Annotated in this window: 77 protein-coding genes (1 of these 77 cut by a window edge); 26 read left to right on the plus strand and 51 right to left on the minus strand. The window is 52.0% G+C overall.

Going from position 1 to position 90,555, the window contains the following annotated elements:
• A protein-coding gene (locus tag BLT02_RS06250) for an MATE family efflux transporter (protein ID WP_139187459.1) crosses the window boundary here: on the minus strand, positions 1-526 show its start. Its footprint begins 905 nt before the window's first position; only the first 526 of its 1,431 coding nucleotides appear in the window; it begins with the start codon at positions 524-526; its stop codon lies beyond the left edge, outside the window.
• A 563-nt stretch (positions 527-1,089) separates the two neighbouring features.
• The gene (locus BLT02_RS06255) at positions 1,090-2,001 is read right to left on the minus strand and encodes a hypothetical protein (RefSeq protein WP_092992658.1); all 912 of its coding nucleotides are present in this window, start codon (positions 1,999-2,001) and stop codon (positions 1,090-1,092) included.
• 413 nt (positions 2,002-2,414) lie between these two features.
• On the opposite strand from BLT02_RS06255, the gene BLT02_RS16780 reads away from it, so the two are divergent.
• Complete coding sequence (locus BLT02_RS16780) at positions 2,415-2,819, plus strand: hypothetical protein (protein WP_139187461.1); 405 nt, start codon at positions 2,415-2,417, stop codon at positions 2,817-2,819.
• Between the two features lie 58 nt (positions 2,820-2,877).
• Here the strand turns inward: BLT02_RS16780 and iolG are convergent, their stop codons facing one another.
• The 11 genes from iolG to BLT02_RS06305 all read right to left on the minus strand — a co-directional run bounded on the left by iolG (position 2,878) and on the right by BLT02_RS06305 (position 15,151).
• Positions 2,878-3,900, minus strand: coding sequence for an inositol 2-dehydrogenase (gene iolG / locus BLT02_RS06260; RefSeq protein WP_092992660.1), 1,023 nt, complete (start codon positions 3,898-3,900; stop codon positions 2,878-2,880).
• 181 nt (positions 3,901-4,081) lie between these two features.
• A complete protein-coding gene (locus BLT02_RS06265) occupies positions 4,082-4,984 on the minus strand; it encodes a hypothetical protein (protein WP_092992662.1) in 903 nt (300 codons plus the stop codon).
• Positions 4,985-5,169: 185 nt separating this feature from the next.
• Positions 5,170-6,156, minus strand: a complete 987-nt coding sequence (locus BLT02_RS06270; RefSeq protein ID WP_092992664.1) for an ABC transporter permease — start codon at positions 6,154-6,156, stop codon at positions 5,170-5,172.
• Positions 6,157-6,224: 68 nt separating this feature from the next.
• Positions 6,225-7,730, minus strand: coding sequence for a sugar ABC transporter ATP-binding protein (locus BLT02_RS06275; RefSeq protein ID WP_092992666.1), 1,506 nt, complete (start codon positions 7,728-7,730; stop codon positions 6,225-6,227).
• 196 nt (positions 7,731-7,926) lie between these two features.
• Complete coding sequence (locus tag BLT02_RS06280) at positions 7,927-8,958, minus strand: sugar ABC transporter substrate-binding protein (protein WP_092992668.1); 1,032 nt, start codon at positions 8,956-8,958, stop codon at positions 7,927-7,929.
• Between the two features lie 231 nt (positions 8,959-9,189).
• The gene (locus BLT02_RS17110; protein WP_175453720.1) at positions 9,190-9,342 is read right to left on the minus strand and encodes a hypothetical protein; all 153 of its coding nucleotides are present in this window, start codon (positions 9,340-9,342) and stop codon (positions 9,190-9,192) included.
• Positions 9,343-9,358: 16 nt separating this feature from the next.
• The gene (locus tag BLT02_RS06285; RefSeq protein ID WP_092992670.1) at positions 9,359-10,141 is read right to left on the minus strand and encodes a hydroxypyruvate isomerase family protein; all 783 of its coding nucleotides are present in this window, start codon (positions 10,139-10,141) and stop codon (positions 9,359-9,361) included.
• A gap of 563 nt (positions 10,142-10,704) precedes the next feature.
• Positions 10,705-11,766, minus strand: coding sequence for a LacI family DNA-binding transcriptional regulator (locus tag BLT02_RS06290; RefSeq protein WP_092992672.1), 1,062 nt, complete (start codon positions 11,764-11,766; stop codon positions 10,705-10,707).
• A 342-nt stretch (positions 11,767-12,108) separates the two neighbouring features.
• On the minus strand, positions 12,109-12,645 hold the full coding sequence (locus BLT02_RS06295) for a PepSY domain-containing protein (RefSeq protein WP_092992674.1): 537 nt from the start codon (positions 12,643-12,645) through the stop codon (positions 12,109-12,111).
• A gap of 168 nt (positions 12,646-12,813) precedes the next feature.
• Positions 12,814-14,430 carry a sensor histidine kinase gene (locus BLT02_RS06300; protein ID WP_092992676.1) on the minus strand — a complete coding sequence of 539 codons (1,617 nt, stop codon included), beginning with the start codon at positions 14,428-14,430 and terminating at the stop codon, positions 12,814-12,816.
• 46 nt (positions 14,431-14,476) lie between these two features.
• On the minus strand, positions 14,477-15,151 hold the full coding sequence (locus BLT02_RS06305; RefSeq protein WP_092992678.1) for a response regulator transcription factor: 675 nt from the start codon (positions 15,149-15,151) through the stop codon (positions 14,477-14,479).
• A 120-nt stretch (positions 15,152-15,271) separates the two neighbouring features.
• On the opposite strand from BLT02_RS06305, the gene BLT02_RS17115 reads away from it, so the two are divergent.
• Complete coding sequence (locus BLT02_RS17115) at positions 15,272-15,424, plus strand: hypothetical protein (protein ID WP_175453721.1); 153 nt, start codon at positions 15,272-15,274, stop codon at positions 15,422-15,424.
• 78 nt (positions 15,425-15,502) lie between these two features.
• Here the strand turns inward: BLT02_RS17115 and BLT02_RS06310 are convergent, their stop codons facing one another.
• Both BLT02_RS06310 and BLT02_RS06315 read right to left on the minus strand, forming a co-directional pair.
• A complete protein-coding gene (locus tag BLT02_RS06310; RefSeq protein ID WP_092992680.1) occupies positions 15,503-16,636 on the minus strand; it encodes an AAA family ATPase in 1,134 nt (377 codons plus the stop codon).
• Between the two features lie 150 nt (positions 16,637-16,786).
• A complete protein-coding gene (locus BLT02_RS06315; protein ID WP_092992682.1) occupies positions 16,787-17,716 on the minus strand; it encodes a PLP-dependent cysteine synthase family protein in 930 nt (309 codons plus the stop codon).
• 672 nt (positions 17,717-18,388) lie between these two features.
• Between BLT02_RS06315 and BLT02_RS06325 the strand changes: the two genes are divergently transcribed.
• A complete protein-coding gene (locus tag BLT02_RS06325) occupies positions 18,389-19,972 on the plus strand; it encodes a glucose-6-phosphate isomerase (protein WP_092992686.1) in 1,584 nt (527 codons plus the stop codon).
• Between the two features lie 118 nt (positions 19,973-20,090).
• Here the strand turns inward: BLT02_RS06325 and BLT02_RS06330 are convergent, their stop codons facing one another.
• Positions 20,091-21,932, minus strand: a complete 1,842-nt coding sequence (locus tag BLT02_RS06330; protein ID WP_092992688.1) for a transporter substrate-binding domain-containing protein — start codon at positions 21,930-21,932, stop codon at positions 20,091-20,093.
• Positions 21,933-22,049: 117 nt separating this feature from the next.
• Entirely contained in the window at positions 22,050-22,700 is a 651-nt protein-coding gene (locus BLT02_RS06335) for a M15 family metallopeptidase (RefSeq protein WP_242869716.1), read from the minus strand.
• A 626-nt stretch (positions 22,701-23,326) separates the two neighbouring features.
• Here BLT02_RS06335 and BLT02_RS06340 point away from each other — a divergent pair.
• A complete protein-coding gene (locus tag BLT02_RS06340; protein ID WP_092992690.1) occupies positions 23,327-24,439 on the plus strand; it encodes a cation diffusion facilitator family transporter in 1,113 nt (370 codons plus the stop codon).
• Between the two features lie 186 nt (positions 24,440-24,625).
• Here the strand turns inward: BLT02_RS06340 and BLT02_RS06345 are convergent, their stop codons facing one another.
• From BLT02_RS06345 to BLT02_RS06360, 4 genes are all read right to left on the minus strand, one after another.
• Complete coding sequence (locus tag BLT02_RS06345) at positions 24,626-25,693, minus strand: ABC transporter ATP-binding protein (protein ID WP_092992692.1); 1,068 nt, start codon at positions 25,691-25,693, stop codon at positions 24,626-24,628.
• Between the two features lie 113 nt (positions 25,694-25,806).
• Positions 25,807-27,486 carry an ABC transporter permease gene (locus BLT02_RS06350; RefSeq protein WP_092992694.1) on the minus strand — a complete coding sequence of 560 codons (1,680 nt, stop codon included), beginning with the start codon at positions 27,484-27,486 and terminating at the stop codon, positions 25,807-25,809.
• A complete protein-coding gene (locus tag BLT02_RS06355) occupies positions 27,483-28,580 on the minus strand; it encodes an ABC transporter substrate-binding protein (RefSeq protein ID WP_207649388.1) in 1,098 nt (365 codons plus the stop codon). The genes BLT02_RS06350 and BLT02_RS06355 overlap by 4 nt, the downstream gene beginning before the upstream one ends.
• 33 nt (positions 28,581-28,613) lie before the next feature.
• Positions 28,614-28,847, minus strand: coding sequence for a hypothetical protein (locus BLT02_RS06360; RefSeq protein ID WP_092992696.1), 234 nt, complete (start codon positions 28,845-28,847; stop codon positions 28,614-28,616).
• Between the two features lie 412 nt (positions 28,848-29,259).
• Here BLT02_RS06360 and BLT02_RS06365 point away from each other — a divergent pair, with 412 nt between their 5' ends.
• On the plus strand, positions 29,260-30,591 hold the full coding sequence (locus BLT02_RS06365; RefSeq protein ID WP_242869717.1) for an ATP-binding cassette domain-containing protein: 1,332 nt from the start codon (positions 29,260-29,262) through the stop codon (positions 30,589-30,591).
• Positions 30,584-31,828, plus strand: coding sequence for an ABC transporter permease (locus BLT02_RS06370; RefSeq protein WP_175453722.1), 1,245 nt, complete (start codon positions 30,584-30,586; stop codon positions 31,826-31,828). The genes BLT02_RS06365 and BLT02_RS06370 overlap by 8 nt, the downstream gene beginning before the upstream one ends.
• A 208-nt stretch (positions 31,829-32,036) precedes the next feature.
• Here the strand turns inward: BLT02_RS06370 and BLT02_RS06375 are convergent, their stop codons facing one another.
• From BLT02_RS06375 to BLT02_RS06390, 4 genes are all read right to left on the minus strand, one after another.
• The gene (locus BLT02_RS06375; protein ID WP_207649389.1) at positions 32,037-32,336 is read right to left on the minus strand and encodes an STAS domain-containing protein; all 300 of its coding nucleotides are present in this window, start codon (positions 32,334-32,336) and stop codon (positions 32,037-32,039) included.
• Between the two features lie 188 nt (positions 32,337-32,524).
• Positions 32,525-33,907 (minus strand): class II fumarate hydratase, encoded by a 1,383-nt coding sequence (gene fumC / locus BLT02_RS06380; RefSeq protein ID WP_092992807.1) that lies wholly within the window; start codon positions 33,905-33,907, stop codon positions 32,525-32,527.
• Between the two features lie 72 nt (positions 33,908-33,979).
• A complete protein-coding gene (locus BLT02_RS06385) occupies positions 33,980-34,330 on the minus strand; it encodes an arsenate reductase family protein (RefSeq protein ID WP_242869718.1) in 351 nt (116 codons plus the stop codon).
• Between the two features lie 204 nt (positions 34,331-34,534).
• Complete coding sequence (locus BLT02_RS06390; RefSeq protein ID WP_092992702.1) at positions 34,535-35,962, minus strand: MATE family efflux transporter; 1,428 nt, start codon at positions 35,960-35,962, stop codon at positions 34,535-34,537.
• Between the two features lie 358 nt (positions 35,963-36,320).
• Between BLT02_RS06390 and BLT02_RS06395 the strand changes: the two genes are divergently transcribed.
• Complete coding sequence (locus BLT02_RS06395; RefSeq protein ID WP_092992705.1) at positions 36,321-36,773, plus strand: YjbQ family protein; 453 nt, start codon at positions 36,321-36,323, stop codon at positions 36,771-36,773.
• A 277-nt stretch (positions 36,774-37,050) separates the two neighbouring features.
• Here BLT02_RS06395 and BLT02_RS06400 read toward each other — a convergent pair whose 3' ends face one another.
• From BLT02_RS06400 to BLT02_RS06415, 4 genes are all read right to left on the minus strand, one after another.
• Entirely contained in the window at positions 37,051-40,464 is a 3,414-nt protein-coding gene (locus BLT02_RS06400) for a pyruvate carboxylase (protein ID WP_092992707.1), read from the minus strand.
• Positions 40,465-40,606: 142 nt separating this feature from the next.
• Positions 40,607-41,035 carry a cytidine deaminase gene (gene cdd, locus BLT02_RS06405; RefSeq protein WP_092992809.1) on the minus strand — a complete coding sequence of 143 codons (429 nt, stop codon included), beginning with the start codon at positions 41,033-41,035 and terminating at the stop codon, positions 40,607-40,609.
• Between the two features lie 91 nt (positions 41,036-41,126).
• On the minus strand, positions 41,127-42,836 hold the full coding sequence (locus BLT02_RS06410; RefSeq protein ID WP_092992709.1) for a phospho-sugar mutase: 1,710 nt from the start codon (positions 42,834-42,836) through the stop codon (positions 41,127-41,129).
• The gene (locus BLT02_RS06415; RefSeq protein ID WP_175453723.1) at positions 42,826-44,142 is read right to left on the minus strand and encodes a TlpA family protein disulfide reductase; all 1,317 of its coding nucleotides are present in this window, start codon (positions 44,140-44,142) and stop codon (positions 42,826-42,828) included. Before BLT02_RS06415 ends, BLT02_RS06410 begins: the two co-directional genes overlap by 11 nt.
• 580 nt (positions 44,143-44,722) lie before the next feature.
• Here BLT02_RS06415 and BLT02_RS06420 point away from each other — a divergent pair.
• Entirely contained in the window at positions 44,723-45,682 is a 960-nt protein-coding gene (locus BLT02_RS06420; protein WP_242869719.1) for a phosphatase PAP2 family protein, read from the plus strand.
• 330 nt (positions 45,683-46,012) lie between these two features.
• Here BLT02_RS06420 and BLT02_RS06425 read toward each other — a convergent pair whose 3' ends face one another.
• Positions 46,013-46,882 (minus strand): ferredoxin, encoded by an 870-nt coding sequence (locus BLT02_RS06425; protein WP_092992713.1) that lies wholly within the window; start codon positions 46,880-46,882, stop codon positions 46,013-46,015.
• 627 nt (positions 46,883-47,509) lie between these two features.
• Here BLT02_RS06425 and BLT02_RS06430 point away from each other — a divergent pair.
• Both BLT02_RS06430 and fba read left to right on the plus strand, forming a co-directional pair.
• Positions 47,510-48,898, plus strand: coding sequence for a Y-family DNA polymerase (locus BLT02_RS06430; RefSeq protein ID WP_242869720.1), 1,389 nt, complete (start codon positions 47,510-47,512; stop codon positions 48,896-48,898).
• 490 nt (positions 48,899-49,388) lie between these two features.
• Positions 49,389-50,327: a class II fructose-1,6-bisphosphate aldolase gene (gene fba / locus BLT02_RS06435; RefSeq protein ID WP_092992718.1), complete on the plus strand. Its 939-nt coding sequence runs from the start codon at positions 49,389-49,391 to the stop codon at positions 50,325-50,327.
• Between the two features lie 243 nt (positions 50,328-50,570).
• Here fba and BLT02_RS06440 read toward each other — a convergent pair whose 3' ends face one another.
• Positions 50,571-51,245: an MBL fold metallo-hydrolase gene (locus BLT02_RS06440; protein WP_175453724.1), complete on the minus strand. Its 675-nt coding sequence runs from the start codon at positions 51,243-51,245 to the stop codon at positions 50,571-50,573.
• Between the two features lie 267 nt (positions 51,246-51,512).
• Here BLT02_RS06440 and BLT02_RS06445 point away from each other — a divergent pair, with 267 nt between their 5' ends.
• Positions 51,513-52,490 carry a helix-turn-helix transcriptional regulator gene (locus BLT02_RS06445; RefSeq protein ID WP_092992722.1) on the plus strand — a complete coding sequence of 326 codons (978 nt, stop codon included), beginning with the start codon at positions 51,513-51,515 and terminating at the stop codon, positions 52,488-52,490.
• Between the two features lie 11 nt (positions 52,491-52,501).
• Here the strand turns inward: BLT02_RS06445 and BLT02_RS06450 are convergent, their stop codons facing one another.
• Positions 52,502-52,927: a PPC domain-containing DNA-binding protein gene (locus BLT02_RS06450; protein ID WP_092992813.1), complete on the minus strand. Its 426-nt coding sequence runs from the start codon at positions 52,925-52,927 to the stop codon at positions 52,502-52,504.
• A gap of 23 nt (positions 52,928-52,950) precedes the next feature.
• Complete coding sequence (locus BLT02_RS06455) at positions 52,951-53,229, minus strand: hypothetical protein (protein ID WP_092992724.1); 279 nt, start codon at positions 53,227-53,229, stop codon at positions 52,951-52,953.
• A 286-nt stretch (positions 53,230-53,515) separates the two neighbouring features.
• Here BLT02_RS06455 and BLT02_RS06460 point away from each other — a divergent pair, with 286 nt between their 5' ends.
• Together BLT02_RS06460 and BLT02_RS06465 are read left to right on the plus strand one after the other, a co-directional pair.
• A complete protein-coding gene (locus tag BLT02_RS06460; RefSeq protein WP_092992726.1) occupies positions 53,516-54,058 on the plus strand; it encodes an isochorismatase family protein in 543 nt (180 codons plus the stop codon).
• A 418-nt stretch (positions 54,059-54,476) separates the two neighbouring features.
• Positions 54,477-55,622 (plus strand): acyl-CoA dehydrogenase family protein, encoded by a 1,146-nt coding sequence (locus BLT02_RS06465; protein ID WP_092992728.1) that lies wholly within the window; start codon positions 54,477-54,479, stop codon positions 55,620-55,622.
• Between the two features lie 613 nt (positions 55,623-56,235).
• On the opposite strand, the gene BLT02_RS06470 is transcribed toward BLT02_RS06465, so the two are convergent.
• From BLT02_RS06470 to BLT02_RS06495, 6 genes are all read right to left on the minus strand, one after another.
• Entirely contained in the window at positions 56,236-57,363 is a 1,128-nt protein-coding gene (locus tag BLT02_RS06470) for a 2-hydroxyacyl-CoA dehydratase subunit D (RefSeq protein WP_092992730.1), read from the minus strand.
• A gap of 119 nt (positions 57,364-57,482) precedes the next feature.
• Positions 57,483-58,745, minus strand: coding sequence for a 2-hydroxyacyl-CoA dehydratase subunit D (locus BLT02_RS06475; protein ID WP_092992732.1), 1,263 nt, complete (start codon positions 58,743-58,745; stop codon positions 57,483-57,485).
• 154 nt (positions 58,746-58,899) lie between these two features.
• On the minus strand, positions 58,900-59,688 hold the full coding sequence (locus BLT02_RS06480) for an acyl-CoA dehydratase activase (RefSeq protein WP_092992734.1): 789 nt from the start codon (positions 59,686-59,688) through the stop codon (positions 58,900-58,902).
• A 25-nt stretch (positions 59,689-59,713) separates the two neighbouring features.
• On the minus strand, positions 59,714-60,196 hold the full coding sequence (locus BLT02_RS06485; protein ID WP_092992736.1) for a VOC family protein: 483 nt from the start codon (positions 60,194-60,196) through the stop codon (positions 59,714-59,716).
• Between the two features lie 242 nt (positions 60,197-60,438).
• Positions 60,439-62,154 (minus strand): L-lactate permease, encoded by a 1,716-nt coding sequence (locus BLT02_RS06490; RefSeq protein WP_092992738.1) that lies wholly within the window; start codon positions 62,152-62,154, stop codon positions 60,439-60,441.
• 77 nt (positions 62,155-62,231) lie between these two features.
• Entirely contained in the window at positions 62,232-62,510 is a 279-nt protein-coding gene (locus tag BLT02_RS06495; protein WP_139187463.1) for a hypothetical protein, read from the minus strand.
• 605 nt (positions 62,511-63,115) lie between these two features.
• Between BLT02_RS06495 and BLT02_RS06500 the strand changes: the two genes are divergently transcribed.
• Positions 63,116-64,603: a hypothetical protein gene (locus tag BLT02_RS06500; protein WP_092992742.1), complete on the plus strand. Its 1,488-nt coding sequence runs from the start codon at positions 63,116-63,118 to the stop codon at positions 64,601-64,603.
• A gap of 457 nt (positions 64,604-65,060) precedes the next feature.
• Here the strand turns inward: BLT02_RS06500 and BLT02_RS06505 are convergent, their stop codons facing one another.
• Positions 65,061-65,648, minus strand: a complete 588-nt coding sequence (locus tag BLT02_RS06505) for a GNAT family N-acetyltransferase (RefSeq protein WP_347474913.1) — start codon at positions 65,646-65,648, stop codon at positions 65,061-65,063.
• A 552-nt stretch (positions 65,649-66,200) separates the two neighbouring features.
• On the opposite strand from BLT02_RS06505, the gene BLT02_RS06510 reads away from it, so the two are divergent.
• A complete protein-coding gene (locus BLT02_RS06510) occupies positions 66,201-67,388 on the plus strand; it encodes a helix-turn-helix domain-containing protein (protein ID WP_092992744.1) in 1,188 nt (395 codons plus the stop codon).
• Positions 67,389-67,488: 100 nt separating this feature from the next.
• Positions 67,489-68,970 carry an HD domain-containing protein gene (locus BLT02_RS06515; RefSeq protein ID WP_175453725.1) on the plus strand — a complete coding sequence of 494 codons (1,482 nt, stop codon included), beginning with the start codon at positions 67,489-67,491 and terminating at the stop codon, positions 68,968-68,970.
• A gap of 365 nt (positions 68,971-69,335) precedes the next feature.
• Here the strand turns inward: BLT02_RS06515 and BLT02_RS06520 are convergent, their stop codons facing one another.
• Positions 69,336-70,451, minus strand: coding sequence for an Ldh family oxidoreductase (locus BLT02_RS06520; RefSeq protein ID WP_092992748.1), 1,116 nt, complete (start codon positions 70,449-70,451; stop codon positions 69,336-69,338).
• Between the two features lie 215 nt (positions 70,452-70,666).
• Positions 70,667-72,091 carry a uracil-xanthine permease family protein gene (locus tag BLT02_RS06525; protein WP_092992750.1) on the minus strand — a complete coding sequence of 475 codons (1,425 nt, stop codon included), beginning with the start codon at positions 72,089-72,091 and terminating at the stop codon, positions 70,667-70,669.
• A 410-nt stretch (positions 72,092-72,501) separates the two neighbouring features.
• Here BLT02_RS06525 and BLT02_RS06530 point away from each other — a divergent pair, with 410 nt between their 5' ends.
• Positions 72,502-72,738 (plus strand): purine biosynthesis protein PurH, encoded by a 237-nt coding sequence (locus BLT02_RS06530; RefSeq protein ID WP_092992752.1) that lies wholly within the window; start codon positions 72,502-72,504, stop codon positions 72,736-72,738.
• On the opposite strand, the gene BLT02_RS06535 is transcribed toward BLT02_RS06530, so the two are convergent.
• Entirely contained in the window at positions 72,730-73,476 is a 747-nt protein-coding gene (locus tag BLT02_RS06535) for a metallophosphoesterase (protein WP_092992754.1), read from the minus strand. The two genes, BLT02_RS06530 and BLT02_RS06535, sit on opposite strands and share 9 nt — an antisense overlap.
• A gap of 117 nt (positions 73,477-73,593) precedes the next feature.
• On the opposite strand from BLT02_RS06535, the gene BLT02_RS06540 reads away from it, so the two are divergent.
• A complete protein-coding gene (locus BLT02_RS06540; protein ID WP_207649390.1) occupies positions 73,594-74,184 on the plus strand; it encodes a helix-turn-helix transcriptional regulator in 591 nt (196 codons plus the stop codon).
• Between the two features lie 15 nt (positions 74,185-74,199).
• Here the strand turns inward: BLT02_RS06540 and BLT02_RS06545 are convergent, their stop codons facing one another.
• Positions 74,200-74,661 carry an HD domain-containing protein gene (locus tag BLT02_RS06545; RefSeq protein ID WP_092992756.1) on the minus strand — a complete coding sequence of 154 codons (462 nt, stop codon included), beginning with the start codon at positions 74,659-74,661 and terminating at the stop codon, positions 74,200-74,202.
• 395 nt (positions 74,662-75,056) lie between these two features.
• Here BLT02_RS06545 and BLT02_RS06550 point away from each other — a divergent pair, with 395 nt between their 5' ends.
• Both BLT02_RS06550 and BLT02_RS06555 read left to right on the plus strand, forming a co-directional pair.
• A complete protein-coding gene (locus BLT02_RS06550; RefSeq protein WP_092992758.1) occupies positions 75,057-75,917 on the plus strand; it encodes a helix-turn-helix transcriptional regulator in 861 nt (286 codons plus the stop codon).
• Between the two features lie 409 nt (positions 75,918-76,326).
• Entirely contained in the window at positions 76,327-77,343 is a 1,017-nt protein-coding gene (locus tag BLT02_RS06555; protein WP_092992760.1) for a Gfo/Idh/MocA family oxidoreductase, read from the plus strand.
• Between the two features lie 176 nt (positions 77,344-77,519).
• Here the strand turns inward: BLT02_RS06555 and BLT02_RS06560 are convergent, their stop codons facing one another.
• The gene (locus tag BLT02_RS06560; protein WP_139187465.1) at positions 77,520-78,728 is read right to left on the minus strand and encodes a hypothetical protein; all 1,209 of its coding nucleotides are present in this window, start codon (positions 78,726-78,728) and stop codon (positions 77,520-77,522) included.
• Between the two features lie 432 nt (positions 78,729-79,160).
• Between BLT02_RS06560 and BLT02_RS06565 the strand changes: the two genes are divergently transcribed.
• From BLT02_RS06565 to BLT02_RS06580, 4 genes are all read left to right on the plus strand, one after another.
• On the plus strand, positions 79,161-80,489 hold the full coding sequence (locus tag BLT02_RS06565) for a cation:proton antiporter (RefSeq protein ID WP_092992764.1): 1,329 nt from the start codon (positions 79,161-79,163) through the stop codon (positions 80,487-80,489).
• Between the two features lie 425 nt (positions 80,490-80,914).
• Positions 80,915-81,427 (plus strand): SDR family oxidoreductase, encoded by a 513-nt coding sequence (locus BLT02_RS06570; protein ID WP_175453726.1) that lies wholly within the window; start codon positions 80,915-80,917, stop codon positions 81,425-81,427.
• Positions 81,428-81,535: 108 nt separating this feature from the next.
• On the plus strand, positions 81,536-82,699 hold the full coding sequence (gene bcmE, locus BLT02_RS06575; protein ID WP_092992768.1) for a thiamine pyridinylase: 1,164 nt from the start codon (positions 81,536-81,538) through the stop codon (positions 82,697-82,699).
• A gap of 240 nt (positions 82,700-82,939) precedes the next feature.
• Positions 82,940-84,283, plus strand: a complete 1,344-nt coding sequence (locus tag BLT02_RS06580; RefSeq protein WP_092992771.1) for a hypothetical protein — start codon at positions 82,940-82,942, stop codon at positions 84,281-84,283.
• 80 nt (positions 84,284-84,363) lie between these two features.
• On the opposite strand, the gene BLT02_RS06585 is transcribed toward BLT02_RS06580, so the two are convergent.
• Positions 84,364-84,786 carry a (deoxy)nucleoside triphosphate pyrophosphohydrolase gene (locus BLT02_RS06585; protein ID WP_092992773.1) on the minus strand — a complete coding sequence of 141 codons (423 nt, stop codon included), beginning with the start codon at positions 84,784-84,786 and terminating at the stop codon, positions 84,364-84,366.
• A 565-nt stretch (positions 84,787-85,351) separates the two neighbouring features.
• On the opposite strand from BLT02_RS06585, the gene BLT02_RS06595 reads away from it, so the two are divergent.
• Positions 85,352-85,951: a hypothetical protein gene (locus tag BLT02_RS06595; protein WP_092992777.1), complete on the plus strand. Its 600-nt coding sequence runs from the start codon at positions 85,352-85,354 to the stop codon at positions 85,949-85,951.
• Between the two features lie 188 nt (positions 85,952-86,139).
• Here BLT02_RS06595 and BLT02_RS06600 read toward each other — a convergent pair whose 3' ends face one another.
• A complete protein-coding gene (locus BLT02_RS06600) occupies positions 86,140-86,355 on the minus strand; it encodes a hypothetical protein (RefSeq protein WP_139187467.1) in 216 nt (71 codons plus the stop codon).
• A gap of 524 nt (positions 86,356-86,879) precedes the next feature.
• On the opposite strand from BLT02_RS06600, the gene BLT02_RS06605 reads away from it, so the two are divergent.
• Complete coding sequence (locus tag BLT02_RS06605) at positions 86,880-87,572, plus strand: hypothetical protein (protein ID WP_092992781.1); 693 nt, start codon at positions 86,880-86,882, stop codon at positions 87,570-87,572.
• A gap of 217 nt (positions 87,573-87,789) precedes the next feature.
• Here BLT02_RS06605 and BLT02_RS06610 read toward each other — a convergent pair whose 3' ends face one another.
• From BLT02_RS06610 to BLT02_RS06625, 4 genes are all read right to left on the minus strand, one after another.
• Positions 87,790-88,104 (minus strand): heavy metal-binding domain-containing protein, encoded by a 315-nt coding sequence (locus tag BLT02_RS06610; RefSeq protein ID WP_092992783.1) that lies wholly within the window; start codon positions 88,102-88,104, stop codon positions 87,790-87,792.
• Positions 88,085-88,312: a hypothetical protein gene (locus tag BLT02_RS06615; protein WP_092992785.1), complete on the minus strand. Its 228-nt coding sequence runs from the start codon at positions 88,310-88,312 to the stop codon at positions 88,085-88,087. Before BLT02_RS06615 ends, BLT02_RS06610 begins: the two co-directional genes overlap by 20 nt.
• 199 nt (positions 88,313-88,511) lie before the next feature.
• Positions 88,512-88,760: a Smr/MutS family protein gene (locus BLT02_RS06620; protein WP_092992787.1), complete on the minus strand. Its 249-nt coding sequence runs from the start codon at positions 88,758-88,760 to the stop codon at positions 88,512-88,514.
• 63 nt (positions 88,761-88,823) lie between these two features.
• Positions 88,824-89,711: a fructosamine kinase family protein gene (locus tag BLT02_RS06625; protein ID WP_092992789.1), complete on the minus strand. Its 888-nt coding sequence runs from the start codon at positions 89,709-89,711 to the stop codon at positions 88,824-88,826.
• Positions 89,712-90,555: the final 844 nt, after the last annotated feature.

A 90,555-nucleotide genomic window follows, 5' to 3' on the forward strand; every position in this document is an offset into this window, starting at 1 on the left:
GACTCCCGGCCAGAATGATCTGCACGTACTGCGCCGTGAAAGCGAAGGTGTTTTCCTGCGCGCCCAGCCCCCGGACGATCGGAGAAAGAAGGGCCAGGCCCGCGGCAGTGACGATCAGGCTGTTGAATACAGTCAGGACGAAGCCTGTGGTCAGAGTGTGCCCGGCTTTTTTCCGGTCTTCCGCCCCCAGGCTCCGCGCGATCAGCGAAGAGGCCCCGGAGCCCACCATGTTGGAAACGGCTACCGAGACCATCATCACCGGATAGGCGAGGTTGACAGCGGCAAGCTGATAATCGTCCCGCATCAGGCCGATAAAGTAGGTGTCCACCAGATTATAGAGAACCATAATGAACATACCCGCGATCAGCGGAACGCCCATCTCCACCACAGCCTTCGCCGGCTTTTCCTCCCTGAGCGTGTATATCCTCCGGTCCCCCTTTTCTTCGTGATCTCCTTCTCTGTTATCTTCTGTATGCGTACAATCTGCTTTCGATCCTTTCGTCCTGCTGTAATTCTCTGCTGCCATGTCCCTTTCTCTTTCTATTGCCCCGTCTTTTAATATCTGTCTGAAAACAGTCAAAAATCTTTATCTCCTGAACAGCTTTAAACAGCTGCCTGAAACAGCCTAAAAGCCCGGATCCCTTAAAAGCTTAAACCATCTGATTCCTTAAAGGCATAAACATTTTTAAGGCAGGCCTCTGTACACAGTGTGTGCTTTATCCGGATATCCATGGCATATTATACCGCGCCGCAGGCAAACCTGCACGCATCACCTGGCAGGACAAGAAAAACATTTACAGAAAAAAGCCCTCTGCGGGGATTGCTCGCGAGTCTTGCACCTCGGACACGCAGGTTTCCCTTTTACGCGTGTATTCCATGTCTGAAGACACGGGGATTACGCGATGAAGAATAATTTTGACTTTCATACAAAAAAGGTGCTGCGTCAGCAAAGTAGTTCACTGACGCAGCACCCTTTTTTGTTTTGATTCTTGTCGGGAAAACGGGAGCTTTCTACAAGGGACTCCCGAAAAGATTCATTATAATCTGAAACTATTATGATTTAAAAAACTATTATGATTCAAAAAACTATTATGATTTAAAACCATCATTCAAAGCATTATAAAAAGCAGGCACTTCTTTATCGTCCTCGTCAAAGTGGTAAACGATCTTGTTCGTTCCCATCGACAGGACGCATTCCTTCAGGTGATTATAGTCCTCCGAATTGGCGATCTGGATGCTGCCGATACGGTCAAACGGAATGATTGTCTGTGTGTATCCAAGATCCTGTATGCCGACCAGGTTCGGGAAAATTCCGTTTTCCACGATCACCAGATATTTATCTGTGAAAAGATGGAGCGCCTCAGGATTCGTCTTTTTCCAAAGCAGACGCTGGATCTCGTCACGTCTGGATTCCTTGCGGCTTACTTCTACGCTCTTCTGTACAGCGCCGAGACGGATGCCCGGTATTTTCATCTGGACATCATGCAGCATGTTTTTCATAAACTGGGCTTCCGGCGCTGTGTCTGTAACAGGAAGGGAGGAGATGTCGATGGTCTGACCTGCCGACTTCTGGCTCAGCATCTTCTCAAGCACCAGATTTGTAAGTTTCTGGAACAAATCTACAGAAACCGCATTAAAAGGAAAAGACATGGCCCTTTCAGCGGAATAGATTGTGTATCCGCCTCTGAGCAGATTTTCATAGATCCTGATACCCTTGAAATCCTTCAAAGGGATTGAGTGCTCCTTCACCTTGTTGTCCTGACGCTCCAGGACACGGAGCTCGTCCTCATAAAGCGCGATCACATAGTCATAAAGATCCATCCCCGGTTCCGCATCCCTGCGTTCAATATCCCGCGGAATTTTAATCTTCATGACCGCCCCGTCATCATCTGTAAAGTATGGAGCAAACAGACGAGGCAGAGGATAATTTTCATTGATCTCATATGCCCAGGGTCCAAAAGAATTATACTCAGCAACATCAAAATTAACGTTTTCGGCCATTGTACAAACCTCCTTATAATGATTTGAAAAAGGGATGCCTGGTCCGCAAACAGTGTCTGTCTCACATATGACATGTGGCAGGTCTGTCCTATGTGATTTCTATAATGTTGTGTGCGCAATGGGATTGTAAGAATCCCTGTCTGCCGCTTATTCGTGGCGGACCTCCATCAGTTACATGCCAAAATTAACCCCCTGCTTCAGCGCCTGCCCCTTTAAGGCGGGCCTGTGGTTTAAGCACGCCGCACAAATACGCTTCCACACCTGCTTTTTCCTGCGCGCTTTTGGCGATGGCGCGCCTGCATCAGGCCTTCACTGACCGGTCTCATACGTGACGTCGAGCAGGCCGGCGTCGATGATGGTGCCGGACAGCTTTCCTTTGCTCCCCCATAAAGGACGTGTCGGCGGCCGGGGCGATGAGGATCACCACCGCACCCGATGGACCGGGATACCCTGCAAAGCTGCCTGATTTATTATTTTTCATCTGCTTTTATCTTCTATACCGAATATTATCGCTAATAAGGGTCGAAGTCAACCACGTCGGCTTTGCTTTGGCGGAAATGCCATCGGGCATTTCATTCAGGATTTCTCCCCGGGCTGCCTGGGGGGCTTTCGATCATCTGCAGCTGCCGGACCATGCCTGCCGACATGCGCAAAAAAGACAGCGCCTCCGCATCAGCGGCTGCGCTGTCTATAAAATGGAAATGAAACTTAAGCAGTCTTCAGGAAATTACGACTCTGCAATTCTTATTACCGCAAATCTCATAACTGCAAATCTTATTACTGCAAGAGTCTGTCTTCTTAATGTGAGATTATCATGATGTAAAACTTCCCTTTGACTGTAGAAGTTCAGATAAAAAAGTATTCAGCCGGTCCGTTTTATGCCTCGATCTCGGAAAGCTTGACGGGTCTGCCCTCCTTGAGGGACTTCTTGGCTGCGATGGCGATGCGGACGGGCTCAAGGCCGTCCTTGCCGCCTACGGGGACTTCCTTGTCGTTGAGGACTGCATCGACAAAAGCCTTGGTCTCAGCGACGAATGCGTCATTGTAGCGCTCCAGGAAGAAGTAGGTGGGCTTTGCGGACTCGACGGTCTCTGCAGTGCTGACGAAAGCTTCATTCTCGAGGTGGTTGTTGTCCTGGACAGCACCCTTCTCGCAGAGGACTTCCACGCGCTGGTCATAGCCGTAAGGAGCCTGACGGCAGTTGTCGATCACGCCGATAGCGCCGTTCGCAAACTTCAGAGTAACGATCGCAGTGTCGACATCATCATACTTGGCATAGTCAGGATCTGTCAGAACGGTTCCGACTGCGGAGACCTCTGTGACATCGCTGCCGGACAGATAGCGGACCATATCAAAGTCGTGGATCATCATGTCGGTGAAGATACCGCCGGAAACAGCGATGTAGGACATAGGCGGGCCAGCGGGATCGCGGGAGCAGACCTTGACGACATAGGGCTTGCCCAGCTTGCCGGAAGCGACTACGTCACGGACAGCCTTGTGGCTGCGGTCAAAACGGCGGACGAAACCGACCTGGAGCTTGACGCCTGCCTTCTTGACTTCTGCCAGCGCCTCGTTGATCTTGGCAACTTCGGTATCGATAGGCTTCTCGCAGAAGATGTGCTTGCCGGCCTTTGCCGCGCGGATCATGAACTCCGCATGGGTGTTGGTGGAGGAGCAGATGAAGACTGCATCCACGTCGTCAGCAGAGAAAACATCCTCGGGATCCTTGGAGCACCTTGCGATGCCGATGCTCTTTGCCCATGCTTCCATCTGCTCATTCATGAAAGGATCCGCAACGATAACGACTTCCGCGTCCGGAACAAAGTTCTGGATGTTGGTGCCGTGCAGATTTCCGATACGTCCTGCGCCCAGAAGGCCGATTCTAAGTTTCTTGCCCATTTTTTCTCCTTTAGAACTAATTAATTAAAAATACTAATTAATATGTAACTCTTAAATTGACAGGTAGACAGGGTCGGTTCTGCCCTTTCTGTGAAAGCAACTGTTATGCCTGAGTATATGGACAGAAAACCGTCCGCTGTCTCCTGTATGCACTGTCATCCTCTGACCGGCAGCTGCCGGATCAGATCGACTTCAGAGCGTTGTAAAAATCCGCCACTTCTTCATTATCCAGTTCAAAGTGGTAGGCGATCTGATCAGGTCCCAGGGTCAGAATGCATTCCTGCAGCAGAGAGTACTCTTTGGAACCTGTGACTTCAATACCGCCGATACGGTTGAATGGAATGACTGTGTACGTATAGCCGAACTCCTGCATACCGACACGGTTCGGGAAGAGCCCGTTCTCCAGAACGATCAAATCTTTGTCTGTGTAGAGGTGGAGTGCCTCCGGGTTCATTTCTCTCCAGAGCATGCTCTCGATCGTGCTCTGCGTGGCGCCTTTGCGGTTTACATCAGCGCTTTTCTGAACAGCTCCGAGTGAAATGCCGGGTGTCTTCATCTGAACATCGTGAAGCATGTTGGTCAGAAACATGGTTTCCGGCCTTGTCTGTGTAACTGGAAGTGATGACGTATTGTATGTATGACCGGCAGAAGCCTTATGCCCCAGCTTTTCGATCGCCAGATCCGCGAATTTCCAGAGCAGATCTCTTGACACCGCGCTGAAAGGGAAGGAAAGAGCGCCGCTCGAGGAAAAGATCGTGCAGCCTCCTTTGAGCAGATTCTCATATATCCTCACACCTATGAACTCTTCAGCTGTGATCAGATGCTTGGTCACTTCTTTGCCCTGACGCTCCAGGATGCGGAGCCTGTCCTCATACAGAACGATCACAAAATCATAAAGATCCATACCCGGAGCCGCATTTCTGCGTTCGATCTCCCTCGGAATCTTGATCTTCAGAATCGCGTCATCACTATCTGTAAAGAAGGGAGCAAACAGAGGGGGCAGCGGATGTTTTTCATCAATCTCGTATACCCACGGTCCAAATGCATTATATTCGGCTAAATCAGGATTGACATTTCCAGCCATCGAACAAACCTCCTTACAATGATCGATTTGTACGACCGTCGCACATTCAGATAATTAAGCATTACGCCTTGGCTGCTGCTTCCTTGCGGCGAGCCTTTGGCAATGGCGAGCCGCTTACAAACATCAAGCCTTAGCGGCTGCTTCCTTACGGCGAGCCTTTGGCAATGGCGAGCCGCTTACAAACATCAAGCCTTAGCTGCTGCTTCCTTGCGGCGAGCCTTTGCTGCCATACTCTCACGTGTGACGTCGAGCAGGACGGCGCCGATGATAACCAGACCCAGGACCATGTTCTGGACTGCGGAGTCAACGGACAGAAGGGTGAAGCCGTTTCTCAGAGTAGCGATGACCAGAGCGCCGATGATGGTACCGAACATTGTACCTTTGCCGCCCATGAAGGATGCGCCGCCGATGACGCAGGATGCGATGGCGTCAGTATCGTAAGGCTGGATCGCGTTCGCGCCGTTGCAGATGCCGGAACGGCCGACGGAGACGATACCTGCGATGGCTGCCATGAAACCGGACAGGGCGTAGCAGAATGTAAGGACGTTTGCCGCGTCAATACCGGACAGCCTGGTGGCTTCCATGTTGCCGCCTGCGCAGTAGATGGAACGGCCCAGAGCAGTACGGGTCAGCACGATGTGCATGATCACATAGATGATGGCAACTACGATGAAGCTTACAGGGAAGCCGCCGATCGTGGCGGAGCCGAGGGCCATGACACCGGCCGGGAAGCCGGAGATCATCTGGGATCCGGTGACCAGAAGGGAAGCGCCCCAGAGGAAGTTCTTCATACCCAGTGTGGATACGAAGGGGTGGGGCAGGTGGAGCCTGGTCAGCAGGGTGCCGTTGATCAGGCCGACGATCGTGCCGGCGATCAGGGCGATCAGGATCAGGACGACGGGATTGGTCATGCCGCCCTTGACCAGCATACCGCAGATGCAGGCGCAGAATGTTGCGTTAGCGCCGACCGAAAGGTCGATACCTGCCGTGATCAGGCAGAGCAGCATACCGGTGGAAAGGAGTGCCGTGAAGGTCGTCTGCTTCAGGACAGACATGATATTGCTGTAGGTCAGAAAGTTCTTGCTCGCGATCGTCAGGACGATGCACAGGATCAGCAGCGCGCCAAGTGTACCAAGGTAAGATGACAGACCGCCTAATTTACCTTTTTTCATATGTTTTACCTCCTAAGCCGCACAGGGTGCGACAGCAGTATTTGTAATTGATGATCCAGGTATTAAACTCAATCGTCTAATGTTCCGCCCCAGGCAGCTTTCATAAGGCTCTCCTGGTTGAAGTGCTTGCTGTCGCGGTCCACGACTGCCTTCACCACACCCTCGCGCATGACGACTACTCGGTCGCTCATGCCCAGGATCTCAGGCATCTCGGAAGAGACCATGATGACGCATTTGCCTTCCTTGACCAGGCGGTTCATGACGTTGTACACCTCGATCTTGGCGCCGACGTCGATGCCTCGCGTGGGCTCATCAAAGATGAAGATCTCAGCGTCCGTGTTGACCCACTTGCCGATGACGACCTTCTGCTGGTTGCCGCCGGAGAGCTGGCCGACGATCTCGTCGATGGACGGGGTCTTGATGCGCAGGGACTCGATGTTCTGCGTACCGATCTCCATGATGCGCTTCTGGTTCAGGAAAGCGCCGTCGCAGAAGCCCTTGAGGTTGGCCAGGATCAGGTTGTTGCGGATGGACTCCGCCAGGACAAGGCCCTGGCCCTTTCTGTCCTCGGTCAGGAACGCGATACCTGCCTTGATGGCTTGGCCCGGGTTCTTGATCGTGACTTCTTTTCCGTCGATATAGATCTTGCCGCCGTCCAGGGGATCCGCGCCGAAGATCGCGCGCATGGTCTCTGTACGGCCCGCGCCGACCAGGCCTGCAAAGCCCAGGACCTGCCCGCGGTAGGCTTCGAAGGAGACGTCGTGCAGGACGCCGCCCTCTTCCAGATGCTCCGCCTTGAGGGCGACCTCGCCCTTGACGCCGAACTCCTTGGGGAAGAGGTTGTCCAGGGACCGGCCGACCATGGCCGCGATCAGGGAGTCATTATTCCAGTCCTTGATATCCCTTGTGTCGATGTACTGGCCGTCGCGGATGACTTCCACGCGGTCACACAGCTCAAAGAGCTCTTCCAGTTTATGAGAGACAAAGACGATGCCGATGCCCCTTGCCTTTAAGTCGCGGCAGGTCTTCATCAGCTGCTCGACCTCTTTCTCACCCAGGGAGGAGGTCGGCTCGTCCATGATGATCATCTTCGCGTCGATCAGGACCGCCTTGGCGATCTCGATCATCTGCTGTACGCCCATGCCGAAGGTGCCCGCGGGCTTGGTCGGATCGACGTCCTGGCCCAGGGAGGCCATGACCTCTTTTGCCTTTTTATGCATGGAGGCGTAGTCCAGAAGGCCCATGGGGCCCTTTTTCCACTTGTTGATAAAGATATTGTCCGTGATGGAGAGGAGCTTCTCGATGTTCAGCTCCTGGTAGACGCAGGCGATCCCTGCGGCTGCTGAATCGTTGGGGTTGTGGAAGGTCATCTGTTTCCCTTCGACGTAGATCTCCCCCTCGTCCGGTTTGTGGACGCCCGTCAGGACTTTGATCAGTGTCGACTTGCCTGCGCCGTTCTCACCGATCAGTCCCAGGATCTCCCCCGGCTTGACGCTGAGCTGCATCTTGTCAAGCGCCTTGACACCCGGAAATATCTTTGTGCAATTTTTCAATTCCACAACATATTCGCTCATTCGGATGTATTCCTTTCTCTTGTTCAAAAAAACTCTTCACCGGGCTGCAATAGTCCGGTGAAGAGTTCAGTTATTCCCTGATTATTCAGGTTTTCTCTTCAGGACTCAGCTTTTAATCACAATTAACAGAGATTTCTGTATATAGTAAAGGTCTAAAGCACGTTGTGTTTACTATTTTGCTGACTCCGTCAGAAGATTAGTTCCCGGAATAGCTCTTCAGAGTGTCGATGTGCTCCTGTGCATTGTCCTTGGTGATGATGGTGTAGCCGGAGTCCACAACGGGATCGACCTGCTCGCCATTGAGATGTTTGACCATGGTCTCAACTGCCATGTAAGCCATGTTGTAAGGGTTCTGAGCGGTGGACATGGTCATCTTGCCCTCAAGGATCGCCTCTGCTGCCGGAATCTGTCCGTCAAAGCCGAGGAAGATGGTGTTCTTGTAGGTATCAAGGCCGGCCTTGGCTGCTGCATTTGCTGCTGCCAGAGCCATATCGTCGTTGTTTGCGCAGATGATAGCGATTCCTTCGGGATGAGAGGACATGATGCCTTCCATCTCATTTGTCGCAAGGTCTGCAACTGCGTTTGCGTAGTGGATTTCGTTCTCAAGGAACTCGCCGCCGTTCTCGTTGATACCGGCGATGTAGCCGTTCATACGGGCGGTGTTGGTGCCGTCGCCCTGGACGCCTGCGATCTCGATGCACTTGATGTCTGTCCAGCCTGCTGCCTTGGCTGCCTCAACAGCTGCTGCGGCACCGGCCTTTGCGGCTTCTTCGTTACCGGTTCCGATGAAGGAAATAACCTTGTCGGAATTGATGGCGGAGTCGAGTGCCATAACGGGCTTGTCAGTGTCCGCGATCAGTGTAGCGGCAGTGTCTGCCTGCAGAGGAGCAATGATATATCCGTCATAAGCGCCGGAGCCGAGGTCGGTCTGGATCATGTTCATCTGCTCGTCATAGGAAGTCTCTGAAGGCGGGCCCTTGACATCAACAGTCACTTCGGGGTGTTCCTTGGCATACGCTTCCGCGCCGGCCTTGATGTAAGTCCAGTACTCGGAAGAGAGCGTCTTGCAGATGACGTCGATCTTATAGGAACCGCCGCCTGCCTCTGTGGTCTCCGCGCTGCCCTTGTCCTCGGCGGGAGCGCTGCTGGAGCTGCCACCGCCGCCGCATGCTACCATGGAAAGTGCCACGGCGCCTGCAAGCAATGCTGCAAATAACCTTTTTTTCATGTTACATCCTCCTATCTTGTAAAATAACATAATGTTATCAGTTACCCTTCCCGGCCGGACTCTCCGAAAAAACTTCTGTGTGTCCGGTGTATGTCTTAATATGTATCCTGTGTGTCACCTGACTGTTATCACGGGTTATGTGATTTGATAAAAAGCTGCCTCTGCCGCTGCAAAAAAAAGACCGACACAAAGACACTTCCCTGTCTCTGAATCGGCTCCCATTGCCCTTCCTCACTCCCGCTTAAGTGAGGGGTTGTATACAATTTTCCGTTTTTCTTCCAGGACGATGACACCGTCTCCCTTTCTCCGGATCACCGCGTCATTTCCCCGCCGCAAAATGGCTTCCACAGCCTCTTTGACCTTATCGTCAAGTTTCACCTGCATATTATGATTTCCTTTTTTATACCAGTGTCATTATGGCCTTGACAGCCTCGGCAGTTGTCGTCTGCGGGAACAGTTCGTAACCGACATAGCCCTGGTAGCCGATCTCCTCAAGAGCTCTGTATACCCTCGGGAAATAAATCTCGCCGGTGCCTGGCTCATGACGGCCGGGGGCGTCCGCAATGTGGACATGGCCGAAGGTATCGCCAAAGTTTTTGATCGTGTCACAGATGCAGCCTTCATTGATCTGCATGTGGTAGACATCATAGAGCACTTTCAGCTTCGGAGAGCCGATCAGGCGGATCATCTCCGCGGCATCCGATGTATATTTCAGGTAGTTGCCGACATGGTCAGTAGTGATGTTCAGCCCTTCCAGGTTCATCTGGATTCCGCTCTTTTCCGCAAGTGCGGCGCACTTCTCGAGGTTGCGGAACATGGTGCAGGTCTTCACCGTGTCGGACAGGTTCTCATAGGCATTGATCACGATCCCGCCGTCGCCAAGGCCGTTCGAATGGATAGTCACACAGGGAGCGCCCAGGAACTTTGCCGTCTCAACGGACTTTTCCAGATATTCCATATAGGCCTCTGTCTGCTCCGGGTCGATCAGGGACAGATCTGCGTCACCGTTAAAACCGCAGATCGGGATTCCGGCCTTTTCAGCTGCTTCTTTGACAGCATTCAGATCCTTCTCCGGCCATCCCCAGAATTCAACGGCATCAAAACCGTCATCCTTGGCAGCCTGGAATCTTTCCAGGAAGGGGATCTCACCATATAATGCGTCGATACAAGCGGATGTCTTCATAATTCTTTCCCTCCATTTTCTGCATGAGGCAGAACATCTGTAACACCAAAAGATTCTTTATGTGCTTTGCACATCTCTGTGCTAATCACATGTTACTAAATCAGAGTCCCACATACAAGTTGGAAATATTCACAAAAATTCACACATAATTTTGTGTGCAGTGCACATATAAAGTGTGCAATGTCGATAATGCACGTATAACGCTGATTTCAAAGATGATTTTGTCTAAATACTTCCAACTAATTTGCTAAACATATTACGCACTATATACATTATAGCTATGAATGCATATGAATGCAATTGACCTTTGTTGAATATGTACAAATTTTTATTGTTGTTTAGGCTTCATCGAATTTGAGCCGTTTTCATACGCTCTCAACGTAAAAGCCGAGTGAAACAGCGAAAACCCCATCCCATAAGAAATTTGAGATGGGGTTTTCGCTGGTAAATGTCACGACCCCGTCAGGGCGTGAACAGACAAATAAGGATAATAAAAAGCGGATGCCTCTCCGGCATCCGCTTTTTATTATCCTGACCGTTCATATATCCTGACCGTTCATATGTCACTGCCGGTCTGTTCTGTCCGGCCCTATGTTTTCCGCGCAGAGAATCTGGAGATCATTAAATCTCTCTGCATCCGGCAGTTCCTTTTTGCGCAGGTAACTGACCAGCCAGATCAGAGGCTCACGTCCCTGCCTGACAAAGTCCTGCGGAATGGTAAAATCCACTCTTCCCTCCTTCAGAAGCCGGCGGATCCCGTCGTTGATGTCATGGCAGATCACATGCACCTTTCCTTCCCTGCCGCAGGTGCGCACAGCCTCCGCACAGGCCGTCACGCTCAGGTTGGCCATATAGATGCCTCCCAGATCCGGGTGGCTGCGCAGCGCCTCGCCAATGACCCTGAGCGTCGTACTGTAATCGTTAAAGGTCTCCGCCGTGAAGATGTCTTGGGGCGGAAACCCCAGTTCAGCCATGCGCCCTGAAAACCCCTGGTACCGCCGCAGGTGTCCATCGAATTTCATGTCTCCGACAGCGGCGAGCACCTGCTCTCCCGGCCGGAGGCAGTTATACATGATCTGTGCGGCCAGCCTTCCGGACTGTATGATGTCCTGCCCCACAAACAGGACTCTCCCGGAATCAGGCAGGTCGGAATTGAAGGTTACGATGGGAATGTTCGCTTCTTTCATCTCCCGCAGCGCTTTTTCGATAGAGGGATCCTGCGGCAGACACACAGACAGTCCCTCTATTTCCTCCTGCAGAAATTCTTTGAGGAGACCGGCCGCCTCCTCCGGGAGATCTGTCCGGCACATTTTCACGCGTATCTCCACGTTCGCGTTTTCCAGCTCATCCTGTGCTTCACGGATGCCGGCTCCTACGCCTTCATGGAACTGGGGACCGAAGCCGAAGCTCGGAAGAAGTACACCCAGGCGGAGGGGCTTGTATTCCTGCTCCCTCTCCCGCAGATGAATCTCCCTCTGGGATACGTAGCCCATCTGCTTCGCGATCTTCAGAACTCTTTCTTTCACATCCGCCTTTACATAGGACCGGTTGTTCAGAACACGGTCAACTGTGCCGCGGGACACACCGGCTTTTTCAGCTATCATATTTATCGTCACTCTTGCCATCGCCGCCCACCTCCAGTACCTTTATCTTACCCGAATCCGTGGGCCTCTTCAAGGTCAATATGTGCTTTGCACATCGTTTTTCCGCATGCCTTTCAATATGACTTATGGTTCTGAGAATTTAATGAAAACACTGTGAAAAAGGAAGTATAATTCAAGACTCGCTGACTCATGGCTGAAGTCACGGGTATTACGCCGGTTGTATTTTCAGGGCAGACAGTGCGCAGCAGAAAACATTGCCGGAAAATATCCTCCATGGAAAAAGCTCCGGGAGCGGCACAGGTCCCCCCCCCGGAGCTTTGTCGATTACTATTATGCCCTCAGCAGCGGCCTTCCGGCAATCGGTCAGATCGTGCCGGCTCCGGAAACGCTGTTCTCCTGCGTTTCGTCCGTGGACTGGCCGTCTGTCGTTCCACTGCCGTTTCCGTCACTGCCTTTTCCATCACTGCCTTTGCCGTGCTTTCTGCCTCCGGCTTCACCGCGGCCGCCGGCATGAGACCTGTTCTTGAAAGAAACATCAGGACTGTTGTAGACATATTCCTTGCGAAGGACCGCTCCGGTGTCCGCGTCCAGAATATACTTATAGCTGGTTGTATTTGTGTTGAATTTCACAGTGTAGACAGCAATTTTACCGCCATCCTGCGTCTCCTTTTCAGAGAGACTGTTTTTAGTAACTGTGACGTCTGCTTCCTTTTCTCCTGCGTCCTTCAGAGCGGCTGCCAGAGCCTCCTTCTCTGTCAGATCAAAGCTGATCGTCGACTTTTCTTCCTCAGAAGCGGAGGTTCCGGTTTCCCCCGCCTGGGTGGTATCCGCGGCAAACGCGGTAATAGAAAGCGCGGAAAGCGCAAGGACTGTAAGCATGATCGCAATGTATTTTTTCATGAGTGTTTCTCCTTATATTCAAGACTCTGATATATTTCGTTCCCGGGATCGATATGATTACTATATCCGGTGGAAATGAAAGCACCATGAAGCCATTATGAAAAACAGATGAAAATTTCCCGTGCCGGATTTGAGAGCTTTGAGAGAGATGTGATCAATAGGGATCCTTTACGCCTCCGGCATTGAAAAGATGAACTCGCTGCCTTCTCCCGGCCTGCTGGAGGCTGTGATCCTGCCGCCGTGAAGCCTGGCGATCTGCTGCGCCAGGCTCAGGCCCAGGCCGATTCCCCGGCTTTCGTCGCTGCGGGAGCGGTCCGCCTGATAAAAGCGGTTCCAGATGCAGGCAAGGTCCTCCTCCCCGATACCGATTCCGTCGTCACGGACACTGACACAGGCTTTTGATCCTTCAGAATATACCTTCACCCACACATGGCCGCCGTCTTTTCCATATTTTACTGCGTTTGTCACGAGATTCTGCACCAGACTGATAAGCAGGGCAACGTCTCCGTTTACCAGGACATCAGGGGAAGCTTCGCACTCAATCTTAATATTCCGCGCAGCTACTGTCCGCTGTTCCTCACATACGTCCTCCACGAGTCCGGACAGGTCCAGTTCCTCCCGGTCGATCCGGCGCGTTCCCTGCTCCAGCCGGGTATAGGCCAGGAGTTTTCCGATCAGCTCTGACATTTTCCGCGCCTGCTTGTGGATCTCCGTGACAGATTCCTGTACTGCCTCCGTGTCTTCAGGCATTTTTTCCGCCATCTCGCATTCCGCAAGGATCACCGTGACCGGCGTCCGGAGCTCATGGGAAGCATCGCTTGTAAACCGGCGCTCCGCGTCGAAGGACCGCTCCAGCCGTCCCATCATGTCATTAAAGGTATCCGCAAGCTCATGCACCTCATCCCTGCCCGGTGAAAGCTGAATGCGGCGGGACAGGTCGGACCCGTCGGTAATCTCCCGGGCGGATTCCGTGATCCTGCGCAGGGGGCGGAGCGACCGTCCGATGATGACGCAGCTGCCCAGCGCGGCCAGAAACACGATGACTGCCAGACCCGCACAGGTCAGCCGCACTACGGAAGTGGTGACATTGGCCATACTGTCCTCCGGCAGGAGGCCCACGATCCAGATATCGTCAGTGCCCGCAGTGCCGTCAGAATTCACACTTGTGCCGGAGCCCGCTCTTGTGTCAGAACCCGTGCTTCCGTCAAAACCCGCACTTACGTCTGTCTCCCCGGAAAAATCTGTCTCTCCAGAGCCGTCGACCTCATCGGAAGGCCCCGCATCCCCCAAGCTCTCCTGCTCTTCGGAAAACATCGTTTCCCCGCGCCCGTTCAATTTTCCGCGGTCAGTTCTGCCGCCTGTACCTGTTTTCCCGCCGCGCCCGCGTTCGTTTTTCACTCCGGAAAGCCGCAGAAAGTAACAGTAGACGTTCGCCTCAGCCGTTGTGACGCGGAACACCTGCTCCTGCTCATTTTCCTGTAAAAGATCAGGCATCATGGATTGTATGCTGAAAATATCCGTGCCGGCTTCCAGTGTGCTGCCATCTCCGCTGTAAACCTGAAGGTATGCACCGTTATCATAGGTGCGGCCTATGTATCCTCGCAGACCACGGCCGCGGCCGGTCAACAGCTCCGCGGCGCAGCTGCTGACGGCGGATTCAAGCGTGCTCCTGGCCGTAGCCTGTTCCGCTGTATCGGAAATCAGAAAAAGGGCTGCTGTGAGTGCGGCAGCCGTCAGCAGGAGGAGTCCCGTGATCCACAGGGTCAGCTTTGTCCGAAGCTTCATTTCCACACCTCATTATCATACCCGTCATTTCCATACCCGGGAAATGTCAAACCGGCTCTTTCAGTACATATCCATAACCCCGGACAGTCTGGATGAGCTTCGGCGAATAGTCCGCGTCTATTTTTTTCCGCAGCATCCGAATATAGACATCCACCACGTTGGATCCGACAATGTAGTCCCCGCTCCAGAGATTGGTCTCGATCTGGTCCCGGCTGAGGACCAGCCCCTTATTGCGGATCAGATATTCCAACAGGGCATATTCCCTGGCTGTCAGAGTGATCTCTGTCCCGCCGCGTGTCACCCGGTGGCGTGCGCTGTCCACAGTGAGATCCGCGCAGCTGTATACATTTGAGACTGAACTGCCCTTTCTCCGGATCAGTACCCGCAGACGCGCCATAAGCTCCTCAAATTCAAAAGGCTTGACAAGGTAATCGTCCGCCCCGAGATCGAGTCCCTCCACCTTGTCTGCCAGAGAATCCCGCGCTGTCAGAAACAAAACCGGGGTCTTATCTCCCCGCTCCCGCATCCGGGTCAGCACTTCAAACCCGTCCATCCCGGGCATCATCACATCCAGGATCACAGCGTCGTACTCCACCACATCCAGATAGTCGAGGGCTTCCCGGCCGTCAAAACAGGCGTCTGCGGAATAGCCCTCCCATTTTAAACGCCGGACAATGACCCGGTTTATGGCCCTGTCATCCTCTGCAAGCAGTATCCTCATGTCGGCTCTCCTTTCAGTATCCTTATCAGCAGTTCCCGTCAGCAATTCTTAACCGCAGCCGGGAAGCTCCGGCATGGCAGTCTGCCGGGATCATACACAGATTGTATAAAGATTCTACACATGGTAAATGAAAAACAGATGAAAAACAAGCCGGGAAAAGCAAATGGAAAGCAAAACGGAAAAGCTGATAAAAAAGATGGATGCTGCCAAGAACAGATTACTGATAAAAAACAGATGGATGCTGATAAAAACAGATCGCTGATAAAAAGATGATAAAGAAAGACGACGGTCTCTGTGTCTGCCACAGAGACCGTCCCGTTTTATATTTTATGTTTATATTTTATGTCCCGTTTAAAAAGATTCCCGCACCTGCTTTTGTGCCAGATATGAGATTTCGTAACAGGGATCCTCAGATACATCTCTCTGTACATGGAGGAAATCCGGCACGGCGATCTTTTCATCTGCCTCCCGGAGGGAGACCTCCAGGACCGCCCTGTTCTCCCAGAAGGGGTAGAGGTCTATCTCAAAATACTGCTGTTTCCAGGTGAGGCAGTACCGGGTCTTGCAGATCATATGTCTGGAGGGATCCGCGTTGCCCAGAAACTGCTGGTACTCGCGCTCGGACAGCCTGCCTTCGGAGATCAGGCTCCTGTAGCCGGCAGGCCCCTTTTTACGGGTCAGATAATATACGACCCCGTTTGCTCCCCTGCGCATGCGGACGCGGATCTCCTCGTCCGGCGGGGCAAGCAGGTATACCTGCTCGATCTCAAAGCGATGACAGCCCGGAAACGCCTCCAGAACAGAGGGATCCGGTTTATCGATCAAAAGCCGGCGGCGGATCTCAAAGGGAGCGGGGTCACCCAGAAAAGAAGCGATCTCCGCGATGAGATGCCGCATCTTGTCCTCAAAGCCATTCAGGTTCTCTATGACGCGGAAATAAGGATGCTCTTTCCACGCATTGATGACCCTGTCATCCAGAGCCGCAGCCTCCTCCGGCGACTCATCCCGGATAGCATTGGTCGCTGTCCCGTAATAAGCGGCGGCAAACTTTGCGGTCGTCTCCAGATGGAAGACAGCGTCGTAGCTGAGCAGCATTTCCTCCCTGTCCACATCGAGCAGAGCCAGCGCCTGCTCAAACTCCGCCTCCGTCATATAGGCCCTGTTGTCAAAGAAGCCCCGGTCAAAGATGATCAGGACCCTGGATCCGGGATCCTTGTTCGCGATGTCTCTGGCAGCGCGCTCAAACACCCGCTGCTTTTCCAGCTGCAGCTTCATCTGAAACAGCTGATAGGACATCATTGAAGAACAGCGCATAGGTGTGATACCCGCCGTTTTGAGTTCTGTGGCCGGCTCCTGCATGAAAAGCATGGTATACCCGTTCTTTTCAAAAGTATTCTGGATCCAGCTCATCCCTGTCGTCTTGCCGGCGCAGGGGCCCCCCGTAATGACGATTTTCTTAATCCTGCTGCTGCCCGCTTTATTCATGGATTTTCCCCGTTTTTTTATTTTCCGAAAAGACTATTTCCAGAAAAGATTTATTTCCGAAAAGAGTATTTCTTCGAAAAGATTTATTCTCCGAAAAGAGTATTTCTTCGAAAGGATTTATTCTCCGAAAAGCTTGTTTCTTCGAAAGATTTATTCTCCGAAAAGGGGCGTGGAAAAATATCTCTCGGCTGTATCGGGCAGAATAGTCACGACTGTCTTGCCGGGGCCGAGCTTTTTCGCCAGTTTGAGGGCGGCCGCCACGTTTGTTCCGGAAGAGATTCCGACCATGAGCCCCTCCTCCCGGGCCAGGCGCTTGGAAGTCTCGATCGCTTCGGTATCCGTCGTGACGCAGATCTCGTCATAGATCTCGCGGTTGAGAATATCCGGGATGATGCCGTCGCCGATGCCCATCTGCATGTGGGTGCCGATCGTGCCTCCGGCCAGGATCGCCGCGTTCTCGGGTTCCACAGCCCAGATCTCGATCTCCGGATTGTGCTCCCTGAGGACTTCGCCGATACCCGTCAGGGTGCCGCCGGTCCCGATGCCGCTGCAGAAACCGTGGATGGGTCCTCCCACCTGGTCCAGGATCTCCTGCGCGGTGAAATCCTTCTGTGCCATGGTATTGTTGGGGTTGGAGAACTGCTGCGGTACGAACACCCTGGGGTCTTTTTTCTGCATGCGCAGCGCCGTCTGCAGGCACTCATCGATGCAGGCGCCGATATCGCCGGCGTCATGGATCAGCCGGACCTCCGCCCCGTAATGGCGGACGAGCTTGGCGCGCTCCTCACTGACCGAGTCCGGCATGATGATGATCGTGCGGTATCCCCGGACAGCACCGACCAGCGCCAGGCCGATCCCCTGGTTTCCGCTCGTGGGTTCCACAATGATCGTGTCGGGACCGATGATTCCCTGTTTTTCCGCCTGCACGATCATGTTGAGCGCGGTCCTCGTCTTGATGGATCCGCCCACATTGAGCCCTTCGACCTTGACCAGTATCCTGGCGCTGCCCGGTTCGGGCATTCTCTGCAGCTCCACCATGGGCGTATTTCCGACGGCTTCCAAAATGTTATTATAAACCATAACCCGTTTTCTCCTGTAAAATTCTTCTGCTGATTCCTTGATTAATTCTTCTGTCAAAAATGTATAAATCACAAATGTCTATACAGATTATATAGATCAGTGGGATAATCTCATTACACCCGCATTTTCCTATCATACAATAAACGGACTGTTTGCACAATTCATTCTTTTTCTCGGCGCCTGGCATTCCTTCTTTTCCTTCTTTTCGTTTCCCCCGCGGCCCTGACCGGGGTGCGGCCATGAGCCCCGGCGCGGAGGCTGTAGTGATGCTGTACATGACCAGCCTGCACACTTTATTCAACGGCCTGCGCGCATGCCATAAGGCAGTTTCACACATGACTGGTCAACTTGTGATTATTGACCAAAAGTGCTCAAAAAGTCCCCCTTTTGCCCCTGAAAACTGGACAACATGCACATTCATACTTTATAATCGAGATAATATATGGCTGCGGTCCGGTGGCCCGTCTCAGACAGATCCCGCATTATTACTTCAGAAAAAACGAGGCGCACACTGGTATACAAAACAGTATCGATCGCGCTTGCTCCATTTGCAGTCAGGACATTTCGTTTCCGGTCAGCGAGCGGCCGGCAGCGAAATCTCTCCTGCTGCCGCAATGTATCGCCGTTAAGTATTGTTAGTATTGCACGTTTTTGTTAAGGAGGATCTTTAAAATGATTTCCTGGAAAAATCTCGACACACTGGCTGTTTATAAAAAATTTATGGCATTGAAGGGCAAGGTAAACCTCGTTGAGGCCATGTCCGGTGAAGAAGCCGCGGAGCGCGTGGCAAAATACAGTGTCCCCATGGCCTGCGGAATGAAATATAATTTCGCCGCAAAGGCGGTTGACGACGATTCTCTCGCCGTTTTCGCCGAGCTGGCAAAAGAGCAGCAGCTGATCGAAAAATATAAAGAGCTCCTGGACGGCGCTGTGATCAACACCGGTGAGAAGCGTCTGGTCCTCCACCAGCTCTGCCGCGGCCAGCTGGGCAAAGACGTCATCGCCGACGGCGTCAACAAGCGCGAATTCTATTATGGCCAGCAGCAGAAGGCCGCCGAGTTCGCAAACAAGGTACATACCGGCCAGATCACCAATGCGGCGGGCGAGAAATTCACCACCGTCGTGCAGATCGGTATCGGCGGAAGCGATCTGGGTCCCCGCGCCCTCTACATCGCTCTGGAGAACTGGGCAAAGCAGAACGACACCCTGAAAATGGAAGCGCGCTTCATCAGCAACGTGGATCCTGACGATGCAGCCGCTGTCCTGAAATCTGTCGATATCCCCCACTCCCTGTTCATCGTCGTCTCCAAGTCCGGCACGACACTGGAGACCCTGACCAATGAGTCCTTCGTCCGCGACGCTCTGCGCGATGCCGGTGTGGATCCCTCCAGACATATGCTCGCCGTCACCAGCGAGACTTCCCCGCTGGCCACCAGCACGGAGTATCTGGAAGCCTTCTTCATGGATGATTATATCGGCGGACGTTATTCCTCTTCCTCCTGTGTCGGCGGTGTCATCCTCTCCCTGGCCTTCGGTCCGGAGATCTTTGCCCGCATCCTGAACGGTGCCCATGAGGCGGACAAGACCGCCCTGAACCCCGATATCTGCCAGAACCCTGCTCTGCTCGACGCCCTGATCGGCGCTTATGAGCGCGGCGTGGAAGGCTATGGATGCACGGCTGTTCTGCCTTACTCCCAGGCCCTGAGCCGCTTCCCCGCCCACCTGCAGCAGCTTGATATGGAATCCAACGGCAAATCCGTCAACCGCTTCGGCGAGCCCGTCGACTATGTGACCGGCCCCGTGATCTTCGGCGAACCCGGCACAAACGGCCAGCACTCCTTCTACCAGCTCCTGCACCAGGGCACCAACATCATCCCGATGCAGTTCATCGGCTTCAAGGACAGTCAGTTCGGCATGGACGTCGATATCCAGGGCAGCACCAGCCAGAAAAAGCTGTGTGCCAACGTAGTCGCCCAGATCATGGCATTTGCCTGCGGCAAGGAAGATGAGAATCCCAACAAGGCATTCGCCGGCGGCCGTCCCTCCAGCATCATCATCGCCGACCAGCTCACTCCCGAAGCCCTCGGCGCCCTGCTGGCCCACTTTGAGAACAAAGTCATGTTCCAAGGCTTCATCTGGAACCTGAACAGCTTCGACCAGGAAGGCGTCCAGCTCGGCAAGCTTCTCGCCAAGCGCGTCCTCGCTCATGAGACAGACGGTGCCCTCAAGGCCTACGCAGACCTGTTCGAGATTTGATCATTGTCCGGTGGTCTGATCGCTGTCCAGTCTGATCGCCGTCAGTACCATTTATTGAGGCATAATAAACCGCAGGTTTCCGGTCTTTTATCCCCCCGGAACCTGCGGTTTTCTTTTCTCACTGTGTTTCTTCCCTGTGGTTTTCTTCCCTTTGGCTTTCTTCCCTTTGGCTTTCCTCCCTTTGATCTTCTATGGCCTCCGTTCTATCCGGTCCGCTGCCGGAACCGGCTGCCGCCTCCAGCATAAGCAGCCTTTTTCTCAGGCGGTATTTGTCGCGCACATGGAAAAAGATAATAATAGCAAAGATTCCCAGGATCACGGCCCAGAACAGGCCCAGATTGTCTGCCAGCAGGTCTGCCGTCGTATAGGCATACAGGCCTTCCCTGTAGCGATAGGACCTGCTGAGCGCATAGTCTTCGTCCAGGGCACGAATGCCCCGGTTCAGCAGTCTCAGCAGACTCCCGTTCCCGGCAGCGACACCCAGGCAGATCTCCTCCTGCCGACCGGTCTGAATGCATCCGAGCTCCCGGTATTTTCTGTTCCTGAGTATATCGTCAGCCCTCAGCCCGTTGAGAATGGTAAAATCCGCCTCTCCGGAAACGACCGCTTCGAGGCACTCCTCTATGGAAGAGAAGGCGACAAGCTCTGCCTCCGGAAACAGAATACGGATACTGTCATCCTGCATCCTGTTGTTTTCGTTCACGGCAAAGCGGGCCTTTTTATCTCTCTTGTATTCGCCCCGATAGACCAGTTCTATGGCTGTCGTGATGACCGGATCTGACTGATAAAAGCCATTTTCCTCCGCGTAGTACAGATCTCCGCTCACAGGGAAGGCGATATCGATGCTCCCCTCTGCCAGCGCCGCGATCATTTCTTCATAATTTTCGAATCCCTGCCATTCTGTTTTCATCTCTTCGATCCCGAGATTTTCCATGATCTCAGGCAGAATGTCCGTCACAAGCCCGGTCATCTGACCGGTCTTGTCCGCGTCGCTGTAGGGCAGGCAGTGAAAGAGGCAGCCGGCCTTCAGCGAATCGTGGTCCTCTATCCACTCCTCTTCCTCCGGCGCAAACGCCCTGTTTTCAATGCTTTCCGGGGCATATTTCGCGCTGAGGATATTCAGATAAGCGGGCTCATCGGCCAGAAGCTGCGCCTGGGCAGCATTCAGCTGTTCCAGCAGGTCAGTCCTGTCCGGACTCACACAGAGAAAATAATCGGAAGTGCCGAAGACCGCAATGATCTGCGCGTGTTTCTGACCATAGGCGCCGTTCCCCTCCACAGCGAGCACATCGATCTCATGGTCTTTGAAATCCTTCCGGAGAGCGTCATAATCCTCATAGGTCACCACTTCCGCATAGACGGAATGGCTGTTCAAAAAGTCCCGGAGCAGGCTGACAGCGGCTCCGTTCAGAACGCCGATCCTCCTGTCCTCCAGCGTGGCAGGATCCGAAGTGATCTCCGTGTCCGTATCATGCCTGAGCAGGCTGCAGGGTTCGTTCCCCATGGGAGAAACAGGATATCTGATCGTTTCGGCGCGGTCCTGTGTCCATGTCAGACCCGCCATAAGATCGACCTCGCCCTCTGCCAGGTCTTCATAAAGGTCGGAGAAGCTGCCGTACACATACTCATACTTCCAGCCCGTGTATTGTGCCAGCCTGAGATAATATTCGTAGGCATATCCCCTTCTGGCCGAGCCCTCCGATGCCGTCTCCTCGAACCCCTCCTTCTCGTAGTACCCGACCCGCACCGTCTGGCTCTCATTTTCCTCCGCAAAAACAGAAACAGGGAAAGCGGCCGCGGACAGAACAGCCGCACACAGGGCCAGGGCTGTCCACCGGAAAAGAAAAATCTCCCGTAATCCGACCTTCCATCTCTGCCCTGATTCTCGATGCCGATTCGCAAACATACCACATACCTTTCCGGCGTCAAAACCTGTCTTCCATTTGTGTTTATTCTTCATCGCGTAATACCCGTGTCTTCAGACATGGGACACACGCGTAAAAGGGAAACCCGCTTCATTGTGGGTACGATCCCGCATCTTCAGACACGGGATACACGCGTAAAAGGGAAGTCCGGCTCATTTTCTCAATGAAGAAGCACAGACAGGAAAATCAAAATACGTCTCTGTGAACGGCTCATTTTCCAGCGTAAAATGCCACCACTCAAAGGGAAACGGCAAAAATCCGTTTCTCATCATGACGCTCCGCAGGAGCATACGGTTCGCATACTGCTCCTCCGTGATCCCCCTGAAATCAGAATGGGAGATCTCTCCGAAAAAGTCAAAGGGACTTCCCATGTCCACTTCCCTGCCCGTACGCATCTCCAGCAAAGTCAGATCCACCGTGCTTCCCCGGCTGTGGCTGGACTGTTTGGCGATATATCCGGCGTTGAACAGTTCCTCTTTTTCCAGATCCGGATAAAAATACTGCTTCATGCGGATATCCTGGTCCTCAAGCCCCCACAGCACAAAATGCTTCACAGCTCTCGCTGGGCGGTAGGCATCAAAGATCTTCATCTGGTATCCCATCACATGCAGTTCCTTGCCCGCGCTTTTCAGCGCCCTCGCGGCTTCAAGCGTAATAAGGGCAGCCGGCTCCTCATAGCCGTCGATCCTCTCTCCGATGAAATTGTAGGTCGAATGATAACGGATCTCCTGGATCACATTCGGAACATAATCTGCCAGAATGACAAATGCGGAAGAATCCATCTCGCGCTTTGGTTCCTTCAATTTTCCCACCCTCCCTGCTGTCATTAAATATCCGGTTATTTTAAAAGCCGGGTTGTCCTTAAAAGCCCGATTGTCTTTAAAACCGTTCCCGATCCAATCCTCTTCGTCTGACAATCACATTATAACATGGATCATGGCAAAATCTTGCCCATTACGCTGACTATTCATGTGTTTGGTTTTACCATCACAATTCGCGTAAAAAGCAACAACCGCCACTCGGCACAGTGACGGTTGTCTACGCTTTAGATAACTCTTAACTTCCGAGGTCAACCGCTTGTCGCAGTGTTCCTCGTTTCCATCATTATACAGTCGTTCTATTTCACATGTCAATATGATACCGGGACGATCACATATCATTACAGGCAGGCGTTGGCAGATCTTCTCTATGCGTTTAAGGCAAAACTTCCAAAGAATCTGTATAAGGGGAAACGGGTTGAAAGATATAATGTAAAAGAGTAATCTGTTCAGGAACGGATCCTTCCGATCCGCCAGACTTCAGGATCTGCCTGCAGGCCCTGTGCCCGCCTGCGTGTTCTATAAACGGTTCTGTAAACGATCAGGGCTTTCTTTTCAGGCACACAGACCGCCTGCGTTTTCCTATAATTTTCCTATAAAAGGAGAAAACCATGAAGGACAATCGCGAAAAAATGATCATCCGGACAAGCCTTGTCGGGATCATGGTCAATATTCTGCTGGCTGCCGGTAAGGCAGGCGTCGGCCTGTTGTCAAACTCGATCGCCATTGTGCTGGATGCCGTCAATAATCTCAGCGACGCCCTCTCTTCCGTCATCACGATCATGGGGACAAAGCTGGCCGGAAGGCCTGCGGACAGAGACCATCCCTTTGGTCACGGGCGCTATGAATATCTCAGCGCCGCCGTCATTTCCGTCATCATACTCTATGCAGGGCTCACTGCCTTTATAGAATCCTTCAAAAAGGTCCTGCATCCGGAGACCCCGTACTACTCGAAATTAACGCTCCTCCTCATCGCCGCTGCCGTCATCGTAAAGCTCCTGCTGGGCAGGTATGTGAAAGCCAGAGGAAAGGAGCTCAATTCCGACTCCCTGGTCAACTCCGGCGAGGACGCCCGGCTGGATGCCGTGATCTCCGCCTCCACCCTTGCCGCCGCCGTCATTTTCCTTGCCTCCGGAATCAGCCTGGAAGCCTGGCTGGGTATTGCAATCGCCGCGTATATCATCAGATCCGGTGTCGACATGATCCTCGAAACCATCAGCAAGATCCTGGGGGAACGGCCTGACAGTGAGCTGAGCCGGTCCGTGCGGCAGGCTGTTCTTGAAACGGACGGCATTCTGGGCGTCTACGACCTGGTCCTCACAAGCTACGGACCGGACCGGTGGATCGCCTCCGTCCACGTAGAGGTTCCCGACACCTGTACTGCGGACAATATCGACCTGCTCAGCCGCGGGATCGCCCGCAGAGTCATGGAGCAGACCGGCGTAGTTGTCACGGCTGTCGGCATTTATTCACATAACACTTCCAATAACCAGGTCCTGGAGATCCAGTCAAGAGTGACCGAGATCGTGATGTCTCATGAGTACATCCTCCAGATTCACGGTTTTTTCTGCAGCCTCGAAGAAAAAACCCTACGGTTCGATATCGTGATCGACTATTCCGCCCCGGATCCGGCCGGCCTGTTCGCGCACATCAGGCAGGAAGTGCAGACGGAATACCCTGATTTTTCCCTCCACATCCAGCCGGACCGGGATGTTTCGGACTGATGCGGAGAAAACGTACCGGGCCGATCCGGGACAGACAATGTTTTCCGCACTGCATCAGTGCTGCATCCAACAAACCTTCGGTATGTCGGAGCCAAAAAAACCGGGACAGAAGGCAAAACCTCCTGTCCCGGTTTTTAAAGACATGCAAAAGACATGCAATTTCAAAAGTCATCAGGCAAATGATCCTCACGTCAGGATCTCGTCAAAGTCCTCTCCATTATCAGGAAAGACCAGAAAATCGGAGATCTCCAGGCCGATGGTCTCCTCTCTGCCGAACTTCCCGTAGGTGGAAGCATCCGAGATCACCCTCAGTTCTTTTTCCCCGATCTGCACCCGGCAGTCATTGACGTCGCCCATGAAAAACTCAGACACGATCTTCCCGTGCAGGTGCGCTTCTCCTCCGATGATCCTGAGATTTTCGGGACGGATCGCGACATCCACCTTTCCGGTCACGTCCCCGTCATAGGGCAGGATATCCTCAATGCCCTCCAGCCGGATCCGTCCGTCCGCGGAAGTCCCCTTGAGGAAATTGACCTTGCCGACAAAATCCGCCACAAACTGGTTTTTGGGCTTCCGGTAAATGTTCACGGGGCTGTCCACCTGCTGGATGATCCCGGAATTGATGACAAAGACCCTGTCGGACATCGTCATGGCCTCACTCTGGTCATGGGTGACATAGACGACATTGATCCCCAGCTTTTTCTGAATCTCCTTGATTTCAAACCGCATCCGCTCGCGGAGGACTGCGTCCAGATTGGAGAGCGGCTCGTCCAGCAACAGGACCCTGGGCTCCGCGACAAGGGCCCGTCCCAGGGCGACCCTCTGCTGCTGCCCGCCGGAAAGCTCGGAGGGCATGCGCTGAGCGAACCTGCTCAGATGGACGATCTCCAGGATCCGCTCCACCTTTTCACGAATCTCTTCCTTTGGCCTTTTGCGGATCTTGAGGGGGTAGGCCACATTGTCAAAGACATTCATGTGAGGCCAGACGGCATAGGACTGAAAAACCATGCCGATCCCCCGCTCCTCCGGAGGGACCAGCACATCCCGGGAACTGACCAGGTCCCCGTCGATCCGGATCTCACCGGACGAAGGCTTCTCGAACCCTGCGATCATCCGCAGCATCGTCGTCTTGCCGCAGCCCGAAGGTCCTAACAGGGTGATAAACTCCCCTTCTTTAAACTCATCCGTGAATTCTCTGAGTACAACCGTGTCCCCGAATTGTTTTGTCACATGATCAATAGTAATGACCGACATGCCTGTCCTCCTCTTCCAAATTCTTTTGTCCGTCTCCAGATCCCGTCCCGGAAGCTTCCGCGCTGTAACTATCCACACCCTCTCGAAGGGCGTGTATAGTAACTCCGCGCTCTTTAGATGGAAAATTTTCCCTTTGTCAGCCTGTTCATCAGGATATTCAGCACCGCGACGAGGATCAGGATCGCCGCCGCCAGGGCGGAAGCGGTCTGCTGGCTGTGGTAGGTCTGGTAGAGATAAAGCTCCACGCCCAGTGTCTTGGTATTGTCGGAGTAGAGCAGGTTGGACATGGTCAGCTCATAGAAGCAGGGCATGAAGATCAAAAACCAGCCGGCGACAACAGAGGGTGCTGTGAGGGGCAGGACCACATCTTTCATTCGCCTGAGCCAGCCGGCTCCGGAGATCTGGGCAGCCTCCTCCAGGGAGGGGCTGATCTGCGAGATGGCAGAGACCACGGTCCGCATTCCCATGAGCATATATTTGATCATGTAGGCAACGACCAGGATCGCCATCGTATTGTAGATATTGATGCCAAAACGTCCCGACATGGTCATGATGAGCGCGAGAGCGATGACGACACTGGGTGTGCCGGATCCCACCGTGATCAGAAAATCGGGGACCGCCTTTCCCTTTACATTGGTCCGCTTCAACAGATAGGCCATGATCACGCAGACGATCATGCCCAGGGTCGCCGCCCAGAGTGCCGAAAAGACACTGTTCCGGAAGGACTTTATGATGGACTTGCGGGAAAAAATGATCCCCCAGTATTTGGTCGTCATATTTCCCGCCGCAAAAAGGGATTTCCCCATGTTGACAGTAAAAGAGGTCATAAAGACCGTTGCGAAGGGAAGGATCACAACGATAAAAGCAAAGGCTCCCACCAGGATCGTGATCGGCAGGTTCCATCTGCCGAGGTCAACGACAGCCGGACGGACTGACTTTCCGGACACGGTGATATAGTCCTTTTTCCCTATGACAAAATTGGAGACGTACAGGATGACCATGGCGAGCAGCATGAGAAAGACCGCGAGCACTGTCGCATCGGTCAGGCCCTGCTGCGACCCCACATAGACATAGTCGACGATCCTGGTCGTCACAGTATAGATCTTGCCCGGGGCGCCGATGATCGAAGGAATGCCGTAGCAGGACGCGGCCGCCACAAAGACCAGAAGCCCCGCAGCCGCGATCGAAGGCAGCATGAGGGGGATGGTCACGGTGAACAGGGTCTTGAGAGGGGAGGCCCCTGAGATGCGGGAAGCCTCCTCCAGCGAAGGATCCATCTTTTCCATGGCGCGCGAGATCGTGATGAAGGCATAGGGGTAATAGAAGGTCGTCAGGACCCAGACCAGGCCGCCTGTCGTGTAAATATTGAAGGGCATCCCGGCCAGCCCGAAGATCTTCTGTAAAAAAACGTTGAGCGTACCGACCGACGGATTCAACAGACGGAGCCAGGCCATGGCGCCGACATAGGGCGGCACCATATAGGTCATCACGAACAGGGTCCTGAAGATCCTCCTGCCGTGCAGGTTCGTGCGTCCGACAAGCCAGGCCAGCGGAAAGGCGATCAGGACTCCGAACACCATGGACAGCAGCGCCGTGAACAGGGTGTTTTTCAGACAGGTCCAGTTCAGCGCGTAGGAATAGATCCTTGCAAAGCTCTCAAGGGAAAAATGCCCCGTCGCGAAAAAAGCGCGGAAGAGCAGATAGACCAGCGGGAAGACCTGAAATACCAGCAGAAACCCTATGATTCCCGCGATCAATATCCATTTGATGTCAAAAGTGAATTTCTTCATCATTTTGCTTCAGGGACAGTCAGATGCTCCTGCAGAAGTGTGCGGATCTCCTCCCTCTGCTTATAGCACTTCTCCCAGTCCACAGGAATGGTGTTTTTCATAAGTTCGGAAAGAGGCACTGCATCGTAGGGATATTCTTCTACATCGCTTCTGACGCCGTACATCCACCCGTTGATGACCAGCTGCTGGCCCGCGGGAGAAAGGAAATACTCCTGGACCGCTTCCGCCGCGGCAATATTGGCGTTGGCGGAATACTTCTCATCGATAATCATAATGGGCGAAGGGACCGGGATCGAGCCGTCCTCGGGATAGATGACCTCCAGCGCGGAGCCCTCTTCTTCCCTCTTCTTTAAAACAGATTCCTCCAGGACCATGATCTCGCTGCATTCCCCTGTCTCAAGCTTGGTCAGGGCGACGGAACCGGATTCGATCGCGACATTCTGATTTCCCAGAGCCTTTAAATAATCCTCGCCGTATTTATCAAGCAGGCCGACCATGGAGCAATAGGCTGTTCCTGATGTCAGGGGATTGCTCATGGACAGTTTTCCCTTCATGGAGTCATTTTCCGCGAAATCCTTCATGGAAAGGGGCAGATCATCCCTGGAGTATTTCTCAGGATTGTAGGCAAGGACCATGTTGCATACACGCACAGGATACCAGTATCCGTCGGGGTCGTAATCAAAGACCAGCTTGTCGGCCTCGGCAAAAGGATGGGGATGCAGGATTCCTGCCTCTTTGAGCTGCAGGGCATAAGAGGGCTCCGCGACCATCAGGATGTCGCAGCCCATTTTGCCGGCATCCATTTCTGCCGCGATCTTGGACTGGATCGTGCCCGATCCGCCCTGGAAAAACTCCACATCCAGATCCGGGAAGACCTTTTCCAGCTCTGTTTCCATGTTGTCGATGATATCTTCATACATGGATGTATAAATAACGACCTTTCCTGAAACATCGCTGCTGCCGGCGGCCTCAGTCACTGCCCCGGCGTTCCCGGATGTGGAGCCCTCCTTATTGCCGCCGCAGGCCGCCAGGCTCACCGCCATCGCGCCTGCCACAAAAATAGAAACTGCCCGTTTGACAAACTGTCTGGTTATCATAAAAAACACCTCCTGTTATAAAGATTTTTCTTTTTAAAATAGCAGCTTTTTCAGGATCACCGCGCTGATGACCGCCACAGCGATCCCTGCTGCGAGACTGACGATCTCTGTCTTTTTCTCATTTTCAAACTTTGGTCCCGCCAGCTTGTCAATCGCGAACCAGGTCAGAAATCCCAGAATCGTGGGGATGATCCCGCAGAAATTATATCCCAGGAGCAGAATGATCCCATATACGATATTTGTTACGTAGGCATCAAAATTATTCATTGCCTTACCCACCTCCTCATGCATGCTGACAGCAGACGTTGAATGCTGACAGCGGACAAAAAACAGTACCGTAACAGTACCCATCTATCAGATTTTTGTCAAGTGGACAGCGGGCAGAGCCGGCCGGGAAGTCTTGCTGACAGCGGGCAGGAAACAGGTCAGAGAGTCACACAGACAGCGTGTACAGCCGGGCAGAGAATCACACGGACAGTTCGTAATCCTCCTGCAAATATGCTATACTGTATTAGATTGCAGTTATGACAGACCGGCATTGATCACAGACTTATTTATCAGATTAATTTATCAGATTCATTTTTGATGTAATAATTTATAATGTAATAAGCAGCGAAACAATACGCGGAACAATCTACGGAACAAAACATAAAGAAGCCTTGAGGGAAGGAGGACATCCATGCAGTTCCTGAAAATAATACTGATAATCGTTCTGGGTACTTACAGTACACCCATGATTATCCTGCGCATTCTCTTTATCATAGGATTATGGAAAATGCTGCAGAAATCCGGCGTTAAATCCTGGTGGGCCCTGATCCCCTGTGCAAGAAATTATATGCTTGCCAAATGTGCGGACAAGGAAGAAGAGGGCATGGTCCTGGCTGTGACCGATCTGTTCGACATCCTGGCATCCCTGAGCGCGATCCTGGCGATCGACAGGCTTTTTACCGGCATTTTTACATTGATCGCATCCACTTTGTACATCGTCGCGTTTATTTATTCTATCCGTGTATATTTCGGGATCATCGATATGTACGGTGTCCAAAAGCGCTGGATCATTCTCTGGATGATATTCGACGGCATCGCCGCGATGATCTTTGGATTCAAGTCCGACATGAACCCCCGGATGAAAGTCCCGGAAATGAGATCCGACTCCCTGTCTGTCTTTTCCGGTAAAAAAGCCGCGGAAATGGATCAGGGGCTGACGATCAACCTGGAGGACCGCAGCGTATTCGATTTTTTCAAGAAAAAATACCTGCTGCGCGATATTCATATGTATATCCGTCCCGGCAGGATGGTCCTGCTCCTGGGCGGCTCCGGTGCGGGGAAGACGACCTTCCTCAATGCCGTGAACGGCTATGAAAAAGCGAAGGCAAAAATGACTCTGAATGGGTCGGACATTTATGCCGAGTACAAAAAAATGCAGTACGAGGTGGGATTTGTCCCCCAGCAGGACCTGATGCGCAGCAAGGACACCGTCTTTCACACACTGATGGACACAGCCCTGCTCAGGCTCCCCCTTGACCTCACACACGCCGACCTCGTCGGGCGGGTAAACGAGGTGATGGACATTTTCGGCCTGACGCCCCTGAAAAACAGTCTGGTGGAAAAACTTTCCGGCGGCCAGAAAAAGCGGCTCTCTATCGCGATGGAACTGCTCTCCAATCCTTCCCTCTTCATTCTGGATGAACCGGATTCCGGTCTGGACGGCGTTATGGCAAGGGCCCTGATGCAGAAGCTCCGTGAGACCGCCGATCAGGGCAAGATCGTGATCGTCATCACCCACACGCCGGACCGCGTGATCGATCTGTTCGACGACGTGATCGTCCTGGCAAAGGATTCCCACCGGACCGGACGGCTCGCCTTTTACGGTACTATAGAAGAAGCGAGAGCTTTCTTCGGGAAAGAGCGGATGGAAGAGATCGTCATGAGCGTCAACCGGACAGAGGAAGGCGGCGAAGGCAAGGCGGACGAATATATCATGAAATATGTGGAGGTGCAGCATGGCTGAAATCAGACAGAATACTTCTCCTGCCGCTGATGATTCAATGCAAAATACAGCAGATATAGCAGCAGAGACTCCCGCCGTCAATCCGGCGGATGATCCGTCAGGCGTTTCAGCGGACAGACCGGCCGTATATTCCAGAAAGAGAGAGCACAGAGGCAGGGTGCTGCAGGTCGGGATCTATCTGAGAAAACTCCTCCGCATGTTTGTTTACCAGAATGAATGGAAAACCTTTCCCATGGCAGCCCTTGTCGCGGGCACGGTCGCCCTGGTGATCAGGGGGAGCATGTTCGTGACGATGGAAGGGACGATCCGGGGGTCTTTTGCCATCGCCTGCGTCTGTCTCTGGAACGGATGTTTTAACTCCATCCAGGTCATCTGCCGGGAGAGGGACATCATCAAGCGGGAGCACCGCTCGGGTATGCATATATCGTCTTATATCGTCTCTCATATGATCTACCAGGCCATTCTGTGTCTGCTCCAGACCGGTCTGACGCTCTATATTTTCCGGATGATGCAGATGAAGATCCCGACTGAAGGCATGTTCTTTCCCCTCATGATCATGGATCTCTCGGTCACGATCTTCCTGATCACCTATGCCTCGGACATGATGGCCCTGCTGATCTCCTGTATCGCCCACACCACGACAGCAGCGATGACGGTCATGCCCTTCATCCTGATCTTCCAACTGGTCTTTTCCGGTGGTTTCTTTGAACTGCCGGAATGGACTTCCTTCCTGTCCAATATGACCATCTCCAATTACGGCCTCAAATGCATTGCCGCGCAGGCGGACTACGACAGCCTGCCGATGGTGACGGGATGGAATTCCCTGTTCAGCATGCGCAATGAGAAAATAGAAGTGACACTGACCTACGGTCAGGTCCTCGAATTTCTCTCTAAGAGCAACAACGAATCCGTGAAGGAATTCCGGGACATGGAGGCCCTTCCCGGGTTTACCATGGGCAATATCATCGATTCGGCGGTCGACAGCCCCGACCTGGTTGAAGAGAGGCAGCAGACCTTCACGATCCGGACCACCGTCTGGGAACTGATAGAAATCGTCGGCTGGCGTCAGGTCAGAGATATCATCCAGGGCAAATCCTCAGCCGCCGCCTACAGTGTTGATTTCGAAAAGACCGAGGCAAATGTCTTTTCCTGCTGGATGTCCCTGGTCATATTCGCTGTACTCTTCGGCATCCTTTCCATCGCTGTCATGGAGTTTATTGACAAGGACAAGCGATAGGTAAGGCCTTAAGACACATTATACAGACAAAAACTATTAAAGACGGAAACCCTCTGTGTGCAGCACAAAGGATTTCCGTCTTTAATTTCAACAGAAAACGATCATTCAACAGGAACGATCATTCAACAGGAACGTTCTTTCGACAGAAAACGATCCTATAACAATAAGCAGTCATTCAGCAGAAGACTGTCATTCATTCAAGACTCGCTCATTCAATTGTCAGAATGTCACTGAATCCGGTCACCTCAAAGATTTCATTGATCACTTCGTTGACATGGATCAGCTTCATCTCACCCTGCTTGTTCATGATCTTCTGAGCAGACAGAAGGACGCGCAGACCTGCTGAGGAAATGTACTCCAGCTTCTCGAAATCCATGATAAGGGAGGTCACTCCATCCAGAGAATCCTTCAGGGTCTCTTCCAGCTGAGGGGAAGTCATCGTATCCAGCCTGCCTTCAAGTGCGATATTTAAACTGCTCCCATCTGTCTTCTTTTCAATATTCAGCATCTCAGTTTCTCCTTTTTACCTATTTTGCTTCCTCTATTAAATTTTTCTGCGGATTCAAGAATCGCCCGCGAGTCCTTTGTGCATGTAAAGCCATGCACCGCTGCCTGCGGGACGTCGGGGCAAAGCAGGACAATATCCTCCGCACGCTCTGCTCACATGCTCGCGTGCCCTTGAACCGCCGACAGTCCTCATACCATTTCCTCGGGATGGAACACTTCATCAAAGCGCTCCGCTGAGAGGAAGCCGAGCTTCACACACGCCTCCCTCAGGGAAATGTTCTCTTTGAAAGCCAGTTTTGCGGTTTTGGCGGCATTTTCATAGCCGATATACGGATTCAATGCCGTGACGAGCATCAAAGAGTTATAGAGATTATATCTCATTTTTTCCGTATCCGCTACAATTCCTTCTACACAATTTCCAGTAAATGACAAAATAGACTCCGAAAGAAGCCGCACGGACTGTATAAAATTGTACGAAATCACAGGCATAAAGACATTCAGCTCGAAATTGCCCTGGGAAGCCGCAAATCCGATGGCGGCATCGTTCCCCATGATCTGCACGGCTACCATAGTCACCTGCTCGCACTGGGTGGGGTTGACCTTGCCGGGCATGATGGAACTTCCGGGCTCATTTTCCGGTATGCGGATCTCACCCAGTCCGCAGCGCGGCCCGCTCGCGAGCCAGCGCACATCGTTGGCGATCTTCATCAGGTCTGCTGCCATAGCCTTGACCGCTGCGTGCGCAAAAACTATCTCATCTTTTGAGGTCAGGGCATGAAACTTGTTAGGGGCAGTCACAAAATGCTTCCCGGTCAGCGCTGAGATCTCCTCCGCGGCAGCCTCTGCAAACCCTGACGGCGCATTGAGGCCGGTTCCGACAGCGGTTCCGCCCAGAGCCAGCTCCGAGAGCGGCCCGAGGGCCAGGCGGATCAACTCGATATCGCGCTCGATAGACGCTCTCCAACCGCTGATCTCCTGAGAAAAGCTGATCGGGACAGCGTCCTGCAGGTGTGTACGGCCGCTCTTCACCGCGCCGATGTTTTTTTCCTCCAGAGTCCTGAATACCCTGCACAGCCTCTCGGCAGCAGGGATCAGCCGGTCCTCCAGGGCCATGACCGCTGAAATGTGCATCGCCGTCGGAAACGTGTCATTCGAGGACTGGCTCATGTTGACATCGTCATTGGGATGGCAGAGCTTCTCCCCGGCGATCTCGTTAGCCCGGTTCGCGATGACCTCGTTCGCGTTCATATTGGACTGGGTGCCGGAACCTGTCTGCCACACGACCAGCGGGAAATGCGCATCCAGCTTCCCCGCGATCACTTCATCTGCCGCCCGGGAGATCACCTCCATCTTACGCTCAGTCATTTTTTCCGGCTTCAGTGCATGATTCGCTCTCGCCGCCGCCTTCTTCAGGATCCCGAAAGAGCGGATGATCTCCGCCGGCATGGTCTCGATCCCCCTGCCGATCGGAAAATTCTCAAAACTCCGCTGTGTCTGAGCCGCCCAGTACCTGTCCGCGGGGACCTTCACTTCTCCCATGGAATCATGCTCGATCCGAAAATCTTCAGTCATTCCTCCTCCCTGCTCCTTTCTGCCTCTGTTGACCATTGGATATTATCCTGTTTACCGTTTATATCGGCGGTTTTACTTCCCGATCCGTTCCCACTCAGGCTCCTTGAACCCGACAAGCACAAAATCATCTCCGATGACCAGCGGCCTTTTCACCAGCATTCCGTCGGAGGCAAGCAGTCTGTACTGCTCGTCCTCACTCATATCAGGAAGCTTCTTTGAGAGCTGCAGATCCTTGTAGATTTTGCCGCTGGTATTATAAAAGCGCTTCAGGGGCAGTCCGCTCTTTTTATGAAGCTCACGGATCATCGCCTCATCGGGGTGGTCCTGCGCTATATCGATCTTCTCATATTCGATCTGCCGGTCATCAAGCCACTTCAGAGCCTTTCTGCAGGTTCCGCATTTTGCGTAACAATATACTTTCACCGTCGCACTCCTTTCCAGACATTGCGAAAAAATTTCCATCCTTGCGGGGCAAACCGTTGATGGCCGCTGCCTTCATGGTTTTCTCCTTTCCCGCATCAGCGGGGCGATGTCCTTCCTAACCTGCAGTCCATTATAGTAATTTTATTCAATGGAAACAACTTTCTTTGAACAACTGATAATTATTTTTCACACGGGAGGAACTTCTCAGGCGTCCTCCCTGGTCAGGTGTCTGATCCACCTGCCGCTCCGCACACGCAGAAAGACGGGCAGCCCCTTGAAGAGCTGGTCAGACTGGATGCAGAGCACCACGAGAGGAACCGGCAGCTTCCAGACAAAAGCAGCGAGGAAGGAAAGCGGCATGACGATAACCCAGACACTGATCAGATTCAGCCACATCGTAAACTGCGTATCGCCGCTCCCGCGCAGGACCCCGTTGCTGACCGGCATCTGATACGACATCCCTATCATCACAAAGCACAGGATCACCATGATCTGGTCCGCATAACGCAGGGCTGAATCGGTCAGGCTGTACAGACTGAGCAAAGGCGTCCGCAGCAGAAACAGGACCGCTGCCAGAAAGATGCCGATCCCCAGATCCAGAACGGACAGAGTCCGTGCGTCCGAACGGATCCGCTGCATATCTCCCCGGCCGACCGACTGGCCCATGACGACGCCGGAGGCAGAAGCCATGGCCGCCACGACTACCTTCAGATACTGATAAAAAGTCATCGCCACAGAGTTCGCCGCGATCGCGTCAGAAGCATCCGGCCCGGGCAGGTGCCCCAGGATCGCTGTCTGCAGAGGAACGGAGACTGCCCAGAGAATGCCCGTCAGCATGACCGGTACCGCCACCTTCATATAATCCCGTCCCAGCTCCCGGTCTGCTTTTGACTGCGCACTGTTCCTGTCCCGGTTTCCCAGTCCCAGAAAATCCTCTGAAAAAAGATCCAGCTGCCTGTCTTTGAACCGCACATATCCGTATACAATGACAAACTCTAAAAATCGCGAGATCAGGGTGCCGATCGCTGCACCTCTCACACCCATTTCCGGGAAGCCGAAATGCCCGAAGATCAGCGTATAGTTCACCGACGCATTGACGATCAGCGACAGGACTGAAATATAAAATGAGATCCTCACAGTTCCGACCACACGCAGGGCAGCCATCAAAGTTGCAGAGATCATGAACAGTGGGAAGGTAAAAAGCAGGATGTCCATGTAGGCCTGCCCCTGCCCGATGATCTCCGGATCCCGGGTGAAAATACCCAGCAGCTGCCCCGGCAGGATCAGACAAAGACCCGCAAAAAAAATCCCCCAGACAAATGCCAGCTTCAATGCGTGTCCCGCGACCTTCCGCACCGGCGACATCCTTTTCTGCCCGTAATACTGGGAAGCCAGGATCACCAGAGCGTCACAGACCGTGAGCGTCACCTGCTGCACCATGAAAAAGATCTGATTCACCGTCGCCGCACCCGACAAGGCTGCCTGCGCATAACTTCCCAGCATGATGTTGTCCAGCATATTCACACTGTAAGCCACGACATTCTGCAGCATGACCATCGTAAAGATTGAAAACAGAGTCCTGTAAAAACCCCTGTCCTGCGTAAAAAAACGCTCCCCCCCTTTTGCCTTCATCCCTGTACTACTCCTTGATCAAACGCTGAAAAAGCCCACGTTCTCCAAAACACTATATTCCACCCGAAACATTTCGTCTATCTGACTTTGCATTTTTATTACCTTGTTTTACTGTTTTGCTGAACCGGAATCTGCAGCGGACCGTCCCCTCAGGCTGTCCGAAAGCTTCATTTTTAAGCCCAAAAGGCAATGGTTATTCGGCTTGAATCCTTTACGATAAAAGAAAAAGGCCGGATGACATCAGCCGGGTTATGGATTATATTATCTCAGAGGGAAGATCCCCGTTTTTTAAGCGATGGATCCGGGACCCGCAGGCTGATTCTGATTTTAACCTGACCACTCAAAAAAGGAGGAATAAATGGCAGTCTATACGAGGACGAAAACCTACAACACCAAAGGCAACATGGGAATGATCGACGTGACAGGAGATTTTCAGTCTGCAGTCAGCGCCGCCTGTAAGGAAAAGAAAATAAAAAGCGGGATCATCACCGGCTTTACGACCGGCGGAGTCGCTGCACTGACGACACTGGAGTTTGAACCCGGACTCGTCCACCATGACGTCCGGGAGGCCATGCAGGGCATCGCCCCCTACCGCGATGAAAAGGGACATGTCATCCACTACCGCCACCATGACACCTGGCACGATGATAATGGTTCATCCCACATCCACTCCCTGATCCTGTCTCCCTTTATCACGGTTCCCTTCGTTGACGGCAAGATCACGATCGGCCCCTGGCAGAATCTCACACTTGTGGAATGCGATACCCGCGACCGGGTGAGGGACATCGTCTTCCAGGTGATGGGAGAATAGGACCGCAGCCGCCCGCATGTCCGCTGCCCGTTCCGGCCGAGGGACATCGTCTCCCAGGTAATGGGAGAATAGGACCGCAGCCGCCCGCATGTCCGCTGCCTGCTCAGCTATGGAACATGAGACCGGCCCTTTTGTATTCCCTGAGGAGTACAAAAGGGCCGTTTTGCTGTCTACATTTCAATTTCCGCAGACATCACCTGTCTCAAGGCCATGCAATAAGCCAAGCGATAAACAAGTGATAAGTAGTATGGTACTCCCTGCGGATATATCTGGCCTGTTACTCGATCCGCATCAGCAGCTGGCCGCCCTTGACGGTGTCGCCTTCCTCGACGAGAATCTCCTTGACGGTACCTGCCATCCTTGCGCTGGTGGCAGTTTCCATCTTCATGGCCTCGATGGTGATGACGGTCTGGCCTTCCTCGACGGTATCGCCGACCTTGACATTGATTCCGGCCACAGCGCCGGGGATGGATGCTCCGACCTCGCCCTTATTTTCAGGATCCGCCATCGGAACCTTGGTGATATTCTTCTGGGCTTCGGGATCCGGAACCTTGACTTCGCGGCGGATGCCGTTGAGCTCGAAGGAGACGGTTCGCATGCCGTCTTTATCCACTTCTCCGGGGCCGAGATATTTGATGACGAGAGTATTGCCGTCGGCGATGTTGACCTTGTTGGTCTCACCGATGGAGAGGCCGTGGAAGAAGACATGGCTGCCCAGCCGCATGATATAGCCGTAATGCTCCCTGTTCTTGCAGAACTCCTTGTAGACCTTGGGATACAGGCCGTAGGAGAGAACGGAACGCCAGCTCTGGTCCGGATGGAACTGGTCGATCTCCTTGCGGAGCTGGTTGAAATCGACCGGTTCAAGCAGTTCGCCGGGCCGGCAGGTGATGGCTTTTTTGCCCTTCAGGACAACTTCCTGCAGATCCTTGGGGAAGCCCCAGGCGGGCTGGCCCATCATGCCGGCAAAGTAGTCGACCACAGAATCCGGGAAGGCCAGGTCTTTGCCCTTCTCCACGATGTTCTCGGGAGTCAGGTCGTTCTGGGTCATAAAGATCGCCAGGTCGCCGACCATCTTGGAGGACGGAGTGACCTTGGTGATACCACCCAGGATCTTGTCGACCTTGCGGTAGTTTTCCTTGACCTCGGTGAAACGCTGGCCCAGCCCCATGCTCTCGACCTGAGGTTTGAGGTTGGTGTACTGGCCGCCGGGGATCTCATAGCGGTAGATGTCCGTGGCGGGGCTTGTGATCCCGCCCTCGAACTTGTCGTAGCGCAGGCGCACGTCCGCCCAGTAATCCGTGAGGTACTGGAGCTGGTCAAGATCGAGGCCGGTGTCCCTGGGCTGTCCCTGAAGGGCCGCGACAAGGGCGTTCATGGACGGGTTGGAGGTGAGCGACGACATGGAAGAGATCGCGCAGTCGACGACGTCGACGCCGGCTTCGGCTGCCATCAGGTAAGTCGCGATCTGGTTGCCGGACGTATCGTGGGTGTGCAGATGGATCGGAACGCCGACCTCCTGCTTGAGCTCGGTGATGAGCTTTTTCGCCGCGTAGGGCTTGAGAAGACCTGCCATATCCTTGATGGCGATCATATGCGCGCCGCGGTGCTCCAGCTCCTTGGCCATGTTCACATAGTACCTGAGCGTATATCTGTCATTTTTGGGATCCAGGATGTCGCCTGTGTAGCAGACGGCCGCCTCCAGGATCTTATTCTGTTTGAGGACTTCATCCATCGCGACAGACATGCCCTCGATCCAGTTGAGTGAGTCAAATACGCGGAAGACATCGATGCCGCTCTTGGCGGAGGCTTTGATGAACTCCCGGATCATGTTGTCGGGATAGTTGGTGTAGCCGACTGCGTTGGAACCGCGGATCAGCATCTGCAGGAGCAGGTTGGGGGCCTTTTCGCGGATGATGTCCAGACGCTCCCAGGGAGACTCATGCAGGAAACGGTAGCAGACGTCGAAAGTCGCGCCGCCCCAGCACTCGAGGGAGAAGGCGTCCGCCAGGATCTCGCTGGTGCCGTCCATGCACTTGACGATGTCGCGGGTACGCACGCGGGTGCCGAGCAGGGACTGATGAGCGTCGCGGCAGGTCGTGTCGGTGATCAGGAGCTTCTGCTGTCTCCTGACCCATTTCGCGACTTCCTCCGGCCCCTTGGCGTCGAGAAGCTGCTTGAGGCCCATCTTGCGGTTACCGGTTACAGGAGGGAACCTGGGGGGCTCATAGATGAAGTTCGCGCTGTTCTCGGCGATGGACCGCTCCGCGATGTAGGTGAGCATCTTGGTCGCGGCGTCCTCGCCTCCCTCGATCTCAAAGAGGGAAGGGGTCTCGTCGATGAACTTCGTGTAGCATTTGCCCTCGCGGAAGGTCTCGTTGTTGAGCACGTTGGTGATAAAGGCGATGTTGGTCTTGACACCGTTCACGCGGACTTCGCGGATAGCGCGCAGGGCTTTGTTGCAGACGCCCCTGAAGGTGCGGTCCCAGGAAGTGACCTTGACCAGCAGGGAATCATAGTAAGGCGAGATCGTGGAGCCGGTTCCCGCCGTCGCCTCGTCCAGACGGATGCCGAAGCCGCCGGAGATCCGGTAGCCGGTGATGCGGCCCGTATCCGGGGCGAAGTTGTTGGTGGGATCCTCCGTCGTCACACGGCACTGGATGGCGAAGCCGTCGAGCTTGAGATCGGACTGCTTCGTGATTCCGATCCTGGGATCGGAGAGGGGTTCACCCTGGGCGACCAGGATCTGGGCACGCACGAGGTCGACGCCGGTGACCATCTCGGTAACGGTGTGCTCGACCTGAATGCGGGGATTCATCTCGATGAAGTAGTAGTTCTCATCCTTGTCGACCAGAAACTCCAGCGTGCCCGCGTTCGTGTAGCCGACATGCTTTGTGATCTTGACGGCGTCGCGGTAGAGTTTCTTTTTGACCCCATCGGAGACAGAGAAGGCGGGAGTGAACTCGACGACCTTCTGATAGCGGCGCTGGAGCGAGCAGTCGCGCTCAAACAGGTGAGCGACATGGCCGTGCTCGTCCGCCAGGACCTGGACCTCGATGTGCTTGGGGTTGACGAGGAATTTCTCCATGAAGATATCCCCGTTGCCGAAAGATTTGAGGGCCTCAGCCTTGACGAGATCGAAGTTGATCCCCACCTCCTCGACCGTGTCACAGCGGCGCATACCGCGTCCGCCGCCGCCGGCCGCTGCCTTGAGGATGACCGGGAAACCGAACTCCATAGCCAGCTTCTGCGCTTCTTCGCGGCTGGCGAGCGGATCCTTGGTGCCGGGCGTCGTGGGAACGTCGCAGTCGATAGCCATCTGTTTGGCGCTGAGCTTATCACCCATCATATCCAGAATTCTGGAAGAAGGACCGATGAACTTGATGCCGGCCTGCTCGCAGGCGCGCGCGAAATCTCCGTTCTCGGACAAAAATCCGTAGCCGGGATGGATCGCGTCGCAGTCATGCATCCGGGCCAGCTCGATGATCCTGGGAATATCCAGATACGCACCCAGCGGGCTCATATTTTCACCGATCAGATAAGACTCGTCCGCCGCTGTGCGGAAGGCAGCGTAGGTATCCTCATTGGAATAGATCGCTACCGTCTGCAGCCCCAGGTCGTGGCAGGCGCGGAAGATACGCATCGCGATCTCGCCGCGGTTCGCCACCAGGACTTTTTTGAATTTGTTCATTTGTTCCTCCTTTTAGTTGCAGTCAGGCATTACATACGAACTTGTACAAAGAAATGTTTCAAATATTGTACTATTTTATACAAAATTAGTAAAGACTCCCCTGCCTCCCCTGCATCAGGAGCGGAAAAAAGAAACCGGCAGATCAGCCTTTCAGGTTTCCGGGGCCGAACCCCCTCGGCAACAGATCCTTAAGGAAAAATATCTCATAATGATCCGGGTCTGTCGCCACGATGATCCGGAAGGTCTCCGGGTCGCAGAATTCCATCATGACCTGGCGGCAGACCCCGCAGGGCACGGAATAGCCGGAGGGAACCGCCTCTTCCTCTTTTCCGCCAACGATACAGATTGCGTCAAAATCCCGGATCCCCTCGCTCACAGCCTTTGCAAAAGCAGTCCTTTCGGCGCAGAGCGACGGGCCGTAGGCGGCATTTTCAACATTGCAGCCTGTAAAAATCGTACCATCCTCTCCCAGCAGAGCCGCTCCGACCCGGTAGTGGGAATACGGCGCATAAGAACGAGCGCGCTGGGCAGCCGCTGTTTCAATCAGGTTGCGGATCACTTTGTTGTCCATATTTTTCTCCATAGCATACCACAAAAAAACTCTATCTCCCTGCAGCGAAAGCCCCTGCCCCGGTCAGCTCCATATGAAGCCGGCGGTCAGTTCACTCCACAGCGTCCACCATCGCAGTGACAGCCTCCCTCAGGCCGCGGACCGCGTCCTCCGCCTTCTGCCCGTCCTCTTTTTTCGCGTAATAATAGAACTTGATCTTGGGCTCGGTGCCGGAAGGCCGCATACCGAACCAGCTGCCATCCTCCATGTGGTAAATCAGGACATTGGAAGCCGGGATCTCGTCGCGGTCATCCCTGTAGCCGTCGATATAATCGACCGTTTTTTTCACACGGAAATCACCGAAAGCCTGCGGTTTCCCCTGCCGGAAGGCATCCATGATCCGTCCGATCCGGGCGGCTCCTGCGGCTCCCTCGAGAACATAGGAGACCTGGTCCTCGGCAAAATAGCCGTATTTTTCATAGAGCGAATGCAGGTATTCCTCGATCGTCATTCCCTTTTTGCGCAGATAAGCCGCCATTTCCATGACCAGCAGGCCGGCACAGATGCCGTCCTTATCGCGCACGTCCGCGCCCGGGGCGCAGCCTATACTCTCCTCATAACTGAAGAAATAAGAGTATCCCTCCTTCTCCGCGCGGGGGATCACACCGCAGATATTTTTAAATCCCGTCAGGGCTTCATAGACCCGGATCCCGTAGTCCTCGCAGATCGTGCGCCCCATATTGCCGGTGACGATCGATTTGATCATCGCACCCTTTTTCGGGAGCCGGCCCGACTCCTGCATGCTCTGCGCCATATAGGCGATCAGCAGCGCGCCTGTCTGGTTCCCGTTCAGCGGACGGAAGCCGCCCCTGCCGTCCGGGATCTCGACGGCCATGCGGTCGGAATCAGGATCCGTGGCGATCAGGACCTGCGCGCCGACGGCTTTGCCCAGCTTCTCGGCGAGGGCGAAGCCCTTGGGATCCTCGGGGTTCGGATAACCAACTGTCGTAAATTCCGGATCGGGGTCCTTCTGCTCCGCGACGATATGGAAATTTTCATACCCTTCCTCGCGGGCCAGAGTCTCCATCGGAATGCTCCCCGCCCCGTTGAGCGGCGTATACACCACGGGAACCGACAGATCCAGTTCCTCCGCGGGACGCTGGCGCATCGACTTCACATAATCCAGATAAGCCCGGTCCATCTCCTCGCCCAGCATGACGACAAGTCCCTTCACGACCGCCTCCTCCAGGGGGATCCTGTGGAACTGATCAAAATAATCCAGCCGGACGATCTCCCTCAGCATGCCGTCGGAAACCGCTCCGGAAATCTGAGCGCCGTCCTCCCAGTACACCTTGTAGCCGTTATACTCCTTGGGATTGTGGCTCGCGGTCATATTGACTCCGCCGACTGCCCCCAGCCTGCGGATCGCGAAGGAGAGCTCCGGCGTCGGCCTCATCGAGGGGAACAGATAAGCATGAATGCCGTTCCCGGCAAAAATTTCCGCCGCCAGCTCCGAAAATTCCTTCGAATGATACCGGCAGTCATAGGCAATGACCACACCGGCATCAGGATCCTTTCCTGACTGCAAAATATAACTCGCGATTCCCTGCGTCGCGCGTCCCACTGTCAGACTGTTCATCCGGTTCGTGCCCGCGGCGCAGATTCCGCGCAATCCTGCGGTTCCGAACTCGATCTCCTTATAAAAACGCTCATAAATCTGCCCCTCATCGTCTTTAATGGAGAGGAGCTCCTCCCTCAGCGGATCCCCCGCGGGGAGCTTTTCCAGCCACTGTTCATATGCCTGTCTCTGCTCATTCTTCATCTTCTTTTTCCTCCTCTTCTGTCACCGCTTCGGAAGGATCCCCGGCAAGCAGGTCTTCCATCCTATCCCTGTACTTATTCAGGTCCATTCCGACGATGGGATCCCCGACCACAATACCGTTGGAATCCACAAAAATCGTCGTCGGATATGCCCTGGCGATCAGCTGCTCCTTCATCCGGGCAGTAGGAACCAGGAGGGGATACGTCACACCGGTCTCATCTCTGATCTCCCTGCCGGTTTCCAGTTCCTTTTCCATATCGCCGTCAAGCATGACGCCGATGACCGCGCCGCCATCCTCTGCGAACTCCCTGTTCATTTCCTCCAGCGCCGGCATCTCCTGCAAACAGTAAGTACACCAGCTCGTCCACAGATTGATCATGGTGTATCTGTTCTTTGCGAACAGTTCCCTGCTGTCCACTTTATTTCCGTCAAAATCCACCGTCTCAAAAGAAACAGCGCTGCCGGCCTTCGTACTGGGTTTTTCCTCCGGCTCATAAAACCGGATATTGTCAAAAAGCTCGGGAAGGTCTGCTATGAATTCCGCAATGTCTTCCTCTCTGTCCACTGGAGGCACCGGCCTCCGCAGCACATCCTCTCCTGTGACATTATAAAAAGTCCATCCGTCCGCCTTTCCGATCTCCTCCAGATCAAAAGACAGAACAGGATCGTCCTGCTCAAAAAGCTCCATGACATTTTTCTTGCTGAGAATATCGCTGACGCTGAGTATGATAAACATATCATTGACACGCTCATCAAGATATGCCCCGAGCTCATCCGACTCCTCGCCCATCTGCTGCACGGCTTCCTCCAGTTCATACTCCGTCGCGGCATAGACCACGCAGTTGGTAATGACCAGATCCGGCTGTACTGCACTCGATCTGTAGGAAATATAGCAGTCTGAAGATCTCCAGCTCTCAGGCAGCGTGATATCCATTCCCGAAACGGGGATCGTCCATACTCCTGATTTATCATCGCCGGAGACAACTGTCCGGTCTGCAGTCGAGCCGGCCTGTGCCTCCTGAGCCTCCTCCTGCTCCTCCTCCGCCGCTGCGGCGAGGGAGGCCGACTCTGATGCCTCTTCTGATACTGGCTCTGTTTCCGGAATCTCTCCTTCGACTGTTGTAGCGGCCGCCTGCGCTCCCTGCTCTGCAGGACCGCCGGATGTCCCCTCTTTTTTTACATCAGCCGCTGTTTCCTGCCCTGCAGGCGCCCCGGCATTTCCCGACTCAGTATTGCTCCCGCAGCCGTAAAGGATTGACAGACACAGGCAGACTGCCATTACTACAATCAGCGTTTTCATTTTCATTTTTAAATTCAACCCCCTGTTCCGATCTGCATAAAGCATCTTTTTAATTTACCTGACGTCCGCAAAAAGCATTTTCCATAAAATCTTTCTGTCATGAAATAATGATATCTTTCTATCATTTTACAACGTATCAGCATACCGGACAACTGATTTGGGCAGGTCGTGAACAATAACGGTTCGGATTCGCTACAGTACACGCCCTATCGAGGGCGTGTACTGTAGCTTGCGAAAATCCCATTCCAAATCGCTTCGCGATGGGATTTTCGCCGTAAAACTCGGGTTTTTCGCGAAAAAGCCGCGAAAAACGCCTCGAGTTTCGAGCCGGTCTGTACTGTAACTCGGATTCATCAGGTTCATCAGGAAGTGATGGCAATATATTTGTCCAAATGACGCATCTCATGTTAAAATAACGACTGCAGTATAAGGGCACCGGATCATCATTAAAACCTGACAGCACGCCATAAAAGATAGTCCAGCCTGTCGTACACCGGATTCAGGACCCGCCCGTGTATCTTGAATCCATCACCCCTTTTTACACCATTGTTTTTTTTCTTTTTTATTTCATTTATGAGGTAAAACCATGCCTGACATTCAATATCTATTATTCCTTCAGAACTTCAGAAACAGCACCAACAATCTTCTGACTCCCTTTATGGAGTGGATCTCCCTGTTCGCGGTAACGCATCTGATCCTGATCCCGGCATTTGTCTACTGGGTGGTCCACAAAAAGAGCGGCCTCTATACCCTCACGTCCTATTACCTGTGCTGCGGCGTAAACGCCATTGTAAAGCTGACTGCCTGCATCTACCGTCCATGGATCCGTGACGCAAGAGTCGTCCCCGCCGGAGATGCCATCCGGACAGCCACCGGCTACTCCTTCCCGAGCGGCCACACTTCTACAGCCGGCCCCATCTACGGAGGACTTGCTGTCAGCGCCCGGAAACGCCTGCCCTGGATCTCCATCATCTGCCTGATCGCCCTGCTGCTCACCGGCTTTTCCAGGAATTATCTGGGTGTCCACACCCCTCAGGACGTCGCTGTGGGAATGATCGAATCCGCCCTCTCCCTGTTCCTTGTCGCCAAAACATTCCACTACCTGGAAGAGAATCCGGAAAAAGAAAATCTCTTCCTAGCGGGCATGTTTGTCTTTGGCTGGCTGGCGATCATCTATATCACATTCAAGCCCTACCCGATGACCTATATCAATGGCGTCCTTCTCGTGGATCCTCAAAAGATGATGAATGACGGCTACGGAGACACAGCCCTGCTCATCGCCTTCCCCGTTGCCCGTTTCTGCGAGAAGAAATGGGTCCGTTTCCAGGCGGCCGGCTTAAGCTTCAAAGGCATTCTCACAGGCATCATCGGCCTGGTTCCCATGTGGCTGATGACAGATTTTATGAAAGCTCCCCTGGACCAGGCACTGGGAAGCCACTGGGGACACTTCATGTTCAATTTCATCCTGGTCCTGTATACCATCGTACTGTTCCCCATCTATGTGCGCCTGTTATGGGGAGAATCCGAGCCCGGTTCAGAGCTGTAACCCACCCGGCAGGACGCGGATGTTTTTGAGCAATGTACTAAGGTGTTTTTGAGCAGTGCACTAAGCTGTTTCTGAACAGTGTACTAAACAGACAAATACGGTACATCCGCACATAAAACCCGGAACACAGAGTTAGATTTTTCCTCCGTGTCCCGGGTTTTTCTCATGTCAGCTGGAATTTCCGGTAAAAATATGCGGTTACAAAAGTTACAAAACCTGCCAGAAACATCCGGTCGTAACTGCCGGTTATAATCGTCAGTCATAATTGCCGGTCACAAGCGCCGGTCATAATCACCAGTCAAAATACCATTCTGCTCTCCACAGACCTCCTCACAGGAATACCTCATTTTCCGCCCTCCGGGCGTAATGCTCCTCCAGCATACGCGTGTGGGAGAGCATGACCGGGTCGTCAAAATACTTGGCATGCAGAGGACAGACCTTCACACAGGCCTGGCATTTGATACAGACACCTGTCACCGTGCGGAAATCCTCCCGGCTGATCGATCCCAAAGGACATACTCCGGCACACAGGCCGCAGTCATTGCAGTCCTTCGTAGTCTTTGGCTTCGCCTTGAGGAAATTGGCAGGAGAGCCATCCGCCTGAAGAGGCCGGTAATAACCGGGGATGGGATCCTCACCCTTCACCCGGACCGGAGCCGGGATCTCCGCCATACCGTCAAAGCCGCCGGGCTCAATTCCACGGACCTTCGCAGCTACAGCATCCGCGAAACGCCTCATAGACTGCATATCCTCCTCGTCCGGACGTCCCGCCGCAAGCTTGTCCGAAAATACATGCTCCGAAACAAAGGCCGCTCCCGCGATCGTATGGAAGCCATGCTTTTCCATCTCCATGCGCACCTCGATCAGACCGTTATCAAAGCTCCTGTTTCCGAAAGTTACGACCGGCACGGCCAGTGCGCCGTTCCCCGCGAACAGCGTCTGAAAGGCAGGCAGGATCTTGTTGGGAATCCTCCCCGCGTAAACCGGCGTCCCGATGACCACCAGATCACACGGTTCGAATGCGTACAGGGCTCCCTCCCCCTTTGTCCCGTCATCATTTCTGGCCTCCGGCAAAGTAAAATCGATGGTCCGCAGCGGGACCTGTGCCTGCGCGGCAATTTCCTGCGCAATTTCGTTTACTATTTTTTTCGCATTTCCCGTAGGGCTGAAAAAAGCTGCCGTCACACTTTTGAGTTTCATATCCAGATCCCTCCTCTACGAAAGCCGTCAGCATCCCGCTGACGCTTTCCTATAATTGCAATGAATACGCTCTTTCTTTGACCGCGATGAATCCGCGTTTTCCCTATTTAGATAAATGTCAGTGAGATAAATGTCAGGTTTTCCCGACTCCACCATCATCATAGCACACCTTTCCCATTCTGTAAGCAGACCGCTCAGGCTTGCACCTCATCTCCCGTGACTCATCTCCCGCGACTCATCCCCCGCGACTCATCCCCAGCGTCCCATTTCCCACATCTCATCTCCTGCGCCTCGTCCTTCGTGTTTCATTCCCCGCGACTCATCCCCAGCGTCTCATTTCCCATAACAGCCCGTAACACATTTCCCGCCGCAAAAGAACTCTTGTTCGGAACATATATTCGTGTTATAATGATGCCACCTCACCTATAGCCATCAAGGCTCAACACCGGTGAGCCCTCACTGTTCACGCTGCTGCTTATACCGCCTGCCCGGAACGGCGGAATGGAGATACCTATGAGACCCCTGAACGTTTCTCCCGCATCAGGGCATGATCGTGACCGGATCAGAGGCAGACCGGACAACGATCAGGGAGTCCCTGAAGCAGTAAAAATTTATATTGCGATCGACATGAAATCCTTCTACGCGTCCGTCGAGTGCGTATCCCGCGGCTATGATCCCCTGAAGGCCAACCTGCTCGTGGCGGATCCATCCCGGTCCGACAAAACGATCTGCCTCGCTGTCAGCCCTTCTCTCAAGGCGATCGGCGTTCCCGGAAGGCCCCGCCTGTTTGAGGCAAAACAGGCGATCCGCCAGTATGAGCGGCAGCACCGCACAAGGGTCCGCTACGAAATCGCCGTCCCCCGGATGGCGGAGTATGAACGGGTATCTGCGCAGATTTATTCCATATACCTGCGCTATGCCGCGCCGGAGGACATCCATGTGTATTCCATAGATGAAGTGTTCATAGACAGCACGCCCTACCTGCCCTTCTATCAGGCGGAGGCCCGGCGTCAGTCCCTGGAATCCGGATGCACCGTGCACCCCTCGCACGTGATGGCCATGACGATCATCCGCGACGTCCTGAGGACGACGGGGATCACTGCCACCGTAGGGATCGGCACGAACCTCTACCTGGCCAAGGTCGCCATGGACATCGTGGCAAAAAAAGCGTCCCCGGATAAAGACGGAGTCAGGATCGCGGAGCTTAACGAATCCTCCTACTGCTTTCTTCTCTGGGGCCATCAGCCCCTCTCGGATTTCTGGCAGATTGGCCCCCGCAAAATGCGCCGCCTGCACGGATACCAGCTGTATACAATGGGGGAGATCGCCGCGAGATCTCAATGGGACGAAGGTCTTTTTTACAAAGAATTCGGAATCGATGGAGAGATCCTGATCGACCACGCCTGGGGGATCGAGCCGGTGACAATGGCGGACATCAAAGGTTACCGGAACAAAGAACACAGCCTCTCCAACGGACAGGTTCTGCCCAGGACCTATGAATACGCTGAGGCGAGGCTGGCCTTCTCGGAAATGATCGACCTCCTCTGTGAACAGATGTATAAAAAAAACGTGGTCTGCAAGGGCGTCTCCTGGTGGGTCAGCTACGATTACAAAAGCCTGGAGCACTGCCCGGAATACGACGGGGACATCGTCGCTGATTTTTACGGCAGACTCCATCCCTGTCACAGCGGCGGGACATTCCGGCTTCCCACGCCTTCAAACAGCATATCCCTGATCCGGGCCGGACTGCTGGAACAGTTCGACCGCAAAACGGACCACCGCCTCCTTTACCGCCGCCTCGGGGTCAACGCGATCAGAGTCTCGGAAAATGCCGGCGTATACCAGCTCGACCTGTTTACCGACTATGAAGCGCTGGAAAAGGAACGCAGGATCCAGGGCGCCATGCTGGAGATCCGCCAGCGCTTCGGTCCCAATGCCGTGCTCAGAGGAAGCAATCTCCTCGACGGCGCACGGACAAGAGAGCGAAACATTCAGATCGGTGGACACAAAGCCTGACACGCCGCCTGCAATGCCCTGCGCCTCCCGCGGCTTCGCGAAACCGGCCATCCCTTGAACCCGGAAGCCGGATTCCGGCAGCTCATTCCCGGTCTGCGCCCTGCGCCGCCCCCGACCTCCCGAAACCGGCCATCCCTTCGGGCTGCCGAAAGCCGGATTCCGGCAGCGCATTCCCGGTCTGCGCCTTGTGCCCCCCGCGGTTTAGAGGTCCGCCCGTTCCCACGCAGCCGCCCGGCCGGATAAGCCGATCAATAATCGCGAATTAAGGATCGTAAATCAATCGAAAGAAATCATAAAAGAATCGAAGTTTTTGAACATCTTTTTTCTGATTTGTGTTATGATAAAAGCAGTCTTTCACCGGGCTTGAAAACAGCTGGCCAGCATCAGTCCAGCCTAAGAACAGAACACGGAAATGTCAGAAAATATGTGTGTCGCCCGCTGGAAAGCGCAGGTAAAAATATTGCTGTTATTCTGAGAAGGAGGATAAAAAATGGCATTAGTGACAACAACCGAAATGTTTAAGAAAGCGTATACTGGCGGTTACGCAGTCGGTGCATTCAATGTCAACAATATGGAGATCGTTCAGGCGATCACAGAGGCAGCTGCTGAACTGAAGTCCCCTGTTATCCTGCAGGCTTCCGCAGGCGCCAGGAAATATGCGAAACCCCAGTATCTGAGACACCTCGTTGAAGCAGCGGTTGAGCTGTATCCGGATATCCCGATCGCGATGCATCTGGATCACGGCGCAGACTTCGCAACCTGCAAGGACTGCGTTGACACAGGCTTCACGTCTGTCATGATCGACTATTCCAGCCACTCTTTCGAAGAGAATATCGAAGAGTCCAAAAAGGTCGCAGAGTACGCGCATGAGCACGGCTGTGTCGTAGAGGCAGAGCTCGGCACTCTGGCAGGCATCGAGGATGCAGTCAGTGTAGCAGCTGACAAGGCTATGTTCACAGATCCCGACCAGGTCGAGGAATTTGTCAAGAGGACCGGCGTTGACTCCCTGGCGATCGCAATCGGCACAAGCCACGGCGCATACAAGTTCAAACCCGGCACAGATCCCAAGCTTCGTCTGGACATTCTGGAAGAAGTTTCCAGAAGGCTTCCCGGCTTCCCGATCGTCCTGCACGGTTCTTCCTCCGTCCCGCAGGAGTATGTTAAGATCATCAACACCCACGGCGGCGCTCTGAAGGATGCCATCGGCATTCCGGAGGATCAGCTTCGTCTTGCCGCAAAGGGCGCAGTCTGCAAGATCAACATCGACTCCGACCTTCGTCTGGGCATGACCGCCGGTATCCGCGAGCACTTCGTCGCGCATCCCGAGCACTTTGATCCCAGAGAGTACCTCGGCGACGGCCGCAAGTATGTCAAGGCTATCGTTGCCCACAAGATCACACAGGTCCTCGGTTCCGACGGCAAGGCCTGATCGCCTGATCTTCCAGATGCCGGCTGAGGATAGAAATTCTTGAGGATAGAATTTCTTAAGGGTAGAATTTTTGAGAATAGGATCCTCTGCATGTGCTTTACAAAATCCCTATCATCCGGGTGATTCGGATGATAGGCCGCATTCAAAAAGGCTGCCTCCCCGGAGGCAGCCTTTTCTTATGCAATACCTGTGCAATACCGCTGTTCTCTGCTATAAAGACACAGAAATAAGCTGATCTGTATTTTAATAAAGTTCATCAAGATATTCTTCTTTTGTGTACGGTCTCCAGTGGCCGTCGATCACGGTTTTAACATCCATCTCCCGTATTTGACCGGCAAGCAGATGCAGCTTATCATAATCCATCCGCCATGTCGGAAATTCTCCAAGCTGCGCGTCGCCGACAAAGACCACCCTGTCCTCCGGGACATAAACCATCAGCGCATCCTCTGTGTGGGGCGATTCCGCATAGCACAAATGTAGATGAACCCCGCCAATATCCAGCACCGTGTCCTTTTTTATTTCCTCATCCGATAAGACAACCGCCAGTGGAACACCGCCCGCATACTCTTTGCGGATACATACGTCACTGTTGAGAAATTTCTTCGAAAAACCGGGATCATTCTTCATCCGGTACAGGATCTCCTCAAGATGCGCATTTGTCTCCGGCCTGGCCAGTGTACGGCCATGGACCGCGTGCATTCCGAAAGTATGATCCCAGTGCCAGTGTGTAATGACCGTCAGATCAGGAAGCGGCAGCATTTCCGCCCCCAGGGCTCTGTAAAAATCCTCAACATGCGAAGAGGAATGACCCGCATCCACCGCCACAGCCATCCGGTCACCCCTTATGTAGCCGAGATTCGGCCTGTCTTTTTCTGATTCAAGTGGAAAGATCCAAGTGTGTTCTCCTATCCTTTTCATCCTGGATTTTCTCATTTTCTACCCCTTTTCACTCGTTTTCCCGTGATCCATTACTGCCGAAAACCAATGTGCAAAAAGATGCCAAATACGATAAAATAATCAAGTACAAGTACGATAAAATAATAAGGAGCCGGTGCATCACGAGGCCGGCCAGCCTCCCAATATGATCCGAGCCTCCCAATATGATACGAGCCTCCCGATATGATCCGAGCTTCCTGTTGTAATCCGAACCCACCGGTATAATCCGCAGTAAGGAGCTGAAATACTATGGCAGATGAAAAGCTTAAAATACTGCAGCTGCGGCAGCTGCTCCTTGATGAGACTGACAAAGAGCACCCCCTGAACGCTGCACAGATCGTAGAAAAAATGATGTCCCTCTACGGCTTCTCCTACAACCGCAAAACAATCTATGCCGATGTGGAACGTCTGAAATCATACGGGATGCTGATCGAACAGAACCGGGGACAAAACGGCGGTTATTACGTTGTGAACCGCAATTTTGAACTGCCGGAGCTCAAACTTCTGGTCGATGCTGTGCAGTCCTCCAAATTTATTACCAAAAAGCAGTCAGCAGAACTGATCAAAAAGCTGGAAAGAGAAACCAGCCGTGAAAACGCAAAACAGCTTCAAAGGCAGGTTTTCATTTATAACCGGATCAAGACCGGAAACATGGCTATCTACAACAATGTAGACGTCATCCACGCCGCTATCCATGATAACCTTCAGATCGGTTTCCGCTACTGCGAATGGACGATCCAGAAAAAACTGACCTGCCGGAAAGACGGCGCGGAATATATCATTTCCCCCTGGGCACTCACCTGGGATGATGAAAATTATTACCTTGTCGGTTATGACGCCGAAAAGGAGATGATCAAGCATTACCGCGTCGACAAAATGCAGGATACCCGGATCATTGACCGGAAACGCCTTGGCAGAGACCGGTTTGAAGATTTCGACCTCGCCGCGTTTGCCAGAAAGACTTTTGGCATGTACGGCGGACAGGACAGAAAACTGACCCTGGAAGCAGAGAACCACCTGGCCGGCGTCCTGATCGACCGCTTTGGAACAGACATCATTATGGCCCCGCACGACAAAGAGCATTTCCATACATCTGTTATGGTCACAGTCAGCCCCCAGTTTTTTGGCTGGCTCGCCGGAATCGGCAAAGGGATCCGGATCCAATGGCCGGAGGACGTCCGTGAGCAGTATAGAGAATACCTTCAGGGAATCATAGATAATCTCTGAAAAAACTCAGCTTATACAAAATCGTACAGATTCAGCCCTGTTACTTCATCATCATGACGGCGTTCCACAGTCCCATCTATACTGCGGACAAACATCTCACAGGTCGCGGACAGACGGCACTCCGCCAGATGTCCGCCAACCACGGACAGGTCCTCCCGCGCGAGATTAATATGCAGATGCAGATAAATTTCCCCGTTCATTGTGGAAATATTGCCGTGCAGCGATGAAATCTCCAGGGGCTCGTCGAAAGTCTTTTTATGGAACTCACGGGTCTCGACATCATACAGACCGATGACCGCATGATCAGCTGCTCCCAGCGCATCCACAGACCCCAGAGTGACATTTTCCTTTTTACAAAAATCAGTCAGTGTCCTGACAATCTCTTCTCCGCGGTCCATCCGGATCACATAAGTGTTCCCAAATTTACGATAATCCATTTTTCTTGTCTCTTTGCCTTTCCTCAATCCATCTTCATGACCATTTTTGCGTCTGTTTCTTTTACGACCCATTCCATCGCTTCTTCCTGGCTTTCAAACACCTTCTTATCGCGATATCCGCAAAAACGGCCGTCCTTCACTTCATACATCCTGACTGTATTGCCGCAGATTTCCGCGAAAAGACCGTTCCTCTTTTCTGCATCGGCATTATTTTCTGCAGCCTGTCTCTCCTGTTCAATGAGCATCCCTGTAATGACCAGACCAACAGCCACACCTACGACCATTATCCCCAGTTTTCTCATGATCACCTCCAGATACGATCACCTTCGGATACAAAACAATAACTGCCTCTTAATCTTATCACACTTATCTCCGGTATGACCATTTGAGGAAACACATTACACAAAAAAATCAGAAATTCGAAATCAAATATTAAGATCCCGCTCTTGCTGCTTTTTATTGTGGCTGATTTGTTAATCTGATATACTGTTTATGTCATCTTATTTGATCAAACACATTACCGGGCTTACGGTTCCATTGTGTCAGATTGTTTCCACTAATACCATCATCAGAAAAGGAGAAATAAAAATGAGAATCATTCCCGCAGAAACACAGTGCATGATCATTGACATGCAGGAAAAACTTGTTCCGGCTATGTTCAACAAGGAAGCGTGTGAAGATCGCGTCTGCATGCTTGCCCGCGGCCTTAACCTGCTCGAAATCCCCATGCTGATCACCCAGCAGTATACCAAAGGACTTGGCGGCAGCCTTCCTTCCGTTTACGAAGCAGCCGGTACAAAAGAGTTCTTTGACAAAAGGACCTTCAGCTGTGCCCAGGACGAAAACATCGTCGCAGCACTTCAGAAGAAAAACCGCAAGAATGTCCTGATCTGCGGTACAGAAGCACATGTGTGTGTTCTTCAGACCTGCATTGATCTCAAGGCCCTTGGTTTCCAGCCCATCCTTGTGATCGATGCCATCGCTTCCCGCAAAAAGAGCGATTTAAAGGCTGCTATCAAGAGAGCTATGCAGGAAGGCGTTATCATTACAACAGCTGAAGCTGTTCTCTTTGAACTCACTGTTGATTCCCGCCATCCTAAATTCAGAGATATTTCCAACGTTGTAAAATAAACAAAGCATTTACATAAAAATGCATAATTCTGCGAGTCCTTATTTCGCTTAAAACAGACTTCCAGAAGGCTCAAAAACAGAGGGGAAATGAAATGAATTTGTTTGCGCATTCAAGATGATTCAAGCCCGTGCAAACCCAGTTCATTGTGTTCAAAGTCGATATTTCTTACAATATATTAAGGATTTTTATCCATATTGTTTGGACGATTTGTATTCAACATTTCTTTGCATTATATGCATCCGTAAGTCATGCATTTCCCCGAATGCACCATCCCCCCTGAGGAAGTCCATGCACTTCATGTGCGCATACCCCCATGGATATTTCTCTGCGTCAAGCGGATGAAATAGATGCAGGCTCTGTTGGAGACAGATCTTGCAGCACAAACTACTTTCTACTTTCTATAAGGAGGATACTATCATGGTTGATTTCAAGTTGACCGAAGACCAGCTGGAGATGCAGAACCTTTTCCGTAAATTTGCTCAGGAGCAGATTCTTCCCATCGCTGAGGAGATGGATGAGAAGGAAGAGATGAACATGGACATGGTCAAGCAGATGATGGAGCTTGGCTTCTTCGGCGTTCCTTTCAGTGAGGAAGTCGGTGGCACAGGCATGGATTATCTGACCTACTGCCTGCTGATGGAAGAAGTCGCAAAAGTCTGCGGCAGCACCAGCATCACAATCTCTGTTCATACTTCTCTTTGCGCTTCGATCGTTGAGCAGTACGCTACTCCCGAGCAGAAAGAGAAATGGCTTCGTCCCCTCGTGGACGGCAGCAAGATCGGCTGCTTCGGTCTGACCGAGCCCAACGCCGGTTCCGACGTTGCAGGTGCAGTCACCACCGCTGACAAGGATGGCGATTTCTACGTCATCAACGGTTCCAAGATCTTCACCACCAACTCCGGTTTCGCTGATACCTTCCTGGTATTCGCTCTGACCGACAAGTCCCTTCCTGCACACAAGGGCATGTCCGCATTCCTGATCGACAGGAATACTCCCGGACTCGAAGTCCAGCAGGATATCAAGCGCATGGGTATCCGTGCTGCTTCCAACGCGGAAGTTTACTACAACAACGTTCGCGTTCCGAAGGAAGATATGCTTGGCAAGGAAGGCTCTGGCTTCAAGATTGCTATGCAGGCTCTCGACGGCGGCCGTATCGGTATCGCTGCACAGTCTGTCGGTCTTGCACAGGGTGCTCTCGATGCAGCCATCAAATACTGCAAAGAGCGTAAACAGTTTGGCAAGCCCATCACTGCTTTCCAGAACACCCAGTTCCGTATGGCTGAAGATCAGGCCAACATCAATGCCGCTCGTCTCCTGACCTGGCAGGCAGCTGTCGCGAAGGACAATCACGAGAACTATGGCTTCTATGCTGCACAGGCTAAGATGTTCGCTTCCGCTATGGCTAACGATGTTTGCCGTCACGCAGTCCAGTACATGGGCGGCTACGGCTACTGCCGTGAGTACGGCGTAGAGCGTCTGCTCCGTGACGTCAAGATCACTGAGATCTATGAAGGCACAAACGAAGTCCAGAAGATGGTTATGTCCGGTTCTATGCTTCGCTAATCCTTCCGATTTACAGGCTGTGGTTTAAAGCCGCTTAGTCCTGAAAATCAAATTGAGGGTTGGTAAGATACTATTTACCACTTGCCTCTAGACAAGTGGTAGGTATATCCATATTATCAAACCAAATAATGAAGAAGCTGGTCTGCTCCCCTCGCATGACCAGCTTCTTTTTGCGCGAAGCAATGAGCCATGCACGAGAAAATAGAAAGCCCGCTTACGCGTGCTCGCACGCAGTAAGCGGGTTTTCTATTTTCTCGTATACGGCGAATGCCGCGACAGGGAGCGAACACGCTTTTCTGTTCGCGACCTGGCGGCATGGCTCATTGCGGAGCGCAAAATGCAGAGGGTGTACTCTCGCGTGCTCGCACGCAAGAAGCTGGCTCTATTATTTTGCGTATACGGCGAATGCCGCGACAGGGAACACAAAAACCCCGGCCTACGCGTATTCACACACGTAGGCCGGGGTTAATATTCCGGTCAAATAACTTAACTACTTAAGTGTAATCTTCCTGCTCCTTATACTGGCAGCAGATCCGACCCACTGTCCGCAGTTATGATCTATGATCTATCTAACCGTTGTCATGAAACCTTTGATAAGGTTTTTATCGACAGATTACAGAACCTCTGCGAATGTCTGGATCCTGGTCCTGAGCTGCTCGAAGGAAGTGGACTCCTGATCGATCTCGACCTGGATGTGCTTGACGCCAGCTTCCTCGAACTGGAGAAGAAGGATGGGATAGTCAAACTCTTCGGGATCGCAGAACTTCATCATGCAGACGATAACTGCGTCAGCATCATACTTCTTAAGAGCGTCGATCAGCATGCCGCCCTTAGGCTTGTCAGCGTCTGTTGCAAGGGAGCAGCCATCGAAAGCGTTCCATGCTTTTGCAAGAGCCATAAGCGGATCTTCATCATACTCGACATCCTGACGGAAGTTTCTGCCTTCCTGTGCAAGATCGTCCCATACGATTGCGAAGCCGTTCTCTTCAAAGATGTCGAGAACATCGTAGGGCTCCAGGGTGATGCCGCTGACAACGACCTTCTTGCCGTTGAAAGGAGCCTTGTCGGCAGCCTTGATGGCCTCGTTCAGCTCTTTCAGCATAGCGGTGTGTTTTTCTTTAGGCATGAACCAGCGAGCTTTGATAACTGCATGGCGGTCACGAAGCTTGATCAGGCCGGGATTCGCTGCTACGAGATCACTGAACTCACGGCAAGCCGCACGGTTCTCGTTGTAGATAGCGATACTGTTCTGAAGAGCCTTCTTTGTGATCTTCACGCCGAGGATGTCCTCGAGCTCTTCTTTGATGTGAGCATACTCTGCGCGGCAGAATACGTTAGCTGCGGTCTGAGCATGTTTCCTGTTCTGAGGATGTGTGAAGACGATCTGAGGAGCAGAGCCTTTCCACTTCTGGCTCATGCACTTAAGGGTATCGCAGGGGACGGAGAAAATGACAGCGTCAAGCTCGTCATAAGCGCCTTCCAGCTGCAGCTCCATAACGGACTGCATGATGGAGCATGCGAAAGGAGGAAGCAGGGTTCTTGCTTTGGAGATCTGCTTGCCCTGAGCGCCCCACATACCGATCGGGAGATAGCCAGCAGCATGAACGATCTCTTCAGGACAGTACACAGGCATAATGCCGACTGCACCCTTGCCGGTCTCTTTCTTAAAATCATCCATCGCCTTCTTCGGATCATCAGCGATTGCCTTGAATTGTGAAATCAATTCGAAAATTGTACTCATCTATTTCTCCTTTACTATAGCCGATGTCATGTCAACTTTTCATCGATAAACTGATCGGGAAAAGCATTATTCATGCGATAAATTCATGACCTTTTTGGAATGATGCGCTTAAATCAGACTTATGCCTGAGCATCCATCATCTCGGACAGAGCCTGCACACGGTTCAGATACTGAGCCTCAGAGAAGACGCGAGGATCCGTCTGGTCGCCATCGAAGCTGACGAAAGGAATGCCCATCTTCTTGTTGACATACTCGCCGCCCTCGTTGTTCAGAAGGCCCATCAGCTTGCAGCTGCGGTTGAGGTGCATGACCATGCCATCGCTCTTGGAGTTGCTGACAACTTTGTAGAATTCTTCATAACGGTTGGAGCCGCAGGTGTTGATGTAGACCTTTGTGTAGGCCTCAGCCATGGACTCGAAATCGCCGGGTGTGTAAACGAGACTCCACATGCCGGGATAGCAGGAGCCGGTCATGACGGAACCCTGAGCCTTAAGGCCCTTGAAGGTTGCGCCCAGGAATGTCCAGACTGCAATACCTTCCCATGTGACACGATGTTTCTCAGTGGAGGCATCGCCGAATGCATACTTGCCGGCTTTGTCCTTAGCTTCGAGCTCATCGCAGAAACGATGGAAGGTGATCTCGCCGTAATCTCTGGAACGTGCGCAGACGATCAGAGCCATGTAGTTGAACAGATCGAAGCCGTTCAGAGGTGAAGGTTTGCGATATGCATAAGCTGCAATCTTGTTCCACCAGTAAACAGTACGCTGGGTCTGCTCCTGAACCTTCGTGAACTTGTCATAGTCAAATGCACGGCCGGTGAACTCCTCGAGCTGTTTGATGGCTACGCGGAACTGATCGGCGATGTACTCTTTGCAGTGACGAGCTACAGGCATGCTGTGGTTGAAAGGAACATCGATGATGATGCAGGGGATGTTCAGCTCTTTGGCAATGTTCTCATACCATTTAAGCAGAGTATTGCAGATGTTGTTGCAGGTGATTACGATATCCGGAAGCGGAACATAAGCAGCCTTTGTGGTCTTCAGAAGCTCGGGCTTCTCACCGTTCATGGCTTCCTGCTTCAGCAGCTCCATGTAGCCGAGGTTCGTACGGGCATAAGAGCAGATATCGATGTTGTAGCCCTTCTTATCTGCTACTTCCAGAAGATCCATGGAAGCTTTCCTTGCGCCTGCGCCTGCAGCGTGGGTCTCAGGATAAACCAGAGCGATGTCCATCGCTACGCAGAATTCCGGCGGTGCCACAGAAGCGGACCAGCAGACCGGTTTGCCGGCCTTCTTGGCTTCCCAGGCTTCCTCATCGAGCTTGGCCTGAAAATATCCAAGCAGCTCTTTTGAACTGGCTTCGTTGATGTTGATGCTATCCATCTGTTTTCCTCCTAAAAATCAATTATATTGATAGGTCCATTGATGAATCCCATTGAACCTGCAGCAGTCTGACGTGACCAGCCGTTAAGCGGATCCCATAAGACCGGGCAGGAATTCAATTCATAAAAACGGGGCAGCAGTCCGCTTCCTGCCCTTAGTCCTCAGGCAGCCACTTGACGTTCTCATACGCAAAAAGAGCTGCGCCGAGAGCACCTGTCACCTGCGGATTCTGGGCGACGATCACGGGCTTGTTCAACTGCTTCCTGATGGCGTCTACCGCGCCCGGGTTCTGGGCGACACCGCCGCACATAACGATATCATCATTTACGCCCACACGATAGACGAGCGAGCACGCCTTACTTGCGACAGACTGATGAACACCTGCGACAATGTTTTCTCTTGAAACGCCCTGGGAAAGAAGCGAGATGACCTCGGACTCCGCGAACACGGTGCATGTACTGCTGACAAAAGCCCATTCTGTTGCTTTAAAATGGACATTACCCATCTCGGAGAGGGGAATTTCCAGAACGCGTGACATTACGTCCACAAACCGTCCTGTTCCCGCCGCACATTTATCGTTCATGACGAACTGGCCGATATTTCCCTTCGCATCGAGGCGGATCGCTTTCGCGTCCTGTCCGCCGATGTCGATGATCGTCCGTGCTTCAGGGTGCAGGAAATAGATCCCCTTGGCGTGACAGCTGATCTCACTGATCTGCTTATCCGCTTTTTCCACAGAAAAACGTCCGTATCCCGTGGCTACCGTGAATCGTATGTCTTCCGGTGTCAGATCGATATTCTTGAACACCTCTCCCATCACGCGGTCCGGTCCGGATGTTCCGGTTCCGACCTGAATGACCGCAGAAGAGACAACCTCTTTGCCGTCCTTCATGATAACGGCTTTGCTCGAAGATGATCCGATATCAATTCCCAATGTATACATGCTTTGTTCTCCCTAAAATTCCGATTTATTCCGGATTGCCGTGGCGGGAAGTGAAGGTAGCGTTGTGGTTGATCTCGCCGACCTGTTCGATCAGCTCAACCAGAATGCCCTGAGTGAATTTAGGGCGGATGAAGTTAACGATGATATCTTCGGTTCCCTCAACGGGCTCCTTCTCAAGCATCTGATAGCCCAGCGCCTCACAGTCTTTACTGGTTGCACGAACGTCATCTACCAGGAAAGCAACGTGTGCGATGCCGCCCTTGCCCTTGTTGAACTGGGTCAGAACGCCGGACTTCGGGATGATGAACTCGATTGCATCCGCGCCATTACCATGGGTTGTAAAAATAAGATGGGAATCATAAGCCTTAACATGGCCGCGATAATCTTCTTTCAGACCAAAAGTCTCCATGAAAGCCTGAGCCTTCTCTACTGTAGGAAGGACGATTCCCCAGTGATGTGTGCGAATAATGTGTTTACCAATACCAGTTTCTGCAAACAGCCTTTCCAAAAAAATACACCTCTTTCTCTTTTTCTGTCATTAGGTCAGCCTGTAATAACCGAGGAATAATTATCAAAAGCAGACCCCCTATGATGCATAGTACAGCAGGCAGCAGGTCACATATGCTGCCCGCCGTACCTTATATATCCATCCCTTGACGGGTCGATCAACTGCCGATCCCGTTCAACCGGTCACCTGTCAGGTCGCCAAAGGACAAGGATCAAAAACCGACGGACTGCTCCGGGTAATAATTACCAGGGCATGCCATAAGGGTTCGGGTTGAAGCCTGTTACGATCAGACCGCCCAGGATGATGATGGTGCAGACTGCGTAAATAAGGCAGGGAATGATGTTGGAACGAATCAGACGGCCCTCAGCGCCGACGGTACCGCAGGTAGCGCAGGCGGAGACGATGTTGTTGACGCAGACCATGTTACCCATGGCGCCGCCGCAGATCTGCATTGCCACGACAAGCATGGTGGGCAGGCCGAGCAGCGTAGCTGTATCGAACTGGAGGGACGAGAACAGCGTGTTGGAAACGGTCGCGGAACCGGAGATGAATGCTCCGATAACACCGATCAGAGGGGAAACGACGATGTAGGCATTGCCGAACAGTCCGGCCATACCTTCTGCCATGACACGAAGCATGGTCTTGTTGTAGTACATAGCCTCAGCACCTTCTGCAGCGGGGGTTCCGGAGTTACGGAACAGCTGAACCATCGCGATACCGAAGACCAGCGCGATCGCCGCGCCAGCCAGCATGGAGAAGGTCTCCTTCCATGCAGCAGCGACCTTGTCGCCGCTCATCTTGTGGAGCGGGATGATGATCAGAGCAACGATAACGAACGGAATGATGCCGGGGTTCCATGCCCATTTGAAGCCGTAGTTGACCTCGACGCCAAGGATGGTGGGAATGCTGATGCCGAAAGGAAGCTTGGCAACATTCATGACTGCCTTGAGTCCTGTCTGAGGAATACGTGTGAGCACCAGAATCGCTGCGACGATGATGTAAGGAAGCCATGCCATGACAGGGGACATAGGCTCGCCGGCAGCTTCGCCGGAATCTTCCTGAACAGCCTGCGTGGATTTCCAGTAGTCCGCCCATTCGCCTTTGTCGGGGAACTCGAACTTGTTCTTGGGAACAAGAATGCCCTTCTGTGCAAGAACGATGGAAGCAACAAGGCCTACAAGGCCGGCGATCAGGGACGGGAATTCCGGTCCGAGTGCCATCGCGCAGATGATGAAGGGGATATCGAATGCAACAGCGCAGACAAGGATGTAAGGGATGCAGGCGAATGCGGGAGCGATGGATTTCTCTTTTCCGAACAGCTTGCACATCATGCACATAGCCACGAAGATGATGATCGGGCAGATGATGGCGCTGGGGATAGCAGCCCACTTGGTGAGGCCGAGCTTATAAGGTTCAAAATCAGCACCGCTGGCAAGCTTTGCAACCTGATCCTGGACCTGTAACGCCGCGGTGGAAGTCGGAGTACCGACAGCGCCGTAGGCAACAGGCGTGGAGTTAAGGATCAGAGCGACCATAGCTGCGCACAGAGGCGGGAAGCCGACGCTGATCAGCAGCGGAGCCGCCAGAGCCGCGGGAGTACCGAAGCCTGCAGCACCCTCGATGAAAGCGCCGAACATGAAGCCGATGATGACCATCTGGACGCGGGGGTCATCACTGATCGTCGTGAACATCTGGTTGATCGTGTTCATGGCGCCGGACTGCTTCATGGTGTTCATGATGAGGATGGCACCCAGGATGACGCAGATCGTATCCAGGGAAGTAAGCATGCCGCTTATGGTATGCGCTAAGACTGTGATGAAAGGCATCTTCCATACGGTCACGCAGATGATGAAAGTGATCGCCCAGGCCAGGGGCAGGGCACGCTTGGCGGGCCAGTTCAGGCCGGCCATAACGATAACCGTCACAATGATCGGTATAAAGGCAATAATAGCATACATAGATAAATACTCCTTCTACAGCTCCTGCTGTTCCGCCGCGGAGCGGCCGGACAGGGGGGAGCGGATTTTGATTCCTGTCAGTCCGCCCTTTTTCGGATGGACAGGAATTCTGAGACAATCCGGCCGTCATCAAAAACGATCCGGGGCAGCCTGTGACAAAGCGCTCCTGATGGTTCCCGGGGACTGCCGGTCTTCGTAAAACGTTCCTCTGCTCCGGTCTCCAGAGCTTGCGGAATGTTACTCGCAACGAAACAGGCGCATACAGCTGTGCCATTTCCTTTGACGATGTGTAGCAATTTGTCATAGTTCCTGACAGGCAGCGCCGCTTCCTCTGCAGTTTCAGTTGCCACTTTCACTTTGGACTTTTTTAGGACATCTGCTCCTCCTTTGCTTAATGTGCCTGGATTTGCGTAGTTTGTGTAATGCGACATAATGACGGAAAAGTCCGACAAAAAATAAAATGCAAAATGACAGCCGGATCCAGGGGGACGGATCTGCTGCATTAGGCATCAGTCACAAAAAAACTACATATTGTCTGCCTTTTTTAGATAAAATTTTAGAATTGTGGCCGCGTGAACACAAAGGAATGAGCGTGAATTCCGTTGATTCATGTTTAGTCAATTTGATATTCAACAAAATTTCATGAAAGCAATCTGAATCATCAAAACATCCCTTGCATATTTTGAATAAATATTTATATTATATAAGTTGAAGCATGCATCAAGGATGTTTTGGATGACTTATATATACCCTCTATATATTTTATCCACCAGAGCGTACATTTTTCAAGATTTGCTCTTTAAATCTTTCCTTTTATTCTCATCGCATTTTTCAACCAACAATTCAGTAGGGATGCAGACATCCGCAGCTTCTTTTTTGGATAGTCATGCAGGTTCGTGGAAAGGCACACCGCCAGCAGAACCGGTCCACAGGAAAGTATGTCTTTTCAGGGAGGAGTAATATGGCAGAATATGGGAAAACGTTAAAGCAGTTAATTGACTTTTCCAGTGTGAAAATGTATCTGGTTGCGGAAGCAGTCGGATACGATGTTTCATATATCAGCAAATGGTGTAATAAAGGGTATCTCCCCAGCGCAAAGGCGAGTCCCAAGATCAACAGTACGCTCGCACAGCTCTTGTCCGACGACATTGCCCTGCACTGCGATCTGGATGAGTTCAATCTGTGCTTCAGCACCAACGCGACCAGAGATACTCTGGAATCCGTTATCAGGAACATGCTCCAGGACGCCTATGCGAGTTCTGCCAGAAAAGACAGCCGCGATAATTCTTCCAAAGAGAACACCACTATAACCGACCAGACCATAAAAGCGCTGATCCACACTGATGAAGTCCGGCGGTTTTTCCGCGAGGATATGCCCGAATGCCTGTATAAGGCCGCTTCAGCATCAGACAAGCCTCTCGAGATCCTCTGCACGCTTGACCTGTGCCTGTTCCTGGGAAAAACGCTCCCTCATATCACCTTCCCTGAAGACAGGGAGTTTCATGTAAAGATCGCAGTCAATGAGTCCAGGCTGTATGCGGACTCCGGCGCCCTTCTCCAGAAGCTTTACATGTTCCTGAGCATCCATAACAAGGTATCCTTTGACCTCTACAGCGATGAAAAGCTTTCCAAGGCCAATGTGATCCTCGTGCAGGACCATCTGGCAGCCATCTGTTCACTGGACAGCGACGGGCGCGCCATGTCCATCTTCCGCACCTCTTCACCGGAAATGGTCCGCCATATGTATCACAAGCTGGCGTCACTTTTCAATCACTCAAGGGTCCTGCTCCAGGTCAGCGACGCCATCGATTTTCACCGCAAGGGCTACAGGACGGATTTCTACTCCAGAAATAATTTCCAGATTCTCCTCGCCTGCGGATTTGAATATCTTCTTCCGAAAGAATGCTGGCAGTCCGTCGAGGACACAGCCAGAAAAAAATATAAAAACGAACACATCGCCCTCCTGGTCAGACGCCTTCAGGTCATATGGGAGGAGATTTTTGAACACGGGAGCATAGACTTCTTTGTTCTCAAGACTGCCATCTTAAGATACATTGAGACCGGCGAGATCATTTTTACCGATATCGTCCACCGTCTGACACCGGAGGAAAGAAAGCTGCATCTTCAGAATGTCCTGGAGGTTGCCCGCAAAAATCCCAACATCGTCTTTTACCTGATTGACGATGAAAAATTCCCCGAGAAAAACCAGCTTGCCTACCTTTCTGTCTTCAACAACCGTCAGAAAGCTTTCCTCAAGAACCCGAACCGGTACCGCTGTGACTACGGGCCCTTCTTTTACTCCGTCCGTGACAACTTAATGATCAGCAAGATGACGGAGTTTTTTGACAATCTAAGGAAGACCCCCGCCTGTTCCAGGTACGGATACAAGGAGCTGCAGGCATTCTATGACAATTACGCGTCCATGATCAACAGGATGATCGACCTGTGACCGGCTCTTTCGGACTGATCAGATGAACAAAAGCATATAAAAACATAAAGAAAGCGGGCAGCATTCTCTTTTCCTGAATTGCCGTCCGCTTTTTCATTATTTCATGCAACTTTTGTCATGTCCTGTCATATTCTATCAATTTTTATCCATTCACCTGTCTTATCCGTGAATATATAATAAAATTCAATCAGCGGCATTCAGCCGGCTGATTCATCCTGTAAACAAGCGCGGGCTGTACCGGGACCTCCTTTCGGTAGATGTTCCTGGAAAAAAATGTGTGTATACTATCCTGTCCGGTACGCCCGGCTTGTCTTCCAATCTGTTCTGTTTTCCGGTTTATTGATTTCCCAATCTGTTTTGTTTCCCGGTCCGTTCTGGTTTCGGTTTATCTGGTTTCCGGTTTATTTGTTTCCCGGTCTGTTCTGGTTTCGGTTTTTTTGTTTCAGTCCATCCGGACTCAGCAGAGAAGATTCCAGACTGCATTTTCAATCGCCTGAATATTGTCGTCCGGGTTATCGGAAACCTGGAACATACGGGCCAGATAATAGTCCTCGTCAAAAGTAAGGCGCATCTGGTACCATGTCGCTCCGCCATGTTTTGATTCCGACAAGCCTTCATTCACAAACCCGAACCTTTCATAATAAGGGATCATGTGCTCTTTACAGGCCAGAACCACGCCTTTCCTGCCCGCTTCCTCCGCCTGGCTGATCACTCGCTGCAGCAGCAGGGCGGCCATTCCCTTGTGACGGTATTCCGGCATTGTGCACAGGCTGAAGATCATCTGCCAGTCTCCGTTCGGATCATGGACAGACGGATCCGCATACATATTATCTGTCAGGGTTCCCTCTTTTGTGACCGGGCCTGCGGCATAACAGACCAGCTCATGGAATTCGTCCCTTCCGATCCAGAAATAATCCGGATATACTGACAGCCTGCCCTCGATCCTCTCCTTTGACGCTGCTTCGGCAGCCGGAAAACAGGTCGCTGCAGCATTGGCGAGTACATCCAGATCCTTCTTTTCCGCCTTCTTTATGTACATATACATATTGCCATGCTCCTCCTTTTTCGCCTTCCCGTTAAATTAAACACAAAGCCTGCTCTGTACATTCGCTGCCGGTCAGTAAATGACCGAAAAATGTACACTCCGTTCATTCTGCACTGATGTATCCCCGTCGATCATATAGAACATCACTATAAAATCGCTACATGTTCTATCATAGCAGAGAAGCCCCCGCACTGCATCAGTTTTTTCCCCGTTCTCCACTCGGAATTCCTTATGCGGAAGCAGAGCACATCGAAGTTCCTCTGGTTTTTTAAATGATCATCAAATTCAAAATATAGAAATGTAATAGTGGTTTTTTAACTGTAATTTTCACGCATTCGATGATTCAGAAAGTTCGAACCTGCTTGATTTTCTTTTTATGCTTTTTATTATCGTATTCAATTATTCGAATATTCGAAAATTTTCTTCAAATTCGATAATTCAATGCGATTCTCAGGCAGTTTTATGTTATAATTCTTCAAATATCTCAAAAAGGATTAATTTTTCAGACAAAATCTGTCTTGGCCCGTTCCCCGGGGAGAAAGGAGGTACGCCATGTCAACGAAAATGCCCATGTCCACAGAATCCGTTCAGGAAGTCGCTTCCATTATCGGATCCAACCTCAGAAAACTGATCAGGGAGAACGGGATCACGCAAAAGCATCTGGCTGAGCAGCTCGGGGTCGCCGCCGCCACTATGACAGACTACTGTAACGGCAAACGTGTACCGCAGGCGACTTTCCTGGTCGAGCTCCGCAAGCATTACGGCGTAGACCTCAACACATTCATGACCTCGGACATCAGCACCCTGATCACCTCCTGTACTCCCGTAGAAGAATCTCTCAATGATTCCCTGCAGAATACCTGCCGCAAATACTGCGGTCTGTATTACACCTATTATCTCGACACTTCAAAATTCAAAGGAAGAGATACGCTGACCCCCGCCATGTCCCTGCTGTTCGGCATTCTGTACATCTACGAGGATCCCTCCATCTTCACGGGTCCCCGCTATAACTGCGCCGCAGTCCTGGGATTTACCGGGCTTGAAGAAGCGGATGCTCTCATCCAGTCGCTCAAGGAGTACTCTTCCTCCAAAGAGATCCTCAGCAGGATCGAAAAGGACTGTTCTAACAGAGCTTACTACGGGAGCTTCGAAATCTCCCAGGAGCATGTATTCCTCAATATGAGGCATGAGTGTACAGACCGCGCTCTGGCCATCCTCCACCGTGTAGATAATAACAAAACCGACTATTCCGGCGGGATCGCAACGATCAATTCTATCTCCAAGGGGCGCGAGCGCATGCCTGTCGTACAGTTCTTCGGCATTTCCCGCCATCCGATCACCATGTCCCCGGAGGAGATCCAGCACGCCCTTCTTCTCAACTTCCCGACCATCACCGTCGAAGACGAGGTCGAGGAAATGCTCCGTGTCCTCCGCATGCTGTACGTAAACAACGATGAGGTCCGGCTCTCCTTCTCCCCCGAACAGAAAAAAGCAGTCATACGCTCCACCCTCGAACGCGCGGTCCGCAAAAATCTCGAGAGGAACGCCTTCCGCTACGCCAAAATCTCTGAAGAAGATGACGATGCCTGGTACCACTGTATCAAGTCTTCTGCCGCAGATCCGCATATGGCTTCAGCCAGGGGGTCCGATGACAATCCTCATACTGACGCCGGTCCGCGCACTGATGACGACCCGCGTGCCGATGCCGGAACTCAGACCGAACCATCCCCCGCACAGTAAATAGTCTGCACTATAAACGACCTGCACTGTAAAATGGCTCGTGTCGTAAAATGACCTGCACAGTAAACAGCCTGCACAGTAAATGAATGGAGGTGACAGCATGCCCTACAAACTGGATGTCACTTACAATGAGATCATGAACCTGTATACTGCCCGTCACAGGGACAGTGACCGCGAAGGGATCAAACGCGCCTACCAGTACGCCTGCGAAAAGCATGAGGGCGTCAAGCGCGGGTCCGGGGAGCCCTACATCTTTCATCCGATGCGCGTGGCGAGAATCCTGGCTGAGCAGGGATTTGAGAGTGACTACCTCATGTCCGCGCTCCTGCACGATGTCGTGGAGGACTGCGACGTACCGGTGTCCGAGATCCGCAGGCTGTTCGGGGACACAGTGGCAAAGACCGTGGACGCCGTCACAGCCCTGAGCGACCGGGACTTCGGTGAGAACAAACCTTCCAAAAAAAAGCGCGACTCCCTCTCCGACGTCAAGCTTCAGGAAAATATGACAGTCAAAGCCCTGTACGTCAAAATTGCGGACAGGATCGACAATCTGTCCACGATCTCCGGTGTAAAAGAAGAAAAACGCATGCCCAAGGCCAAGCACACCCAGGAGATCCTGATCCCCATGGCGGAGCGCGCAAAGGCCTACTACTATGTAGATATCCTCGAAGACCTCTGTTTCCGCATCGAACATCCCGGACTTGTCGGGCTCATGGAGAAGATCCGGGACCGGATCTGCGCAGAGAACCGCCTGGCAACCGGCAAATCTCTCCTGGCCTTTGAAAAGATCTTTGACCACAAGCGAAAAAGCCCTGACAAGATGCTCGAACCTTACCGCAGAAATATCATCGAGTTCCGCCAGCAGGACCGCTCCATGGTCAGCCTTTACCGCCAGATCACCAGAGAAATGCGCAATTCCAATGAGCTGGAGCGCATCTTCCGGAAAGACAACTTCGCTTTCTATGACCTCTTCCTCATCGTCTCCAACGACCTTGAAGAAGAGGGGACCCCGATCCGTCCCCACGACCTGTTCTTTAAATACTTTGAACTGGCCCTCAGCAAATGCGGCTTCTACATCGTCGATTATAAAAAGACGACCCACGAGGACTCCACATACTTCCTGCTCGCCGACGAGATGGACAATCTTTACCGTCTCTTCATCCGCACACAGGATGATTATAACCGATACCTGCACGGAGACATCATCGACGACAGTGCCTTCTTCTCCGGCATTGTCAATGAAATCGAACCCCGTGACACCTACCGTCCCAAGATCAAAGTCTTCCGCGCGGACGGCACAGCCATGATCATCGACAAGGATTCGACCGTCCTGGACTTCGCCTTCCATATCCACTCCGACCTGGGACTCCACTTCAAACATGCACACCTAAACGATGACAAGACCTTCCTCCCGGCCTATACCAGACTGAGTGAAGGCGATACAGTCTTCATCATACAGGATGAAAATGTGAAGCCCACCTTCTCCTGGTTCAATTACGTCCGGACAAGCCGCGCCACCCACCACCTCGTCCGCTATTTTTACCGCCTTTATGGCTCAGGAAACGATGCCCCCTCCGTATGACCCTTTCTGACCATTTCCCTGCCCGGCCCCGGGCCGGCCGCTTACTGCCGGGTTCAGAGACTGCACAGGAGGGATCGCGCAGGTCCAGGGATCGCATAAGAAGAATCGCGCAGGTCCAGGAATCGCACAGGAGGGATCGCGCAGGCTTAGAGATTGCACAAGAGGAATCGCGCAGGCTTAGGAAATCCGTGAAAAGGAGACAAGGGATGATTCTCCGCCTCCTCCCGCCGAAAGACAGGAGTAGACGGTGAACCATCCCTTGTCTCCTTTCAGAGCATCTCTTTTCAGGCCATCTCTTTTCAGGCCATCTCTTTTCAGGCCTCCCTTTTCAGGCCTCCCTTTTCAGGCCGCTGCTTTTCAAACCATTACTTTTCAAACGGGAACTGATAGGGCAGGTCCAGCCTGTCCCGAAGCTCAATCAGTTCCTTCTGGACAGCCTCTCCGACCGGGACACCCTTCTCTTTCCGGTCGAGCCAGGTGAGGTACTCCTTTTCACCGGCGGTATAAATGCGGTTATATCCGGGTGCCTTCTGGGAAGCGCGCAGCGCGCGGCAGATGTCTCCGGCTGTCTTTTTGAAGGTTTCAAGACCCATAAATGCCTCGGGGTCGACGACAAAGAAGAAATGGCCAAGGTGGTACATCTGAGGGCTCCCGTCACCGCTGACACCGGTGAGGGACTTCATAAAGCTCCCGCCCGCAAGCGCCGCGGAGAGGATCTCCACGACCGCGGCGTAGCCATAGCCCTTATAGCCGCACATCTCATCACCGGGTCCTCCGCCCAGAGGTGCCAGAGCAGCCGCGCCGTCCACCAGCGCCTGCAGGATCTCCTCCGAGTCCGTCATCTGTGACCCGTCCCGCGCGACCACCATCCCGGCCGGGGTCGGCTTGCCCATCCTGGCGTAATACTCGATTTTGCCACGCTGGACAATGGACGTCGCGCAGTCCAGGCAGAAAGGAAACTCCTCGTCCGTCGGGAAACTGAACGTAAGCGGATTCGTCCCCATCATGTTCTCCACGCCAAAGGTCGGTGCGATCGAAGGCCGGGCGTTTGTTCCCGTGATCCCGAGCAGTCCCTCTTTGGAGGCCATTCCCGCCCAGTATCCCGCTATGCCGTAGTGGGTGGAGTTGCGGATCGCCCCGCCTGCCATACCGCATGTCTTTGCCTTCCGGATCAGCATTTCCATCATCTGATGGCTGGCCACCATTCCCATCCCGTTGTGCGCGTCCATGACAACAGTCGTGGGAGTCTCCCTGAGGATCTCAACCTCAGTGACGGGAAGAAGCGTCCCCCTGACGATCCTGTCAATATAGATCGGTTTAAACCGGTTGCATCCATGGCTCTCAATACCCCGGCGGTCCGATTCCAGAAGCACATCCGCGCAGACCGCGGCGTCCTTCTCCGGCACTCCGTACGCCTTGAAGACATCGATCATAAAATCATTCATCAGTTTCCACGGAACATAAGGCCTGTTCTCTGTCATTTTATTCCTCCTGCTGTACACGCTGCTGTTGCACATGTTCTGTTCTTAGCTGTTACGTTCAATATATCAAAAAACCGGCCTGCCGGAATTCTTTTCAGGATTATTACGAAAATCCTTTTTCAAAAACCATTTTATGAATTCTACTATTCACAATTCTACTGTTCAAAATTCTGCTGTTCACAATTCTGCTGTTCAGAATCCTGCTGTTCACAATTCTACTGTTCAGAAGCCCTCTCCGGATCCTTCTCCAGGATAATGTTAAGGAAAATCGCGCACAAGCCTGCGGGAACGATTCCGGATCCGCCGAAGACATAGCCGACCCATGAAGGCAGCATAGCCAGAACATTGGGCGTTGAACCCAGTCCATAGCCGAGTCCGAGCGAAACAGCCACGATCGTCACCTCGCGGTTGCCAATGCCGTCTTTCGTGATCAGCTGGATACCGCTCACCACGATGGATGCGAACATCATGACTGCCGCCCCGCCGAGCACAGACTGGGGCATCAGCTGGATGAGTGCGGCAAGCTTGGGGCAGAAACCGCAAAGCACGAGGAAAATCGCTCCCATCGACAGGGCAAACAGGTTGACTATTTTTGTCATTCCTACAAGTCCGACATTCTGACTGAAGGACGTGTTTGGAAGAACTCCGAAAAACGCGGCAAAGGTCGACCCGATCCCGTCACAGATGACTCCGCCCGAAAGCTCCCTGTCCGTAGCCTCACGTCCGAAACCACCCTCCGTGATTCCTGAAAGGTCTCCGATCGTTTCTAATGTCGTCACGACAAACATGATCATAACGGGAATGATCACTCTCAGATCAAAAACAGGCTTTACCGGCATCAGTTTCGGCAGGGAGAACCAGGCTGCCGCTGAGACCTTGTCCCACTGAAGGACCCAGGAATGGGTCAGGACCTGGTCTTCGAATACATAAGTTGTCTCCATGAACAGAGGCAGGATCGCACAGATGATATATCCTATGATAATACCGAACAGGATCGAGGCAGATGAAAGAATACCTTTAGTAAAATGTCTGAGAAGGATGATGGAAAACAACACCGCAAAACCGATCAGCAGATTAGTCAGTGAGCCAAAATCCTTATTATTATTGCCGCCTCCGAATGAATTGACTCCCACACTGATCAGAGACAGACCTATTGCAGTGACAACTGTACCCGTTACAACACTCGGAAAAAAACGACGCAGAGGTTTGAGCAGGAATCCGAGGACCATCTCAAAGAGGCCGCCGATCATGCAGGCGCCCAGAATCGCCCCATATCCGATCACGCCTCCTCCCATTGACGCGGCCGCACCGCTGAAGACCCCGATGAATCCGGAACTGGTGCCCATTACACAGGGAAGCCTGGCCCCGACAGGACCGATGGTCCACATCTGCACCAGTGTTACAATCCCTGCTACCAGCATCGCATTCTGGATGACCGGCACCATCAGCCCCGCATCTCCAAGTGAACAGGCACCTCCGACGACAAGGATTGGTGTCAGGTTGCCGACGAACATCGCAAGAACATGCTGCATTCCCAGGATGATTGCCCGTCCCAGAGGTATGCGGCCTTCCAGCTCATACTCGGAGGTGATTACACTAAGGTTGTTTTTTTTCTTCCTTTTTGTCTCTGCATTTGCCATACCAGTAACCCTCCCTTCTCATATCCAAATAGCCAAATTAACTTTATCACAATAAAGTCATGAAAGGAAGAATAAAGTCGCTTTACAGGCAGTCATCAAAAGGCTATAGTTACCGTATATACCCCCTCGAAATTCGAGGCGTTTTTCGCGGGTTTTCCGCGAAAAACCCGAGTGGAACAGCGTTCGCCCCATTCGGGAAGCGAATTCAGCATGGGCGAACGCAAGTTACTGCATTGCGAAGCAATGATTCCGCCCTTCGAGGGGGCGAGTAACAGGCTATAGTGTAAATGAACAGGAAATCTTTGCCGGGAATAATCTTTATCAGAAAAATCTGTGACAGATTAGTTTTTTACCAAAAATCATTGTCATTAGAAAATTGTCATCATTGTCATTAGAAAGGAGCTCCTGCCATGAAGAGCCTGCTGATCGCGGATACGACACGGGAAGAAAGAGAACAGATCGTCAGCGAATCCATCGGAAACATCGACGGTGCCTGTGACGGATGCAGTCCCGGCTTGATCCGCATGTATCAGGATTATATTGACGGCAGAAAAGAACTCCGCGAGATCCACATGGAATTTAATGCCCGCTATATTTCCGGTGCGGAAGGCCCGGATAAAAGCGGATGCGGCTTCAGCTCATTCTAAAATCTTCAGCGGTTTCCAGCGCAGATAATCCCCGGATACCAGGTGATACACTCTTCCCCGGTATTCGCCATGGATACTGTCGCCAAACCTGCTCTCACCATGGCTGTGCGCGTAGACCACCTGCTCAGCGCCGAATTCTTCGGCCATGTCCGTAAAGCCGCTCCGCTCCTCCAGGATACTGGTGGGCGGATAATGCAGGAACATGATGTATTTCCTGTATCCATCCGCTTTTGCAAGTTCAAAGGATCTCCGCAGCCGCTGGAGTTCCCGCTCCACCAGTTTCTTCGCATGTACTTCCTCTTTTTCATCCCAGCCGATCACCCTTCCCCGGCGGTCAAGATAAAAAGGGCCCTCAAAGGTAAAGCCCTTTGTCCCGACAAGAGCATAATCCTGATAGGTCTCATAACTGTCCTGAAGAAACGTAAGACGGGGCTGATACAAGGCATTCAACTGAGAAGTTTTTTTCACATCCCAGAACATGTCGTGGTTGCCGCGGAGCAGAATCTTCCTTCCCGGCAGGCCGCAGATATACTGCAGATCCATTTCACACTCGGAAAGCTTTCTGCCCCAGCTGTGATCCCCGGCCAGAACCAGGGTGTCCTCGTCAGTTACCGCCTTCCGGCAGTTCTTCAGAAATTTTTCTTCATGATTTTTCCACACCCTGCCGTACAGCTGCCCGGGTGCTTTCAGCACAGACTGATAATGCAGATGCAGATCGCCGATCGCATATAAACTCATAACTATATACCCGCTAAATACCCGTATATACCCACTGAATACCCGTCAAAATATATGACTGCTAAAAGCCACATGAAGCCGCAATAAGGTTTCGAAGGTTTCAAAGGAGGTACTCTCATGTCAAAGAAACTGGGAAATATGATCAGGGAAGCACGCACGGCAAAGGGACTGACGCAGGCAGCTCTGGCAGAGCAGGCCGGAATCACTTCTTCCGAAGTCGGCAAAATCGAGAGGGGAGAAAAGGAACCCGCCCAGGATGTCATCCGGCTTATGGCAAAGGCTCTCGGTGTGACCCAGAAGTCCCTGCTGGAAGCCGCAGCTGGATCCGGCAGCGCTTCCGGAAAAAAGCCTTCCTCCTCTGGAAAAGCATCTTCCTCCGGAAAGACATCTTCCTCCGGAAAAACGTCTTCTTCCGGAAAAACTGCCTCCGCATCAAAGAAAGACGCCGGCATCGGCACACTCACCGCAACTGAGAAAAAACTCGTTCAGCTCTACCGCAAGGCTGACAGCGGCACAAAGAAAGCTGCCATGCAGCTCCTGTCAGGAGACGGGAACCTGCTGGAGATCCTGGCCCCTGTAATCCTCGGAAAAAAAGATGTGTCCTCCAATATGTCCTCCATGGCCTCCGGTCTGTTTGAGTCTATCCTCTCCGGAAAAACAGGTTCACAGGCAGGCCAGACAAAGGGGTTCACTGAAGAAACTGAGTGAACCAGATCAACAGATCTACATCCCAAACTCACGGCACAGAGAATCAAAACGGGCTTTTTCCTTGTTTTTCACCGCTTTGGAAAGATCATTCATGCAGTGGTGAATAACATCTGCGTCTTTGAGTACCTCGTCCATCGGGCTGTCCACGGCCAGCTTATCATCATGGTGGTAAACAGCAGAACAGATCATATCGGTCTCTGCGTCGTCCGTCAGCCCGAGCTGCCCGAGGATCTCCCTCGCAAGAGCCGCCCCCAGATGTGCATGGTCATCATAAGATCCGCTTTTATAAGCATGCAGATCATGCAGCATTGCCGCCATGGCGGCAAGTTCCGGATCCAGTCCGCGCTTCTTGGCGATCATCGTTGCCGCCAGCGACACACCGTACAGATGATTGACCGCTCCAGTGCGCTTATCCGGGTTTTCCATGCGGTTGATCTCCGCATCCACCACTTTTCTGAGTTCTTTTAATCTGCTCATGACAATTTCCCTTCCTTTTTGCACGCTCTTTTTTTAATGCTCTCTTTATTGTGTCCTCATTTTTATCTTACTACAGTACAGGCCGCCTTGAACTCGAACTTTTTTGCGTATTTTCCAACGTAAAACCTGAGGGAAACAGGTCTGTACTTTATCTTTTCATACAATTTTCTGTTTTTTCTTTGCATTCACTCCGAAATATTTTTTATTATAATATAGGCAAACTTGTTTTCAAAGCATCTTCCCTGCTCTTGAAAAACATGAAAAAGCAATAAAGAAAAACCGGATAGAGAAGACCCCGGGAAGGGAAGAATCCAGGAAGAATCGGATATCCGGGAAAGATCGGAATAAAAGGAATTATAGAAAAGACAGACCGGAAACTACAGGTACAGTGCTTTGTGAAGCATGATGCTGAACACATTTTTACAGGAGACAATATCCCCAGGCTTTTGTATGTCAGCAGGCAGAGGCTGGATGCGAGCCGGCACCCCAGGATCATGCATGCGCACGAAGATTATACGGAAGTCGTTCTGATCACGGAAGGCAGCAGCAATTATCTGATCGATCACAGGCAGTATGCGGTGGAAAAGGGGAATCTGCTGGTGTACAACCCGGGCATCGTCCACGACGAGGTCGCGCGGGAGGGCGCGGAGGTGGAGACCTGGTGCGTCGCGGTCGGCGGAATGCGGATGCCGGGGATCCGGGAAAATGCCCTGCTCCCGGATGACAAAGGATGTGTCTTCCGGGCGGATGCCCTGTTTGACCAGATGAGCAGTCTCTGTGAGATCATGTTTCAGCTGCTGTCGGGCCAGTACGTCGGAGCAGCGACATACTGTCACGGACTGCTGCTCTCCTTCCTGACAATGGCTCTGGCCGTTGCAGGACACCAGGACCAGTCCCTGATCGCCTCCGAAGAAGAAGAATCCGCCCTCGGCACCCGGGTCAAGCGGTATATCGATGCACACTTCCGTGAGCCCCTGACTCTGCAGATGATCGCGGACGCCCTGAACGTGAGCACCTATTACATGGCCCATGTTTTCAAGGACATGTGCGGATATGCGCCCATGACCTACCTGCAGAAAAGACGGATCGGGGAGGCTCAGACGCTGCTGATCCACACTGACCAGACCATCTCGGAGATTGCTTACAGCCTCGGCTATGACGCCCAGAGCCATTTCAACCAGCAGTTCTCCAGACATGTCGGAATGCCGCCGGGAGAATTCAGAAAGCACTATGTCGTGTCCAGACAGGAGAAATGACAATAACCATACCCTGCATGGCAAACAACCGTACTTCTAAAGGTACTCCAAAGGCTTCCAAAAGGAGCTTTAAAAGCAATATTCTGAAAACAGACAAAAGAAATAGCCTTAAGCCGCCACAGTTTTTCCTCCTGAAAAGCCCGTAAAACATGGAAAATCCGACATATCCCAAAATGTGATAAAGCAAGATTTTTAAAGCGAAACCGATATCTCGCCTGCTATCATGACGACAGTGAAAAAAGCAGTGCAGCACACAGCACTGCGGAACAGGTAAGCAGTGCAGCACACAGCACTGCGGAACAAATAAGCAGTGCGGCACACAGTACCGCGAAACAGATCTGCAAAGGGATGTAAATTTTCAGGATTCAAAAAAGGATTCAGGAAAGGATTTCGAAAGGAGAAAAGAATCATGAAAAAGCTTAAGGTGGGTGTTATCGGAGTCGGTCGTCTTGGTTATGAGCATGCATGCAATATCGCGAACCGCGTTCCCGGCATGGAGCTCGTCGCTATCTGCGATGGCAACGCTCCCCGCGCAAAGGAAGTCGCTGACGAGCTGAATGTTGAAAAGGTTTATTCTGAGCCCGCAGCCATGTGCGCAGACCCCGAAGTGGAAGCAGTTGCGATCTTCACCAATACCGCCTCCCATGTGGATATGATCCGCATCGCAATGGAAGCCGGCAAGCATGTTTTCTGCGAGAAGCCTCTGGCAGAAAATGTTGAAAAGTGCCTTCAGGCAGAGGAGATCATCAAGGCACATCCCGATCAGGTCTTCATGCTCGGCTTTATGCGCCGCTTCGACAAGTCCTATCGGATCGCAAAGAAAAAAATCGAGAACGGCGACATCGGCAATGTAGTCCTGGTCCGCTGCTACTCCCAGGATCCCAGGTCCACATTTGACAGCTATCTGCCCTTTGCCCCCACTTCCGGCGGCCAGTTCATCGATATGTCCATCCATGACATCGACCTGATCCGCTGGCTGACTGGCTCCGAGCCCAAAAAGATCTGGGCGATCGGCGGCTGCTTCGAGTACCCTCAGTTCAAGGACTGGGACGACGGTGACAACGTCTCCTGCCTGATGCAGTGTGAAAATGACGTCATGGCCTTCATGTTTGCCAACAGAACTGCCGCCCACGGCTCCGCTGTTGAGACCGAGATCGTCGGCACCCACGGCACACTCAGGATCGGCGCCACTCCTTCCTCCTCTCTGGTAGAAGTACTCAGCGACCACGGTGTATGCCACGAGTGCTATCAGGACTTCGTCAGCCGCTGGCACGATGCCTACATCACCGAGATGGAAGTCTTCTGCGATTACGTAGCTCAGGGCAAGGCTGCAGAGCCCAATGTCTATGACGGAACAAAAGCTACCAGAGTCGCCTATGCCTGCAAGGAATCCTTCCTCAAGAATGAGCTGCTGACTCTCAACTGATCCAGTTTATCTCAACTGGTCCAGTTTACCTCAACTGATCCAGTTTACCTCAACTGATCCGATTTAAAGAATAAATAATGATTTAAATAATGATTTTTGTAAGGGGCCTGTCTCATCGTCGGTTCACAATCTGTGAACTGATGCGGCAGGCCCCTTAATGATTTTTTATTGGTCTTTTATTTCAGAGCTTCGCGGATATTCCGGTCAGTGGGTTCCAGACCGTAGGGCCATTCGATCAGGCGCACATTGTTTTCCTCGCAGAGAATCCTTTTCTGCCGGTCAAGCTCCTGCCTCTGCAGCAGTGCCTCTTCACCTCCGAAAAAATCAACCGGCCGGTAGTGCTGGATCCCCTGGTATTCGATGGCCGTCTGCAGGGACGGAATGAAGAGATCGAGACTCTGCCGTCCCAGCCAGTCAGGTCGGTACTGATAAAGGGTGTCCTGATGCCTTTTCCGTACAGCATGGAACAGCGTCAGCTCATGCTTCCACTTGGGCTTTATGATCCCGTCCGCCGTAAGCTGCGTCCTGATCTTCGTCCGGGCAAGCCGCCAGTCCGTGCGGTACCCGTCTTTTTCCTCATAGAGGGTGAGGTCCTGGTACCACCACTGAAAAAAGGGCATAAGAATCTGTGTAAGGCTGAGGAAAAAATCAAGCTCCGACGAAAAATAGCCGGCCTCCAGTATATGGTCAATGTTCCGCCTCACGTAGACTGTTTTGGAGGGATTGTGGTAAAAGGGGAGACTCCCCTGATACTTTGCGATCCTGTCCGGCAGAAACGGGGACCGGAGAACGATGCCTTCCTCCTGAAGGTGGCTCTGGTACCAGGGAAGAGAATAATCGTAGATGGAGTATCCTCCAAACAGGTCGCCGGACCCGTTCGTATACAGCAGATGATACATGAGGAGGACGTCATCCATATTCCTTTTGTCGAAAACAGCCAGATAGTGAATCTTTTCATCGTCCGGGAACAGATTTTTTATCGGGTGAAAGATCTCTGCCCTCTTACAGACCTCCGCGATAACAAAAAACTGCGACACATAGCTTTCCGGAAAAATGAAACAGGCCTTCCTGTCCGTATCGATATCCGCAAACTGCTCCATGAAAGCCCGCACATAAGGATTCTCTGCCGGAGGCCCGGAACTTTCAATCGGTTGTCCGGAGCTCTCAACCCGTTTTCCGGAGCTCTCAATCAGTTTTTTCGTGGCATACCGATATGGAAGGTCCGCCCAGGAAAGCTGCACAAGGAAGCGGTCATATTGATTTTCCTCATATTCTTTCCGGAGATCCTCGAAATCCTTCTGCCAGGACTCGTGATCCTGCAGGAGTGCGTCAAGTGTCGAGAACGCTGCCATTTCATGGTATTGCGGATACCGTTCCCAAAGCATTTCGATCCTGTCAAAAGAAAATGTCAGAGGAGTTTTTTCGTGAACCGGCGGGTAAAGCCCGGCCTCACATTCACAAGTCTCAGCTCCGCGAAATTCAGATTCACAGGCCTCAAAGACGTTTTTAAAAAGCGGCATATGGTAATTCCCGAATTATATGCTATACTACGATATGTTTATTCTACTATCTGGACAGTTTGGCTGCCGGCGCATAGTCCGAATGCTTTTCCTGTCCAGTGTGGTTACACAGCCTCTGTTTGTTTTTGGTTCGTTTTTACTGATTTTTGTGACTGCGTATTCACTGCTTGCTTTGGTTTCGTTTCCACTATTTCATTGGATACGTGACCGCAGTTGTCTTTGGATACATAACCACTGCTTTCTCCGGCTGCGCAGCCATTTATTTTTCAATATATTCTTCTAAGGAGGCGATTTATTTTGGAAGAGTTATTGTCTGTATCTATTACACTTTTCGCCGGTCTGATGATGACACGTGTCTTCAAGGCCCTGAAAATCAACTTCCCTGATGTCACGTCTTTCCTGCTGGCCGGACTTCTTGTCGGGCCTTATATGCTGGGACAGCTGGGCATCCCCGGCCTTGGTTTTTCGAGCATGGAGGCTGTGGAGAAAGTCACGGTCCTGTCCAACGTGGCTCTGGGATTCATCGCTTTCGATATCGGAAATGAATTCCGCCTGTCCCACCTCAGGGAAACCGGAAGGACGGCGACCATTATCGGCATTTTTCAGGCCCTGGCCGCCACACTGCTTGTGGATATCGCACTGATCCTGCTCCATTTCGCGCTGGGCGAAGATGTACTGCCCCTGCCGGTGGCCATTACCCTGGGCGCGATCGCCTCTGCTACAGCACCGGCTGCCACCCTGATGGTCGTCCGACAGTACAAGGCAAAAGGCCCCCTCACAGACCTGCTCCTGCCGATCGTCGCTCTGGACGATGCCGTCGGCCTAATCGTTTTCGCGGTTTCCTTCGGTATAGCACAGGCTGTCGAAGGAGGCACCCTGAGTGTCATCTCTGTAGTAGTCAACCCCATCGTGGAGATCATCTGCTCCCTGCTTCTGGGTGCAGTTATGGGCATCATCATGTCTGAGCTGGAAAAGCTGTTCTTTTCCAACAGCAACCGTCTCTCCATGACCATTGCCTTCGTGACCATGACCATCGCCCTGTCCTCACTGAGGTTTTCCCTGGGCCCGGTCACGATCTCCTTTTCCTCCCTGCTGGTGTGCATGATGCTGGGCACCGCCTTCTGCAACATGAGCCTCTTCTCGCCGGATATCATGTCCCGCGCGGAGAAATGGACATCTCCCCTGTATGCTGTCTTTTTTGTGCTGTCCGGCGCCCAGCTTGAACTATCGGTCTTCCGCTACCCGTCCGTGATCCTCATAGGTATTGTCTACATCGTCATCCGATGCGCAGGCAAATACTTTGGCGCCCGCCTCAGCGCAGCCGCCACACACTGCAGCGACACCGTCCAGCGCTATCTGGGCATCACCCTGTTCCCCCAGGCAGGCGTGGCTCTGGGAATGGTCGTCACCGCCCAGGCCCTGGGCAGCAGCTGCGGATCCATGATCCGCAACATTATCCTCTTCTCTGTAATGATCTATGAGATCTTCGGTCCCATGATGACCCGCGATGCCCTGCGCAAAGCCGGCGAAATCACACCGGTCAGCCCCGAGAAAAAGACCAGAGACAGATTCGCGCACAGAAGGGAAGCAATTAACAAACGGCAGGTTAAAAACTGGCCTTTCTAAGACCGGCCTCCGCAAATGCGGTTTACAATGGCCACAGACAGAGCCGATAAGGAGAGAATCCTCCTTTCGGCTCTTCTTTTTTTACTTTAACGCGCAATTCATTCATATTGCTTTAACCCTTAAGGCAAACGATTTAAACTGCTGAACATATCCTGCCCCACAGCTTCTTAACATACAAAAAGGATCTCAGCTATGTTAAGATTAAGGTGTCGAGTCAAAATCAAACATGTAGAGGAGATCCTTGTGTCTATTGTAAAAGACTCCGCGTTCAGTTTCAATAACCAATTCAGGATATATAAGCAGTTCAGGATAAAAACGCAATTTTTTGTCCAGAAAAAATTCGGAGAATGCCCCTAAGACAGTTCAGGAGCAGGCAGTCAATCGCTCAGAAACCCATACTCTCAATCACTAATGAGGGACCTATCATGGCAGTTTTTGTGACAGGCGCAACAGGTTTTCTGGGGACAGAAGTAGTCTCATCCCTCCTCCGGAGTACTGACGAGATCATCTATGTCCTGGTGCGCGCCGAAGACGAAGAAGCCGCCACGCACCGGCTGAAATCCTTCTGGTATGAAAAAAAAGACCTCTACTCCCGAATCGGCAGCCGGATCCATCCGCTCGCCGGTGACTTCACACAGCCGAATCTGGGCCTTTCCCTGCCCCGCCCACTCTTCCTCCCCATGCCCGCCTTAAAAAAGGCCGGCCTTGCCCACAACCGGAAGACCTCCCCCCATCCTCACCATCATGGCCCTGGCCATGAAAATCACCGAAACGGCACAGGAGAACACACTGCACTAAGCGCCAGGTTCCACCAAAAAGAGACAGAGAACCGTCCTCTGTATCCTTTTCGGGCAGTCTGCCCTGTCCCTTTCCCGGCGATCATACCACATCCATGTCAGGCTGCACTCTATACCCTTACCCGTCCGGATAAGATATAATAATCCCAACGTGAATCCGAAATAAACAAAATCTCGGGCATGCACGCGCGAAAATAAGCCCATACACTAAACAATCTAAATACTATACGATACGGAAGGTTATAAACAATGCGAGTACAAAAGCCAAAGCACACTCTTTACATTTTCCTTGCAGTTATTCTCTGCATGGTCGTATGTCTTGTTATCCTGAAAACAGGAAATACACCGGAACCTGTGACAATGAATGTGTCTCTCTACAAAGTAGTCCCTGATTATGATTCATTTAAAAAAACAATCGCGGATCGCTGGAAGGAGAAGCATCCGGAAGTAGAACTGAATTTTGAAAATTGGGATTGTTACAGCGGAGAAGTCCCGGAGGGCCTGGACGTCTTTGTATTCGATACTATAAGCCTGGACTCGTTTGCGGAAAGGGGATTCCTTCTGGCTTTATCAGAAAAAGATATACAGGATTATAATGATTTGATCCCGTCCTTCGTGGAGGGATGCCGTGTTAACGGAACGCTCTGCGTGATACCCCAATTCCTGTGCACAGACCTGCTCTATACGCGCAAAAAAGATGCAGACCTGAAAAATGTACAGAATATTGACGACCTCTATAGCGTTCTCGGTGACAGCGGACTACTGCTGGAAAAGTATTCTTTCACCAGCAAGATCGGTCTGTATTTACAGGCATTGATTGATGAAAAGCAAAGCTATATGGATCAATATCCTCCCATTAAGGAAGGGGAACTCTCCCCTATAGCAACTGACTCGCTGGAAAAAATGAGAAAAATGCATTTGACAGATTCCGAAGGTGACCTTGAAGACGAAAGCCGGTTTTATTACGCCCGGAAATTTGCGGAAGGCATGGGACGAGCATACATCGGGTATTCGGAGGCAATGAATGAAATGGGGGAAAGCGCATCCGATATGGACTTCCGGCTTTTCTCCATGACAGGTGATGAAAATATCCCCGTGTTTTATGTAGATGCCGCCGCAATAAACGCGAAGATCAGCGACAAGAAGCGCGCACTGGCGCTGGATCTGCTCAATATCATCACAGGCACAGACGCCCTGACCAGAGCCATTGCCAATGACAGTGATCCGCAATATCTGCTTGCGGCGAGATACAGTATTTATGACGCACTGAAATCAGATTACCCGATTTATAAGGATCTCAAGAATGTCGCATCGGTTCCTGATGCATTCGTATTCCGGATCAAGCCGGACGGGAACGACTATCTGGAAGAGGCAGAAAAGAACAAAGATGCTATGCTTCCCCTGATGAAGTAATCCGGAATCAGACGATCCATAATCAGGCAATCCACAATCAGGCAATCCACAATCAGCTGGTTCAAAATCTGCTGATCCATAAACAGCTGATCCATATTCAGTTGGTCCAGGTAAACTGAACCTGTCTAGGAATTTCGATCCACTAAGAAGTACGGAAGAGCCATGACAAATCAAAGCAGAAACATAACAAATTAAAACAGACACAAAAAGAACAAAAAGATTTAGAAAGGAATCCTTACTATGCGATTACAGGAGCAGGTTTTTAAAGCCTATCAGGAGGAGACCTCCTCGAATATGGAGGCCTGTCGAAAGGGCGCTCTGGCAACTAAGGAAGCTCTGGAACACTCCCCCTTGTACTGGAACGGAATTCTGGATAAGACAGTGCATATTCCAAAAGTATTTGACGAAGAAACGATCGAACACTTCCGGCAGATCGCGGCCACGGGATACCGCATTTTCGGGAAAGTGATCCGGGAATACCGGGAGAATGCGGCTTATCGCAGGCTGTTTCCTTTTTCAAAAGAACTGGAAGACCTGATCCTTCTCCCCGCCCCCTATGAGGGATTTCTCCCGATCGCGCGTTTTGACCTGTTCTATCATGAAGATACAGGCGAATTCCAATTCTGCGAGATCAATACCGACGGCACCGCTGCCATGATCAGAGACTACGAACTGCGAAAGGCTCTCATCCATAATCCTGCCCACCAGGCCGTCATCCGCAAATACGACCTGCGCCCCTTTGAACTGTTTGATACATGGGTGCAGACTTTCCTCGCCCTGTATGACACCTGTCCGAAGAAAAAAAGCCACCCGAATGTCGCGCTCGTTGATTTCCTTGAAAATGCGACTTTGCGGGAATTTGAGGAATTCACCCGTCGTTTTCAGGACAAAGGGATCAACTGTGAGATCTGCGACATCCGCACGCTCAAATATAAAGACGGCATCCTGTACTCCGCAAACGGAAACCGGATCGACGCCATCTACAGACGGGCTGTCACTGCGGATATCATGGACCACTATGACGAGGTGCCTGATTTTTTGAGCGCTGTGCGCGATAACGCCGTATTCTTCGCAGGGGCTTTTGCCACCCAGATCATCCACACAAAATGGCTGTTTTATGCCCTGCACCACCCGTCGACCTCCACCTTCCTTACAGAAGAAGAAAGACTTTTTGTAAAAAAACATGTCCCCCTGACCCTGGCATTTTCCCCGGACTACATCACACTCGATGAAGTCCTCAGACGCAAAAACGACTTCATTTTAAAACCCATGGACGCCTATGCATCCAAAGGCATTTATGCGGCCGGACGCGAATATACGCAGGATCAGTGGGAGACACTGGCGGCAGGTCTCTATGGTAAAAAATATATCTGCCAGCAATACTGCGAACAGTATCTTACCGACAACATTGACTTCGCCTGGGGAGACGGCAAATGGCACCCCTACATCAACATGCCCGGCCTGTATGTTTATAACGGTAAATTCGCCGGCATCCTGATGCGGATGGCCTGCGGTGAAAATATCATCGTGGCCCATGAAAATGAACGTACGGCACCGGTTTTTGAGGTAAGAGGACTCAGATAAAAAATCAAAAAAAGGATCTTCCGCAGACAGTAGTAATTTGCAGATATCTTTCCCGGAATTAGTGATTCCTGAAGAAAAAGTCACTGACTGATGCGGAAGATCCTATTTGTCTCCTCGATTTTTTCAATCACTAAAATATCGGCAGGGAGCCAGTTCACCTGGCGCAGATCGTTAAGCGGAAGCCACCTGGCTGCTTCATGTTCCAGCAGGATCAAGCGTCCTTCCTTAATGCTGCACCAGTAGCATGCCATTGACAAGTGAAATTCCGGATAGTCATATTCTACGGTAGTGAGATACTCCCCCACGGAAATATCTGCAGAAAGCTCTTCCCGGATCTCCCGCACCAGGGCCTCCTCCGGTGTTTCTCCCGGCTCGATCTTTCCGCCGGGAAATTCCCACCAGTCCTTGTAGCTGCCATATCCCCGCTGGGTTGCAAATACGACAGGCTCCTGCTTTTCATCTTTCGATCTGATAATAGCCGCAACAACTCTAATTGTCTTCATACAGCCTTCTCCTGAAAATCCAGTCCTGCTTCAAGAATAGCGGCCTCTGGATTTTTTCAAAAATTATAAGTATTTTTAAAAACTGTAGAAATGAAAGCCTTACTATTTTATCATAGTTTATTTCATCCACAAAGGTTATCGGGAAGCCCTGTTTATCCTCCGCAGCAGAGGCTCCGCAACAGAGGTTCCGCAACAGAGCCTCCGCAACATAAGCTCTCCATAATTAAGCTCCGCCACAGAGACCCGCAGTAACGCCAGCACACAGAAGATCCGATCGTTTCCCGGGGCAGAAAGCAGGCTTTCTTCACAGTTTTTGGAATTGTTATCTTTTTTTAATAAATTGGAAATCATGGTTTTAGAATCATGGTGTATGATAACAACTGTGAACAGGAAATAAGCGATAAAGCAAACGATAGATTTCATACTCCTCCCCCCTTTATGTTAAAAAGCCCTTCGCAATGGCGCTGACTGGCAGGCTGATGCCGTGTAAGCCAGAACCGTTGCGAAGGGCTTTTTATGACCCTTTTATCAGATATCAATTGATCTTTTTATCTTATTCGAGAATGTGATCCTGTGCAATAAAAAAGGGGACTATGCCTTCCAGACTAAGGGTGAATACGGATTATCGATTCTGACCGACAGCCTGGCCCCCCTGAAGGCTCATGACGGTACGCCCTATGAATACTGCTTTGGCATGAACTGCTATGGTTATCGTGATATTGCGAGCGGTAATATAGTCGTAGAAAATACGGACGACAGCATTCATTTTGAGATACCCTATCATGAAAAGGGCTCGATTACTAACCAGGGCAAAATGATCGCCAAAGGTGTCATTATGTACTCAGACTATAACAGTAAGGATTATGAACTGTTTCGTTACGGAGACCTGCTCTGCAGTTCAGACACTTATTCGATATTTTCCATGTATGAGTCACTGGGAGAATACAGTTCCATTAATCAGGAATATGTAGTATTTGGAATGGGCGGAAAGATCCTCGTAATCCAAACAGATACAGGTAAACTGACTTACCAGTCATCGGAAGATACTCTTGTGGCCAGGGACTTTCCGGTCCTGGTCTTTCGAAACGGCAGCTGGCTGAATTTCAGAGATCCGAATGGAAACCTGGTTATGAAAATCTTTGCCCACCAGAACAGCGGAGACTGAATAACCCCAAAAACATTTTCAGCGCCTGTGACAATCAGTTTTGCCACAGGCGCTGCCGCATTTTATTACCTCTTATACAGGCCAGCTCTTATGCAGGACCTTTTATGCAGAGTTTCTTATACAGGGCTTCTTGTGCAGAGCTTCTTATACAAAGCTTCTTATGCAGAGCTTCTTATACAGGTTAGCTCTTATACAGGCCTGCGGGCAATCATCAGGATAAACACAAGCAGCAGAACCGGCATGATGTCAAACACAAACCCGATCACGGATACTGCCAGAAGGATAGAGATGATGAATCCCAACCCGCTGAAGAGCCAGCCCAGCAGCCGAAGCCCGGCTCCAAAAATAAGTCCTACGATTTTCAGAAACAAAACAAACATAATAATTGCCATAAGAGTGATCATAGATACCTGCCTTTCCGCCCTTCCGGGCATTAAAAAAGACTTTTATCACAACCTGCAGCCTCTACTGTTGCTGCAATTGTGATAAAAGTCTTGCTGTCTCAATCTCCCGAGGGTGTCGCCCCTGTCCTGACGGGTGGATTCCGGCACCGGCGCCGTTCAGCTACTCCCTTTTATCTTTATCCTCGAATTTTATCCTCGAATTTATCCTCGACGGATATTATTAGCCTTGAAAGACGCTTTTATCCTCCAAGGATACTGCCATGTCAGCTGTTCATATTCATATTCTACGGCTGACGTTCCGGCTGACAGTACAATAGCACAGAGATGAGCCGGTTTCAAGCAGCATTGATAAAGAATTGATAAACTTATCCGCAACTTATTATAAAAAGCATTCGGCTATTTTCGTTGTATCCAAAGCCCACATACGGTATGATAAATAAAAGGAACCCGGAAGCTGCCGTGAGACATTTTTCCTGTTTTTCCGGTATCCCCAATTTAACTTTTTTTACAAGGAGGAGTAAAAAATGAAAACATTTAAACGTCTGGCAACAGCTGTTCTGATTGCCGCCATGTTATTCAGCTCGGTAATGGTCATGCCGGCCGAAGCGGCAACCCGGCTCAGCACACCGTCAAACTGCCGTTTTGTCAAATGGCAGAGTAAAACCATGACTTACGCGGAAGTGGGATGGAACAGCGTAAGCAAAGCCAATGCCTATCAGGCCGTGATCTCCTGGGCAGATAATACGAACAAAAAGTATTTTAATACCTCGGATACATCTATTACATTCACCGGTCTGGCTGTCAACCGCGTGTACAAGGTCAGGGTTAAGGCATTAAAGGTCAATTCTGAGGGAACAATCACTTTAACCAGTCCCTGGTCCAGTGCCGCATACATCATACCTGCCCCGCCCGCAAAATCTGTAGCAGCTGAGAGCATTGAAAATCACACGGTCAGGCTCCAGTGGTACGGTGTATCTGGAAGCAACGGATATGATGTTTACCTGACAACTAATCCCAGAGGCAACTGGCATTATAGTCTGTCCACAAGCAGCGCAAAGTCCACTACCGTAATCCTCAAAAAGTACAGATCAAGCAAATTCAAGACATATCAGAACTACTACTACAGGATAATCAGCAAGAGATGGGTGAACAGCCGCTATATTAACAGCCCTATTCCTTCTCCTTCCTATTATGCGGGCTATTTCTATTTCTATTGATCATTCTATTGATCGTTCAATTGATTATCTTATTTTTAAAACTGCGTACACATAGATTCAGCTCTTATCCATTTCACAAGCCATCTCATATAGGAATATAATACAGGCAGGAGAAAGCACCGGCAGGCCGCAATGCGGCCTGCCGGTTTTCCTTTCCTGTTGGAAAGGGGACGGTTTTCTGTCAGGGAATCTCTCTGCCACAGCGTATTCCATCGCTTCAGTTCAGAAACCTCACTGCCGTGCCATATGCCATCACCTCTGCCGCGCTCTGCATAACGGAAGCCGAGCTGTAGCGGACAGCCACGATCGCGTCCGCGCCCATCGCCTCGGCTTCCCCGACCATGCGCTTTGTCGCCAGGGCCCGGGCATCATTCATCATTTCGTTGTACCGCGTCAGTTCTCCACCCACGAGGGTCTTCAGGCCTGCGCCGATATCCCGGACTGCATTTACTGTCTGGATCGTGCTCCCCTTGACCAGGCCAAGTGTCTCAAGTTCTTTCCCACAGATTGTTTCAGTAGTTGTCAAGATCATCTTCTTCACCGCTCCTTATCTCCCGGATCCGGGCAAACAACATATAAACCATACCGATCCCAAGCAGTACAAGCGGGATCGCAAGTATGAGCGCCAGGGGCTCTTCCACGAGAGCCTGCATCAGCATCGCCCCATAAATAAACAGATAGAGTAGAAATATGATCGTGATAACCACAGGCGCAATCATCTTTTTCCCATGTGGTGACATTTTCCGATCCGCCTCCTCCCTATAAAGCTAAACACTCTGATAAAGAACATTCCGTAAAAAAACATTCTGTTAAGAACATTCCGTAAAAAAACATTCTGCAAAGAACACTCCATTAAAGGAAGTTCCTTTAAAGCGTTTCCTTTTATCAGATATCTTATCAGAAATCTTATCAAAATCCGGACAGTTTCCCGGCGCTCAGTCAATAAAGCTCCTTCAGCACCAGCACGGTGATCCCCGGGTTGTCGCCGGGCATGATTCTCTTTACTTTCGGTTCGTATTTATACCAGTCATAGATCATGGACCGAAGGCTGGTGCCTCGATTGTAGCCGTGGATCAGCTGCAGATGATAAGTCGCCGGCCCCGCCGCCGCGATGGCCTTATCAATGACCTTGATCGCTTCCTCCTGCCGCAGACCATGAAGATCTATTTTTACAAACGCCTCACTCATAGGATTTCCCCCTCAAATTCAAGACTCGCTGACAAAAAGACCTGACCAAGCCTCAGCCAATCCTCATACCGGAGCATACCTGCGCAGGATCCGCTGCACCGGCGCCAGGTATCCGGTCCCGAACAAGTTCAAATGGTTCAGCAGATGGTAGAGATTGTAGAGGTCTTTTCTGTCTGAATATCCCGGAGGAGTGTCCGCGCAGCTGAAATAAGTACGATAAAACGGCTGGGCAAATCCGCCGAAAAGCTCCGTCATGGCGATATCCGCTTCGGGATGGCCATAATAAGCTGCCGGATCGATGATCCATGCTTTTCCATCCGGCCCGGTCATGACATTTCCGCCCCAGAGATCCCCATGGATCAGGGAAGGAGCCGCCGGCTCGATCAGGTATCTGTCCAGATGGTCCAGAAGAGAAACGGCCCGGGTCCTGTCTTTTTTGTCCAGATATCCATCTGCAGCGCGAAGCTGAGGTATGAGCCTGCAGTCCCGGAAAAAATCGATCCAGGATGCGTGCCAGGTGTTGATCTGCTTTCCCGCTCCGATAAAATTATCCGCGGCAAAGCCAAATCCTTTCCTGTTTTCCGGCGGTATCGGCGCCCTGTGCATGGCCGCAAGCTCTGCGCCAAGTGTTTCCCAGTAGTCGCGGATCTTCTGTCCGGAAACAAGAAGCTCCTGCAGTAAAAAGGAAAACCCTCCCGGATCCGTCCCGATCGCCAGGACCTTAGGCGTCCCGATCTTTCCAGTCTGCGCGATTGCAGAAAGCCCCTCTGCCTCCGCCTGAAAAGAGGACAGCATGGGACCTGTATTGGTCTTCATAAAGAGACCTGTGCCGTCCTTCAAGGTCAGACGAAAGGAGTCGTTGGCATCTCCCCCAAAAACACGCGTCTTATCTGCAATCCGTGCATCCGCCCCGAAAATCTCCCGGATGGCGTCATCAAGAGAGTAAAACATACTACTGCCCTCCACCTGTGTCCTCTGAGCCGCAATTATCCCCGCAGCTGAGCGCGGTTCCCTGCTCCGCAGCTTATCCCCGCAGCCGAAACCTTTTCCCCGACTCAATTCATTTCCGCAGCTGAGCCCGTTTCTTTTTGTCGTAATTCACATAGATATATTTGCTCTCCCATACAGGATCGCGGTAATCACTGTATTCACTCATCTGGCAGTCGTTATAAAGATCCTCTGAGTTTCCTGTCAAGTAAAAAGATTACCAGATTTCAAGATACAAATTGTCGCCTTTAAAGCGACAAATAAACCCACTTCCTACAGAAACCAGTACTTTAACTTTACATCAAAAAGATGATTTGTAAAAGTGATTAAGCCTCAATAAAGATAATCAGAAATAGCAGGCAGCTGCACATGCCCCTCTTTCTTAACGATGATCAATATGAAATTATGTTGATTCTGGCCGCTGCCGAAGCGCCGCGAATCTGTCCCCCTCGGGACTCCTGGTCATTTCTTTTCTGTAAATACCCGCGTTAGGTTCAGGTCAGGCCACATGCGGGAATACGCCTTCACAGCATATATTCGAAGGCTCAAATTCCGTCTTGAAACAATAATCCTGCGTCTGTTAGAATGAAAATATCCAAAGGCATATGCATGGGGTGGCAGGCCCTGCCCCCGCGTGCTTTGTCAGACCGGTGCCGCACCGCGGCGCTGCCGAAGTCTCATTATTCCATGGGGCTCCGGCAGACCTGCTTTTGCAGCACCGGAGCCCCTCCGCACACAATTTTATTGCAGGAGGTGCATATGACAAAGAACACAGTCACCATAAGCGCACAGGGAGCAGCTTCCGCGG

This window comes from Sarcina sp. DSM 11001, assembly GCF_900101015.1.
Classification (GTDB): Bacteria; Bacillota; Clostridia; order Lachnospirales; family Lachnospiraceae; genus CAG-791.

Excerpts from the sequence above, each read along its gene's own strand:
- iolG (WP_092992660.1), bottom strand. The coding sequence starts at position 3,900 with ATGGGCAAGAAACTTAGAATCGGCCTTCTGGGCGCAGGACGTATCGGA.
- BLT02_RS06265 (WP_092992662.1), bottom strand. The coding sequence starts at position 4,984 with ATGGCTGGAAATGTCAATCCTGATTTAGCCGAATATAATGCATTTGGA.
- BLT02_RS06610 (WP_092992783.1), bottom strand. The coding sequence starts at position 88,104 with ATGATCTTGACAACTACTGAAACAATCTGTGGGAAAGAACTTGAGACA.
- BLT02_RS06400 (WP_092992707.1), bottom strand. The coding sequence starts at position 40,464 with ATGAACAAATTCAAAAAAGTCCTGGTGGCGAACCGCGGCGAGATCGCG.
- BLT02_RS06625 (WP_092992789.1), bottom strand. The coding sequence starts at position 89,711 with ATGTTTTACTCTCTTGATGACGCCATCCGGGAGATTTTCGGGGCGGAT.
- BLT02_RS06425 (WP_092992713.1), bottom strand. The coding sequence starts at position 46,882 with ATGAAACTCAAAAGTGTGACGGCAGCTTTTTTCAGCCCTACGGGAAAT.
- fumC (WP_092992807.1), bottom strand. The coding sequence starts at position 33,907 with ATGACTGAAGATTTTCGGATCGAGCATGATTCCATGGGAGAAGTGAAG.
- BLT02_RS06300 (WP_092992676.1), bottom strand. The coding sequence starts at position 14,430 with ATGAAGCTTCGGACAAAGCTGACCCTGTGGATCACGGGACTCCTCCTG.
- BLT02_RS06420 (WP_242869719.1), top strand. The coding sequence starts at position 44,723 with ATGCCTGACATTCAATATCTATTATTCCTTCAGAACTTCAGAAACAGC.
- fba (WP_092992718.1), top strand. The coding sequence starts at position 49,389 with ATGGCATTAGTGACAACAACCGAAATGTTTAAGAAAGCGTATACTGGC.
- BLT02_RS06280 (WP_092992668.1), bottom strand. The coding sequence starts at position 8,958 with ATGAAAAAAAGGTTATTTGCAGCATTGCTTGCAGGCGCCGTGGCACTT.
- BLT02_RS06490 (WP_092992738.1), bottom strand. The coding sequence starts at position 62,154 with ATGTATGCTATTATTGCCTTTATACCGATCATTGTGACGGTTATCGTT.
- BLT02_RS06470 (WP_092992730.1), bottom strand. The coding sequence starts at position 57,363 with ATGAGTACAATTTTCGAATTGATTTCACAATTCAAGGCAATCGCTGAT.
- BLT02_RS06535 (WP_092992754.1), bottom strand. The coding sequence starts at position 73,476 with ATGAGTTTATATGCGATCGGCGATCTGCATCTGCATTATCAGTCTGTG.
- BLT02_RS06370 (WP_175453722.1), top strand. The coding sequence starts at position 30,584 with ATGGCTGAAATCAGACAGAATACTTCTCCTGCCGCTGATGATTCAATG.
- BLT02_RS06365 (WP_242869717.1), top strand. The coding sequence starts at position 29,260 with ATGCAGTTCCTGAAAATAATACTGATAATCGTTCTGGGTACTTACAGT.
- BLT02_RS06460 (WP_092992726.1), top strand. The coding sequence starts at position 53,516 with ATGAGAATCATTCCCGCAGAAACACAGTGCATGATCATTGACATGCAG.
- BLT02_RS06500 (WP_092992742.1), top strand. The coding sequence starts at position 63,116 with ATGGCAGAATATGGGAAAACGTTAAAGCAGTTAATTGACTTTTCCAGT.
- BLT02_RS06350 (WP_092992694.1), bottom strand. The coding sequence starts at position 27,486 with ATGATGAAGAAATTCACTTTTGACATCAAATGGATATTGATCGCGGGA.
- BLT02_RS06410 (WP_092992709.1), bottom strand. The coding sequence starts at position 42,836 with ATGAAGAATGAGCAGAGACAGGCATATGAACAGTGGCTGGAAAAGCTC.
- BLT02_RS06480 (WP_092992734.1), bottom strand. The coding sequence starts at position 59,688 with ATGTATACATTGGGAATTGATATCGGATCATCTTCGAGCAAAGCCGTT.
- BLT02_RS06450 (WP_092992813.1), bottom strand. The coding sequence starts at position 52,927 with ATGGATTATCGTAAATTTGGGAACACTTATGTGATCCGGATGGACCGC.
- BLT02_RS06465 (WP_092992728.1), top strand. The coding sequence starts at position 54,477 with ATGGTTGATTTCAAGTTGACCGAAGACCAGCTGGAGATGCAGAACCTT.
- BLT02_RS06505 (WP_347474913.1), bottom strand. The coding sequence starts at position 65,648 with ATGTATATGTACATAAAGAAGGCGGAAAAGAAGGATCTGGATGTACTC.
- BLT02_RS06305 (WP_092992678.1), bottom strand. The coding sequence starts at position 15,151 with ATGAGGATACTGCTTGCAGAGGATGACAGGGCCATAAACCGGGTCATT.
- BLT02_RS06570 (WP_175453726.1), top strand. The coding sequence starts at position 80,915 with ATGGCAGTTTTTGTGACAGGCGCAACAGGTTTTCTGGGGACAGAAGTA.
- BLT02_RS06620 (WP_092992787.1), bottom strand. The coding sequence starts at position 88,760 with ATGAGTGAGGCGTTTGTAAAAATAGATCTTCATGGTCTGCGGCAGGAG.
- BLT02_RS06445 (WP_092992722.1), top strand. The coding sequence starts at position 51,513 with ATGGCAGATGAAAAGCTTAAAATACTGCAGCTGCGGCAGCTGCTCCTT.
- BLT02_RS06315 (WP_092992682.1), bottom strand. The coding sequence starts at position 17,716 with ATGGTTTATAATAACATTTTGGAAGCCGTCGGAAATACGCCCATGGTG.
- BLT02_RS06545 (WP_092992756.1), bottom strand. The coding sequence starts at position 74,661 with ATGAGCAGATTAAAAGAACTCAGAAAAGTGGTGGATGCGGAGATCAAC.
- BLT02_RS06275 (WP_092992666.1), bottom strand. The coding sequence starts at position 7,730 with ATGAGCGAATATGTTGTGGAATTGAAAAATTGCACAAAGATATTTCCG.
- BLT02_RS06615 (WP_092992785.1), bottom strand. The coding sequence starts at position 88,312 with ATGTCACCACATGGGAAAAAGATGATTGCGCCTGTGGTTATCACGATC.
- BLT02_RS06340 (WP_092992690.1), top strand. The coding sequence starts at position 23,327 with ATGAAGGACAATCGCGAAAAAATGATCATCCGGACAAGCCTTGTCGGG.
- BLT02_RS06430 (WP_242869720.1), top strand. The coding sequence starts at position 47,510 with ATGAAATCCTTCTACGCGTCCGTCGAGTGCGTATCCCGCGGCTATGAT.
- BLT02_RS06530 (WP_092992752.1), top strand. The coding sequence starts at position 72,502 with ATGAAGAGCCTGCTGATCGCGGATACGACACGGGAAGAAAGAGAACAG.
- BLT02_RS06360 (WP_092992696.1), bottom strand. The coding sequence starts at position 28,847 with ATGAATAATTTTGATGCCTACGTAACAAATATCGTATATGGGATCATT.
- BLT02_RS06270 (WP_092992664.1), bottom strand. The coding sequence starts at position 6,156 with ATGAAAAAAGGTAAATTAGGCGGTCTGTCATCTTACCTTGGTACACTT.
- BLT02_RS06415 (WP_175453723.1), bottom strand. The coding sequence starts at position 44,142 with ATGAAAATGAAAACGCTGATTGTAGTAATGGCAGTCTGCCTGTGTCTG.
- BLT02_RS06520 (WP_092992748.1), bottom strand. The coding sequence starts at position 70,451 with ATGACAGAGAACAGGCCTTATGTTCCGTGGAAACTGATGAATGATTTT.
- BLT02_RS06255 (WP_092992658.1), bottom strand. The coding sequence starts at position 2,001 with ATGGCCGAAAACGTTAATTTTGATGTTGCTGAGTATAATTCTTTTGGA.
- BLT02_RS06580 (WP_092992771.1), top strand. The coding sequence starts at position 82,940 with ATGCGATTACAGGAGCAGGTTTTTAAAGCCTATCAGGAGGAGACCTCC.
- BLT02_RS06455 (WP_092992724.1), bottom strand. The coding sequence starts at position 53,229 with ATGAGAAAACTGGGGATAATGGTCGTAGGTGTGGCTGTTGGTCTGGTC.
- BLT02_RS06560 (WP_139187465.1), bottom strand. The coding sequence starts at position 78,728 with ATGCTTTGGGAACGGTATCCGCAATACCATGAAATGGCAGCGTTCTCG.
- BLT02_RS06475 (WP_092992732.1), bottom strand. The coding sequence starts at position 58,745 with ATGGATAGCATCAACATCAACGAAGCCAGTTCAAAAGAGCTGCTTGGA.
- BLT02_RS06330 (WP_092992688.1), bottom strand. The coding sequence starts at position 21,932 with ATGAAGAATAAACACAAATGGAAGACAGGTTTTGACGCCGGAAAGGTA.
- BLT02_RS06395 (WP_092992705.1), top strand. The coding sequence starts at position 36,321 with ATGGCAGTCTATACGAGGACGAAAACCTACAACACCAAAGGCAACATG.
- BLT02_RS16780 (WP_139187461.1), top strand. The coding sequence starts at position 2,415 with ATGAGGATCACCACCGCACCCGATGGACCGGGATACCCTGCAAAGCTG.
- BLT02_RS06345 (WP_092992692.1), bottom strand. The coding sequence starts at position 25,693 with ATGTCGGTCATTACTATTGATCATGTGACAAAACAATTCGGGGACACG.
- BLT02_RS06290 (WP_092992672.1), bottom strand. The coding sequence starts at position 11,766 with ATGGCAAGAGTGACGATAAATATGATAGCTGAAAAAGCCGGTGTGTCC.
- BLT02_RS06555 (WP_092992760.1), top strand. The coding sequence starts at position 76,327 with ATGAAAAAGCTTAAGGTGGGTGTTATCGGAGTCGGTCGTCTTGGTTAT.
- BLT02_RS06510 (WP_092992744.1), top strand. The coding sequence starts at position 66,201 with ATGTCAACGAAAATGCCCATGTCCACAGAATCCGTTCAGGAAGTCGCT.
- BLT02_RS06355 (WP_207649388.1), bottom strand. The coding sequence starts at position 28,580 with ATGATAACCAGACAGTTTGTCAAACGGGCAGTTTCTATTTTTGTGGCA.
- BLT02_RS06525 (WP_092992750.1), bottom strand. The coding sequence starts at position 72,091 with ATGGCAAATGCAGAGACAAAAAGGAAGAAAAAAAACAACCTTAGTGTA.
- BLT02_RS06585 (WP_092992773.1), bottom strand. The coding sequence starts at position 84,786 with ATGAAGACAATTAGAGTTGTTGCGGCTATTATCAGATCGAAAGATGAA.
- cdd (WP_092992809.1), bottom strand. The coding sequence starts at position 41,035 with ATGGACAACAAAGTGATCCGCAACCTGATTGAAACAGCGGCTGCCCAG.
- BLT02_RS06375 (WP_207649389.1), bottom strand. The coding sequence starts at position 32,336 with ATGCTGAATATTGAAAAGAAGACAGATGGGAGCAGTTTAAATATCGCA.
- BLT02_RS06600 (WP_139187467.1), bottom strand. The coding sequence starts at position 86,355 with ATGATCACTCTTATGGCAATTATTATGTTTGTTTTGTTTCTGAAAATC.
- BLT02_RS17115 (WP_175453721.1), top strand. The coding sequence starts at position 15,272 with ATGGTAAATGAAAAACAGATGAAAAACAAGCCGGGAAAAGCAAATGGA.
- BLT02_RS06325 (WP_092992686.1), top strand. The coding sequence starts at position 18,389 with ATGATTTCCTGGAAAAATCTCGACACACTGGCTGTTTATAAAAAATTT.
- BLT02_RS06440 (WP_175453724.1), bottom strand. The coding sequence starts at position 51,245 with ATGAAAAGGATAGGAGAACACACTTGGATCTTTCCACTTGAATCAGAA.
- BLT02_RS17110 (WP_175453720.1), bottom strand. The coding sequence starts at position 9,342 with ATGCAGGTGAAACTTGACGATAAGGTCAAAGAGGCTGTGGAAGCCATT.
- BLT02_RS06310 (WP_092992680.1), bottom strand. The coding sequence starts at position 16,636 with ATGAATAAAGCGGGCAGCAGCAGGATTAAGAAAATCGTCATTACGGGG.
- BLT02_RS06390 (WP_092992702.1), bottom strand. The coding sequence starts at position 35,962 with ATGAAGGCAAAAGGGGGGGAGCGTTTTTTTACGCAGGACAGGGGTTTT.
- BLT02_RS06515 (WP_175453725.1), top strand. The coding sequence starts at position 67,489 with ATGCCCTACAAACTGGATGTCACTTACAATGAGATCATGAACCTGTAT.
- BLT02_RS06295 (WP_092992674.1), bottom strand. The coding sequence starts at position 12,645 with ATGAAAAAATACATTGCGATCATGCTTACAGTCCTTGCGCTTTCCGCG.
- BLT02_RS06540 (WP_207649390.1), top strand. The coding sequence starts at position 73,594 with ATGTCAAAGAAACTGGGAAATATGATCAGGGAAGCACGCACGGCAAAG.
- bcmE (WP_092992768.1), top strand. The coding sequence starts at position 81,536 with ATGCGAGTACAAAAGCCAAAGCACACTCTTTACATTTTCCTTGCAGTT.
- BLT02_RS06605 (WP_092992781.1), top strand. The coding sequence starts at position 86,880 with ATGAAAACATTTAAACGTCTGGCAACAGCTGTTCTGATTGCCGCCATG.
- BLT02_RS06285 (WP_092992670.1), bottom strand. The coding sequence starts at position 10,141 with ATGAAGACATCCGCTTGTATCGACGCATTATATGGTGAGATCCCCTTC.